Source organism: Microbacterium meiriae (assembly GCF_040686935.1).
In the GTDB taxonomy this organism is placed as follows: domain Bacteria; phylum Actinomycetota; class Actinomycetes; order Actinomycetales; family Microbacteriaceae; genus Microbacterium; species Microbacterium meiriae.
The window spans coordinates 562,275-673,164 of the sequence record NZ_JBFBMF010000002.1 but is presented as its reverse complement, the minus strand read 5'-3'; the positions used below and the strand labels follow the sequence as shown (position 1 = coordinate 673,164).

Here is a 110,890-nt window from a genome sequence, read left to right as displayed (position 1 = left end):
TCGTCGGCGAAGAGGTACTTGCCGGTCTCGTACTCCTCGCTGTGGAAGGTCTCGGGCTTCTCCGGCACGTCGACCTTGGTCCAGTGGCGTGCGGTCGTGAACGCGAACACCGTGACGATCGCGGCGATCAGCAGCAGCGCGCCTACGATGCCCAGCGTCACCCAGAGGCCGACCCGGCTCTTCCTCCCGGTGCTCTCCGAAGCGGGGAACGCGATCTCCGGCCCACCGGAGGAGACGGGTCCCTGCGCGGCCGCGGCCGGTGCCGGCGGCGGCGCCGCAGCGAACCCGGGCGCTGCGGCGATGGGGAGTTCGTGTCCGCCGAGCCCTGCCGCCGCGGGGGCGGGCGTCGCCGGCGCCGTGGTGGCGAGCCAGTAGTCGTACCAGGCCCGGCTCGCCTGCTCGTCCACGGCGACCTGCTGCGCCTCGGCATCGGTGAGCACGAGGCCCCAGGCCTCACGGGTCGGTGCGTGGAGCAGGGCGGAGCGGAAGTCATCGAACGACACGGGCATGTTCGCAGAATATCGGCTTTGCTCCCGGGAGCCCGGCGGTCATCCGATGTCCGCGGCTCCTGGAACAATGACGAGGTGATCGGTATGAGGTCTTTCTGGAACGCGTTGCCCACCGAGGGGCGCTGGCTGCTGTCGACCGTGGCGATCCAGACGCTCGGGCGGGGGATGACGCTGCCGTTCACGATCATCTACCTCCATGAGGTGCGCGGCTTCGACCTCGGGTTCTCTGGGGCGCTCATGAGCCTCATCGCGATCACGGGGCTCGTCGTCACGGGCCCCGGCGGTACGCTCATCGACCGCTTCGGCGCCCGCCGTGTGCTGATCGTGGGACTGCTCTCGATGATCGCGGGGTGCACGCTCCTCGCCTACGCCACGCATCCCGCCGTCGCGACCGTCGCGGTCGTGCTCATCGGGGTGAACTTCGGGGTCTCCTGGCCCGGCTTCAACGCGCTCATCGCCTCGGTGGTCGACGGCGAGGTCCGTCAGCAGTACTTCGGCGTGAACTTCGCCCTCGTCAACCTCGGCATCGGCGTGGGCGGCATCATCGGCGGCTTCTTCGTCGACGTGACGGAGCCGGCGACCTTCACCACGATCTTCCTCATCGACGCGGCCACGAGCCTCATCCCGCTGGCACTGCTCCTGGGTCCGCTCCGGCACGTGCGCACGCAGGCGGAGCCCGACCCGGCGGTCACCACCGAGGGCGGCTACCGGGAGATCCTCCGTCGGCCGGCGGTGCTGTGGATGACGCTGCTGACCTTCTTCTCCGTTTTCATCGGGTACGGACAGATCGAGGCGGGCTTCCCCGCCTACGCCCGTCAGATCGCGCAGGTGTCGACCGCCGTGGTCGGCATCTCGTTCGCGGTGAACACGGCTGTCATCGTGCTGCTGCAGTTCGCCGTCCTCCGCCTCATCAACGGTCGCCGCCGCACCAGGGTCATGCAGGTCATGGCGCTCATCTGGGCCGTCTCCTGGGTCATGCTCGGTGCCGCGGGTCTGCTCCCCGACTCGGTCACGGCCGCGATCGCGGTGATCGCGTTCATGGGCGTCTTCGCGTTCGGGGAGACCATGATGCAGCCGACGATCCCCGCCATCTACAACGATCTCGCGACCGACCGCACCCGCGGCCGCTACAACGCCCTCAACTCCGCCGCTTTCCAGGGCGGAGCGATCCTCGGCCCGCTCGTCGCAGGGGTGCTCCTCGGCGTCGGCGTCAGCGGGTGGTTCATCGCGGTCATGGTCGCGGGCAGTCTCGCCGTCGGTGTGCTGGCGATGGTGCTGGAGCGGGTGCTCCCGGAAGCGGCCAACGGCAGCGTCGAGGTCCATCGAACGGACGAGGTCGAGCGGACGCCGCCGGTCTAGGCTCCGAGCATGGCCCTCGAACCGCTCTTCCTCCGTCTCGACCGGATCGCGGGTGGGCGGCAGGCCGGCGTACTGATCAGCGACGCCGGCCGCACTCACCCCAGGACGCTCCGTGCCTTCACCTGGATCCTCTGGCTCCTCGTCGCCGAGCTGGTGCTCGGGGTGGGCGCTGTCGTGGTCGCCCTGGTGCGCGCCGCGGATGGCGTTGGGCCTACCTCCGACTGCGGCTGTTCGCGCAGATCTTCCCGGTCATCACGCTCGTCATGGCGGCGATCCCCGGTCTCTATCCCGTCTGGATGGTCACCGAGCAGATCGTCTTCAGCCTGATCATGATCGGCATCGCTGACTTCCTCACCAGCGACCACATGCGGGCGGTCTTCGCGAAGGACGCCGACGCGGATAGCACGCCGGCGGGGTGAGACGCCACTCCCTTCCCGCCGAGACCGGGGTCACTCCACACTCGGAGGAGCTGCACGGCGGGAGGAGAGACGCATGGCGCGACTGGTGCGAGTGGTACCCGGTCAGGACCCGGGCTTCACGCGGAAGCGGACGAGCTCGGGGTTCCGGTACGTCGATCCGATGGGGGAGCCTGCGCCCGAGGCGGATCGCGAACGCATCAGCGACCTGGTGATCCCGCCGGCGTGGCAGGACGTGTGGATCGCGGCCGACCCGCTCGCGCACATCCAGGCCGTGGGGATCGACACCGCCGGTCGTAAGCAGTACCTCTACCACCCGCTCTGGCGTGTCTCCCGCGACCGTCGCAAGTTCGTCCGCGCACTGGACCTCGCCGCGGCCCTGCCCAGCGCCCGCGCGCAGGTCACCAAGGCTCTCAAGGAGGACGGCCAGACGAAGGAGCGAGCCCTCGCGATCGCCTTCCGCCTGCTCGACGACGCCGCGCTGCGGATCGGTTCGGAACGCTACCTGGCGCGCCACGGCAGCCGCGGCCTGACCACGCTCCGCCGCCGCGACGTCCGCATCGACGGCGGCGATGTCGCCCTGTCCTTCCCGGCGAAGAGCGGACAGACCGCCGCGATCGAGATCACCGACGAATCCCTCGCCGAAGCCCTCACCGACTTCGCGAGCGGCGCCTCCACCGCCTTCCTCCTGGCCTACCGGAAAGGCCGGCGGCGGGTGAAGATCACGCCCGCCGAGGTCAACACGTACCTCAAGGACGTGCTGGGGGCCAGCTTCTCCGCCAAGGACTTCCGCACCCTCCACGGCACGATCATCGCCGCAGACGCCCTGGCCCGCATCGGCGTCCTCGACCGCCGCGGACAGCGGAACCAGGCCGAGCGCCTCGCGGTGCAGGCGGCGGCGACCGCCCTGGGCAACACGACTGCCGTCGCCCGCAACAGCTACATCGACCCTCGGGTGTTCCGGCAGTACGGCCGGGGGAGGACGCTCGACCTCGATGTGACCCCGGAGACGGCGATCCGGCGGCTGCTGGGCGGGCCCGAGACGTCGCGGAAGGTCAACCGGCGCGGTGCCGGGCGGCGCGGATGAGGCCGCGGGAGCTCCCCAGCTGACCTCGGGAAGATGCCAGGATGGAGGGATGCACACCGCGAACCTGACCCGTGAGGAGACCGCGGCGCGATCCGCCGCGATCACCCTGCACCGCATCCGCGTCGAGCTGGACCTGACCGGAGCCCCGGAGCGGGCGCGCACGGGCTTCCCGACGACGACGGTCCTGGAGTTCGATGCGACGGTCCAGAGCACGTGGCTGGACTTCATCGGCGAGGAGGTCCGGCGCGTCGAGGTGAACGGGGAGGAGCGGGACGTCGTCTACGACGGGGCGCGCCTCACGATCGACGACCTCGCGGCGTCGAACGTCGTGCGCATCGAAGCGGTCGGCGCCTACAGCCGGTCGGGGGAGGGCCTGCACCGGTTCCACGACCCGGCTGACGACCGCACCTACCTCTACACGCAGTACGAGCCCGCGGACTCCCGTCGCGTGATGGCCTGCTTCGAGCAGCCGGACATGAAGGCGGAGTACACCTTCGTCATCGACGCGCCGTCCGGGTGGGAGGTGCTCTCGAACCAGTCGCCGGCCCACGTCGACCTCGGCGTCGGCGTCCAGCGCGTGCAGTTCGCCCCCACGCTGCCGATCTCGAGCTACATCACGGCGGTCGCGGCCGGCCCGTACGCCCGTGTCGACGGGGAGTGGACCAGAGACGAGCAGCGAGTGGCCCTCGGCGTGCTCGTCCGCCGCTCGCTCGTCGAGCACCTCGAGGCCGACGAGATCCTCGAGGTCACCCGGCAGGGGCTCGACTTCTTCACCGACGCCTTCGCCTATCCCTACCCGTGGGGCAAGTACGACCAGATCTTCGTCCCCGAGTACAACCTCGGCGCGATGGAGAACCCCGGCCTGGTCACCTTCACGGAAGGCTACCTCTCGCGTGGTGCTGCCACCGAGGCGCAGCGGGCAGGCAGGGCCAACACGATCCTGCACGAGATGGCGCACATGTGGTTCGGCGACCTCGTCACGATGACGTGGTGGGACGACCTCTGGCTCAAGGAGTCCTTCGCCGACTACATGGGATCGCACGCCTCGGCGGTAGCCACCCGGTTCCACGACGCGTGGGTGACGTTCGCCATGCGGCGCAAGGCCTGGGCCTATCAGCAGGACCAGCTGCCGACGACGCACCCCATCGTCGCCGACATCCCCGACCTGGAGGCCGCGAAGCTGAACTTCGACGGCATCACCTACGCCAAGGGCGCCTCGGTGCTGAAGCAGCTCGTCGCGTTCGTGGGCGACGAGGCGTTCTTCGAAGGCGCCCGGCGGTACTTCGCGGCCAACGCGTTCGGCAACACCACCCTCGACGACTTCCTCGTCGAGCTCAGCGCGGTGTCCGGCAGGGACATGACCGATTGGGCGGGCGCCTGGCTGCAGACGACGGGCGTCTCGACCATCTGGGTGGAGACCGACGCCGACGGCGCACAGCACCTCGTCCAGGACGACGTCCGTCCGCACCGCCTGCGGATCGGACTGTACGACCGCGTGGACGGCCGGATCGTGCGTCGGGAGCAGCGGGAGCTGGATCTGATCGGGGAGCGGGTCGAGATCGAGCTCCCCGAGGCTGATCTCGTGTTGCTCAACGACGACGACCTCACCTACGCGAAGGCGCGCCTGGACGAGCGGTCGCTCCGCACCGTCGAGGAATCCCTCTCGGACATCGAGGACCCGCTCGCCCGGGCGCTCGTGTGGTCGTCGTTGTGGAACGCCACCCGAGACGGCGAGCTCGATGCCGCCCGTTTCGTCGCGATCGTGCGCGCGCACGCACCGCGGGAGTCGAACGGCGGTCTGCTGGCTGCGGCGCTGCTCGACGCCGCGTTCGCGCTGCGGCACTTCGTTTCCGACGACCGACGCGCCGCGGAGCAGCGCGCCTGGACCGAGACGACGTGGGCGGCACTGCAGCAGGCGGACGCCGCCAGCGACTCCCAGCTCTCCTGGGCGCGTGCGCTGGCCGCCGCCTCGGCGTTCGATGACGTCCACCACGCGGAGGTCCGGGCCCTGCTCGACGGCGACGTGCCGGACGGACTCGTCGTGGATCCCGATCTGCGCTGGCAGCTCCTCACGGCCCTCGTCACGACCGGTCACGCCGACGCCTCGGACATCGCGGCCGAGGAGGAGAGGGACGACACCGGCGACGGACGCACCGCCGCCCGCCGCGCCCGCGCCTCCGTCCCCGACGCGGCGGTACGCGCGGCCGCCTGGACCGCCGCGTGGGAAGACCAGTCGCTGACGAACGACCACCTCGATGCCGAGATCGGCGGCTTCCGCGCCGGTGGCCGCCGTGACCTCATCGAGTCCTACGACGAGGAGTACTTCGCGCGGATCGGGACCGCGTGGACGGACCGGAGCATCGAGATCGCTCGTCGGCTGGTGATCGGGCTGTTCCCCGCCCGTTCGTCGCTGGATCTCGTCGATGCGTGGCTCTCGGTCAACCCCGAGGCCCCGGCGGCGCTGCGACGACTCCTCATCGAGCAGCGCGACCACCTCGCGCGTGACCTGCGGGTGCGTGGCGCTCAGGGCTGACCGACAGCGATTCCGGCAGCGGTCAGCGCCTCAGGCTCTTCGCGGTGGCCTTGCCCTCAGGGGACTCTGCCAGCGTGTCCCAGAGATCTGCAGAACTCAGCGACACGTACACCCCGGGGGCGCCCTGCTCACCGCAGCCGTCCCCGTAGGACACGATGCCGATCTGGTACGCGGTGTCGCGAGCCGGTGGTCGGCGGAACAGCGGCCCGCCGCTGTCCCCCTGACAGGAGTCCTTGCCGACGACACCGGCGCACATGTTCACCCCCGGTCGAAAGGAGTCGTAGGCGAGTTCACACTCCTCCGTCGCGAGCATGGGCACCTGGACCTGACGGAGACGGTCCGGGAAGTTCCCGAGGGCGGTGTCGGTGTTGCCCCAGCCGATGACCGTCGCCGACTGTCCGGGACGAAGGAGGGCATCCGTCCCCTTGGTGGGCAGCTTCACGGGCACGATCCCCGAGATCGGGCGGTCGAGCGTCACGAAGGCGAGATCGTAGGCCTCGTCCCCTTGGAGGTAGCGAGGGTGGACGATGACCGGGCCACCGGCTTCCGCGCCGGCGAGACCGCGATCCTGACCCTGACTGCCGTCGGACAGCACGGTGCGGCCGACCGTGACGGTCACTCCGTCCACGTCCGGCACCGGGAGCCCGCTGAGGGGATCGGCGCCGGTGACGCAATGCGCGGCGCTCATCACGACGCGCGGCGCCACCAGCGAGCCGCCGCAGAAGGCCTCGCCGGCGAACTGGAGGGACGCCATGAACGGATAGGCGTCGTTCGGCACTGCCGTGCCTCCGATGATCCGTGAGCTGGCGCGTTCGTCGCGGTCGCCGGAATCGCCGTCCGCCCACGCCGTCGTCGCGGGGGTGCCGACGATGCCGGACGCGACGAGGGCGACGCCGGCGAGGGCGAGCCCGATCCTTTTCCTGCTCTGGTGAACTCCGGTCATCATCATGAGGATTGTTCCTTTCGTGACAGGTAACACGTTACAAGGGCCCAGTACAGCAGCCGGGCACGGCAGGAGCAAGAGTTCCCCGGTATCCTGGCCGGCTGTCAGGACGGGCTGTCGGGCACGCGTTCCACGGTCATGCCCATCACCGTGCGCACGATCCACGGATGGGCGCGATCGTCATCGATGTGGGTCATGCCGAGCTTCTCCGCCACACCGCGGGACGCCTCGTTCGCGGGGTGGATGATGGCGGTGAGGAGCGTGGGAGCGAAGGTCCGCGCGACGAGGTCGACACAGGCGCGTGCGGCCTCGGTGGCATAGCCTCGGCGCTGGCGATCGACGCGGACGTGGTAGCCGACTTCGAGCACGGGAGCGCCGTTCACCGACTGCCAGGTGAGGCCGCAGTCGCCGAGGAACTCGCCGTCGTGCGTCTCGATGATCCAGAGACCGTGGCCGTCCTCGCGGTAGCGCTGCTGCATCCGCCCGATCCACTCGGCGGCTTCCGCTCGCGACTTGGGCGCGGGGTAGTACGCCATGACCTCCGGATCACCCAGGAGCGCCGCCATGTCGCCGAGATCGTCCGCGATCATCTCCCGGAATGCGAGTCGCGGGGTCGGGGCGGGCAGGAGGCGGCGTGGTCCGCTCACAGATCGATGGTGTCGCCGGGCTCGAGCACGAGGAACTCGCCGCCGCCCTGCTCGGTCGCCCACTGCAGCCGCTGCCGGTGCATGTTCTTGCCGATCACGGACAGGGTCATGTCGTGCGTGCCGAACGCGCGTCGGGGCTTCACGGCCAGGACGTAGTCGATGGCGTCCCCGATCTTGAGCCACGGGGCTCCGAGCGGCGCGGCGAGGGTGCCGACCTCGACGCCTTCCGGCACCGCATACGAGTCGCCGGGGTAGTAGAACGTGTCGTTGACGAGCACGCCCACGTTGTCGATCGTCGGGATCGAGGAGTGGATCACCGCGTGCGTGCCACCGAAGAAGCGCAGAGTGAAGGCGCCGACCTCCACGGTGTCGCCGGGGGAGACGACCGTGACCTCGTAGCCCTCCGCCGCCTTCGCCACGCCCTCCGGCCCGAAGATCGGGGTCCCGGGGGCCGCGCGGAGGATCCGGTCGAGGTGCTCCGGCGTCCAGTGGTCGGGGTGCTCGTGCGTGAGCACGATGGCGACCAATCCGCTGAGGTCGTGCAGCGGGGCTGTGAAGGATCCCGGATCGATCAGGAGGGTGTCGTCGTTCTGGTCCAGGCGGAGGGTGGCATGTTCGAACTTGGTGACGCGCATGAGACGAGTCAACTCCTTCCCGGGGTCTGCGGCAAACGGAAATCGGCGCGCCACGCCCGGGATCTCGGGTGGACTGGCCTCGATTTGGCGCAGTGAGAATCGCCGTGGCATACTTGAACGGTTGTCGCGGAACGGAAAAGTTCCGCAAACGGCCCCATCGTATAGCGGCCTAGTACGCCGCCCTCTCACGGCGGTAACGCGGGTTCGAATCCCGCTGGGGTCACACAACACGACGAAAGCCCTCCGGTTCCCCGGGGGGCTTTCGCCGTTCCCGGGCGTGCGCGTCAGTCATCCGCGCGCAGCGACAGGGTCCGGAACGCGCGAGCCCGGAGCGGCACGAGCATGAGCGCCGTCATCGCACCACCGGCCACGACGAACGGCACCCAGACGGCGGTGACGGTCGCGAGCGCGCCGAAGCCCGCCATCGCGAGCGGCATCAGGCAGTCGTCGCCGAGCCGGGTGAGGGACCCCATCCGACCGAGGAAGGCGGTGTCCACCGTCGCGGCGAAGGTCGCGCTCAGCAGCACGGAGGCGTAGCCCGCGGTGGCGCCGACGACGGTGGCGGCGACGGCCACCGTCCAGACGGGGCCGAACCCGAGCGCGACGATTCCCGCTCCCTGGACGAGGAGCGCGCCGAACCCGCTCCGCGCCTCGTGGCGCGGCCGCCATCTCGCGACCGCGGCAGCTCCCACGGCGGCGCCGAGGCCGAGGAGGCCCTCGAAGAGGCCGACCGCGGGAGCCCCCCAACCCTCGTCGTGCGCCCGCAGAGCCAGGCCGATGCCGATGGCGGGGCCCACGGCGAGATTGAGTCCGGAGAGGGCGACGACGAGAGTGCGCGTCGTGTGGTTCGCTCCGAGGTGGGCGAACGCCGCGCCGATCGCGCGCAGGGACGAGGTGCGCGGGGCCCGGGCGAGCCGGAACCGCGGGCGCAGGACGATCGCCAGGAACCCGACGACCAGGGCGAAGGTCACCGCGTTCGCGGATGCGCTCCCCGCGAGACCGGCTTGGGCGACGAGCAGGCCGCCCAGCGCGGCGCCCCCCATCGTGCCGAGGCGCGACGCCGTCTGGATGACGGCCGCGTAGGAGGGGAGATCGTCGGTGCGTACCAGCTGTCGCCCGATGGTGCCGGCGGAGGGTTCGTAGAACGCGTCGCACACCCCGAACGCCACGGCGGCGGCGAGCAGGACGGGCACGGTGGGCGCATGCGAGACCGTCCACACGGCGGCGGCGACGAGCACCCCCACACGCACCGCATTGCAGACGATCATCACCCGGCGGGCGTCGGCGCGATCCGCGATGACCCCGCCGAAGAGCAGCACCATTGCGCGCGGAACCGTGCCGGCGGCGACGATGAGTCCGGCGACGGCGGGGGAGGCGATCTGCACGGCGGTCCACGCCAACGCGATCGTCCACACGGTGTCGCCGGCGTCGGACAGAGCCTTCACGCCGATCCACGCGTGCACCATCCGGTCACGCCGGAACGGAGGAGGACTGGTGAGCTCGAGGGGCGGGGTGAGCGCGGTCATCACGGCTCCGTGGGGAACGCGTGGGCGAAGAAGAAGACGGGCGTGCGCGCCTGGCCGTCGCCTTCGTCGATCGAGGCCTGCCAGTCCCGCACCACGTCCAGCACGCGCGCGGAGAGGTCGCGCAGTTCCTCCGGGGTCGCCCACGCGGTGGTCTCCGTGTTGGAAGCGTCGTAGGCCGCGACGGCGGGCTCCCCTCGGCGTCGGTGCCAGCGCTGGAGGCGGTCGATCTGCATGCGGATGCCCTGCCGCTGTGCTTCCCGGGCGAGAAGGGCATCGGCGGGGGAGTCGACGAAGTCCTCCACCGACCAGGTGAGGCCGCGCCGGGCGACGGTCCACCAGCTCGTGCGCCGGTCGCCGGTCGGATCGGCGGCACGCTCGACGATCCCGGCTCGCTCGAGCATCCGGAGGTGATGGCTGATGCTGCCGACCTGGCTGTCGAGCGCACGGGCGAGGGCGGTCACCTGCGAGGCGCCGTACAGCAGCAGATAGTCGTAGATGCGGCGCCGCAGCGGGTGATGCACGGCGGTGATCACGGAGATGTCTTCCACGCTCCGAAGGCTAAGCAGCGACCCGGATGCGCACAAGAGTTCTTGTATACCGCGGAAAAGCGCGGTTCCCGCTAATCCTCCCGGACGGGCGGAGCTGCGGGCGCCCGCCGCTTCCGCCGGCCACGGCGGAGGAGCCAGACGACCAGCACGACGACAGCGACCACCGCGAGCCAGGGGAGGAGGAAGCCGACCGCGATCACCAGGGCGTTGAGTGAGACCACGAGCCCGTTCCACCCGGCCAGCAGACCGTCGCCGAAGCCGGCGGGGTCTGCCGACGCCGTGGTGCCGCTGCGGGACAGCTCCACGGTGAGCGACGACAGGGCCACCTGGTCCTCCAGCGCGGCGAGCTGCTGTTCGTACGACTCGAGCTGCGCCTGGCGATCGGTGAGCGCGACTTCCGCCTCGATGAGATCGGCGACAGTGCCCGACTGCCCCATGAGCTCCGTGAGCCGCTGCACCGACGCACGGGTCGACTCCACGCGGGCGCGGAGGTCGATCGCCGTGGCGGTGACGTCCTGCTTCGTGACGGAGGACGACAGCACCTCACCGGTGTCGCCGAGGGCGGCGATCACCGTGGTCAGATCGTCGGCGGGGACGCGGATCGTGATCCAGCCGTACCCGGAATCCGCGGGAGCCGGCTCGGCGGGGGCATCCGACGAGACCGCTCGGCCGACCTCGGTGCTCTCGACGTAGCCGCCGTGCTCGACGGCGAGATCGCCGATGGCGGATGCGGCGTCGGCGATGTCCTGCACCTGCACCGACGCCTGGGCGGTGGCGACGATGTCACGGGCGTCCTCGGCAGACGCCGCGGCGTCCGATCCGACGGTGCCGGGAAGGGGCGCCCCTTCGACGGCGCGGTCCGGCACGGCCGAGCCCGCCTCGTCGGTCGACCAGCCCGCGGTGCCGTCCGCTGTGGATACGGACGAGCCGCCGCCTCCGACGGCGCCGAGGATCGGCGGGGTCACCAGGACCCCGACGACGAAGGCCGCCGCGATCCCTCCGGCGGTGAGCCATCGGCGTCGACGGTTCCGGGCGTGTTCGGTTCGCGGAGACAGCGGGCGCCGCTCGCTGCGGATCTCGGTGAAGACGGCCTCCTCGATCCGGGCGACGGTCGCGTCCGACAGTGGCGGGAGGCTCTCCTGCGGGGTCTGGTGGTTCATGCGTCCCTCACTTCCTTGACGGCGCCGCGCAGCTGGGTGCGCACGCGTGAGAGACGGTTCCGGACGACGGCGTGCGTCACGCCGAGCTCGTCGGCGGCGGCCTGGTACGCGTAGCCCTCGGACGCGCACAGCCGGAAGATCTCCCGGTCGAGCTCGCTCAGGGTGCCCACCTCCGCGGCGATCCTCGCGGCGAGCGCCGCCGTGATCACCTGCTCCTCGACGCTGACGACGTCCGGGAGCTGATCGTCCGCCGCGTCCGTCGTGTGCGCCTGGTCGCGACGGCGCTGGCGCAGCCGGTTCGCGGACTGGAAGCGGCAGATCGTCGCGAGCCAGGGGAGGATCGACTCTCCCTGCAGCTCCAGATCCGGAAGCTTCCGCCAGGCGACCACGAAGGTCTCCTGCGCCACGTCCTCCGCGTCGGCGGGGGAGCCCAGGATCCCGTGGGCGATCCAGTACACGGGGCGCACGTGGGCGCGGTACAGCGCGCGGAAGGCGCTCTGATCGCCGGCCGCCGCCTGGGCGGCCCATCGCTGGTCACTCGTCTGCGCGGGCATCCTGGTTCCGTTCGGTGTCTCTCCCTCGAGAGTGTCGGCGGATGACCCATCGTCTCAGCACGGCCTCGGATCCGCAGCGGGTGGGGACTTCCTCGTCCGCGCGGCTCCCACCTCCGGTAGCATGGCCCGGGCGAGAGGGAGTATCCCGAATCCGCGCGTAACGTCATCACGAGCATCGACACCGCTGCTCCGGGCGCGCGCCGCACATCTGCGGGGGAGAGACTTTCGACTCATTCCCGACCCCTCGCGAAAGGTGCACAGCGCCCGTGGACATCCCCGTCTGGTTCGAGATCACGTCGATGGTCGTCCTCACGATCATCCTGATCGGCGACCTGCTCCTCATCCGGCTGCGCCCGCACATCCCCTCCACCAAGGAGTCGACGCTGTGGGTCGTGTTCTACGTGGGCCTCGCGCTGCTCTTCGCGGTGCTGCTGGGCAATGTGGGCGGATGGCAGAACGCCGGGGACTTCATCACCGGGTGGGCGCTGGAGTACAGCCTCTCCGTCGACAACCTGTTCGTCTTCGTGCTGATCATGGCGCAGTTCGCGGTGCCGCGACGTCTGCAGCAGCAGGTCCTGATGGTCGGGATCATCATCGCGCTGGTGCTGCGCGGGCTCTTCATCCTCGTGGGCGTGACGATCATCGAGAACTTCTCGCCGATCTTCTACCTGTTCGGCGCCTTCCTCGTCTACACGGCCATCCGTCAGGCGATGCCGGAGGGTGAGCACGAGGACGACGTCAAGCGCGAGAACTTCATCGTCCGGCTGCTCCGCCGCCGGATCGACATCAGCGAGACCTACGACGGCTCGAAGATCCGCACGACCGTCGACGGGAAGCGGATGTGGACGCCGATGATCATCGTGTTCATCACGATCGGCGTCACGGACCTCATCTTCGCGATCGACTCGATCCCCGCGATCTTCGAGATCACGACCAACGGCTTCCTCGTCTTCGCCGCGAACATCTTCGCCCTCATGGGGCTGCGCCAGCTCTACTTCCTCCTCGGCGACCTCCTGGACCGCCTCCGCTACCTGCACTACGGCATCGCCGTCATCCTCGGGTTCATCGGCATCAAGCTGATCCTGCACGCGCTGCACGTCAACGAGCTCCCGTTCATCAACGGCGGCGAGCACGTGGAGTGGGTGCCCGACATCGACAACATGGTGTCGCTCGGCGTGATCCTCGTGTCGATGACGGTCGCGACGATCGCGAGCCTGATCGCGTCGTCCAGGGAGAAGCGCGCGGAGAAGCGCGTCGCTCACGTCGGAGACTGAGTCCGCGCGGAGCGGGTCAGAACGCCTGCAGGTTGGCCTGCAGGCCGCCGTCCGCGTACTCGCGCCGGAGCAGCCCGCGGCGGCGGAGGATCGGCACCAGCTCGTCGAGCGTGCGGTGCAGGGTCACGGGGTGGAAGTCGCCCCAGAGCAGCACGCCGTCGTTGCCCCACTCACCGAGCTCCTCGACGAGATCGGCGAACTCCTCTGCGGTGCCCACGAAACCGCTGCGGTCGTGCAGCCGGCCGGTGCGGGCGAGTGCGGTGAGGTGCGCGCGGAGCGGGGCATCCTCTCCGCGGTCGCCGATCAGCCGCTGGATGCTCCCGCGGGAGACATGGGCTCCGAAGACCGAAGGGTCGAGGGGACGGTCCAGATCGAGGGCCGTGAGATCGGTCTCCAGATCACTCGACTGCTTCCGGGCGATCTTCGCGAGTGCGGCGTCGTCCGGGTGTGCGGAGGCGGCCACGATCCGGTCGGCCTCCTCGGCGGACGCCGTGATCACGGGCTGGATCGCGAAGAGGATCTTGACGTCCTCGGCACGGCGTCCCCGGGCGATCGCGGCGTCGTGCACGCGCTGCCGATACTCCCGTACCGCCTTCTCGTGCAGCTGTGCGAGCGCGAGCTGGACGTCCGAGTTGGCACCCGCGAACGCCAGGCCGCGCCCCGAGCCGCCGGGGGAGACGATGGCCGGCTCTCCGTCCGTGAAGGGCACGGCGTTCAAGGGGCCGTCGAAGTCGTAGTGCGCCCCGCGGTGCTGCACCGGGCGCATGCGGGTGCCGTCCGCATAGACGCCGGAGGCGGGATCGGCGACCAGGGCGCCCTCGTCCCAGCTCCGCCAGAGCGCGCGGATGCCGGCGAGCCATTCCTCGGCACGGTCGTACGCCTCGTCGTGGCCGAGCTGCGGGGCCGCGGAGAAGTGACGGGCGCTGCCGGTGTCGGTGACCACGTTGAGGCCGAGCCGGTGCTTGCTCAGATGCTGCAGCGTCGCGAACTGGCGCGCCGACGTGTACGGCAGCGAGGCCGCCGGATTCACGGTCGGCACCACTCCGAGATGACGGGTCGCCTGGAAGAGGTACGGGGCGAGCAGGAGGGGATCGTGCTTCGGGCCGCCGAACGCGTGACGCACGCGCAGATCGATCGTCTCCGCCGAGCCGAGGGAGGGGCTGTCCTCGACGATCACGAGGTCGAATCCGGCCTGCTCGAGGGTGCGCGCGGCTTCCTGGTAGATCTCCGGTCGCGTCCAGTCGTAGTCCCAGTCCAGGGACGGATAGCCCCACCCCTGAGGGCCGAAGCCCCGGGCGAGGAACCACCCGAAGTGCTGCAGGCGGCTCATGCCACCGTCTCCCTGACGCTCTCGAGCACCCGCGCCAGATCCCCGATCAGGTCGTCGACGTCCTCGATGCCGATCGACAGTCGGAGCGTGCCGGGGCCCACACCGAGGATCCGGCGCTCCTCGTCGGTGCGCTGCGCATGGCTGGTGGTGCCCGGGTGCAGCACGAGCGACCGCACGTCGCCGATGTGGGTCATGTGCGTGAAGACCGACACCTCTTCCACGAAGCGACGGGCCGCGGGCAGGCCGCCGCGCAGGGTGAAGGTGAAGATCGAGCCGAAGCCGCCGTCGAGGTAGCGCACCGCGGTCTCGTGGTGCGGGTGCGTGGGCAGGCCGACGTAGTCCACGCTCTCCACGGCGTCATGCGCGGCGAGCCAGCGTGCGACGGCGAGGGCGTTCTGCGACTGGCGCTCCACGCGCAGGCCGAGCGTCTCGGTGCCCTGGCCGATCAGGAACGCGTTGAGGGGCGAGGGCGAGGCACCGAACCGCGGAGCCACCGACTCCCTGGCGTAGCCGATGCGCGCGCGGCCGCCGTGTCGGGCGAAGACGCTGGGGACACCACCGCGCCCCGGCAGCACGAGGTGCGGGGCGTTATGCCCGGCGCGGTCGGCATCGAACCGGCCGTCGTCGATCACCACGCCGCCGAGAACCGCGCCCTGACCCGCGAGGAACTTCGACGCCGAGTGCACCACGATGGCCGCGCCGTGCTCCAGCGGCCGGAGGAGAGCCGGGGTGGCCAGGGTGTTGTCGACGATCAGCGGAACGGCGATCTCGTCGGCCACCGCGCTCACCGCCGCGACGTCGAGGATGTCGTTCCGCGCGTTCGCGAGCGATTCCGCGAACAGCGCCCTGGTCGTCGGGCGCACGGCGTCGCGCCAGGCGTCCGGGTCCGCGATGTCGTCCACGAACGTCGTCTCGATGCCGAGTCTGGCGAGGTTGTCCAGGAACAGCCCGCGGGTGCCCTCGTAGATGTGGGTCGAGGAGACGATGTGATCGCCCGCCCCCACGACCGAGAGCAGGGCGGTCGTCACGGCGGCCTGTCCACTGGCCACGAGTACGGCGTCCGCACCGGATTCCAGGCTCGCCAGCTGCCGCTCCACCGCGTGCACCGTGGGGTTCCCGGTGCGCGTGTACCCGAATCCGGTACCGGTGCCGAAGTGGTCGGCGGCGTGATCGAAGTCGTCGAACTCGAAACCGGCCGTCAGGTAGATCGGCGTCACGCGGGAGGCGGCAGCGGCCCGGCCTCTCGCGGCGTGGACGGCGCGGGTGGCGAAGCGGGCGGTGTCGACGGTCATGCGGGGCCTCTCGGTCGATCGGGTGAGCAACAGAGTGTCACGGCGTGTCTCGGCGTGTCCGAGCGGTGGTAACCTGACGTCATGCGGACCGTGCTCCTTCTTAGCGGCCGCGGCGAGACCTCGATCTGAGCCCCTCCTCGTCGCGGAGTCCATCGTGGGCCGAACCGCCATCCACAGGAGACACGCCATGACCACCACCGCCGGTGCGGATTCCGCACGCCCCAGGACGCTCGCCGAGAAGGTCTGGGACGACCACCTCGTCGTCAAGGGCGAGGACGGCCAGCCCGACCTCATCTACATCGACCTGCATCTCGTGCACGAGGTCACCAGCCCGCAGGCCTTCGACGGCCTCCGCAGCGAGGGGCGGCCGCTCCGCCGGCTCGACCTGACGATCGCCACGGAGGACCACAACACGCCGACGTGGGAGATCGACAAGCCCATCGCCGATCTCACCAGCCGCACGCAGATCGAGACGCTGCGCCGCAACGCCGCCGAGTTCGGCGTGCGCCTGCACTCGCTGGGGGACGCGGAGCAGGGCATCGTGCACGTCGTCGGCCCGCAGCTCGGCCTCACCATGCCCGGGATCACCGTGGTCTGCGGCGACTCGCACACCTCGACGCACGGCGCGTTCGGCGCGATGGCGTTCGGCATCGGCACCAGCGAGGTCGAGCACGTCATGGCGACCCAGACCCTGCCGTTGAAGCCGTTCAAGACGATGGCGATCACCGTCGAGGGCACGCTGCGTCCCGGCGTCACCGCGAAGGACATCATCCTCGCCGTGATCGCCAAGATCGGCACCGGCGGCGGTCAGGGCTACGTGCTCGAGTACCGCGGCAGCGCGATCCGCGCGCTCTCCATGGAGGGCCGCATGACGATCTGCAACATGTCGATCGAAGCCGGTGCGCGCGCCGGCATGGTGGCTCCGGACGAGACGACCTTCGCCTACCTCGAGGGGCGTCCGCACGCGCCGAAGGGGCAGGACTGGGACGACGCGGTCGCCTACTGGCGCACCCTGCCGACCGATGAAGGTGCCACCTTCGACGCCGAGGTCTTCATCGACGCCGACGAGCTGGAGCCGTTCGTGACGTGGGGGACGAACCCCGGGCAGGGCAGCTCGCTCTCCGCCGCGGTGCCGAACCCCGCGGAGATCGCCGACCCCAACGAGCGGGCAGCCGCCGAGCGTGCGCTGGAATACATGGACCTGACGCCGGGTACCCCCCTCAAGGAGGTCCCGGTCGACGCGGTGTTCATGGGCTCGTGCACGAACAGCCGCATCGAGGACCTCCGCGCCTTCGCCTCCATCATCCAGGGCAAGAAGAAGGCCGACGGTGTGCGGGTGATGGTCGTTCCCGGCTCAGCCCGCGTGCGACTGGAGGCCGAGGCCGAGGGCCTGGACCGGGTCATCAAGGACTTCGGGGCGGAGTGGCGCTTCGCGGGGTGCTCGATGTGCCTGGGCATGAACCCCGATCAGCTCGCCCCGGGGGAGCGCTGCGCGTCCACCTCGAACCGCAACTTCGAAGGGCGCCAGGGCAAGGGGGGCCGCACGCACCTCGTGTCCCCGCTCGTCGCGGCGGCGACAGCCATCCGCGGCACCCTGTCCAGCCCGAGCGACCTGGAGGCCTGACCATGGAGAAGTTCATCACCCACACGGGCATCGCTGCGCCGCTGAAGCGGTCGAACGTCGACACCGACCAGATCATCCCTGCGGTGTTCCTCAAGCGCGTCACCAAGACCGGCTTCGAGGACGCGCTGTTCCACGGCTGGCGGCAGGACCCCGGGTTCGTGCTCAACCAGGCGCCGTACCAGGGGGCGTCCGTCCTCGTCGCCGGACCCGATTTCGGTACGGGTTCCAGCCGTGAGCACGCCGTGTGGGCGCTCCGCGACTTCGGCTTCAAGGTCGTGCTGAGCCCCCGCTTCGCCGACATCTTCCGCGGGAACGCGGGCAAGCAGGGACTCCTCGCCGCGACCATCTCGGAGGCGGATCTGGAGCGGTTCTGGGCCGTCATGGACGCCGATCCCGGCGCGCGGATGACGGTCGACCTCGAGGCGCGCACCGCCTCCATCGGCGACCCGACCGGGGGCGCGGAGGCCGGCTTCCAGGCCGACATCGGGATCGACGATTACACTAGATGGCGGCTCCTCGAAGGGCTCGATGACATCGGGCTCACGCTGCGCAACGAAGACAAGATCGCGCAGTTCGAGGCCCGTCGCGAGTCGTGGCGGCCGCGGACCCTTCCCGTCCAGTGAGACGGAGGGGGCGGGGGAGCCAGGGGTAACCCCGCCCCCGATGAATGAAGTGAGGCCCCGAATGACGACACCCGTGCGCGACGCTCTCTCCGACGACGTCCCCGCGCTGACCGGAGACGTCCTCGCCATCCGCGGAGGCCGTCCGCTGCGCGGACGCGTCGACGTCAAGGGCGCGAAGAACCTCGCCACCAAGGCGATGGTCGCGTCTCTGCTCGGGGAGACCACGAGCGTCCTGCGCGACGTGCCGGCCATCAGCGACGTCGCCGTGGTGCGCTCGCTGCTCGAGGTGCACGGCGTCCGCGTGTCGGAGGGTGACGAGCCCGGCTCCCTGGTGTTCGACCCCAGCGACGTCGAGTCGGCCCACTTCGAGGAGATCGACGCGCATGCGGGCGCCTCCCGGATCCCGATCCTGTTCTGCGGTCCGCTCCTGCACCGCCTCGGCCAGGCGTTCATCCCCGACCTCGGCGGCTGCCGCATCGGCGACCGGCCGATCGACTTCCACCTGGACGCGCTGCGGAAGTTCGGCGCGATCGTCGAGAAGCTCCCCAGCGGTATCCGCCTCTCGACCGGCGGGGCCCGTCTGCACGGTGCCAACATCCACCTCCCGTACCCGAGCGTCGGCGCCACGGAGCAGGTGCTCCTCACCGCTGTACGGGCGGAGGGCATCACCGAGCTGCGCAACGCGGCGATCGAGCCCGAGATCATGGACCTCATCGCCGTCCTGCAGAAGATGGGCGCGATCATCTCCTACGAGCCCAACCGCGTCATCCTCATCGAGGGCGTCGAGAAGCTCCGCGGCTACGACCACCGGTCGATCTTCGATCGCAACGAGGCGGCCTCGTGGGCCTCGGCCGCTCTGGCCACCGACGGCGAGATCTTCGTCGGCGGCGCGAAGCAGCAGGAGATGCTCACCTTCCTCAACGTCTTCCGGAAGGCGGGCGGCTGGTTCGACATCCAGGAGGACGGCATCCTCTTCCGTCGCGACGGCGACATCAAGCCGGTCGTGATCGAGACCGACGTGCACCCCGGCTTCATGACCGACTGGCAGCAGCCGCTCGTGGTCGCGCTCACCCAGGCGCACGGCCGCTCCGTCGTGCACGAGACCGTGTACGAGAACCGCATGGGCTTCACCGAGGCGCTCGTCAAGATGGGCGCCGACATCGTCGTGCACCCGCGCGGGCTGCAGGACGGCCCGCGGCGCGTGCCGCGTCGTGACCTGGAGCAGGCCGCCGTCATCACGGGCCCGACGCCGCTCCACGGCGCCGACATCGTCGTCCCCGATCTGCGCGGCGGCTACAGCCACGTGATCGCGGCGCTGACGGCCACGGGCGAGTCGAAGGTGTCGGGGGTCGACATCCTGAGCCGCGGATACGAGAAGTTCCTCGCCAAGCTCGACGCGCTCGGCGCCGACTTCGACGTCATCCGGTGAGCCCGATGGCGTCCCGGTCTCCGGAGAAGACGCGTCCGAGCGTCTTCTGGCCGCTCGCGGCGATCGTCGTCCCGGTGGTGTCGCTGATCGCGAAGATCCGGATCGTCGGTGCGGAGAAGCTGCCGCGCGAGGGCTCATTCGTCCTCGCGCCGAACCACTACTCGGAGTTCGATCCGCTGATCGTCGCCATGGCGGTCTGGCGGATCGGGCGCGCCCCGCGGTTCATGGCCAAGGAGAGCCTCTTCCGGGTGCCCGTCCTCGGATGGTTCCTGCGCAAGACGGGGATGATCCCGGTCGCGCGCACGTCCTCGGCGTCCTCCGCGAAGCAGACGATGGCCCAGTCGGCGGCTCTCGTGGAGCACGGTCGCGGTGTCATCGTGTACCCGGAGGGCACGCTCACCCGAGACCCCGACATGTGGCCGATGCGCGGCAAGTCGGGAGCGGTGCGGCTCGCCCTCGCCGACGGCATCCCGCTGATCCCGATGGCCCAGTGGGGCACGCAGGCGATCATGGGCCGCTACCAGAAGGGGCTCAGCCTCTGGCCGCTCCGGAAGCCCGTCACCGTGATCATCGGCGACCCCGTCGACGTGTCCGACCTCCGCGGTCGCGCCGGCGAGCCGGCGGCGCTGACGGAGGCCACCAACCGCCTCATGAACGCGATCACCGCGCTGCTGGAACAGGTGCGCGGCGAGAAGGCCCCCGCGGAGCGCTGGAATCCGGCGAGCCACGGCCAGAAGGAGACCGGACGCCTTGACCCCTAAGAGAACCGCGCCGGCCGGACCCCGCGTCGCCGTGATCGGCGCCGGCAGCTGGGGCACCACGTTCGGCAAGATCCTCGCCGACGGCGGCGCCCACGTGACGATGTGGGCGCGCCGTGCGGAGCTGGCGCACGAGATCCATGAGGCGAAGCGCAACTCGCGCTACCTGCCCGGCATCAACCTGCCCCGCACGATGGCGGCCACGCATGAACTGGCGACCGCCCTCGAGGGCGTCGACCAGGTGTACCTGTCCGTGCCGAGTCAGTCGCTGCGGGAGAACCTCAAGGCGCTGCGCCCGCTGATCGCTTCGGGCGACGCGAAGATCGTCAGCCTCATGAAGGGCGTCGAGCGTGGCACCGGACTGCGCATGAGCCAGGTGATCCAGCAGGAGCTGCAGTGCGATCCCGACCGGGTCGCCGTCGCCTCCGGTCCCAACCTCGCGCTGGAGATCGCGCGGGAGCAGCCGACCGCGGCCGTGATCTCGTCGCGCAGCCAGGAGACGGCGGACGTCGTGGCCCGCGCCGCGCGCAACTCCTACTTCCGCACGTTCGTGAACACCGACGTCATCGGCACGGAGTTCGGCGGGGTGCTCAAGAACCTCATCGCCGTCGCCATCGGGATCGTCGACGGCGTGGGCTACGGCGAGAACACGAAGGCCTCGATCATCACCCGCGGCCTCGTCGAGATGACCGACTTCGCGGTGGCGAACGGTGCCCAGCCGGAGACCCTGCAGGGACTGGCGGGGCTCGGCGACCTCATCGCGACGTGTCAGTCGCCGCTGAGCCGCAACAACACGGCCGGGCGGCTGCTCGGACAGGGATACAGCTTCCAGGATGTGGTGAAGCAGATGCAGCAGACCGCGGAGGGTCTGGCCTCGGTCGCCCCCGTGCTGCAGCTCGCCCGCGAAGCCGATGTGCACATGCCGATCGTGGAGCAGGTGAAGATGGTGCTCGACGGCAAGATGGATCCCCGGGACATCGCCCCGCATCTGACGACGGACGACGACACCCCGCAGGGGGAGAGGACCAACCATGGACAAGCAGACGGTGGTGGTGCTCTTCGGAGGGCGCTCCAGCGAGCATTCGATCAGTTCCGCAACGGCGGGGGGAGTGCTGGGCGCGATCGATCGTGACAGGTATGCCGTGATCCCGGTGGGGATCACCCGCGACGGCGCCTTCGTCCTGGAGGACGACGACCCGGCGAAGTTCCCGCTGGACGCCGCGCACCTGCCCGAGGTCGTGGACAACGGCACCCGGGTGCTCTGGCCGGAGCCCGGCGGCGACCGCACTCTGCGCGTGGTGCACCCTGGCGGCGCGACCGAGGGGCTGGGCGAGATCGACGTGGTCCTGCCGATCCTGCACGGACCCCACGGCGAGGACGGCACCATCCAGGGCTACTTCGACACGCTCGAGGTGCCGTACGCCGGCGGCGGCGTGCTCGACTCGGCGCTGTGCATGGACAAGCACTTCATGAAGATCGCGCTGCGGGCCGCCGGTATCTCGGTGGCACCGGGCGTGACCGTGCGCCGCCGCGAGTGGGACGTCGACCCTGCGGTCGTGCGCCGCCGTGCCGTCGAGCTCGGCCTGCCCGTCTTCGTCAAGCCGGCGCGCGCCGGATCGAGCGTCGGCGTCTCGAAGGTGACGGCTCCGGAGGAGCTCGACGCCGCCCTCGCCATCGCCTTCGCCGAGGACGACAAGGTCCTCATCGAGGCCGGGATCACCGGGCGGGAGATCGAGGTCGCGGTCCTGGAGACCGCCGACGGCGTCCGCGCCTCCCTTCCGGGGGAGATCGTGCTGACCGACCGCGGCTTCTATGACTTCGAGGGCAAGTACCTCGGTGGCGACGGCGTCGATGTGGTGTGCCCCGCGGAGCTGAGCGAGGCGGAGGTGGCGGCCGTCCAGGAGGCCGGCGTGCGTGCCTTCCAGGCGGTGGACGGTCGTGGCCTCGCCCGCGTCGACATGTTCCTCACCCCGGACGGCGAGCTCGTCGTCAACGAGCTCAACACCATGCCCGGATTCACGCCCATCTCGATGTTCCCGAAGTGCTGGGTCGCCTCAGGGCTGAGCTACGGCGATCTCATCACCGAGCTGGTCGAGGCGGGTCTGCGCCGCTGACATCGGCGTCCCCTGCGGGCGCTCAGCTCGCGGGGAACTCCACCCGGTCCGTGCACTGCGCGGTGGCCGGTGCGAGTCCGGACTGGATGTTCGACGAGAGGCTGTCGACGATCGACTGGAAGTCGACCTGCTCGCCACGGCGGATGATGACCTCGATGGCCGGCTCCCGACCGTAGGTGACGAGGCGCTGGCGCTCGTCCTCCTGCTCCAGCACCAACCAGTCGACGCCGCCGAGGGTGGTGCAGACGAGGTCGGACGGGGCGGGGGGCTCCACGCCGCAACGCAGGACGACCGTGGGATCGCCCCATGCGCCTGTCGCCTGCGCGTCGGTCCACACCCGCTCGTAGCCGCCGACGGCGTCCGGCAGGAGCACGGAGACGTTCGCGCAGGCCGGGTCGTTCGCGTCCTCCGCGGGCTCGAGGTGCACGGTGGTGGAGCATCCGGCGAGTCCGGCGGCGAGGGCGATCGACCCCGCGACGGCAGCGAGGCGGCGGGAACGAAGCATGCATCCAGGCTACCTTTGACGACATGCCCTCCCGACCCGACTCCGACGATCCGCGCCTGGGAGATCTCTCGGAGAGCCGCATCCTCCGCGCCATCCTCCAGCGCACCGCGCCCGGCGCGCACACGCTCCTCGGGCCGGGTGACGACGCCGCCGTCATCGCGGCTCCCTCCGCCTCCGTCGTCGCGACGACCGACACCCTCGTGCACGGGCCGGACTTCCGCCTCGCCTGGACGAGCGGCTACGACCTCGGGTGGAAGGCGGCGGCGGTCAACCTCGCCGACATCGCCGCCATGGGCGCGCGTCCCACCGCCCTTCTCGTGTCTCTCGCCGTGCCGCGTGAGCTCCGGTTGTCCTTCGTGGAGCGCCTGGCTGACGGCTTCCGCGAGGCCTGCGCGGCGCTGGCCCCCGGGTGCGCGGTCGTCGGCGGCGACCTCACGGTGTCCGAGGTGCTCACGGTCGCCGTGACGGCACTGGGCGACCTCGAAGGCCGCCCGCCGGTGACCAGGGCGGGGGCGCGGCCGGGCGACGTCGTCGCCGTGGCGGGGGAGCTGGGCCATGCCGCGCACGGACTGGCGGTGCTGTTCGGACGCTTCCGGGACAGCGAGACGCCGGTGCCGGTCGATCCTGCGGCCCTCGCGGCGGGGGAGAGCGCCGCGGTCGCCGCACAGCTGCGACCATCACCGCCCATCGGCCTCGGCGTCGCCGCGGCGGCCGCCGGCGCGACCGCGATGATGGACGTCTCGGACGGCCTCGCCCTCGATGCGCGTCGCCTTGCGGAGGCCTCCGGCGTCACCCTCGCGCTGGACGGCGCGGCGCTCGGTGCGAACCCGGAGCGGGCGCTCGCGGGCGGTGAGGACCATGCGCTGCTCGCGACGTTCCCGAACGGCGTGCTGCCGCCGGGGTTCCGCGCGATCGGTGTCGTGCGGTCGCGCGGCGACGAGGACCTGCTCTGCGACGACCGTCCTGTGGATGTCAGCGGCTGGGATCCCTACCGGGACTGGGACTCCGTCTCCGGCTGAACGGCCGCGGACGCCGGCTCGTCGCGGTCCGGCTCGGCCCACCAGAGGGTGGTGTCGCCGTAGGTCTTCTCGCGGAACACGCGGAGCCCGGCCGCCGTGAAGTCGGGGGTCGGGGAACGGCGGGCACGCTCGACGACCACGACGGCGTCGTCGCTGAGCAGTGGAGCGAGGGCGGCCAGGTCACCGTCCATCGCCTCGTCGTCGATGTCGTACGGCGGATCGGTGAAAACGAGGTCGTACGGTCCGGTCGCCCGACCGAGGAACGCCCGGACGGTCGCCTCCTGGACCTGCGCGGACGCGGCGCCGGACGCCTTCGTCACTGCCGCGACGTTGCGGCGTACGACGGCTGCCGCCTGCCGGTTGCGCTCCACGAGGTCGGCGCTTCGGGCTCCGCGGCTCAGGGCCTCGAGCCCGAGCGCGCCGGAGCCCGCGTAGAGGTCGAGCACCCTGGCACCCGCGATCGCGTCGAGCGACTCCAGGGCGCCGAACAGCGACTCGCGCACGCGATCGCTCGTCGGCCGTGTCCCGGCACCGGGGACGTCGAGCCGGGTGCCGCGTGCCGTTCCGGCGATGATCCTCGTCACCCGTTCACGATACGACAGGCCACGGGCGGTCGTGTCCGTGCGGTTCCCTAGACTCGGAGCATGTCGCTCACGCTCGAATCCTCGCTGGAGGAGGCCCTCGGTGCGGCGTCGGCCAAGACGCTCGACCGCGCCTTCGGCATGCAGACCGTCGGCGACCTGCTCGCGCACTATCCGCGTCGGTACGCCGACCCCGGCGAGCTCACCCCCATCCGCGACCTCCCCATCGGGGAGACCGTCACCATCGTGGCGGAGGTCCTCTCGTCGAGCTTCCGTCGGATGCGCAACCGGCCGGGAGCCATGGTCGACGTCGTCATCGGCGACGGCGTCGGGCGCATGTCGCTGACCTTCTTCGCGAAGAACGTCGGCGCAGCGGAATGGCGCTCCAAGGATCTGGCGGTCGGACGCCGTGGCGTGTTCTCCGGCAAGGTCGGCGAGTTCAACGGGATGACCCAGTTCGCCCACCCGGAGTACGAACTGTTCGACGACGAGGACGCGGCGCGGCGGCGTGCCGATGCCAGGGCAGCCGTGCCGATCCCGATCTACCCCGCCACCTCCGCGATCCAGACGTGGCAGATCGCCCGGCTCGTCGGTCGTGTCCTGGACGACCTCCCGACCGTGCCGGACCCGCTGACCCCGGAGATCCGCACCCGCGAGGAGCTGCTGACGGCGCGGGAGGCGCTGGAGGCGATCCACCGCCCGCGCTCCCGCAACGACATCGATCCCGCGGTGCGCACATTGCGCATGCACGAGGCGCTGACCCTGCAGACGGCCCTGCTCCAGCAGCGCGACGCGGTGCGCGCCCTGGCCGCCACCTCGCGGCCGGCGACCCCAGGCGGCCTCCTGGAACGCTTCGACGCCGCCCTGCCCTATACGCTCACGCCCGACCAGGAGACGGTCGGTGCGCAGATCGCAGATGACCTCGTCGGTTCCTGGCCGATGAACCGACTGGTGCAGGGCGAGGTCGGTTCCGGAAAGACGCTGGTGGCCCTGCGGGCGATGCTGCAGGTCGCCGAGAGCGGGGGACAGGCTGCCCTGATCGCGCCGACGGAGGTCCTCGCGGGGCAGCATCTGCGTTCGATCACGAAGATGCTCGGTCCGCAGCTCGCCCCCCTGCTGATGCCGACCCTGCTCACGGGGCAGATGCCGGCTGCCGACCGTCGCAAGGCCGCGCTGCGCGTCGCCTCCGGGCAAGCGCTCATCGTGGTCGGCACCCACGCGCTCCTCGGGGAGAAGACCACGTTCGCCGACCTCGGGCTGGTCGTGGTCGACGAGCAGCATCGGTTCGGGGTCGAGCAGCGGGAGGCGCTGCGTGCGAAGGGGTCCAGCCCGCACGCGCTCGTCCTCACGGCGACGCCCATCCCGCGCACGGTCGCGATGACGGTCTTCGGCGACCTCGACACCTCGGTCATCCGCACGATGCCGGCCGGCCGCGCCGGCATCGAGTCGTACGTCGCGCCGTTGGCCGAGCATCCCGGCTGGTTCAACCGGGTGTGGGAACGGGCAGCGGAGGAGATCGCGCAGGGTCGGCAGGTGTTCGCCGTCTGCGCGGCCATCGACACCGCGGCGAAGACGGCCGAGGCGGGGGAGCAGGCGCTGCTCGCCCCCGAGGGCGGCAAGGGCCCCCGCTGGGGCGTGGTCCAGCTCGACGAGGCCTTGGCCACCCATCCGACCCTCGGCGGGCTCCGGCGGGCGGTGCTCCACGGGAAGATGCCCTCCGAGGAGAAGGACGCCGTCATGCAGGCCTTCGCCCGCGGGGAGATCGACCTCCTCCTCGCGACGACCGTGATCGAGGTGGGCGTGGACGTCCCCAACGCCTCGACGATGATCGTGCTGGACGCGGACCGCTTCGGGGTCTCCCAGCTGCACCAGCTCCGCGGTCGGGTGGGCCGAGGAGGGGTTCCGGGACTCTGTCTTCTCGTCACCGAGGCCGAGGCGGGATCCGTGGCCCGCGAGCGGGTCGATGCGGTCGCCGCCACGCTCGACGGCTTCGCGCTGGCCGAGGTCGATCTCGAACTGCGCGGCGAAGGCGACGTGCTGGGCGCGGCACAGGCCGGCGTGCGGTCGTCCCTCAAGCTGCTGCGCGTCGTCAAGGACGCCGCCCTCATCACCCGGGCTCGCGAGCTCGCGGAGGACATCCTCGCCATCGACCCCGAGCTGGCGGCGCATCCCGGGCTCCGGGAGGCCATCGGACGGCGCGTCACCGACGAGGATCGCGCGGCGCTCGCGAAGAACTGATCGCCGTTCCGGGTGCCCTAGGCTGGATGCCATGAGCAGCCGGATCGCCGTCGTCCCGGGTTCCTTCGATCCGCCGACCTTGGGTCACCTCGACGTGATCCGGCGTGCGGCCGCCCTCTACGACGAGCTGCACGTGCTCGTCGTGCACAACCCGGGCAAAGAGGCGATGCTGCCGATCGCGCAGCGGCTGGCACTCCTGGAGCGCTCGATCGCCGAGGACGGCATGGCGGGCGACATCGTCATCGGGTCCTGGAGCATGGGTCTGCTCGTCGACTACGCACGCGATGTGAACGCCGGCGTGCTCGTGAAGGGGATCCGCTCGCAGGTCGACGTGGCGTACGAGTCGCCGATGGCGATCGTCAACCGGCACCTCGCCGACATCGAGACCGTCTTCCTGCTCCCCGACCCCGCGCATGCGATGGTCTCGAGCTCCCTGGTGCGGCAGGTCGCGAGCCTCGGTGGAGACGTGTCGCCGTTCGTGCCGCCGGCCGTCGCCTCGTTCCTCGACACCGGCGCGCGCGGGATCTGATCCGCGTCCCGCTCCCGGCGGTCTCCCGGCCCTCCTCTCCGGTGACCCGGGTAGCATGGCGGGGTGCGTTCCCGACTCAACAGCCCTTTCGTCCTCCCCGTCCGTGACATCGTCCGGCGCCCGGGGGAGATGCGCGAGCACTCCTTCTCGGTGCCCCTGACGGAGCAGTGGGGGGAGGGCATCGTCTCCTTCGAAGCGGGCTCGGAGCTCGATCTCGACGTGCGCCTGGAGTCCGTCCACGAGGGCATCCTCGTCACCGGAGAGGCGGAGGGCGAGTACGTCGGCGTGTGCGGTCGATGCCTCACCGACATCGCCCGGCCCGTCGAAGTCGAGTTCCAGGAGCTTTTCGCGTATCCTGGTGAGGAAGAAACTGACTTCGAGGTTCAAGACGACCACGTGGATCTTGAAACTCTCGTCAGGGATGCGGCCGTTTTGGTCCTTCCTTTTCAGCCGGTGTGTCAGCCGGATTGCCTCGGGCTCGACCCGGTCACAGGCGAGAGGCTGACCGAGAGCACCGGAACGGAGCAGGCCGCTCCCATCGATCCTCGGTGGAGCGCGCTCCAGCAGATCACAGACCAGGACGGCACGGCAGAACGCGGTGCCGCCGAGAAAGAAGAGAGCTAGTCATGGCTGGTAACCCCCCGAAGCGCAAGGTCTCCCGTTCGAACACCCGCTCGCGCCGCGCGCAGTGGAAGGCGGAGGCCCCCGCGCTCGTCAAGACCATCGAGAACGGCAAGGTCGTCTACAGCCGTCCGCACCAGGCGAAGGTCGTCACCGACTCGCAGGGCACCGAGCTCTTCCTCGAGTACAAGGGCCGCAAGGTCGCCGACGTCTGAGTCGCGAACCGTGACGGAGGTCCCCGGGGGGACGAGGCCTCTCCCAGACAAGCTCCGCGTCGATATCGACGCGGAGCTTCTGGAGTTGGCCCTCACCCACCGTTCCTACGCGTACGAGCACGGCGGCATCCCGCACAACGAGCGTCTCGAGTTCCTCGGCGACTCGGTGCTGGGGCAGGCCGTCACGGTCATGCTGTTCACGCGGCACCCCGAGCTCGACGAGGGGGAGCTGGCGAAGCGTCGTGCGAGCGTCGTGTCGACGGTCGCCCTGGCGGAGGTCGCTCGCGGCATCGATCTGGGCAGTCACCTGCTGCTCGGACGCGGTGAGGAGCAGACCGGTGGCCGCGACAAGGACTCGATCCTCGCGGACACCATGGAGGCCGTCATCGGCGCCACCTACCTGTCCGCCGGGCCCGAGGCCGCGACGGCGCTCGTCCTGCGTCTGACCGAGCCGTTGCTCGCCGACCCCGAGCGGTACGGCGCGGCGATGGACCCGAAGACCAGCCTGCAGGAGCTCGCGGCACGCCTCGGCGCCACGCCGCCGCAGTACTCGGTCGAGGCCAGCGGCCCCGACCACGACCGGCGCTTCACCGCGACCGTCGCCGTCGGCGACGTTCGCATGACGGGTGCCGGCAGCAGCAAGAAGACGGCGGAGATGGCGGCGGCACTCAGCGCCTGGCGCACCCTCAGCGAACGTGCCTGAGCTCCCCGAGGTCGAGGTCGTCCGCTCGGGCCTCGCCCCGGCCGCGGTGGACGCCGTCATCACGGGCGTCAGCGTCTTCGACGAACGCGCCCTCACCCGGCACACCGCCGGAGCCGCGGACTTCGTCCAGCGTCTGGAGGGTGGCCGCTTCACCGCGGCCGCGCGGCGGGGCAAGTTCCTCTGGCTCCCCGTGGACGATGGCGACTCCGCTCTGATCGCGCATCTGGGCATGAGCGGCCAGATACTGCTCCGCGCGCCGGACGCGCCGACCGAGCGCCACGAGCGCGTCCGCCTCGGGATCGAGCATCCCCGACACGGCGAGCTCGCGATCGTGTTCGCGGATCAGCGGACTTTCGGCTCCCTTGCCGTCGACGCTCTCATCGCCGACGGCCCCTCCCGCATACCGACACAGGTCGCGCACATCGCTCGCGACCCGCTCGACCCGTTCTTCGACGACCGGGTCTTCCGGGCCGCTCTCGCCCGGCGGCACAGCGCGATCAAGCGGGTGCTGCTGGACCAGGGCGTGGTGAGCGGGATCGGCAACATCTACGCCGACGAGTCGCTGTGGGCGGCCCGCATCCATCCGGAGACACCGGCCGACGCTCTGCCGACCCGAGCCGTGAATCGCCTGCTCGCGGAAGTGCGGTCGGTCCTGCAGAAGGCTCTCGCCGAGGGCGGCACGAGCTTCGACGCCCAGTACGTCAACGTCAACGGGCAGGCCGGGTACTTCGCGCACTCCCTGAACGCCTACGGTCGCGGGGGGAAGCCCTGTCCGCGCTGCGGCACGCCGATCACCCGTGCCGCGTTCATGAACCGCTCCTCGCACTTCTGCCCGCGCTGCCAGCGGAGACGCTGACCCGGTCAGGAACGGCCGGAGCGCCCCTGCGGAGCCTCTTCGCGCGCGGACGCTGCCCAGCTGCTGAGCAGCCGCATCCTCTCCTCATCGGCGCTGCCCGGCTCAGCCGTGTAGAAGGAGAGGTCGTTGCGCGTCCGCGTGCCGGCGGGGAGAAGGACGGACTGATACGTCAGCTCCATAAGACCGACGTGCGGATGTTGCAGGCGCTTCGTGCCTTCGTGGCGGATGCGGATGTCGTGGGCGGCCCAGAAGCCACTGAACTCCGGACTGGTCGTCGACAGCTCGCCGATGAGCTCCCGGAGTCCCTTGTCCTGCGGATCGCGGCCGGCCTCCGCGCGCAGCAGGGCGACGGTCGCGGCGGCTCCGGATTCCCAGTCCACGAAGAAGTCCCTCGAGGCCTCATCGAGGAAGTGGAAGCGGGCGAAGTTCACCACACCGTCCACGGCCGTCGCGCTTTCGAACATCGGCGCATGCAATGCGCGCCCCAACGCGTTCGACCCGATGACGTCGAGGCGGCCGTTGCGCACGAACGCCGCGGACAGGGTGACGGAGTCCAGCATCCACAGGACGTGCGGGGGGAGAGGAGCCTCCCGGCGTCGCGCGGGCCGCCGGTGCGCAGGCTTGGCGGCCTGAGCGAGGTCGAGGAGGTAGGTGCGCTCGTCGTCGTCCAGACGGAGGGCCTCGGCGACCGCGTCGAGCACGTCGGAGGAGACGCCGGCGATGTGCCCCTTCTCCAGACGGGTGTACCACTCCGTGCTGACGCCCGCGAGTACGGCGACCTCTTCGCGGCGGAGACCCGGGACGCGGCGTCGAGCGCTGGTGGGCAGGCCGACCTGCGCCGGGGTCAGCTTCGCCCGCCGGCTGGCGAGGAAATCCCGGATGTCGGCACGGTTGTCCATGGGTCCACCATACGAGCGGGATGGGACCGGAAGGGGGTGGAGTTTGTACCCGGATAGATGCGACCTTCGTGTGCCGGTGGAACGGCGGTGGAATGGAGAAGTACCGCACCTGACGACCCAGGAGAACCCGATGCCGACACGAGCACGCCCGACCGAGATCGGCCCGTCTGCCGAGAGCGACACAGGATCCGGGAGGCTGCCGCTCGTGGTGTACATCCTCGCTCTCGGCACCTTCCTGATGCTCACGACGGAGTTCATCGTCGCCGGGATCCTCCCGGATGTGGCTTCCGACCTCGGTGTGTCCCTTCCGGTGGCCTCGTCGCTCATCACGGTCTTCGCGATCGGCATGGTCGTGGGCGCGCCGACGATGACGCTGCTCACCCTGCGACTGTCGCGGAAGCATACGCTCCTCGCGGCACTGTCGGTGTTCTTCGTGGGTCACGTCATCGTCGCGGTGAGTTCGGAGATGGACATCCTGATGGTCGCGCGGTTCCTCACTGCACTGGCGACGGGGGCATTCTGGGCCGTGTCCGCGGTCGTGGCCGGTGATGCCGCAGGGAGCGCGCTGCGATCGCGCGCCATCGGGGTGGTCGGCGCCGGCGGTTCGCTCGCCACCGTCCTCGGCGTTCCGCTCGGCGCGTTCCTCGCGCATCAGGTCGGCTGGCGTGGAACCTTCTGGGCTCTCGCCGCGGCGTCAGCGGTCGCTGCCCTGCTGGTGGCACGGTTCGTGCCCGCGCCGCATGCCCAGGCCGGCCGGCTGAACGTGCGCGATGCTCTCTCCGCACTACGCTCCGGCCGACTCTGGGCTGTGCTGCTCGCCTGCTTGACGACCTGTGGTGGTGTGCTCGCCGTGTACTCGTTCCTGGTCCCGCTCCTCACCGACGTCGCCGGGATCCCCGGCATGTTCGTGCCCCTCGTGCTGACCGGTTTCGGCGTGGGGTCGTTCCTCGGTACCCTGGTCGCCGGGCGGTTGGGCGACCGCCGTCCGCATGCGGTCACCATCGCGGTGCCGACCGTGACCACCCTGGTGCTGCTCGCGATGACGATCACCGCCGGTGCACCGGTGATCACCGTGATACTCGTCGTGCTGCTCGGACTCTTCGGGCTCAGTGCGAACACCGTGCTCATCCACTTGGCCGTCGGGTACGCGGGCCGTGCAGCGACGCTCGGCTCCGGACTCACAGTCGCCGCGTTCAATGCGGGAACCGCGCTGGGCACGGCACTCGCGGGAGCTGCCATCGGGGGCGGACTCGGACTCACCGCGTCGACCGTGGTCGGAACCGGCATCGTCGTCCTCACCCTGATCCCTGCGATCGGCCTCGCCCTGACGTCCCGCGCCCGAACGGCCGCCCCGCGCCCGACCCCCTGAAACCCCTCACCGAATCAAGGAGAACCATCATGCGTGCCACTCTCATGTACCAGGCGGGCGATGTCCGCGTCGAGACCGTTCCCGACTCGACCCTCCGGCATCCGACGGACGCCCTCGTCCGGATCACGGCCTCGTGCATCTGCGGCTCCGACCTCCACCCGTATCACTCGATGTCCGCGGCCGACGGCCCAGCCCGCATGGGTCACGAGCTCATCGGCGTCGTCGAGGAGGTCGGGGCGGACGTCGCCACACTTCGGAAGGGCGACCTCGTCGTCTCGCCATTCGCCATCTCGGACAACGTCTGCGTCCTCTGCCGCGAGAACCTCCAGACATCGTGCCTCCACCACGAGGCAGCATTCTGGGACGGGATCCCCGACGAGGGCGGACAGGCCGAAGCCGTGCGCGTGCCGCTGGCCGATGGAACGCTCGTCAAGCTCCCCGTGCCCGAGGACTCGGCGCTGATGCCCTCGCTGCTGACGCTGGCAGACGTGTTCGGCACGGGCTACCACGCTGCGCGGATGGCCGATGTCCGGCCGGGACAGAGCGTCACCGTGATCGGTGACGGCGCTGTCGGCCTGATGGCGGTCCTGTCCGCGAAGCGATTGGGCGCTGAGCAGATCATCCTCATGGGCCGGCATCAGGATCGGACGGACCTCGGGCGAGACTTCGGTGCCACGGCCGTGGTCGCGGAGAGAGGCGAGGAGGGCATCGCCCGCGTGCGCGATCTCACCGGTGGACTCGGCACTCACGCGGTGCTCGAGGCGGTCGGCCATATGCCCGCCTATCACCAGGCGCTCGGCGTCGTCCGCCCCGGCGGGGTGGTCAGCCGCGTCGGGGTGCCCCAGTACGAGGAGGCCCCGATCGGATTCGGGAGCCTGTTCCGCCACAACATCCGACTCGCGGGAGGTCCGGCACCGGTCCGCGCCTACATCGAGGAGTTGCTGCCCGACATTCTCGATGGGACGATCGAGCCCGGTCGGGTGTTCGATGCGGTCACCGACCTGGACGGCGTGCCGGCCGGATACCGCGACATGGATGAGCGACGGAGTCTGAAGGTTCTCATCCGCCCCTGACCCCGCGCGCGTGGCGGGCCGGATGCACCCGGCCCGCCACCGTCTCACGCCGGGGCGAAAGCACGATCCAGCAGCGGACGGGTCGCCCAGGTGCTCGCCCACACGACTCCGATGCCGACGGCGACGACGGTCGCGATCGTCATCAGCGAGAGGGGCGCGACGATCAGCGCGATCCCCACCAGCGGGAACACGAGCACCGCAGCGCACAGCCCGGATCCCACCGCCGTGACGAGCAGCGGCGACATGATCGCGCGACGGCGCGCGCGGTCCACGGTCTCGACGGGCATACCCAGGTGGTGCAGGCTCCGGTGCAGGTCGCTCTTGTCGAGCACATCCGAGGCCTGATTCACACCGACGGAGGCGGCAACCATGAGGAACGACCCGATGAGGGTGATGATGAGCCCGGTGCGGATGTCCTCCGCGAGCGCAATGCTGGACGGATCGTCGCTCGCCCCGATCGTGTCGAGGAGCGCGACGCCGGTGCCCGCGAAGACGGCCATGAAGCTCGCCATCGCGATGCCGCCGACCTGACGCCAGGCTGCTTTCGGAGAGTCGAGAACGAGGCGAGCGGCGAGCAGCCGCTCCGGGCGCTCCGCCCGCCGGAGCTGGCGCCCCGCCGAGACCTTCAGCACCCACGGACCGAGCAGATTGAGGACGCTCAGCGCGAGGGCGAACATCGCCGCGAGCACGGCGATCGTCGCCACGACTCCGCCGATCATCGGGAAGACCTTGATGAGCACGAACGCGATGGCGATGCCCGCGACCGCGATGACGGCGCGGATCCAGTGCACGCTCGTCGGCGCCGTGCGCGTGCGGACGCCGAGCGGCGAGATCACGACCCGACGCAGCCCCACGACGGCGCTGCCCGCGGCGAGCAGCAGGACGCCGCCCACGACGGCGGCGATCATCACCGGGGAGAGAACGACCGCAGCCAGGCCGAGCGGCTCGCCGCGGAACGGTATCAGACCGATGAGCGGACTCAGGGCCAGGTGACCCGCGATACCGATGACGGCGCCGGCCGCAGCGACCAGGACGGATTCGACGACGGTTGCCGTCGTCACCCCGCCGGGCGTCACGCCGAGCAGACGAAGAGTCGAGAGGCGCTCGTCGCGGCGCCGTGCCGAGAGCCGGGCGGCGGCGCCGCCGAGCGAGGTCAGCGGCACGACAAGCAGGACGAGAGCGATGGCGGCGAGGCCCTGATAGAGAACAGCCTCGTCGTCGGTCCAGGTCCAGAAGGCCTGGGCCCCGCCGACGACGGTGAGGACCAGGGTCGTGACCACCGCGAAGGCGACGATCGGCAGCGCGAGGACGCTGCGCTGTCCGGGAGCCGGACGCAGGAGCAGGCCGAGGACGGAGAGATTCATGCGTTCACCGCCGAGCCGAGGATGCGGCCGTCCCGGACGGCGACGGTGCGCGTGCAGCGTGCGGCGACGTCGGCGTCGTGCGTGACGACGATGAGGGTGCGGCCCTGCCCGGTCGTGGACCAGAGGAGAGCGTCCATGACCTCGGCGGAGGTGTGCGAATCCAGAGCGCCGGTCGGCTCGTCGGCGAAGACGAGGTCCGCACCCGTCGCCTGGGCTCTGGCGATGGCCACGCGCTGGGCCTGTCCTCCCGACAGCTCGCCGATGCGCCGTTCCTCCATGCCGCCGAGACCCAGTGCCGCGAGCCACGACGCCGCGTGGGGGAGGGCGTCCTTCTTGGCGACACCGTTGATCATCGAGGCGAGCGCGACGTTCTCCACTGCCGTCAGCTCGGGGATCAGCAGTCCCTGCTGGAAGACGAACCCGAATCGCTCGCGACGCAGCCGGGAGCGCGCCGCCTCGCCGAGCGCGGTCACCTCGATGGGCGTTCCGGTGGACGGGTGGAAGACCACGCGCCCGCTGTCCGGGGCGGTGATGCCCGCCAGCACGTGCAGGAGTGTGGTCTTGCCCGACCCCGACGCTCCCATGATGGCGACGGATTCGCCGCGGTGCACGGTGAGGTCGACTCCGGCGAGGGCGTGTGTGACGCCGTAGGTCTTCACGAGGGCGTGGGCTTCGATCACGGGAGTGTTCATGTTCCCAGCCTCGCCGGAGACCTGTGCCGGTGTCGTCGGTCAGGCGGATGAAGCTGAGCGGCAGCCGTCATCCGGGAGGATGACGGCTGCCGCTCGTCCTCAGATCTTCTTCTGCCACGCGCCCGCGTACGACACGGGGACGAAGCCGATCGCCTCGTTGATGTCGAGCATCGGCCGGTTCTCCTCGGCGTTGAACGTGGAGACCACGTCCGAATCCGGGACGAGCTCCCGCCACCGCAGGAGGTTGGCGCACTTCACGATCGTTCCGAGGCGATGGCCGCGGTGGTCCTTGGCGACCAGCGTCCCGAACTGGTGGGTGGTCCCGGTCTTCTCCGCACCGATCAGCAGCTCGTTGTACGCGACGAGGGTGCCGGACGGGACATGCTTCACGGCGACCACGGACACCGTCTGGCCGGCGCCCGTGAGACGAGCATCGCGGCGGACGACCCGATCGGCGTCGTAGACCTCGGCGACGAAGTCCATGTCGCCACTGGGGGCGTCGGTCGACAGTCGGGCGAGCACCGCGGCGTATCCGTCGCGGAACTCCGGCGGGGTGGGCAGCTCCCACTCGACCACGCGGTAGTCCGGACCCGCCGCCGTGAGCGCCGCGCCCAACGCGCGGCGCAGGGGCTCCGGGTCGGCACGCAGGTCGAGCTCGCTGTTGCGCTCCACCTGCTCCAGCGTGAAGCCGCGGGCTTCGACGACGTCGCTCAGCGCTGTCGCCGGGATGCGCCCCCATCCCGTGCGCGGCTGGAGCATGCGGTCGGCCTCCTCGGGGCGGTGGAGGGTCCAGATCTGCAGGACGCTCCGGCCGCGCTCCCTGGCCTCGGTCTCGGCGCGGTCGAGCAGCGCGTCCTCGACACCGCGCCCGGTGTGGGCGGCCGGGACGAGGAGGTCGAGCTCGGCGGCGTGCGCGTCCTCCTCCTGTGCGAAGGACACCGTCACCATGCCGATGATGTCGTCCCCCTCGCGCGCCACGAATCCGAGGTCCAGCGCATCGGAGTCGTCCTGCCAGTTGGGCAGCATCTGCGCGGCGTCAGGGGCGAGGTCGGGGAGGCCGACCTGCTCGTCGCAGATCTGTCGATTGAGGTCGCCGTAGGCGCGGAAGTCCGCGGCGTTCGCATCGGCGAGGGTGGCCGGGACGATCAGCGGCGTGATCGTCAGTGCGGCGGTCGTCATGTCGGGTCCTTCGTGTCGGAGGGAGGAGGAGGTGCCGGGTGACCCGGCGCCCGTCCGCAGGTGTACGGACGGACGCCGGGTCGGCGTCGATGCGGTCGTCATCGCCCGGTCAGCGCATCCCGCGCTGCATGTCGTGCATGAGGAGGGCGTGCGCCTCCGCAGCCGAGCGGTGACGCTGCTCTCCGACGAGGAACAGGTCGCCGGGATCGACGGTCCACGACCGGCGCGGACGCCGAGGCCGCTGCGCCCGCTGGAACAGCCAGAGGCCGATCCGGAGCGAGAGGCGGTCCGCGATGCCGAGCTGACGCAGCTCGTCGTCGCGGGGGATCTGGAGGACCTCGCGGTCCTCGGTATCGGGCGGATGGGTGGTACTGCGTGACAGCGTGATGTTCACGGTGGTTCCTTCGAAAGGGATGGATGGGGTGCGGAAGCACCACGTCAGGACCGAGTCGTCGGCCGCGACGGGTGCGGACGAGAGCAGCGCCTGTGGAGCCGCGGAATGCGGAGGCCGGAGGCGGGGATCCATGATCCGAGGGGATCAGAGGGTGGGACGCGACAGGACAGGCGGGAGAAGACCCGGATCGGGTCTGCGTTCCCAGGCTGCGGTTCTAGCCGAGCGAGCCGTGACGGACGCCGGCGGTCACCGATGCCGCGTGGCGCGGCGCAGAGTGCGCAGGCGCGGCGAGGCCAAAGACCTCTGCGGTGTGCTGAGTGATCATCATCGGTAACCTCCTTTCGTGTGGCGATCCGGAGGCCACCGTAGCGAAACTCACAGGAGATCGTCAAGCATTTCGTGCTAGCACCGGCGTGTCGTGATCGAGCCGGGGTCCGTGACGACCGCGCGGGATACCGGCCGTTCCGCGGGATTCCGGTAGCGTAGCGGCGTGAATCTCCCCGGACGAGCGGTCGCCCCATGCACCTGAAGAGCCTGACGCTCAAGGGGTTCAAGTCGTTCGCACAGCCGACGACCTTCGTGTTCGAGCCCGGCGTCACGTGCATCGTCGGACCGAACGGCTCCGGCAAGTCCAACGTCGTCGACGCCCTCGCCTGGGTGATGGGGGAGCAGGGAGCGAAGACGCTCCGCGGCGGGAAGATGGAGGACGTCATCTTCGCCGGCACGTCGACCCGCGGCCCCCTCGGGCGTGCCGAGGTACAGCTCACCATCGACAATGCGGACGGCGCGCTGCCCATCGAATACGCCGAGGTGACCATCAGCCGCACGCTGTTCCGCAACGGCTCCAGCGAATACGCCATCAACGGGGAGGGCTGCCGTCTCCTCGATGTGCAAGAGCTGCTCAGCGACTCCGGCCTCGGCCGCGAGATGCACGTCATCGTGGGTCAGGGACGGCTCGACACGGTGCTCCAGGCCTCGCCGGAGGATCGACGCGGCTTCATCGAGGAGGCGGCGGGCATCCTCAAGCACCGTCGGCGCAAGGAGAAGACGCTGCGCAAGCTCGACGCGATGGAGGCCAACCTCACGCGTCTGAGCGATCTCGCGGGGGAGATCCGCCGCCAGCTCAAGCCGCTCGGCCGCCAGGCCGAGATCGCGCGCGAGGCGCAGACCATCGCCGCCGTCGTGCGCGATGCCAAGGCCCGACTGTTCGCCGACGACGTCGTGGCGCTGCGCACAGCCCTCGCCGATCACACCCGGACCGAGCAGGAGCGGCACACCGAGCGCCTGGTGCTGTCCGACCAGGCCGAGACCGTGCGCGCCGGGATCGCTCGACTGGAGAAGAACCAGAACTCGATCGCCGTCGACGAGGCGCGCAGCGTCGCCTTCGGGCTCGAGCAGGTGCAGGAGCGGGTGCGCGGGCTCTACACGCTCGCCAACCAGCGCCTCGCGCTCCTCGGGTCCGAGGAGGACGACGCGGCCGTGACCGCGGTGACCGTCACACAGGCGACGATCGACGAGGCGAAGGAGGACATCGAGACGATCTCATCCGGCCTCGGCGATGCGCAGGACGCCGCGGCTGCGGCGAGTCGCGAGGTCGTGAACGCCCGCGCCGAGCTCGACACGCTCGACGTGGACATCGCGGAGCAGAGCGCGCTCGTCTCCGAGTACGACATGCGGCTCTCCTCTCTCCGCGGGAACGCCGATGCGGCCGCCTCGGCGTTGGCCGCGGTCCGCGGCGCGGTGCTGCGCCAGGAGAACGCGCTGGAGGCCGCGCACGCCCGACGACGCGAGGCCGAAGAGGCCCTGGAGGCGATCGACGAGGCGGAAGCTCCCGAGGGCACGGCCGTCGAGTATGCCGCCGCCTACGAGAGCGCCCAGCGTGCGGCGACGGCGGCGGAGGCGGAACGCGAGAGCCTGCGCGAGCGGCTGCATGCGGCCGAGCGCGAGGTCGACGCCCTCACCGCGAAGGCCGCCGCCCTGAGCAGTGCCCTGTCGCTGTCGGGAGGCGCCGCCGAGATCGTCGCCGAGGGGGGTCCAGGGGTCCGCGGTCTCGTCGGTGATGCCGTGCAGGTGCGGGCGGGATACGAAGCCGCGATCGCGGCCGTCCTCGGTCCGCTGGCCGAGGGTGTGCTGGTCGGTTCCGCGGAGGATGCGTTCATCCTCGCGGCGGAGGCCGCAGAGCGCCGCCGGGGCGTGGTCGACTTCGTGGTCGCCGATGCCCCGAGGGAGCAGCCGACACCCCCGGCCGTCGACGGCGTGATCGCCGCGACGGAGACGGTGACCGCGCCGGACGGGATCCTCGGCATCCTGGCGCACGTTCTCATCGCCGACGACCTCGATGCGGCGCGTGCCGCGCGGCGCGTTCTCGACGCGAGAGGCGACACCTCGACCACGATCGTGACCACCGGCGGCGACGTCATCACCGCTCAGACCCTGCGCACGGGTTCCGGAGGGGAGCGTTCGCGCCTCGAACTCGCGGCGGAGCGGGACGCCGCGACCGAGCGGCTCACCGAGATCCAGATCGTCGTCGACTCCCTCCGCGAGGCGCGTATCGACGCCGACGAGGCCGTGGAGGAGACGCGGCGTCAGGCGAAGGACGCGCTGCGCGCGTTGCGCGAGCACGACGCCGCCCTCGCGACGCACGCGGAGCAGCTCAACAAGGTGACCGTGCGTCACGAGGCCGCTGTCGCCGAATGCGATCGCCTGGAGACCGGACTCGCCCAGGCGCAGGCCGCCGTGGCCGACGCGGAGGCGAAGGCGGAGGCGGCGAAGGCGGAGCTCGATGCCGCGGTCGCCGCGCCGCGTCCGGTGCTCGACGCCTCGGCGCGCGACGGTCTGTTGGAGGCACTGGAGAGCGCCCGCGAGGGCGAGGTCCGGGCTCGTCTGGAGGTCGAGACCCTGCGGGAGCGGGTCCGGGCGGCGCAGTCCCGGGTGACCGCGTTGGAGCGGCAGCGCGAGCAGGAGCGGGACGCCGCGGCAGAGGCCGCCCGACGCGCCGTCATCCGCCGGGCGCAGCGCGAGGCGGCATCCGGAGTCGTGGACGAGCTGCCGCGCATCCTCGACTCCCTCGACCGCTCCGTCACCGAAGCCCGCGTGGCGCTCGCGGAGGCGGAAGCCGCCCGGTCGGCGCAGAACGAGGAGCTCGTCGCGCTGCGTGCCCAGGAGTCGTCGCTGCGCGAGCGCCTGGCCGGGCTCACGGAGAGCGTGCACGGCCTGGAACTGCAGATCCACGAGAAGAAGCTCCACCTGAACAGCCTGTTGGAGCGCGTGTCCTCGGAACTCGCGCTCGACGAGGACGTGCTCGTCGCCGAGTACGGGCCGGACCAGCTCGTGCCGCGGGATCCCGGGGCGGAGCCGGCCGATGGCGAGCTGCTCGACGACACCGCGATCCCGTTCGACCGCCGCATCCAGCAGCGGCGTCTCGCGGACGCGGAGCGGAAGCTCGCGCAGCTCGGGCGGGTCAACCCGCTGGCGCTGGAGGAGTTCGCCGCCCTGGAGCAGCGTCACGCGTTCCTCACCACGCAGCTCACGGACCTGACACAGACCCGGCAGGATCTGCTGACCATCATCGCCGACCTCGACGAGCGCATGCAGACGATCTTCGCCAGCGCGTTCGAGGACACCAAGGAGGCCTTCGGCCAGGTCTTCCCGCTGCTGTTCCCCGGCGGCACCGGCAGCATCTCGCTGACCGATCCGGACAACATGCTGACGACGGGGATCGAGGTCTCGGTCCGTCCCGTCGGGAAGAAGATCGAGCGGCTGTCGCTGCTGTCCGGCGGAGAGCGGTCGCTGGCCGCGGTGGCGCTCCTGGTGGCGATCTTCAAGGCGCGTCCCAGCCCGTTCTACATCCTCGACGAGGTCGAGGCCGCCCTTGATGACGCGAACCTGGGCCGGCTCCTCACCGTCTTCGAGCAGCTGCGGGAGAGCTCCCAGCTCCTCGTCATCACGCACCAGAAGCGGACGATGGAGATCGCCGACGCGCTCTACGGCGTGTCGATGCGTCAGGACGGCGTCTCGGCCGTGGTGGGTCAGCGCGTCGGCGACCGCGCCGCCGCCGCCGTCTGAGTCCTGCCGCCCTCCCTCGGCGGGCACAACTGCGGAGATCGTGGCCCTCATCCGGCGTGTCGATGGTCGGATCCGGCGTGTCGCCCGCGGTCTCCGACGCTGGGACCGGACGGACGGGGCCGGGTCAGATCGCGAGGGAGCGTTCGAAGCCCGTGATCACAGTCGGGAAGTCGGGATGGTCGTGCGGGGCGGTGAGCGTAGCCGGGGAGCATCATGTGGTCGGCTCCGACGTCGACGAGCCTGCTGGCGATGATCTCGTACTCCTCGTTCCATCCGCCGGTGACCACGAGGGTCGGCACGCCGGCGAGACAACGCTCCCGGATGCCGTGACCCCAGGGGAGGTTCGTGGTCGCCCACCGCTGCGCGACCACGCGCTCGTCCTCCCAGCGCTCCCGGGCGGACGGGCCTCCGAACATGAGCGGGCGCAGGATGGACCAGAAGCCGAAGAGGTCGCCCTGCCTCACCCTCGCCCGTGCCTCCGTCACCACCGCGATATGCCGCTCGATCGGAGCTTCACCGCGGGCGATGTCGTACAGGGCGGGCTCGACGAGGACAAGGCCGGAGACCGCAGGCCGTCGGCGACGGCGCGGACGGCGGTCACCGCGCCGATCGAGTGCGCGAACACGAGCGGCGTCCGGTCACGCTCTCCCTCGACGAGAGAGCGCGCCTGCGCTTCGATGTTCGAGTCCTGAGGGAAGCTGAGGAAGGTCCCCGACTCCGGATCCTGCGAGGGCCACGCGGTGGTGCCGCGTCTCCCGGCACCGTGCAGGAACACCCGGTGCGGGAGCGGCGCGCGGTGCATCCCTGGATGCTACCCGTAGGCTGGACGCATGGCAGAGAAGTCCTGGTCTCTCGGTCGCGCGCTGCGCGGCATGTTCGTGAAGCCCACCATCGACGAGACGACGTGGGAAGACCTGGAGACGGCGCTCATCACGGCGGACTTCGGCCCCGACATCAGCGAGCGCATCGTCGAAGAACTGCGCGACAAGGTCGCGAAGTACCGCACCACCGACCCCAAGGACCTTCAGCGCATGCTGCGGGAGACCCTGGAGGAGCACTTCGCGAAGTTCGACACCACTCTGAAGCTCACCGAGCGGCCCGCCGTGGTCCTCGTCGTGGGTGTGAACGGCGTGGGCAAGACGACGACGATCGGGAAGTTCACGAAGTTCCTTCGCGGCTACCAGCGGAGCGTGGTGGTGGGGGCTGCCGACACCTTCCGTGCGGCCGCCGTCGACCAGCTCGCCACCTGGGCCCAGCGCGGGGGAGCGGCGATCGTCCGCCCGCAGCAGGAGGGGCAGGACCCGGCCTCCGTCGCCTTCCAGACCGTCGAATACGCCAAGCGCGAGGGCATGGAGATCGCGATCATCGACACGGCGGGGCGGCTGCACACCAAGGGCGGTCTCATGGACGAGCTGGGCAAGATCCGCCGCGTCGTCGAGAAGCAGGCCCCGATCAGCGAGGTGCTCCTCGTCCTCGACGCCACGACGGGGCAGAACGGGGTGATGCAGGCGGAGACCTTCCTGCAGCACGCGGGAGTGACGGGGCTCGTGCTCACCAAGCTCGACGGCTCGGCCAAGGGCGGCTTCGTGCTCGCCGTGCAGGAGCGGACGGGCATCCCGGTCAAACTCCTCGGACAGGGCGAGGGCATCGACGATCTGACCGGTTTCACGCCGCACGTGTTCGTGCAGGCGCTGGTCGGCTGACACAGGGCTTCCGCCCCGAGCACCAGGCTGGTTTCATAGCGTTATGGCGATCGAACACGACTACTTCGGACTGCTGTCGTCGGGCCCCGACGGCTCGATCTTCTGGTCGGAGACGGTCGAGCTCGGCGACCAGAGCGTGACCGTGGACCTGACGGCTCCGGACCAGGACGACGTCTCCGCCGACGCCCTCGACATCGCCGCCGGACTCATCGCCGGTCTGGAGAACGTGGACGCGACCGCGCGCCGCGGAATGCTCGCAGAGGTGGACGACCGCACGAGTGAGGTGACCGAGTACATCCTGCAGCAGCAGGAGGTGTTCGGCGACGACCTCCCCGACGTCCTCATCGACGTGTCCGGGGACGCGGCCGTGGACATCATCCGGTCGCTGCGCCTGATGAGCATGACGATCCTCGCGGACGAGCACGGCGGCTCCGAGCCGTTCGTCGTCCTGGAGTACGCGCTCGATGACAGCGCCACCGACGACGTGCTGCTCGTGAACCTCGGTTCCGACGGCAGCGTGCAGTCGGTGATGAGCGCCGACTGACCGCCGCCCGTCAGACGGCCTGCGCGAACCCGAGGTCGGCGCTGTCCGCGATGTGCGCGAGATGAGCGGGGATCTCCCGTCCCTTCGAGGTCATCGACTGCGCCCAGAGCCGCCCGGCGCGGTACGAGGAGCGCACGAGAGGACCGGCGAGCACCCCGAGGAAGCCGATCCGCTCCGCCTCCTCCTTGAACTCGACGAACTCGGCGGGCTTCACCCACCGGGAGACCGGAAGGTGCCGCGGCGTCGGGCGGAGGTACTGGGTGATGGTGATGATGTCGCAGCCGGCGTCGTGGAGGTCCTGCAGCGCCTGGACGACCTCCTCCGGCTCCTCGCCCATGCCGAGGATGAGGTTCGACTTCGTGATGAGTCCGGCATCGCGAGCCTGCGTGAGCACGTTCAGCGAGCGCTCGTAGCGGAACGCGGGGCGGATGCGCTTGAAGATGCGGGGCACGGTCTCCACGTTGTGCGCGAACACCTCGGGGCGTGCATCGAAGATCTGGCCGAGGAAGGCGGGGTCGGCGTTGTGCTCGTTCGCCAGCAGCTCCACTCCGGTGTTCGGGTTGAGCTCGTGGATCTTCCGCACCGTCTCGGCATTGAGCCAGGCTCCGGTGTCGGGGAGATCGTCGCGGGCCACGCTCGTCACGGTCGCGTAGCGGAGGTTCATCCGCTGCACGCTCTCGGCGACGCGTCGTGGCTCGTCGGTGTCGTAGTCGGCGGGCTTGCCGGTGTCGATCTGGCAGAAGTCGCAGCGGCGCGTGCACTGCGACCCGCCGATGAGGAAGGTCGCCTCGCGGTCTTCCCAGCACTCGTAGATGTTCGGGCAGCCGGCCTCCTGGCACACAGTGTGCAGGTCCTCGCTCTTCACCAGGGAATGCAGCGCCGAGTACTCCGGCCCCATCTTGGCCTTGGTCTTGATCCACTCGGGCTTGCGCTCGATCGGGGTCTCGGCGTTGCGGATCTCGAGGCGGAGGAGCTTGCGCCCCTCGGGTGCGGCGGTCATGCCGGGACTCCTGTCAGGTCGGGTGCGTGGGCGGTGCGGAAGGCGTCCTGCACGGCGTCGACGAGGTCGAGCGGGCCGACCACGCGGCCGGACACCTCGCTCACCGTGGTCACGCCGGCGTCGGTGATGCCGCAGGGGATGATGTCGCGGAAGGGTGCGAGGCTGTTGTCGCAGTTGATGGCGAAGCCGTGCATGGTCACGCCCTGCTGCACGCGCACACCGATCGCGGCCACCTTGTCCTCCGACAGCGGTCGACGCACCCACACCCCGCTCCGCCCCTCGACCTGGTGACCGTCGACCCCGAACGGGCGCAGCACCTCGATGAGGATCCGCTCCAGACGCCGCACGTGCGCGACCACGTCCATCGGCTCCGGCAGCCGGAAGATCGGGTAGCCGACGAGTTGCCCCGGCCCATGCCAGGTGATCTTCCCGCCCCGGTCGACGTCGATGACCGGGGTCCCGTCCTGGGGGCGCTCGTGATCCTCCGTGCGCTTCCCCGCGGTGTACACGGCCGCGTGCTCGAGCAGGATGAGGGTGTCCGGGCGGGCGCCGGAGACCACGTCCGCGTGCACGCGGCGCTGCAGGGCCCAGCCCTCTTCATAGGGGACGGGGGTCGGCATGAAGCCGGGAGTGAGGATGTCGAGCATGCGTCGTCGCTTCCCTCGAATACATGGATTGCGTCCAACAATACATCCTCGTCCGGGCCGCGGCGTCCCGCGCGGTACCGTGAAGTCATGAACCGGACTGGTCGCGCCGGCCGCCCGAAGGCTTCCTCGCGCGAGACCCTCGCCGAGGCCGCCTGCGAGCTCTTCCTGGAGCGCGGGTACGAGGCCACCTCCATCGCCGACATCACCCAGCGGGCGGGGGTCAGCCGGTCGAGCTTCTTCAATTACTTCACGTCGAAGAGCGACGTGCTGTGGTCCGGCATCGACGAGCGCATCGGCGTCGCGATCGCCGCGCTGGACGACCTCGGCCGCGAGGCCACGGGGGCGCGGGTGCGCGGGATCCTGCAGGGGATCGTGGACGATTTCGCCCCGGATCCGTTGGCGTTGGCGCTGCGGAATGCGGAGGCCATGGCGCTCGAGGTGGAGCTGGTGCGGGAGACGGGTGTCCGTCTGGCCCGCCTCGCCGCCGCGGTCTCCCGTGCGGCGTGCGCGGCGGGTATCGATGTGATGCGTGCGGACGTGCTGGGAGCGGCGCAGGCGGCCGCCGTCCTGTCCGCCCTGCGCGTCTGGGCCGAGGAGGGGGCAGGCCGCGGCACACCCGAGTCCGTCCTCCGCGAGGCGCTCGCCCGCGTGCACGATCTGCCCTGGGGGGAGTGACGCGCGGACGGATCGGTGTCGGCCGGACACGTCAGTGATGAAGGCATCCCTGACGAGGAGGACACCATGACCACGGATCCGCTGGACGACCTGCTGGACGGCTCGGCGCCGCCCACCCCCGCCCTCGCTGGACACGAGCTGCGGGCGATGATCGACGCGTCCCGTGGGCGCGCTCGGCCCCGCCTCCGGTCGCGCGGTGTGATCGCCGCGGTCACGGCGGTGGTCCTGGTGGGCGGCGCCGGGGTGGCCACCGCCTCCTCCGACTGGCTCTGGGGCGACGGCCTCGAGGATCCCGCGCGGAGCTACCGGTTCACCGCGCCGACCTGGGGAGAGTGCGAGATCCGCTTCAGCCGCCTGGACACGCACAGCCCGCTGATCCAGGCCGATGTCGATCGTGTGATCGATCAATGGTTCACCTCGGCGGATGTGGAGGCGGAGGCCGCGCCCTACGTGGACGGCCAACTGCGGATGCTCGAGCAGGGCGACGAGGCCGCGGGTGTTCCGACGACGGATCAGAATGCGGCGGACACCCGCGCCTGGATGGCTCATGAGGGCGCGTTGAACGAGGCGCTCCACGCCGAACTCGAGGAGCACGGGTTCGGTCCGATCCCCGGAGCCGACTCCCACTCCCAGGTGCATTGCGACGACGAAGCCTGGAGCGGCGAGTGAGCAGCCGTGCCGACGACGCGGCGCTGATCGGCGCGTTCGAGGCGTGCGCCCCGGATCTCCTGGCCTACCTCGCGCGTCGGGTCGGGGCGGATGACGCCGGCGACCTGCTCGGCGAGACGATGGTCGTCGCCTGGCGGCGCGTCCGGCATCTGCCCGACGACCCCGAACGGGCGCGGATGTGGCTGTTCGGAGTCGCTCGCAAGACCCTGCTCAACCACGCCCGCAGTGAGAGGCGTCGGCGCGCCCTGCACGAACGGGTGCGGGGAGAGGGAGAGGGATCCCGGCTGCAGGCACCGCCGGCGGACGGGGGCGCGGAGGTGCGCGACGCCATCGCCCGCCTGGATCCCGACCTCGCGGAGGTCATCCGCCTGGTGCACTGGGACGGATTCAGCCTGACCGATGCGGCCGCACTGCTCGGGGTCCCCGCGTCCACGGTCCGGGGGCGTCACCAGCGGGCCAAGACGCTGCTCCGTGCCGCGCTGAGCGTGGAGGCTCCGCTCGCGTAGAATCGTAGGCACCATGGCTACCTTTGGCACGCTCTCCGATCGGCTCACCGACACCTTCCGCAACCTGCGCACGAAGGGAAAGCTCACCGCCGCCGACGTCGACGGCACGGTGCGCGAGATCCGTCGTGCTCTGCTCGACGCCGACGTCGCGCTCGCGGTCGTCAAGGACTTCACCGCCAAGGTGCGCGAGCGCGCTCTCGGCGACGAGGTCAACAAGGCGCTGAACCCCGCGCAGCAGGTGGTGCAGATCGTCAACGAGGAGCTGGTCCAGATCCTCGGCGGGGAGCAGCGGCGCCTGCAGTTCGCCAAGACCGCACCGACCGTGATCATGCTCGCGGGCCTTCAGGGCTCGGGAAAGACGACGTTCGCCGGAAAGCTGGCCAAGCAGCTCGAAGGAGAAGGGCACACGCCTCTGCTCGTCGCCGCCGACCTCCAGCGCCCGAACGCGGTGAACCAGCTCCAGGTGGTCGCCGAGCAGGCCGGAGCCACGGTGTACGCGCCCGAGCCGGGCAACGGCGTCGGCGATCCCGTCAAGGTGTCGCGCGACGGCGTCGAGCACGCCCGCCGCCAGCAGCACGACGTGGTCATCATCGACACCGCCGGCCGCCTCGGCGTCGACGCCGAGCTCATGAAGCAGGCCGCCGACATCCGCAAGGCCGTCGACCCGGACGAGGTGCTCTTCGTCATCGACGCGATGATCGGTCAGGACGCGGTCAACACCGCTAAGGCCTTCCAGGAGGGAGTGGACTTCACCGGCGTCGTCCTCTCGAAGCTCGACGGCGACGCCCGAGGCGGAGCGGCGCTCTCGGTCGCCTCGGTCACGGGGCGTCCGATCATCTTCGCCTCGACGGGCGAGCGGCTGGAGGACCTCGAGCCGTTCCACCCCGATCGTATGGCCAGCCGCATCCTCGACCTCGGTGACATCCTCACCCTCATCGAGCAGGCGCAGCAGGCGTTCGACGAGGACGAGGCGCGCAAGGTCGCCGAGAAGCTCGCGAACGAGGCCTTCACCCTGGAGGACTTCCTCGAGCAGCTTCAGCAGATGAAGAAGATGGGCTCGATGAAGAAGATGCTCGGGATGCTCCCGGGCATGGGGCAGATGAAGCAGCAGCTCGAGGACTTCGACGAGCGCGAGATCGACCGCACCGAGGCCATCATCCGCTCCATGACGCCGGTCGAGCGTCGCAACCCCAAGATCCTCAACGGTTCCCGTCGTCTGCGCATCGCGCGCGGCTCCGGCATGACCGTCACCGACGTCAACCAGCTCGTGCAGCGCTTCGAGCAGGCCGCGAAGATGATGAAGACCGTCGCTCGTGGCGGCACGCCGAACATCCCGGGCATGGGTCCGGTGCCCGGAATGGGCAAGCCCGGGGCCTCGTCGAAGCGCGGCAAGAAGGGCAAGGGCGGCGGCGGAAACCGCTCCCGCTCCGGCAACCCGGCGAAGCGCGCTGCGGAGAACGCCGGCCTCGCGGCTTCCACGGCACCCACCGGCTCGGGCTTCGGCCTCGGCGGGGGAGCGGAGGCACCGTCGGAGGCCGACCTCGCCGAGATCCAGAAGCTGTTCGGCAAGGGCTGAGCGGCTCGGGAGTCAGCGCACCGCCACCGGCGCGACCGATTGCTCGACCGCGGTGGTCTGCGTCTCTCGCGGCCGCGCCGCGAACTGCCCGCCGACGAGGGCGGCGAGCGTGATCAGGATGCCCGCCACCTGGACCGGGGTGAAGCTCTCGCCGGCGATGAGCACGCCGAGCAGCGTCGCGACGATCGGCGAGAGCAGTGCGAGGAGGCCCGGCACGATCACGGGCAGGCGCTGGATACCGCGGAACCAGAGCGTGTAGGCGATGATCCCTCCCGCTGTCGCGAGCCAGAGGTAGCCGAGGAGCGCATCCGCGTCGAGAGCAGGAGGCGGGCCCTCGACAACGAAGGTGAGGGGGAGAAGCAACAGCCCTCCCGCCGTGAGCTGCCACCCCGCGTAGGCCACGGGACCGACGCCGGAGGGGCGGCCCCAGCGCTTGGTGAGGATCATCCCGAGGCCGGTGGCGGTCACGCCGCCGAGAGCCGCGACGAGGCCCCAGAAGTCCAGCGCGGCGGCAGGGCCGAGGACGACGAGGGCGACCCCCGCTGCCCCGGCGACGGCGGCGGCGGCGGATACCGGTCGGACACGTTCCCCGAGCACGAGCGCTCCGAGTCCTAGCACGATCAGCGGCTGCGCTCCGGCGACGGCGGCGGCAACCCCACCGGGGAGGCGTTCGGCCGCAAGGAACAGCAGCGGGAAGAACGCGCCGATGTTCAGGGCCCCGAGCACGAGCACCTTGCCCCACCAGGACCCGTGCGGCAGACGGCGGGCCAGCAGCACCGCGAGGAGACCCGCAGGAAGCGAGCGGAGGAGGCCGGCGAGGAGCGGATGTCCGGCGGGGAGCAGCTCCGTCGTCACCAGGTACGTCGTACCCCACGCCGCGGGGGCGAGAGCCGTGACGAGGGTGAGGGTGAGGCGGTTCATGTCTCCAGGGTGCGCGCATCCGGGGTATGAGTCCAACGCATTCTTGTCACACGATCTATGAAGCGAGATCATGAGTGGATGGAGCTCCAGCACCTGCGGTATGTCGTCGCTGTGGCGGACACCGGTTCGTTCACCCGCGCGGCGGAGCGCTGTCATGTCACGCAGTCGGCGCTCAGCCACCAGGTCGCCGCTCTCGAACGCGAGTTGGGCGTGCGGCTGTTCGCGCGCACCAGTCGCAGCGTCCGCGCGACCGAGGCCGGAGAGGCGTTCCTCCGCCCCGCGCGTCTGGCGGTCCGCGCCGCAGACCAGGCCCGGGAGGATGCGGCGGCGGCGAGCGGGAAGGTGGTGGGCACGTTGCGACTGGGCGTCATCCCCACGGTGTGCGCTGTCGACGTCCCGGCGCTCCTCGTGGCCTATCGCGCCGCGCATCCAGCCGCCCGCGTGGAGCTCCGTGAGGGGAACAGCGATGCGCTCGTGGCGGCGATTCGTCAGGGCGATCTTGACGCCGCATTCCTCGGGCTCCGGGAGGGCGTGGAGCCCGAGGGGGTCGCCTCCCGCGCGCTGTCCCGGGAACCGCTGGTGGCCGTGGTGCCCCGCGGGAATGAGCTGCGCCGGGCGAGGGAGGTGCAGCTGAGCGACCTCGCGGACTCCGCGTTCGCCGACTTCCCCGCCGGCACGTCGGGGCGAGCGCAGAGCGACGCGGCATTCCTGGCCGCGCGGGTGCGGCGTGATGTGGCTTTCGAATCCGACACGGCCGCGAGTCTGATCGGTCTGGTCGCTGCGGGCCTCGCCGTCACCCTGCTGGCGCCCGGGGTGGTGCGGGGGTACCGGGAGGTCGTCGACACGGTGGCGGTCCAGGATGGCCCGGTCCGTGTCGAGCACTTGGCCTGGGACGCCGCGGCGCCGCGCAGCGCCGCGCGCGCGTTCCTCGACATCGTCGCGGCAGCCTCCTGAGACCCTGTTCCGGCTGCACGACCCCAGAACGGATGCACGATGGAACCGCCGGAACGGGTGGGCAACCGTATTCGGATCGTGCAGGTGAACGGGCGGATGGCGGCCCGGAGACGACGAAGCGGGCCCGGGAAGAACCCGGACCCGCCTCGTCATGCGGTGATCAGCGCACGTCGTCGTCGACCCAGTCCATCGACTTGGTGACGGCCTTGCGCCACAGGCGCAGCTGACGGTCGCGCTCATCCGCGTCGAGCGAGGGCTCCCAGCGGCGGTCCTCCTGCCAGTTCGCGGACAGGTCGTCGAGACCGCTCCAGAAGCCGACCGCGAGACCGGCCGCGTAGGCCGCACCGAGCGCCGTGGTCTCCGCCACGACCGGACGCACGACCGGGACACCGAGGATGTCGGCCTGGAACTGCATGAGCGCGTCGTTGGCGACCATGCCGCCGTCGACCTTGAGCTCGCTGAGGTCCACTCCGGCGTCCGCGTTGACCGCGTCGAGCACGTCACGGGTCTGGAAGGCCACGGCCTCCAGGGCGGCGCGCGCGATGTGGTTCTTGTTCGCGTAGCGGGTGAGGCCGACGATCGCGCCACGGGCGTCCGGACGCCAATACGGGGCGAAGAGACCCGAGAACGCGGGGACGATGTACACGCCGCCGTTGTCCTCGACCTTCTCGGCCAGCTCCTCGACCTCAGGGGCGGAGGAGATGATGCCGAGCTGGTCGCGCAGCCACTGGATGAGCGAGCCGGTGACCGCGATCGACCCCTCCAGCGCGTAGTGCGTGGGCTGGTCGCCGAGCTTGTAGCCGACGGTGGTGAGCAGTCCGTTCTTCGAGCGGACGATCTCCTCGCCCGTGTTGAAGATGAGGAAGCAGCCCGTGCCGTAGGTGTTCTTGCTCTCGCCCTTCTGGAACGCGGCCTGGCCGAATGTCGCCGCCTGCTGGTCGCCGAGGATGCCGGCGATCGGTGTCTCGCGCAGCAGCGACGAGCTCTCGGCGGCGCCGTAGACCTCGGAGGAGGAGCGGATCTCCGGCATCATCGAGCGCGGCACGCCGAACGCCTCGAGGATGTCGTCGCGCCATTCCAGCGTCTCGAGGTCCATGAACATCGTGCGCGAGGCGTTGGTGACGTCGGTCGCGTGCACGCCGCCATCGATGCCGCCCGTGAGGTTCCACAGGACCCAGGAGTCGGTCGTGCCGAAGAGCAGGTCTCCGGCCTCGGCCTTCTCGCGAGCGCCTTCGACGTTCTCCAGGATCCAGGTGATCTTGGTGCCGGAGAAGTACGTCGCCAGGGGGAGCCCGACGATCGACTTGAACCGGTCGACGCCCTCGTCGCCCGCGAGGCGGTTGACGATCTCCTGCGTGCGGGTGTCCTGCCAGACGATGGCGTTGTAGACCGGCTTGCCCGTGGTCTTGTCCCACACGACCGCGGTCTCGCGCTGATTCGTGATGCCCACGGCGGCGATGTCGTGGCGGGTGAGATCGGCGCGACCGAGGGCCAGACCGATCACCTCCTGGACATTGCGCCAGATCTCGGCGGCGTCGTGCTCGACCCAGCCGGCCTTGGGAAGGATCTGCTCGTGCTCCTTCTGACCGGTGGCGACGATGCTGCCCTTCTTGTCGAAGATGATCGCGCGGCTCGACGTGGTGCCCTGGTCGATCGCGATGATGTAGTCAGCCATGTGTTCTCCTTTGAATTCCCGAGCGGTTGAGGGGGATCAGCCGGCGAGGCTGAGAAGGCCGGGGGCGGCGAGGGCGGCGATGACACCACCGATGAGCGGACCGACGACGGGCACCCACGAGTAGGACCAGTCGCTGGAACCCTTGCCCTGGATCGGGAGGATCGCGTGGGCGATGCGGGGACCGAGGTCACGCGCCGGGTTGATGGCGTATCCGGTCGGACCACCGAGCGATGCACCGATCGCGACCACCAGCAGGGCGACCGGAAGAGCGGTGAGCGGGCCGAGGCCACCGGGCGTGCCGACCTCGATGTCGCCGTAGTCCGCGAACGCGAAGATGACGAAGACGAGGACGAAGGTGCCGATGATCTCCGTGACGAGGTTCCAGCCGTACGAGCGGATGGCGGGGCCGGTGGAGAAGACGCCGAGCTTGTTGGCGGCCTCCGGCTCCTGGTCGAAGTGCTGCTTGTAGGCGAGCCAGACGACGATGGCACCGATGATCGCGCCGAGGAGTTCCGCCCCGGTCGCGGTGAGGAACATCGTGAAGTCGATGCCCTTGGCGGGATCCAGCAGGTTCTGCACCCAGAGGCCGATACCGACGGCCGGGTTCAGGATGGCACCGGAGTACGCCGAGACGAGCACACCCGCGAACACCGCGAGACCCCATCCCCAGTTGACCATCAGGAAGCCGCCGCCGAAGCCCTTGTTCTTCGCCAGAGCGACGTTCGCCACCACACCGCAGCCGAGCAGGACCAGCATCGCTGTGCCGACGAGCTCCGAGAGGAAGTAGAGACCGAGATTGACGTCAGTCATGTCTTCGTTGACCTTTCTTGCGGGTCGGGGCCCCTCTGCCCCGACCCCTTATGGGGTAGCACCGCGAGGAGGGCGCGGTGGTCGGGGCCCCGTCAGCCGCGGGTGCGGGACGGGATGTCGAGTCCGTGTCGCTCGTTCAGCAGCAGGCGCGTCTGCTCCACCTCGGCGTCGTGACGCTCTCGGTCCCATCCGAGGAGCGGTGCCAGGGCGTCGGCGATCTCGTCGAGGACTTCTGCCTGCGCTCCACCGGTGAAGGCGATGCTGGTGCGGCGGAGGATGACGTCCTCGAGACGGGCGACCATCTCCTCGTTGACCATCCACTCCAGCTCACGGGTCGACAGGTCGCCGCCGGCGAGGGGGGCGTCGTCCCCCTGCTCGACGAACGCCCAGACGGCCGCCGCTCCGGTGCCGTAACGGGCGAGGAGCTGATCGGCCCGAGCGCCGGCGCCGGCGAGGTTCTCCTGGATCCAGATCCGCTTCGCCTTCTCGGTGCGCGGGAACTCGCGTCCGCCGCCGATCGCGCGTCCGGCCGTGGAGACGGTGCGCGTGCGGCCGAGGAGGCCGAGCACGGTGTCGGAGAGCGACTCTCCCAGGGCGCGGAACGTGGTCCACTTGCCGCCCACGAGGCTCACCAGCGGGACGGCGCCCTTGCGGTCGACCTCGACGCGGTAGTCGCGCGAGACGAATCCGGGAGCGGTGTCCTCGTGGCGGGGGAGCGGCCGGATGCCGGAGAAGTTGTAGACGATCTGCTCGCGGGTCACCGAGATCGACGGGAACACGTGGTGGATGAGGTCGAAGAAGTAGTCGATCTCCTCCTCCGTGCACACCGGCACCTCGCGCGGGTCGGCGTCGATGTCGGTGGTGCCCACGAGGACGCGCCCCTTGAGCGGGTAGATCAGCACGATACGGCCGTCGGAGTGCTCGAAGAAGATCTCGCGACCTCGCGTCGCCTCGAGCAGCTCCGGGTGGTCGAGCACGATGTGCGAGCCCTTGGTGCCGCCCATGAAATGGGTGTCGGTGCCGAGCGCGTCGTTCGTGAGGTCGGTCCACGGGCCGGAGGCGTTCACGACGACATCCGCGGTCACGGTGAACTCGGTGCCGCTCTCGCGATCACGGAGGGTGATCTGCTCGCCGTCGCGGCCGATCGCCTCGACGTAGTTGAGAGCCACCGCACCCGGGTGGCTCGCGCGGCCGTCCTGCAGCACGTCGAGCGCCAGGCGCTCCGGATCGTGCATCGAGGCGTCGTAGTACGTGGCCGTGTACTTGATCTTCGGGTCCATCGACGGCAGCTCGGCAAGGGACTTCTTGCGTCCGAGGAAGCGGTGGCGGGGCACGGTGCCGCCGTCGCGGGAGAACGTGTCGTAGATGGTGAGGCCGACCTTGATGAGGAAGGCGCCGCGCTCCTTCGGCTTCCCGCTCTTGTGCGTGAGGAACCGGAGGGGAGCGGAGAGGATCCCCGAGAACGTGGAGTAGATCGGGATCGTCGTCTGCAGCGGCTTGACGTAGTGCGGGGCGATCTTGAGCAGGCCGTTGCGCTCTTCCACCGACTCCCGGACGAGGCGGAACTCGCCGTTCTCGAGGTAGCGGATGCCGCCGTGGATCATGTGGCTCGAGGCCGCGGAGGCACCGGAGGCGAAGTCGCCGCGTTCGACCAGGACGACGTCCACACCCTGCAGGGCCAGATCACGGAACGTCGAGATGCCGTTGATGCCGCCGCCGATGACGAGGACGCTGGTGCGCCCGGATTCCCGGAGCGCGCGGACCGCGTCCCGCTCCGGGGACGTGTGGGTGGAATCGATCATCATCGACCCTCTCTTCCTTGCTTGCCACCAGCATCGACCTCCGTGACGCCGCGCGCAAGCTGGCTGCACATATGTGCAAGGATCGAGGGAGAGGAGGTCATCATGGCGGGATCCGGAGCACCGTCGCGCGACGGGAAGCTGATCGCCGCGCTCACGGCCGCGCAGCTGTACTACATGCAGGACAAGACCATGGAGGTCATCGCGCAGGAGCTCGGCACCTCCCGGTCGTCCGTGTCGCGGTTGCTCAGCTTCGCGCGGGAGAGCGGCCTCGTCGACATCCGGATCAACTCCCCCCTGGAGCGTCTGGGAATGCTCGAGCAGCGCATCAGGGATCGGCACCGCGTGGTGGCGCACGTCGTGCCGATGGCGGAGATCGTGAGCGAGGTCGAGCGACTGGAGCGCGTGGCGCTGACCGCAGGACGCCTCCTGTCCCAGTTCGTCGACTCCAACATGATCGTCGGCGTGGCGTGGGGATCGACGATCAGCGCGGTCAGTCGCGGTCTCACCCAGAAGGAGACGCACAACACGACGTTCGTGCAGCTCAACGGCGCCGGGAACACCCAGACCAGCGGTGTGGAGTACTCCAGCGACATCCTGCAGCGCTTCGGCAGCGCGTTCGGTGCGCAGGTGCAGCAGTTCCCCGTGCCCGCATTCTTCGACGACCCCGCCACCCGGGAGGCTATGTGGCGCGAGCGCAGCACCCGCCGCGTGCTCGATCTGCAGGCGAAGATGGACATCGCCGTGTTCAGCCTCGGGTCTCCGGCGGCGGAGGTGCCCAGCCGCGTCTACGTCGGCGGTTACCTTGGGCGGGAGGACTACCGCAGTCTGCGGGAGGACCATGCGATCGGTGACGTGGCGACGGTCTTCTTCCGTGCCGACGGCTCCTGGCGCGACATCCGGCTCAACGCGCGGGCGACGGGGCCGGGACTCGACCGGCTCCGGAGGGTGCCGCGCCGCGTGTGCGTCGTCTCGGGTGTGCCCAAGCTCGCGAGTCTGCGGGCGGCGATCGCCGCCGAGCTGATCACGGATGTGGTGCTCGACGAGGGTCTCGCACGTCGACTCGTCGAGGACTGAGTCGCGTCCGCGTCACTCGCCTTCGATCGACGACTGCGGTCCGGTCCGGAACTCCCGGATGAGGTGCTGGACCACGGCGCGGAGATCGCCGTCCGTGGCGTCGGCGACCGCGAGCTGACGCGCATAGCTCGCCCCTCCGTCGAGGATCGACGCGATGCTGCCGAACTCCCGGACGCACCCGAGCTCGACGGCGACCGGGGCCAGTTCCTCGATCTTCTCGGTGAGGTGCTCGCGAACGGGGCGCTGCGTGCCGATCGTGTCGACGATGACGCGCGCGTCCAGACCGTATCGGGCCGCGCGCCACTTGTTCTCGCGGTGGAACCAGGCCGGAAGATCGGGCAGCGCCGCGCCTTCGTCGAGAAGTCGGGAGAAGTGCTCGACGAGGACCTGCACGAGCGCGGCGACCGCGGCCATCTCGGACAGCGTCGAGAGGCCGTCGCACGCGCGGACCTCGATCGTGCCCCAGCGCGGAGCGGGGCGGATGTCCCAGCGCACCTCGGTGGCGTCGGCCATCACACCGGTGCGGACCATGTCGTCGAGGTACCGCTCGAACTCCGACCAGTCCCGGAGCGGCCAGGGCAAGCCCGCCGTCGGCAGCTGCTGGAAGACGAGCGCGCGGTTGGAGGCGTACCCCGTGCGCTCCCCGGCCCAGAACGGACTGGACGCCGACAGGGCCTGGAGATGGGGAAGATACGCCGACAGCGCGTTGATGATGGGGAAGACCTTGCGCTGCTCGTCGACGCCCACGTGCACGTGGATGCCCCAGATCATCATGTTGCGCCCCCACCACTGGGTGCGCTCGATGAGGCTGTGATAGCGGGTCTTGTCTGTCACCGACTGGTCGTACCACTGGGCGAAGGGGTGGCTTCCGGCGGAGAGCAGCTCGATACCGGCCGGATCGGTGGCCGACCGCACCGCCGCGATCGCGTTCGCGATGTCATCGACGGCGTGCGCGACGGAATCGCCGATCCCGCTGGTCACCTCGATGGTGTTCGTGAGCAGCTCGCCGGTGACGGTGTGGCGCTCGTCCTCGCTCTCCGCCTCCAGCGCGGCGAGGAGCTCCGGTGCGCGACCGACGAGATCACCGGTCTCGGGATCGGCGAGCATGATCTCCCACTCGAGACCGACGGTGGAGCGGGCCGAAGCGGCGAAGTCGAGCTGCACGGGGACAGTCTGACACGGCCCAGGGCCGACTCCGCAACGCCGTGTCGCCGGGTTTCGCGCCCGGCGCGCGCATCTGGCAGAATAGAGGGTCGGACGACGTGCTCGACCCTCTATCCAGCACTCGTCCTCCTCATTTGAGCTTCCGCCGGGTGTGCACCCCACGCTCCAGGCGACCGGTTCGTTTCCTTCCACACCATTCAGGAGAATCGTGGCTGTCAAGATTCGTCTCAAGCGCATGGGCAAGATCCGCGCGCCGTACTACCGCATCGTCGTCGCCGACTCGCGCACCAAGCGCGACGGTCGTGTGATCGAGGAGATCGGCAAGTACCACCCCACGGAGGAGCCCTCCTTCATCGAGGTCGACTCCGAGCGTGCGCAGTACTGGCTCTCCGTCGGCGCGCAGCCGACCGAGCAGGTCACCGCCATCCTCAAGATCACGGGCGACTGGGGCACCTTCAAGGGTGACAAGGACGCCAAGTCCACCCTCAAGGTCGCCGAGCCGAAGGCCGCCTTCGAGGCCGACGCCTCCAAGAAGTCCGTCGTGAAGCCCAAGGCGGAGAAGAAGGAGGAGGCCCCCGCTGCGGAGGCCCCCGCCGCTGACGCCGACGCGGAGGCCGCTGAGGCTTCCGCCGCCGACGCCGAGTAATCCATCGTGCTCGCCGCCGCGCTCGAACACATCGTCAAGGGGATCGTCGATCACCCCGAAGATGTGCGCATCCACGAATCCTCGTCGCCCCGTGGCGACCTGCTCGAGGTGCGTGTGCACCCCGACGACCGTGGACGCGTGATCGGGCGCGGCGGCCGCACGGCCAAGGCCCTGCGCACCCTCGTGAGTGCACTCGCCGACGGGCGTCGTGTCCGCGTCGATGTCGCGGACGACTGACGTGGTGTCGCAGGACCGCACCCAAGGCCGTAACCAGCTGCGCGTCGGGCGCCTGGTCAAGGCTCATGGGCTCAAGGGCGCGCTGAAGCTCGAGCTCTACACCGACAATCCGGAGCGGCGCTTCGTCCCCGGGGCCGCGTTCACGTTGCAGGTGCCAGAGGCATCTCCGTGGCACGGCAAGGAGATCGTCGTCCGCGAATACCGCGTGATGAACGGCAACCCCGTCGTCTTCTTCGAGGACGTGGACGATCGCACCGCCGCCGAGAGCCTCGTCCGCGCCATCCTCTGGATGGACCAGGACGAGGACGAGACCGAGGACAACGCCTGGTTCGACCACCAGCTCGTCGGCCTGGACGTCGTGCGGGACGAGGTCGTCGTCGGCCGCGTGATCCGCGTCGAGCACCTGCCGGCGCATGACCTCCTGATCGTGAAGCCGTCGTCGGGCGGGAGCACGGACGAGGTGATGGTCCCGTTCGTCGAGGCCATCGTCCCCACCGTCGACGTCGCGGCCGGACGGGTCATCGTCACCCCTCCCGCCGGGCTCTTCGAGGAGCTTCCCGAGTCGGAGGACGAGACCACCGCCTCCGACGCTGCCGAGTGACCGCTGATACGGTTCCCCCGTGCGCATCGACGTCGTCTCCATCTTCCCCTCGTACTTCGACGGACTGACGCTCTCCCTGCTCGGCAAGGCCCGCGGCTCGGGTCTGCTCGACCTCCAGGTGCATGATCTTCGCGACTGGACGCACGACCGGCATCGCACCGTCGACGACACTCCGTACGGCGGAGGAGCGGGCATGGTCATGAAGCCCGAGCCGTGGGGGCTCGCCCTCGACGAGCTCACCGCGGATACCGCCGCGCCGCCGACCATCATCTTCCCGTCGCCGGCAGGCGAGGTCTTCACCCAGGCGACCGCGCGGGAGCTCGCGGGGCGCGACCACCTCGTGTTCGGCTGCGGGCGCTACGAGGGCATCGACGAGCGCGTCTTCGAGTACGCCGCCGAGCGTGGCGAGGTGCGGCTGCTGAGCCTCGGCGACTACGTGCTCAACGGCGGCGAGGTCGCGACGATGGCGATGATCGAGGCCATCGGCCGTCTCATCCCCGGGGTCGTCGGCAATCCGGCGAGCCTGGTCGAGGAGTCGCACGAGGACGGACTCCTCGAGTACCCGTCGTACACGAAGCCCTCCGTCTGGCGTGACCGTGCGGTACCGGATGTGCTCCTCAGCGGCAACCACGGGGCGATCGCGGCATGGCGGCGCGAGCAGCAGCTCGTCCGCACGCGGCTGCGCCGCCCCGATCTGCTTCCGGACGCGCCGACCGACGACTGACCGCACCGCGACCGTCTGCGGCAACGACTGCTGTTAGCGTCGAGACATGGTGGATGTGACACGCGCGCGATCGTTCGAAGGCATCGGCGAGGAGTACGACCGCTACCGACCGGGCTTCCCGGAGCGTGCGGCCGACATCATCGTTCCGGCGCCGGTGGCCACGGCGCTCGACCTCGGCGCCGGCACCGGCAAGTTCACCAGCCTGCTCGTCGAGCGTGCGGCGCGGGTGATCGCCGTCGAGCCTTCCGCGCCGATGCTCGCCGTCCTCGCCCGGACGCTGCCGACCGTCGAGGCGCGGCCGGGGACCGCGGAGAGCATCCCCGTGCCGGACGGTTCCGTCGATGTCGTCAGCGTCGCGCAGGCGTTCCACTGGTTCGACCGGGATACGGCGGCGGCCGAGATCGCCCGCGCACTCGTCGCCGACGGGACGCTCGGGCTGCTCTGGAATCGCGCCGACCCCGCCTGTGCGTGGGATCTCGCCTGCCATCGGGTGGCGCATCCCGCGGTCGGCGCGGACGACGACACCTCCGCATCGGCGACCGACATCCCCGGCTTCGCCCTGGAAGCCCACGAGGAGGTGCGCTGGACGGAGCGGATCAGCCGCGAGGTCTACCTCCGACGCTGGGGCACGGTGAGCAGTCTCCTCGTGGCGGACGACGCGGAGCGTGCAGGGATGGTGGCGGCCCTGGAGGCGGTGCTGGACGGCGCGGACGAGACGCGCGGGAAGGCGGAGTTCGACCTCCCCCATCTCACCGATGTGTTCCGCTACCGCCGCGTATGAGGATCTGGTCGCTGCACCCTGAGTACCTCGACCGTCAGGGTCTCGTCGCCTGCTGGCGGGAGACGCTGCTCGCGCAGGCGGTGCTCGCCGACGCCACGAAGGGGTATCAGCGACACCCGCAGCTCGAGCGCTTCCGGGAGGCAGCGGATCCGCTGGCCGCGGTGGGCGCGTACCTCATCGCTGTCGCCGACGAGGCGGACGCCCGCGGCTACCGTTTCGACCGCACGCGCATCCGGCGCCGGGAGCCTGCCGTTCCGACGATGCCGGTCACCGCGGGTCAGCTCGCGCGGGAATGGGAGCACCTGCGTGCGAAGCTCGCCGAGCGCAGTCCTGAGGTGCTTCAGCAGCACGGGGATGTGGCGCTCCCGAAGGCGCACCCGCTGTTCACCATCGTGCCGGGGCCGGCCGCATCCTGGGAACGAGCCGACCCGGCGGCCGAGGTCAGTCCACCCCGAGGAACGAACGATCCGTCAGGATTATCGGCCCGTCGTCGGTGATCGCGATGGTGTGCTCGGAGTGCGCCCCTCGGGACCCGTCCGCGCTGCGCAGCGTCCACCCGTCGGGGTCGGTGACCAGCTCGTCCGTGGTCGCGAGGAACCAGGGCTCCAGCGCGAGCACGAGGCCGGCGCGGAGCGGGAACCCGCGGCCCGCGCGGCCGTCGTTCGCGACGTGGGGGTCGCCGTGCATCGTGCGGCCCACGCCATGCCCGCCGAAGTCGGTGTTGATCGAGTACCCCTCGCCATGCGCGATCTCAGCGATGGCAGCGGAGATGTCACCGATGCGGTGCCCGACCACCGAGGTCTCGATCGCGGCGGTCAGCGCGCGCTCGGTGGTGTCGATGAGACGCAGGTCCTCATCCCGCGGCGTGCCAACGACGAAGGAGACCGCGGAATCCGCGACCCAGCCGTCGACCGAGACGGCGAAGTCGAGGGTGACGAGGTCGCCGTCCTTGAGTGCGTAGTCATGGGGGAGACCGTGCAGCACCGCGTCGTTCACCGAGGTGCAGATGACCTTGCCGAACGGGCTCGCGCCGAACGACGGGTGGTAGTCGATGTAGCAGGACTCGGCGCCCGCCTTGCGGATCATGTCGTGGGCCCGGCGGTCGATCGCCAGGAGGTTGGTGCCGACCTTCGTCTCGTCGCGCAGGGTCGCCAGCGTCTCGGCGACGAACCGGCCTGCCGCGCGCATCTCATCGATCTCGGCAGGGGTGCGCAGTTCGATCATCAGTGTCCTCTCGTCCCGTCCATTCTCCCTGATCGGACGGGGTGCGCGGCGCCTGCCGCTCTCAGCGAACACCCGTGACGGGGGCCCGACCTCGCCGTAGCATCGGAGCATGTGGATCCGACAGGCCTTCTTCCGCTGGCTGCTGCCGTCGGCGTTCCTCCTGCCGCTGTGGCTGCTCATCGGCTGGGCGGTCTTCCAGGGCGGGTGGTCGATCCTCTGGGTGCTGCTCATCGCGATGCCCTCGGTCTTCGTAGGACAGCTCCTGCTCACGCTGCTGACGCGTTCCCGGCCGTCTGTCCGCGCCGAGCGCGCCCTGTCGTGGTGGGACGTCGCCGGGTTCGGTCTCTGGCACGCGCTGACGATCGCGGTCGGCTTCTTCATCGATGGCGCTTTCGGTTGGCTCCTCGCCGCCGCCATCGTGGTGGGCATCGGACTGGTGTGGCTGCAGCTGTGGCAGCTCTGGAATGAAGCGCGGGGGAGTGGAGCGCGGATTCGTGAGACCATCTCCTGGTCGACGATGACCCCGCCCCGCGCGGAGACGACGCAGACCAGCGTGCACGAGGTGATCGTGGTGCGGGAGACCGACGACCGGCCCTGACCGCTCGTTTTGGTGGGACATGCCATCCGTGGCAGAATGGTTCTTTGTGCCGTGACCGGCTCTGCCCCAGGGGAGCCCGCGGACGCGTCAGCGCCGTTCGGCACACTCCCATTCTTGTTCCTTCCTAATCCGTGCATCCGACCTGAGGCGAGTGCAGAGAGAGACGATCATGCAGATCCTCGACGCCGTCGACGCGGCTTCGCTCCGTTCCGACATCCCCGAGTTCTTCCCCGGTGACACCGTCAAGGTGCACGTCAACATCACCGAGGGCAACCGTTCTCGTATCCAGGTCTTCCAGGGCGTCGTCATCGGCCGCCAGGGTGACAGCGTCCGCGAGACCTTCACCGTCCGGAAGATCAGCTTCCAGGTGGGTGTCGAGCGTACTTTCCCCGTGCACTCCCCGGTGATCGACCACATCGAGGTCGTCACCCGCGGCGACGTGCGTCGCGCCAAGCTCTACTACCTGCGCGAGCTCCGCGGCAAGAAGGCGAAGATCAAGGAGAAGCGCGTCAACAACTGACGCGAAGCTTCTTCACAGCACCCCGGGACACGATGTCCCGGGGTGCTTTCGTTCTGTCCCCGGTGTGCGAACCTTGTTATTGCCGTGCGCTCACGGTGCATTCTTCGAGAAGGAACCAGATGACTGACTCTCCGTCCGCACGCCCGACACGACGGCGGCGCGGGTTCCTGGTCTTCCTCCGTGACGTGCTGGTCATCGTCGTCATCGCCGCGCTGGTGTCCTTCGTCATCAAGACGTTCGTGGTCCGATCGTTCTACATCCCATCGGCCTCCATGGAGCGCACGCTGCTGATCGACGACCGCATCCTCGTCGACGAGCTCACCCCGCGCTGGACCGGCTATGAGCGCGGTGACATCGTCGTCTTCAAGGATCCGGGCGGCTGGCTCGACCCGATGCCGCAGACACCTGCACAGCCGCCGCTGGTCCAGGCCATCGACTGGGTGCTCACATTTGTCGGCATCTCGGCAACCGACACCCAGGACCATCTGGTCAAACGGGTGATCGGCGTCGAAGGTGACCATGTGGTGTGCTGCAACGCGCTGGGGCAGATCACGATCAACGGTGCCCCGATCGATGAGCTGAGCTACCTGAACCTCCCCGAGGGCGACACCGCGGCCTCCAACGAACCTTTCGACGTCGTCGTGCCCGAGGACTCCGTGTGGCTCCTCGGCGACAACCGGGACCGCTCCCGCGACGCCCGTGCACACCAGGAGCTGCCCAGCGGCGGTTTCGTCCCGGTGTCCAACATCGTGGGCAAGGCGTTCCTGACGACCTGGCCGCTCGACCGCTTCGGACCGATCGACGGCCACCACGAGATCTTCAACGGAGTGCCGGACCCCGAATGACTGTCATCACGCCTCGACTGACCCTGGAGCGGAAGCTCCTGGGGGAGTGTGACCTGATCATCGCCCTCGACGAGGTCGGTCGCGGGGCGCTGGCCGGGCCGGTGGCCGTCGGGGCGGCGGTGATGGACGCCAAGGGGGCTCGTCGCCGCGTGCCGGAGGGGCTGCGCGACTCGAAGCTCGTCCCCGAGCGCCGGCGCCCCGACGTCGCCGCCCGCGCGGCTGCGTGGGTGCAGGCCTCGGGCGTCGGCTGGGCGACCGCCGCGGAGGTCGACGAGGTCGGGATCATGCGGGCGCTGGGCCTTGCCGCCTCCCGCGCGGTGCTGGCGGTGGTGGCGCAGGGTGCCACGGTCGAGAACGCTCTGGTCCTCCTCGACGGCAACCACGACTACGTCTCGCGCGTGCATCCTGGGCCCTTGAACGTCCGGCCGGTCGTCAAAGCGGACCGCGACTGCGCCTCGGTGTCGGCGGCGTCGGTGATCGCGAAGGTCGCCAGGGACGGGTACATGGCCGAGCTCCACGAGGATCACCGCGATTACCAGTGGGACCGCAACAAGGGGTACGCGAGTCCGGAGCACCGGGAGGCCATCCGGTCGTTCGGCCTCTCACCGTTCCACCGTTCGTCGTGGGCGATCGCCGACGCACCGACGCTCTTCTGAGCGGTCGCGGCCGGGATGCCGCGACCGGCGCCCGCCGACCATAGGATGGACTCATCATGGATGAGGAAGCCTTCGACGACTACGACCGTGAGCTCGAGCTCGCGCTGTTCCGCGAGTACCGCGACGTCGTCTCTCAGTTCCAGTACGTCGTGGAGACCGAGCGTCGCTTCTACCTGGCCAACGAGGTCAACGTCGTGCGCCGGGACACCGAGCACGACTTCTACTTCGAGATCTCCATGAGCGATGTGTGGGTGTGGGACATCTACCGTGCGGACCGGTTCGTGAAGGCCGTCCGGGTGCTCACGTTCAAGGACGTGAACGTCGAGGAGCTGCAACGCCGCGAGTTCGAACTGCCGCAGGAGCTCTCGCTCGACGGGGAGTGACTCCAGCCGCCGTTCCTGCACAACGGTGACGTGCTCCACTGTTTCCACAGCGGCCGGGCTGTCTGCTCCGGACCGCGGAGGTCACGGGGTGGCCCCGGGAATCCTGTGGGGATGGCAGCGAAAGATGACCTCGGGCGAGCCGGGGAACAGCAGGCAGCGGACTACCTGACGAAGCGCGGGTATCGCATCGTCGATCGAAACTGGCGGTGTCCACAGGGGGAGCTGGACATCGTCGCCGTCATCGGTCGGCATCTCTCCGTGGTCGAGGTGAAGACGCGGCGGTCGGCGGCCTTCGGGCACCCGTTCGACGCCATCGACGACCGGAAGCGCCGGCGGCTGTGGCAGCTCGCCTATGCGTGGCGGGCTGCGCATCCGGATCTGGCACGGGGACGGGTGCTGCGGGTGGAGGCGGTCGGCATCGTGGGGGCGGTTCCGGAGACCGCGTCCATCGAGCACCTCGAGGACATCGCGTGAGCACCGCTCGGACGTGGTCGGTGGCCCTCACCGGGGCGGAGGGGCATGTCGTCGAGGTCGAGGCCGACCTCTCGCCGCAGACGCCGGAGTTCCGCATCATCGGTCTCCCCGACAAGTCTCTGGGCGAGGCGGTGCAGCGCGTGCACAACGCCTGCGTGAACTCCGGGCTGTCGCTGCCCCGGCGGCGTCTGACGGTGAACCTCTCGCCGGCGAGTCTGCCCAAGCACGGGTCCGCCTTCGACCTCGCGATCGCGGTCGCCTCCCTCGCTGCGAGCGACATGCTCGCTCGTCGTGCCGTGCGGCAGACGGTGCACCTGGGGGAGGTCGGGCTGGATGGCCGTCTGCGGCCCGTCCCCGGTGTGCTTCCCGCGGTCTTCGCCGCTGCACGCGCCGGCTTCGAGCGCGTGATCGTGCCCCACGGCAACGCGACGGAAGCCGGTCTCGTCGCCGGCGTCGAGGTGCGCGCCGCCGCGTCGCTCGCCGAGGTGGCAGTCTGGCACGGGGCCGAGGTGGAGGTGCCGGATGTCGAGCCGGTTCCCGGCCCGCAGCCGCCGGAGGGAGAACCGGACGACCGGGACCTCAGCGATGTCCTCGGACAGGAGGAAGCCGTCGAGGCCCTCATCGTCGCGGCCGCGGGCGGCCACAACATGCTCCTGAGCGGTCCGCCGGGAGCAGGCAAGACGATGCTCGCCGGGCGACTGCCCGGGATCATGCCGCCGCTGACCGAGCAGGAGGCCATCGAGGTCGCGTCCGTGCGCTCCCTCTGCGGCGAGGCCGTGACCGGGCTCGACCACCAGCCTCCGCTGGTCGCTCCGCACCACAGCGCCTCGGTGGCGGCGATGGTCGGAGGCGGGTCGCGGACGGCGCGCCCCGGCGCGGTCGCACGGGCTCATCGGGGCGTGCTCTTCCTCGACGAAGCGGCCGAGTTCCCCCGGGTGGCCTTGGACGCGCTCCGTCAGCCACTCGAGACCGGCTTCGTCGACGTGCATCGATCCGGCTTCGTCGTGCGGTTCCCGGCGCGGTTCCAGCTGCTCCTGGCGATGAACCCGTGTCCGTGCGGGAACCGGGGGGTGCGTGACGGCGACTGCATCTGCCCACCGCAGGCGCTGCGACGCTACGCGACCCGCCTCTCCGGGCCATTACGCGATCGTCTCGACATCGATCTGCCGGTCTCGCGCGTCGCCGCCTCACGCTCGCTCGCGGGGGAGCGCTCCGAGGTGACCACCGTCGAGGCCCGGCGCCGCGTCGGCGAGGCGCGCGCTCGAGCGGAGCGGCGATGGCGTGGCACGCCCTGGCGACGCAATGCGGAGGTTCCCGGGACCCTGCTCCGGCACGGCGGATTCCGCCTCCCGCCAGACGCGCGGGCCGGTCTCGATCGGGCACTGGAACGAGGGGCGTTGACGCTCCGCGGATACGACCGCGTCCTCCGGGTGGCATGGACCATGGCCGACCTCGCCGGACACGACCTCCCCGGAACGGACGAGATCGGCCGCGCGCTCCTTCTGCGGATGGGGGTGGCGCGGTGATCGACGAACTCGTCTCCCAGCAGGATGCGCTCGACGCCGCTCGGAGAGTGCGCGGCACCGATGACGTGGCGGAGGCGCTCGCACGTGTCGCCTGGTCCGTCGTCACCGATCCCGGGGACGCCGTCGCCGCGACCCTCGTGCGCGAGTTCGGACCGGCCGACGGCATGCGTTTCGCTCTCGACGCGCGGGGACGGTCGTGGCCGATGGTCCGCGCTGCGGGCGCACGACGGGCGCTCGACGAGGCGCGGGCGCGGTGGCGACAGCGTGCCGATCCGGCGGCTGTGATCGATGCCCTCCGGCGGGCGCAGACGGCGGGCGCCCATCTGCTCCTTCCGGGAGATCCCGACTGGCCGCTCGCCGTCGACGATCTCGATACGGAGGCTCCGGTGGTGCTGTGGGCGCGCGGGCGCCCGGAGCTCCTGACCAGCGCGGCACGCGTCGCCATCGTGGGCGCCAGGGCGGCCACCGCCTACGGGGAGCGCGTCGCCGCCGACCTCTCCGGCGACCTGGCCGCCGCGGGGACGGCTGTCGTGTCGGGCGGCGCGTACGGCATCGACGGGGCAGCCCACCGCGCCGCGTTGACTGTCGGTGGGGGGACGATCGCGGTTCTCGCCGGAGGCGTGGACCGCCCGTACCCCGCCGGGCACCGCAACCTTCTCACGCGGATCGCGGTCGACGGGGTCGTGGTCAGCGAGGTGCCCTGCGGGACGGCGCCGACCCGGTGGCGCTTCCTCGCCCGCAACCGACTGATCGCGGCACTGGGGCAGGCGACGGTGGTCGTCGAGGCCGGGTGGCGCAGTGGCTCCCTCAACACGGCGGGGCACGCGGCAACGCTCGGCAGGCCACTCGGCGCGGTGCCCGGTCCCGTCACCTCCGCCTCGTCGGCCGGCTGTCATCGGTTGCTCCGCGAGTACGACGCGGTGTGCGTCACCTCCGCGGCGGAGGTGGCCGAGATGCTCCCGATCGACGCGCGGTCGCCGCACGCACACGATGCCACGGAGGAGGGGCGGGTCCTGCTCCTCCGTGCCCTGAGCACCCGGACCGCTCGGACGGAGGCGCAGCTCGCGCAGCGCGCGGATCTCACCGTCGAGCGGACCAGGGCGCTGCTCGGCCTCCTCGATCTCGACGGCCTTGCGCGGCGGGACGGGGACGGCTGGCGCGGGATCGGCGCGGCACGGACGTCATAGGACGGCTCGCGGCGGGGCGCACGGCTCGGGGGGCGGGGGAGGGGCAGGGTGGAGGTATGGACTTCGCGGTCGCTGTCGAGGCGTTCGCCGACCACCTGGAGAAGGTGCGCCGGCTGTCGCCGGCGACCGTGAAGGCGTATCGCTCCGACCTGCGGGACCTCGGGGCGAGCGTGGCGGGCGGTCCGGTGGACCGGATCGACCTGGAGATGCTGCGCGAATGGCTGTGGCAGGCGACCCAGCGCGGCGACGCGCGAGCGACGCTGGCCCGACGTGCGGCCACCGCGCGAGCGTTCTTCGGCTGGGCGCGCGAGCAGGACATCATCTCCATCGACCCGAGTCTTCGGCTCGTGGCGCCGAAACGGGCGAAGACGCTGCCGACCGTGGCATCGAAGGACGCGATGTCCGAGCTGTTGGAACGCCATCGGCAGGCCGCATCCTCGGGCGAGCCCGTCGCCCTCCGTGACCACGCCGTCCTGGAGCTTCTCTACGGCGCCGCGGTCCGCGTCTCCGAGCTCTGCGGTCTCGACATCGACGACCTCGATCTCGACCGCGGGACGGCTCTTGTGCGGGGCAAGGGCGACAAGGAGCGCGTCGTGCCATTCGGTGCCCCGGCCAGGGATGCACTCGGTGCGTACCTGCGCCGCGCTCGCCCGGCGCTCCTCAGCAGGGCCGCGGATGCCTCGCCTGCCGTCTTCCTCGGGAGCCGCGGTGCCCGGCTGGGACCGCGGACGGTCTACGAGGTGGTCGCCCGTGCGCTCGCACCCGTCGTCGGCGCGGAGACCGTCGGGCCGCACGCCCTCCGCCACACGGCGGCGACGCATCTGCTCGACGGCGGCGCCGACCTGCGCGCCGTGCAGGAGATCCTAGGGCACGCGAGCCTCGGCACGACGCAGATCTATACGCATGTCTCGGCGGAGCGGCTGACGGCGACGTACCGGCTGGCGCACCCTCGCGCCTGAGCGGCTGCCCGCTCGGTCGGAGATCAGGTCCCGCAGCAGGGCAGGAGACGGGCCCGCAGGACGGCGCCGAACAGCAGCATCGGGTTGATGTACTCCCCATCGCGCCGCACACCGACATGCAGCGCGCCAGGAGCCGTGTGCCCACCTGCGGAGACCCGACCGATCTCCTGACCCCGGCTGACCGTGTCGCCCGCCCGGAGCGACGACTCCAGCGGCTCGAACGAGCTCACCAGGCCGTCTGCGTGTCGGATGGTCAGCACGGGACGATCGACGACCACGCCCTGGAACGCGACCACTCCGTCCGCCGGAGCGCCGACAGCGGTACCGGCGGCGGCGGTGACGTCCACGCCCCGGTGTCCGGGACCGTAGGCGTGCGCCGGTGCGCGATACGCGGCGCTCACATGGCGGCCACCGTCGACGGGCCATCGCCAGGCACCCTCGGAGGCGGAACTGTCGGCCGGGGACGGGCCGGAGCGGGGTGCCGTCGCCGCGTGTACGGATGCAGGGGCGGCGAGTGGGGCGCCGCCGCCGCCCAGAAGCACGAGACAGGCGAGCGCCGCCGTGATCGCGACGCGAGCGGCACGAGACGAGTGTGAACGGACAAGGTGAGGGGAACCCGAGGGAGAAGCCATGCGGTGAGTGTGCGCCGGGGGCGATCGCGCAGACCGGACGCCCGGGGGAAGAACCCTGTAGCGGGGGAGAAGGGCGAGGATCGCGCTCCTGTGCAGGACGAGCCGGCGGCGCATGATCCTGTATGCTGGACGAGCACCTCGATCTCGGGGTGACTACGCGTGCCCAGAGCGACTCCGTCGTGGCATCCACTCCCGCAGGTCCCGTTCTCCGAACGGGTGGGCGTGAGCCGGGCACCAGGATGTCCGACCGTCCGGTCGGCATGACAACCTCAACGGCGCTCCGCGCCAGAATCAGGAGACGACCATGGCTGTGGTCACCATCCGCCAGCTGCTCGACAGCGGCGTGCACTTCGGACACCAGACCCGTCGGTGGAACCCGAAGGTGAAGCGCTTCATCCTCACCGAGCGCAGCGGCATCCACATCATCGACCTCCAGCAGTCGCTCGGCTACATCGACAAGGCGTACGACTTCGTCAAGGAGACCGTGGCGCACGGCGGCACGATCCTCTTCGTCGGCACCAAGAAGCAGGCGCAGGAGATCCTCGCGGAGCAGGCCACGCGCGTCGGCCAGCCCTACGTGAACCAGCGCTGGCTCGGCGGCCTCCTCACCAACTTCTCCACCATCGCGAAGCGTCTCGCCCGCATGAAGGAGCTCGAGGAGCTCGACTACGAGAACCCCTCCGCCTCCGGCTTCACGAAGAAGGAGCTGCTGCTCAAGAAGCGCGAGCTGGACAAGCTCCACAAGTCGCTCGGCGGTATCCGCAACCTCACCAAGACGCCGTCCGCCCTCTGGGTGGTCGACGCCAAGCGTGAGCACCTTGCCATCGACGAGGCCAAGAAGCTCGGCATCCCGGTGATCGGCATCCTCGACACCAACGCCGACCCGGACGACTTCCAGTACCCGATCCCCGGCAACGACGACGCCATCCGTTCGGTGTCGCTGCTGACGCGCATCATCGCCGACGCCGCCGCCGAGGGCCTGCAGCAGAAGCACAACCCGGAGTCGGGCGACGCCGAGCCGCTGGCCGAGTGGGAGAAGGAGCTCCTCGAGGCTCCCGTCCAGGAGTCCGCTGACGCCGCCGAGGTCGTGACCGCCGACGACGAGGCCGCTGTCGTCGAGACCCCTGCCGCCGACGCCACCGCCGCCGACGAGGCCGGTGCCGAGGCGCACGACGAGGCGATCGCCGCCGCTTCCGGTGAGGAGACCGCCGAGGTCGCCGCCGCCGAGGCCGCAGACGCCAAGTAATCCCTCGTACACCCACACAACGAAGCAAGGAGCCACCACACATGGCCAACTTCACCATCGCCGACCTCAAGGCGCTGCGTGAGCAGCTCGGCACGGGAATGGTCGACACCAAGAAGGCACTCGAGGAGGCCGACGGCGACGTCGAGAAGGCCACCGAGATCCTGCGCCTGAAGGGTGCGAAGGGCAACGCCAAGCGCGCCGACCGTTCGACCAGCGAGGGCCTCGTCGTCGCTCGCGAGCAGGACGGCGCCGTGACGCTCGTCGAGCTCGCCTGCGAGACCGACTTCGTCGCGAAGAACGAGCGCTTCATCGCGCTGGCCGACAAGGTCGCCGACGCCGTCGCCGCCGTGAAGGCCGACTCGGTCGAGGCCGCTCTGGCCGCTCCGGCGGGCGACAAGACCGTCGAGCAGCTCATCTCGGAAGAGGCCGCCATCATCGGCGAGAAGGTCGAGCTCCGTCGCGTGCGCACCGTCACCGGTGACAGCGTCGAGGTCTACCTGCACCGCACGAGCAAGGACCTGCCGCCGCAGATCGGTGTCGTCGTCGCCTACACGGGTGACGACGCCGAGACTGCGCGCAGCATCGCCCAGCACATCTCGTTCGCCAACCCGTCGTACCTGTCCCGCGAGGACGTGCCGGCGGATGCGGTCGAGAAGGAGCGCGAGATCGTCACCGAGATCTCCCGCAACGAGGGCAAGCCCGAGGCCGCTCTGCCGAAGATCGTCGAGGGCCGTGTCTCCGCGTTCATCAAGCAGGTCGCCCTGCTCGAGCAGGACTACGCGAAGGACAACAAGCTCTCCGTCGCCCAGGTGGCGAAGGACGCCGGTATCACCGTGACGGACTTCGCGCGCTTCAAGGTCGGCGCGTAGCACTGTCGAAGGGGTTCGGATCGCTCGATCCGAACCCCTTCTTCATGCCCACCAGGCACTATCTTGAATCGGGACGAGAGGACATCCCCCATGACTGAACGCACCGGACGCCGTCGCGTCCTCCTCAAGCTCTCCGGAGAGGCGTTCGGCGCCGGGCAGCTCGGCGTCAACCCCGACGTGGTCAGCCAGATGGCGCGCGAGATCGCCGCTGCGGTCGACCGGGTCGAAGTGGCGGTCGTCGTCGGCGGCGGCAACTTCTTCCGCGGGGCGGAGCTCAGCCAGCGGGGCATGGACCGGGGGCGGGCCGACTACATGGGCATGCTCGGCACCGTGATGAACGCCCTCGCGCTGCAGGACTTCCTGGAGCAGGCGGGCGCGGCGACGCGCGTGCAGTCGGCGATCTCGATGACCCAGGTCGCCGAGCCCTACATCCCGCGTCGCGCGGAGCGGCACATGGAGAAGGGCCGCGTGGTCATCTTCGGTGCCGGTGCGGGCCTGCCGTACTTCTCCACCGATACGGTCGCCGCGCAGCGCGCACTGGAGATCGGTGCGCAGGAGGTCCTCGTCGCCAAGAACGGCGTCGACGCGATCTACACCGCCGACCCGAACAAGCACGCCGACGCCGAGCGCATCGAGCGCGTGACCTACCGCGATGCGCTCCAGCAGGGCCTCAAGGTCGTCGACTCGACGGCGTTCAGCCTGTGCATGGACAACAACATGGACATGCGCGTCTTCGGCATGGAGCCGGCGGGCAACGTCACCCGCGCTCTCCTGGGCGAGCCCATCGGCACGCTCGTCACCGCCTGAGCGCCTGCACGGGACGGGGGCCCGCTCCCGATAGAATTTCCAGAACACCCCGACGATAGGAGCCACCGTGATCGCGGACGTCCTCGCTGAAACCACCACCCGCATGTCCCGGGCCGTCGAGGCTGCCAAGGAGGACTTCTCCACGGTGCGCACGGGTCGTGCGAACCCGCAGCTCTTCCAGAAGGTGCTGGTCGACTACTACGGCACGCCGACGCCGCTCGCTCAGCTCGCGTCGCTCGCGAACCAGGAGGCGCGCACGCTCATCATCACGCCGTACGACAAGTCGGCGCTGAAGGCGATCGAGCAGGCCATCCGCGACATGCCGAACCTCGGGGCGAACCCGACGAACGACGGCAACCTCGTGCGCGTCACGATGCCGGAGCTCACGGCGGAGCGCCGTAAGGAGTACGTCAAGCTCGTGAAGTCGAAGGCGGAGGACGCCAAGGTCCACGTCCGCGGCATCCGCCGGAAGGCGAAGGACGAGCTCGACGGCCTGAAGAGCGAGCTCGGCGAGGACGAGATCTCCCGTGGTGAGAAGGAACTCGACGCGCTGACCCGTCAGCACGTCGACCTCATCGACGACGCGCTGAAGCGCAAAGAGGCAGAACTCCTCGAGGTGTAGTCCGCATGTCCGACGAATCGCGAGGCACCGACGAGGGCGCTCCGGTGGCGCGGCCGGAGGTCGGCCCCGACGGCGGCGTGCCGCTCGGCGACGCGGCCTTCCCGGCCTTCGACGCCGACCGCGTGCCCCCGCGACCGCCGCTTCCGGCGACGCCGGGTGCAGCGCCGGTGACCGCCGACCGGCTGGACACCGCGGATCACAATGCGATCCGCGAGCAGTGGCGCCAGGCGCGGGACGAGTTCGGCACGCACGTGTCGCATGCGCGGGATCAGCTCGACCAGGCGAACGAACGCATCAAGCAGCGCACCGGACGTGACCTCGTCCTCGCGATCCTGATCGGCCTCGCCTTCGGTGCGGCGCTCCTCGGCTCGCTGCTGTTCGTCAAGGCGCTGTTCGTCCCGTTCGCGCTGGCCGCGGCCCTCCTCGGCGTCTACGAGCTCTCGCGCGCGCTGCGCGCCGCCGGGCGGCGCGTCGACGTGATCCCGCAGTTGATAGCGGCGACCTTCCTCGTGCTCTCCGCGTACTTCGCGGAGCCCTGGCTGAGCTGGGTCATGCTGTTCGTCTCCGTGGCGTTCGTCATCGTCTGGCGCCTGCTCGCCCAGATGGTCGCGAAGGATGGGCGCACGTACGGCGATGTGCTCACCGACGCCGTGATCGGCGGGTTCGTGCAGGTGTACGTGCCGTTCCTCGCGGGCGTGGCCCTCATCCTGCTCGAGCAGGAGGGGGGCCAGTGGTGGGTGCTCAGCTTCATCGCGATCGCCGTGGCGGCCGACACCGGCGCTTACGCCGCGGGGCTCGCGTTCGGGCGACACCCGATGGCGCCGCGGATCAGCCCCAAGAAGACGTGGGAGGGCTTCGGCGGTGCGGTGGTGGCGTCGCTCGCGGCGGGCGTCCTCCTGGCGATGTTCCTGCTCGACCTGCCCTGGTGGGGCGGTGTGATCTTCGGGGCCGCGATCCTGCTGTCCGCCACGCTCGGAGACCTCGGCGAGTCGATGCTGAAGCGGGATCTCGGGATCAAGGACATGAGCTCCTGGCTCCCCGGGCACGGTGGGCTCCTCGATCGGCTGGACAGCATCCTGCCGTCGACCGTCCCGGCCCTCTGCCTGTACTTCCTCCTCTCTCCCTGGTTGGTGCTGTGATGAACGACAGTGGTGCTGTGATGAACGACGACCGTCGCGAGGTCGCCACGCAACGCGCGGCCACGCCGGCCTTCGCGCTCACGACCGGACGCACGAAGGGGTACCACCGTGCCGCGGTGGACGGATTCCTCGCCTCGGCACGGCGGGCGTTCGAGAGCGGCGCGGACGATCTCACGGCCGATGACGTCCGCACCGTCTCCTTCCCCCTCGTCAAGGAGGGGTACGTGGTGGCTGACGTCGACGCGGCCCTCGGACGGGTCGAGGACGCGTTCGCCGCGCGGGAGCGGGAACGCGCCGTTCGGTCTCTCGGAGCGGGCGCCTGGGTGGAGCAGGCCAGAGCCGACGCGCAGGTCATCCTGGACCACCTGGCGCGTCCGCGTCGCCACCGGTTCGCCCGTACCGGCTTCCTCACGTTCGGGTACCGGGTCGACGAGGTCGACCACGTCACCTCCCGGATCGTCCGCTACCTGCGGGACGGCGACGCGCTGTCCGCTGAGCAGCTGCGGTCCGCAGCGTTCCGCATGCAGCGTGGCGGCTACCGCGAGGAGCAGGTCGACGCGCTCCTGGACGCCACCATCGACGTGATCCTGGCGGTCCGCTGAGCCGTCTGATGGCCTCTTCAGGCAGGTATGCGTAAACTGTCCTCCATCGTGAACTCCCGAAACGACATGATTCCCGAACGAAGCGACGCCGTGCTGGTACCCGCAGCCGCGGCTGCATCAGCCTCCCGCGGCACGCGCCGCTGGTCGCGCCGCCGCGGTGTCGTGGGCGTCTTCAGCTCTCTCGCGGTCGTCGCATTCGCGGCCGCGATGGTCGCGCCCACCGGCGTCGCGCTCGCTCAGCCCATCGCCACGGAGGCCCCGGACTCCGTGTATGCGGTGGCCCTGGCGGACACCCAGAACCTCACGGTCACGGTGGAGGGCGCGGCGATCACTCCCGTCGAGCGCGGCTCCTTCGACGTCTACGTCAAACCCAAGCCGAAGCCCAAGCCGAAGCCGGCCCCGGCGACCACCTCCTCGTCGTCGTCCGAGGGCTCGCAGGGCGGGTCGTCCGGGGGCGGCGGACTCCCGCCGTACAGCGGCGGAGGCGCACCCGCGGAGTGGATGGCAGCCGCCGGGATCGCGCAGGGCGACTGGCAGTACGTCGACTACATCGTCTCGCGGGAGAGCGGCTGGAACCCCAACGCGACGAACTCCTCCTCCGGTGCCTGCGGCCTCGTCCAGGCCCTGCCCTGCAGCAAGGTGCCAGGGAACGGCTACAACCCGGTCGACAACCTCCGCTGGGCGACCGGATACGCCACGGGTCGCTACGGCAGCTGGGCCGGCGCGTACAACTTCTGGGTCACCAACCACTGGTGGTGAGCCGGCACCATGCCCCGCTCACGCCGACGTCCTTCCGCGCGCCCTGAGGGCGAGGACTCGTTCGACCGTCTCCTCGCCGGCTGGAAGCGCACCGAGGTCCGCCGAGGCGTGGAGTGGACGGTGCAGCCCGTCTCCGCGCTCCAGGCGCAGAAGGCGTACATCTGCCCGGGCTGCGGACGATCCGTCGAACCGGGTACCGCCCATCTCGTGGCCTGGCGCGCCGACGGCGTGCTCGGCGATGCCGCAGCCCTGGCTGACCGCAGACACTGGCACAACCACTGTTGGAGGATCGCATGACCATGGAGATCCGGGGACCGCTGGAGCTCCCGGCGCGCCGCGAGGACATCGAGCTGCACACCGCGGACGGCCTGACGCTCGTCGGCGAGCTCGCGACGCCGGAAGCCGCAGCCCCGGTGGCGACGCTGGTCACGCTGCACCCGTTGCCGACCGCCGGTGGCTTCATGGATTCGCACATCATCCGCAAGGCGTCCGCGCGTCTTCCCGCCCTGGCCGATCTCGCGGTGCTGCGGTTCAACACCCGTGGCACCACCTCGCCGCGCGGCACCAGTGAGGGGACGTTCGACGGCGGCGCTGCAGAGCAGTTCGACGTCGCGGCCGCCATGGACGTCGTCCGCGACCGCGCGCTGCCGCGCCCCTGGCTCGTCGGGTGGTCGTTCGGGACGGAACTCGCCCTCAAGTACGGTGCCGACCACGACATCGAGGGCATCATCCTCCTCTCGCCGCCGCTGCACCGCGCGACGGCGGAGGAGGTCGCCGCCTGGGGGGAGACCGGCCACCGCGTGGTCATCCTCGTGCCCGAGTTCGACGACTACCTGCGCCCGGCGGAAGCGCGGGAGCGCTTCGCGACGATCCCGCAGGCGCAGCTGATCGCCGTCGAAGGGGGCAAGCACCTGTGGGTGGGGGAGACGCAGACGCGCCGGGTGCTCACCGAGATCGTCGCCGCCGTCAATCCGTCGGGGCTGCCGCTGCCGACCCACTGGCCGGCAGCGGACTGACGGCGAGGCCCGCCCCGGTCACCGCTCGTTCATGCGCGGGATGAGCACCTGCCGGTAGAGGATCAGGATGCTGGCCGCCACGGGGATCGCGATGAGCGCCCCGAGCAGGCCCAGCAGGCTTCCTCCCGCGAGGGCTGCCACCACGACGACGGCGCCGGGCACGGAGACGGCGCGGCTCATGATGCGCGGCGAGATCACGTACGCCTCGATCTGCATGTAGATCAGATAGTAGATCGCCGCCGCGAGAGCCGTGCCGGGGGAGCCGAGGCCCGGGATGAGACAGACGAGGACGATGATCGTCGAGCCGGTCAGGGTGCCCACCAGCGGGATGAGCGAGAAGAAGAACGCGACGACCGCGAGAACGGCGGGGAACGGCGCGTCGATGATCGTCAGGTAGATCGCGCTGAGGACGCCGTTGATGACGCCCTGGCTGACCTGGCCCATGACGTAGTAGCCGACCGAGTCGGTGATCTGCTCGGAGAGATCGATGAAGCGATCCCGCTTGGACGCCGGGACGAGCTGGTACACCGCGCGCTTGAGCGACGGTGTCGAGGCCGTGAGATAGATGGTCAGGATGAGGACGATGAAGGCGCCGAACACGCCGCTGAGCACCGCGCCGCTGGCGATCAGCACGCCCTGACCGATAGACCCGCCGATCTCCGCGAGATTGGTCGTCAGCCAGTCCTCCACATACGCGAAGACGTCGTCGACGAGGAGGTTCGGGAATGTCTCCTGGATCCAGCTCCTCAGATCCTCGATCGCGGTTCCCCGTTGCACGATCGCCGTGATCTGGGCGATGAGCTGCGAGATCTGGTCGACCAGCACGGGCAGCACGATGAGGATGATCCCGACGAAGACGGCCAGCACGGCGACGATCGTCACGAGGACCGCGAGCCAGCGGGGCAGGCGTCGACGCTCGAGGAACGTGACGAGAGGGTCGAGGCCGAGGCTGAGGAAGAGGGCGGTGCCGATGTAGAGCAGCACGGTCGACAGCGTCTGGACGCTGCTGATCAGGACGATCCCGAGCCCCACGCCGAGTGTCGCCACGAGGGCGGTGCGGAACGGGTTGTGGATCTTCATGCAGACTCCTCGGTACGGCTGCAGCAAGGCTACCCATGCCGCGGCTCGACGCGCCGCCGACGTGCCGGACGACGGACGAGGGAGGGCCCTCGTGGTCAACACACAGGTGGGTTCGCTAGTCTGAAATGTCGAGTGTGGCGTCGTGGGCGGGAAGCCGCGATGCGTGAGGAGACTATTCGTGCGTTTCGTATGGGCCGTGGTGGCCTTCGTGCTGGCTGCCGTGCTGATCGGTGCGGGGATCGCCCAACGCACCATCTTCGTCGGCCCTTCGTCCGAGGAGGCCCGTGTCGACATCGAGGAGCCCGCGCCCTTCGTTCTCCTGGACGGCGACGTCCTGCGGATCAACGCCGGCGCGCAGAAGCTGCTCGTCCGCGGCGAAGGGGAGATCTTCACCAGCTACGGACGCACGGCCGACATGGAGGCCTGGCTCTCCGACTCCGAGTACAACCACGTGACCGTCGGGGACGAGGACGAGCTCGTCGTCGAGCATGTCGCCGCAGCGGACGACGAGGGGTCCACCGAGACGCCGGCGCCCGAGACGACCGCGACCCCGGCGCCGGAGGAGGACGCCGACGCGCCCGCGGGCCGGAACCCTGCCGGCTCCGATCTGTGGCTCGACTCCTTCAGCGAGGAGAACTTCCTCGCCACTGACAAGATGCAGCTCCCGGAAGGGACCAGCGTGCTGATCGCCTACGACGGCACCAAGGACGCGCCGGACGACATCGTGGTCTCCTGGCCGCTGGACACGCGGACGCCGCTGGCGGGCCCGCTCATGGCGGCAGGCGGGTTGGTGCTCCTCGTGGGCCTGGTCCTGTACGTGCTCGCGATCCGTCACCAGCGCCGTGGCCGCGGCCCGCGCCGGAAGGGGCCCGGGCCGCTTCCCACGACGCAGCCGATCGACGTGGCGGCCCTTCCGCCGTCCGAGCGCGAGGCCCTGGAGGCCGCGGACGGCGAGCAGGCGCCGACACCGGCGAGGAAGGACGACGTGGAGGACGCGGAGATCGTCGACGAGAAGGAGCAGGACGGGAAGAGCACGATGCGCGCTGAGCGCCCGAGGCGTCGTCGGCGCCTGCTCGCCCTCCCCGCCCTCGGTCTGACCGCCCTCCTGGCCTCCGGCTGCACGGCGGAGTCCTGGCCGGAGTTCGGGGCCCACTCCGCATCGCCGTCTCCGACCCCGACCGTGATCGCCCCCGAGAACCAGAAGCCGCCGGCGGTCACCGAGACGCAGGCCGAGCGGATCCTCCGGAAGGTCTCCGAGACCCTGGTGCAGGCCGATGAGGCGAAGGATCTGGACCTCGCGGCCACCCGTCTCGACGGCGCACCTCTCACGACGAGGACCACCGACTACGCCCTGCGCGCGAAGCTGCCGGATCGGGCCGCGCCCGCCGCGATCCCGACGGACGACGTCGAGGTGGTCCTCCCCGAGGCGACGGACCGCTGGCCACGCACCGTCCTCATGCTCTCGAAGAGCACCGGCGACGACACCGTGCCGCCGGTGGTGCTGACCATGACGCAGGCGGACCCCTGGTCCAACTACAAGGTCACGAACATGGCGGAGATGTCGGCGGACGCGGCGTTCCCCGAAGTGGCGGCCAGCTGGCTGGGGACCTCGCTGGTCCCGGCGGATTCGGCCTTCCTGTCGGTGCCGCCGAACGAGGTCGCCGCGGCTTTCGCCGACGTCGTCGACAACGGTGAGAAGAGCGCCTCCTACGGGCAGTTCGACGATCTGGCGCTGAACCTGGCCACATCGATCAGGGACAGCCGACAGAGCCTGGTGAAGGGACTCGCCGACGCCGGGGCTGCGAAGACCTCCAAGGCCGCGTTCGACATGAAGCCGACGACGGCGGAGCCCGTCTCGATGACGACGCTGGACAGCGGCGCCATCGTCGCCGTCTCCGTCCTCGATGTCGAGACCATCACGCCCACGTCCTCCGATGTCGTCATCCGCTTCGGTGACAACAAGGAGGCCAAGGCGCTCACCGGGGCCAACGAGTCCGCGAAGGGCGCCCAGACGACCTATGAGTTCCAGCTGTTCTTCGCCGTCCCGTCCCAGGGGTCGAGCGAACCGATCCGTCTCCTGGCGTCCCGTCAGGATCTCGTGTCCGTGAAGGTGATCAAGTGAGTGAGATGTCTCCCGCGGCCCTGCGTGGCGCCGTCGATCTGTCCAGCCTGCGCAACCGTCCGTCCCCGCCGGCGGGTGGTGCAGCGGCGCCCGCGACCGCACCGGTGGCTGACGTCGTCGTCGACGCGACCGACGAGAACTTCGGTCAGGTCCTGGAGCTGTCGCGCACCGTCCCGGTGGTCGTCGACCTGTGGGCCGAGTGGTGCGGGCCGTGCAAGCAGCTGAGCCCGATCATCGAGAAGGTCACTCGGGAGCTCGGCGGCCGCGTGCTCCTGGCGAAGGTCGACGTGGATGCGAACCCGCAGCTCGCGCAGAGCTTCCGCGCGCAGTCCATCCCGATGGTCGTCGCCCTCATCGCCGGCCAGCCGGTGCCGATGTTCACGGGCGCCGTACCGGAGCAGCAGGTGCGTGAGGTCTTCGCGCAGCTGCTCCAGGTGGCGGCGCAGAACGGCGTCTCGGGAACGCTCCCCGTCGGCGACGCCGAGACCGGGGAAGCCGAAGCCGCTGCCGAGCCCGAGCTGCCGCCGCTGCACGCGGAGGCGTTCGCCGCCATCGAGCGCGGCGACTACCGTGCGGCCATCACCGCCTATGAGAAGGCACTCGCGGAGAACCCGCGCGACGAGGACGCCATCGCCGGCCTGGGCCAGGTCCGCCTGCTCGACCGTGTGCAGGGACTCGACCTCCAGACCGCCCGAGCCGCGGCCGCAGCGGCTCCGCTGGACGTGCAGGCCCAGTTCGACGTCGCGGACCTCGACCTCGCCGGTGGACATGTCGACGACGCCTTCGGCCGGCTCCTCGACCTGTTCGCTCAGCTGCCGTCCGACCAGCGCACTCCCGTCCGGGAGCGTCTCATCGAGCTCTTCGGCCTCATCGGCGCCAGCGACCCGCGCGTGATCGCGGCTCGGAACCGACTCTCCTCGCTGCTCTTCTGATCGGCCTGCGCGGGGATCGTTCCTCCGCGCAGACCGATCGTCGCCGGCCGTCCGTCAGCCGTTGTTCACCGTCGGCACGTGCGGCTCGGGCTGGTGGCGGAGCCAGAGCGTCGACAGCGCGGGCAGCGTGATCGACGCCGTGGGGGCGCCGGCGTCCGCGGGCTCGGCGATCACCATCCCGAGGTTGCCCGACCCCCGTCCGCCGTAGGCGACGGCATCGGAGTTCAGGATCTCCTGCCACACGCCCTCTCTGGGCAGCCCGAGACGGTAGCCGGTGCGTTCCACTCCGGCGAAGTTGCTGACGACGATGAGGCGCCCGCCGTGCGCGTCCCGTCGTTCGAAGGCGATGACCGACGGGTCCCAACTCGGGGCGCCGAGGCGGGTGAACCCGGAGCCGTCGTTGTCGCGCTCCCAGAGGGGGGCTTGCGACCGGTACACCCCGTTCATCGCGGCGACGAAGTCCTGCAGCTGGGCGTGGGAGGGCTGGTCACGGAGCCACCAGTCCAGCTCCCGACCCTCCGACCACTCCGCGAGCTGACCGAACTCCTGTCCCATGAACAGCAGCTTCTTCCCGGGATGCCCCCACATGTAGGCGAGGTAGGCACGGACGTTCGCCAGCTTGTGCCAGTGGTCGCCCGGCATCTTGGACAACAGGCTGCCCTTGCCGTGCACCACCTCGTCGTGGCTGATGGGCAGGACGTAGTTCTCGCCGAACGCGTACACGAACGAGAACGTCATCTCACCCTCGTGGTGCGCGCGGTACATCGGATCGCGTCCGATGTACTGGAGCGAGTCGTTCATCCAGCCCATGTTCCACTTGAAACCGAACCCGAGGCCGGCGTGATCCGTCGGCGCCGTGACGCCGGGGAAGCTCGTGGACTCCTCGGCGATCATCAGGATGCCGGGGTGGAGCCGGTAGGCGGTGGCGTTGACCTCCTGGAGGAAGCGGATCGCCTCGAGGTTCTCGCGTCCGCCGTGGATGTTCGGCTCCCACTCGCCCTCCCGGCGCGAATAGTCGAGGTAGAGCATCGACGCCACGGCGTCGACCCGCAGGCCGTCGACGTGGAACTCGTCCAGCCAGTAGAGGGCGTTGGCGACGAGGAAGCCGCGTACCTCGGGCCGGCCGTAGTCGAAGATGAGTGTGCCCCAGTCCTGATGCTCGCCGCGGCGGGGGTCGGGGTGCTCGTACAGGGGCTGGCCGTCGAAGCGGGCCAGCGCGAAGGCGTCCTTGGGGAAGTGCCCGGGGACCCAGTCCATGATGACGCCGATGCCGGCCTGGTGCAGGCGGTCGATGAGGTAGCGCAGGTCGTCGGGGGAGCCGTACCGGCTCGTCGGTGCGTAGTATCCACTGACCTGGTAGCCCCAAGAGCCGCCGAACGGATGCTCGGCCAGCGGCATGAACTCGACGTGGGTGAACCCTGTCTCCTGCACGTGCGCGATCAGCGGATCGGCCATCTCGCGGTAGCCCAGCCCCTCGCGCCAGGAGCCGACGTGCACCTCGTAGACCGACAGCGGCTGCGCGACGGCATGGGTGGCGGCGCGACGGGTCATCCACGCGCCGTCCTTCCAGGCGTAGGACGAGGTGGTGACGACCGACGCGGTCTCCGGCGGCACCTGCGCCGCCAGCGCCATCGGGTCGGCCTTGAGGATCCAGGCGCCGCTCCGGGTGCGGATCTGGTACTTGTAGCGGGTGCCGACGGGCAGGTCGGGGATGAAGATCTCCCAGACGCCGCTGGCGCCGAGCGAGCGCATGGCGTGGCTCTCGCCGTTCCAGCCGTTGTGATCGCCCACGACCCGGACGGCCGAGGCATCCGGAGCCCAGACCGCGAAGGACACGCCCTGTTCGTCGCCCTGCGTACGGGGATGCGCCCCCAGCGCCTCCCACAGACGCTCGTGCCGCCCCTCGGCGATGAGGTGAAGGTCGAGTTCGCCCAGTGTCGGCGCATGCCGGTACGGGTCGCCGGAGACGATCTCCTCCTCGCCGCGGTAGCGCGTCGCGATGCGGTAGGGGAGCGGCGGCCCGGGGTGGGTGCCCTCCCAGAGGCCGTGCGCGATGTGGGACAGGGCGAGTCGGCTTCCATCGCTGAAGACGGCCTCGACGCTCTCGGCGAGCGGTCGGCGGACGCGGATGGCGGTGACGGTACGGTCGGCGGCATCCTTGGCGGGGTGCGCGCCGAGCAGGGAATGCGGGTCGTGATGCTGACCGGCCGCGACGGCCTCCCACTCGGCGTTCGGGGTGTCCTCGATGCGGCTCATGCGCGCTCCCTCACCTTCAGGATGTGGACGGGCTCGGCGAAGGCGTCGAGCCGGACGTAGTTGTGATCGCTCCAGGTCCAGACAGCGCCGGTCAGGAGATCCTCCACCTCGAAGGTCTCGCCCAGGGGGACTCCCCAGCGCGTGGTGTCGAGGTGGACGGTGGTCTCGCGCACCGAGTGCGGGTCGACGTTCGCGACGACGATGAGGGTGTCCGGTCTCCCGGTACCGGTGAAGGCGGCGTCGAGATGCTTGCTGAACACGAGGATGGCGTCGTCGTCGCTCCAGTGCAGCTCGAGGTTGCGGAGCTGGCGCAGCGCGGGATGCGCCGCACGGATCTCGTTGAGCCGCCGGAGCAGCGGGGCCAGCGACTCCCCGCGTTCCTCGGCTCCCGCCCAGTCGCGGAACTTGTACTCGTACTTCTCGTTGTCGATGTTCTCCTCGGAACCCGGGCGAGCCACGTTCTCGACGAGCTCGTACCCCGCGTAGACCCCGTACACGGGCCCTGCCGTCGCGGCGATGCAGGCGCGGATGCGATACGCCGCGCGTCCGCCGAACTGGAGGTACTCGGTGAGGATGTCGTGGGTGTTCACGAAGAGGTTCGGACGCATGTAGTCGGCCGTCTCGTGGGAGATGGAGGTGAGGAACTCCTCCAGCTCGGATTTGGTGTTGCGCCAGGTGAAGTAGCTGTAGCTCTGCTGGAAGCCCACGGCGGCGAGCGCGCGCATCACGGCGGGCCGGGTGAAGGCCTCGGCGAGGAAGATGACGTCGGGATCCGTCGCGTTGACCGTCGCGATCAGCCACTCCCAGAACTGGAGCGGCTTGGTGTGCGGGTTGTCCACGCGGAAGATCCGCACCCCCTCGGCCACCCAGTGCCGGACGATCCGGAGCATCTCGGCCGCGATGCCCTCCGGGTCGTTGTCGAAGTTCAGCGGATAGATGTCCTGGTACTTCTTGGGCGGGTTCTCCGCGTACGCGATGCTGCCGTCCGGGAGGGTGGTGAACCACTCGGGGTGTTCGCGGACCCACGGGTGGTCGGGGGATGCCTGCAGCGCGAGATCCAGGGCGACCTCCAGCCCCTCCTTCCGCGCGGCGCGCACGAACGCGCGGAAGTCCTGCGGAGTGCCGAGGTCGGGATGGATGGCGTCGTGCCCTCCGTCAGCGGCGCCGATCGCGTACGGCGAGCCCGGGTCTCCCGCCTCGGCGACGAGCGTGTTGTTGCGCCCCTTGCGATTGGTGCTGCCGATGGGGTGGATCGGGACGAGGTAGATCACATCGAAGCCCATCCCGGCGACCTCGGGCAGGCGCTTCGCCGCCGTGCGGAACGTGCCGCTGCGCACTGTGCCGTCCTTGAGCCGTCTGGCACCTTCGGAGCGTGGGAAGAACTCGTACCAGGCGCCCACGCCCGCACGGGTGCGCTCGACGCGGAGGACCTGCTCCGCAGAGAGGGAGCGGAGGGTCGCGATCGGGCGGTCGCGGAAGATCGCTGCGAGTTCGGGGTCGACGGCCATCGCCGCAGTGGTGGTGGCGTCGCCGGCCTGGAGCTCATCGGCTCGGACGCGCAGGCGCGTGCGCTGAGCCGCAGGGCGATCCTTCTCCGCCGCGGCCCGCCGCAGCAGCTCCGCCCCGAGCGCGGCCATCACGTCCACATCGACGCCTGCGGCGACCTTGACGTGCGCGGCGTGCGCCCAGGTGGCGAAGTCGTCCGAGAACGCCTCGAAGTGGAAGTGCCAGACGCCCTCCGCGTCGAGGGCGATCTCCGCCTCCCAGCGGTCGGTGCCGTCCGCGAGGGCGGTGAGCCGGTGCAGGCTCTCCTCGCCGGTCGGGGACGTCAGCCGCACGTGCACGCCAATGAGGTCGTGACCTTCCCGGAAGGCGACCACGCGGAACGGCACGACCTCGCCGGCGAAGGCCTTGGCCGGGAAGCCACCGGGGACCGCTGGGGTCCCGTCGAGCAGCGGGATCCGCGTCGTGCGCAGCGCTCCGGGGCGGTCCGCGTCGGCGGCGCGCGTCGGGATCTGAACGGGGCTCCGCAGAGCCGTGGGCCGGGTTCCAGCACGAGCAGTCACATGCCGAATCTACCGGTCGGGCGTGCGGGAACCTACCGCTCGACCAGGGCGGCGAACCGTGCTATCACTCGACGCGGAACAGGCGCATCGAGGTGCCGGGGATAGGCAGCACCTCGCCCGGTACGAAGGTCTCCTCGGCGTCCGACGGCCGCTCATCCGCGCTCGACCAGAGCGAGACGAACCGGGTGGCGCCGTCGATGTCCTCTGGGAGCCGGACGTCGATCGGAGCCTCCGTGCCGTGCACGATCAGCAGGATCCGGTTCGCGGCTTCCTTGTCCGGCGTGGACGCGGCGACGTACTGCAGGGTGCGGTTGCCGGGGTCCGTCCACTGGGCCGGCTCCATGGTCGCGCCGTCCTGGTCGTACCAGTCCATGACCGACGCGTTCGGGATGTGCTCGCCGAGGCGCGCGTACCGGCTCGGGCGCAGCGCGGGGTTCTCCTCACGGAGCCGGAGGAGGCGCGCGACGTGGGCGCGGAGGTCCTCCTGCCACGGCTCGAACTCCCAGGAGAGCCAGGACAACGGAGAGTCCTGCGCGTAGGCGTTGTTGTTGCCTCGCTGCGTCCGTCCCACTTCATCCCCGGCGGTGAGCATCGGGATGCCGGCCGAGAGCAGCAGGGTGCCGAGCAGGTTGCGCATCGCCTTCCGCCTGGCGGCGAGGATCATCGGATCGTCGGTGGGTCCCTCCACGCCGTGGTTGAAGGACCGGTTCAGATCCGCGCCGTCGCGGCTCTGCTCGCCGTTGGCCTCGTTGTGCTTCACGTCGTACGACACGAGGTCGTGGAGAGTGAAGCCGTCGTGCGCGGTGACGAAATTGATGCTCGCGAGCGGTCCCCGATCCTCGCTGAAGGTGTTGGACGAGCCGGCCAGACGTGTCGCGAAACCGCCGATCCCCACCGGCGCCGAGGCCCGCCGGGCGTAGTCGATGTCGCTGAGCCAGAAGTTGCGCACCCGGTCGCGGTAACGGTCGTTCCACTCATGCCAGCCCGAGGGGAAGTTCCCGGTCTGCCAGGCGCCCAGACCGACGTCCCAGGGTTCCGCGATGAGCTTGGTCTCCGCGAGCACGGGGTCGGCGGCGATCGCCTGCAGAAGGGGATGGTCGGGGGTGTAGGTGTGCGCGCCGTCGCGGGCGATCGCCGTGGCCAGATCGAAACGGAATCCGTCGATCTGCATCTCCTCGGCCCAGTACCGGAGGGAGTCCACGACGAGGCGCGCCCCGGCCTCGGTGGCGGTGTTGAGCGTGTTGCCGCATCCGGTGGTGTCGATGTAGACGCCCGCGTCGTCCTGCCGGTAGTACCGGGCGTTGTCGAGGCCGCGGAGGCTGGACCGCGGGCCGCCGATGCCCTCCTCGGATGTGTGGTTGTACACGACGTCGAGGATCACCTCGAGACCCGCTTCGTGCAGCAGCCGCACCATGCCCTTGAACTCGGCGATGATCGCCTCGGGCCCGGCCTTGCGCGCGCCCTCGGTGGCGTACGCGGCGTGCGGCGTGAAGAAGTTCAGGGTGTTGTAGCCCCAGTAGTTCGTCAGACCACGCTCGAGGAGTCGGGGTTCCGGGACGAACGCGTGGACGGGGAGCAGCTCCACCGAGGTCACCCCGAGCGTGCGGAGGTGCGCGATCATGGCGGGATGCGCGAGGCCTGCATACGTCCCGTGCAGCGCCGGCGGGATGTCGGGGTGACGCTTGGTCAGCCCTTTCAGGTGGCCCTCGTAGATCACGGTCCGGTCGGCCGGGACCCGCGGCTTGGTGGAGTCGCCCCAGTCGAAGCCGTCCTCGATGACCACGCCGCGCCACTCCTGGTAGCCGTGGCCCTGGGCGAGACCACGCGCGTACGGGTCGAGGAGCAGCGTCTCCGGGTTGAACGTGTTGCCGGGGCCGTGCGGTCCCTCGACCCGGAGGGCATACCGCACGCCCGGCTGGAGCAACGGCGTCGTGACCTCCCAGACCCCTCCGGGCCGCCTTTCCAGCGCTGCCTGGTCGACCACCCAGTCGAGGTCCGTGGCGTCGAACACGACGAGCTCGACGGCCGAGGCGTTCTGCGACCAGACCCGGATCGTGCCGACGCCGTCGTGCAGGCGGACGCCGAGATCGTCGAGGGTCGCCCCACCGGGCACGACGGAGGCGGGGGACGAAGGCATGGATACACCCTAAACGTGTTGCATTTCAGTCTCATGACAGGACGCACCCGGTCTCACGCCCAGACGGAGCGTCCGCCGCGCGGATCGGGGAGAATCGACGTATGCGGCACTATCTCGACCACGCGGCGACGACCCCGCTGCGCCCGGAGGCCAGGGACGCGTGGCTGGAGGCGTCCGTCATCGTCGGCAACGCCTCGTCGACGCACGGGGCAGGGCAGGATGCGCGCCGGGTGCTGGAGGAGTCCAGGGAACGCGTGGCCGCGGTTCTCGGGGCCGACCCGATCGAGGTGGTGCTGACATCCGGCGGGACCGAGTCCATCAACCTCGCTCTCCAGGGCCTGTGGCGCTCGCGTCGTCCGGGCTCTTCGGCGGTCGTCGTGCCGGACGGTGAGCATCACGCGACGATGGACACGGTCGCCGCCCTCGTCTCCGACGGAGCCGAGGTGCGCGCTGTTCCTCTCTCTGCCCAGGCGCGCATCGACGGAAGCCGCTTCGCGTCGGCCCTGCCCGGTGCGGCGTTCGCGACCGCGCTCGTCGCGAACAACGAGACCGGGACGGTCAACGACGCGGCGGCTCTGACCGCGGCCGCCGCCGATGCCGGAGTGCCGCTGCACCTCGACGCGGTCGCCGCGCTCGGGCACCTCCCGCTGTCGTTCCGGGAGCTGAGGGGCGGTGCGGACGAGGGGACGGGCCTGGTGGCGCTCAGCGTCGCCGGTCACAAGGTCGGCGCGCCCGTGGGCGTCGGTGCGCTGGTGGTCGCTCGGTCCGCCCGACTGACCCCGCTTCTGCGGGGCGGGGGCCAGCAGCGGGGCCTGCGTGCGGGTACGCAGGATGTGCCGGGAGCCGCGGCACTGGCGACCGCGCTCGAGCTCGCCGAACGGGAGCGGGCCGCCGAGACCGTCCGGGTGGGCCGCTTGCGCGACCGTCTCGTCGAGGGGGTCCGTGCGCGGGTGCCGGCGGCGGAGCTCCTGGGCGACCCCGATCACCGTCTTCCCGGGACCGCGCATCTGCTCTTCCCCGGTGCCGTGGGGGAGAGCCTGCTGTTCCTGCTGGACGTGGCCGGGGTCTCGGCCTCCACGGGATCCGCCTGTCAGGCGGGGGTCGCCGAGCCCTCGCACGTCGTGATGGCGATGGGACGCAGCGAGTCGGACGCCAGGAGCGTGCTGCGATTCTCTCTCGGCCGGACCTCGACGGACGCCGACGTCGACGCGGTGCTCGGGGCGATCGGCGATGCCTATGCCCGGGCATCCGGGGCCCGTGCAGCCGAGCGCTCGTAGACTGGACCCATGCGAATCCTTGCGGCCATGAGCGGTGGTGTGGACTCCGCCGTCGCGGCCGCCAGGGCCGTCGAGGCGGGGCACGATGTGGTGGGCGTGCACCTGGCGCTCTCCCGCGCCGGGGGAACCCTGCGCACCGGCAGTCGAGGCTGCTGCACGATCGAGGACGCGCTGGACGCCCGCCGGGCCGCCGACCTCCTGGGCATCCCCTTCTACGTGTGGGACTTCTCCGAGCGCTTCCGGGATGACGTGATCGACGACTTCGTCGCGGAGTACCGCGCCGGTCGCACTCCGAACCCGTGCATGCGGTGCAACGAGAAGATCAAGTTCGCGGCCCTGCTGGAGCGCGCCCTGGAGCTCGGCTTCGACGCCGTCTGCACCGGACACTACGCGACCCTGGTGGATGGTCCTGAGGGTCTCGAGCTGCACCGGGCCTCGGACAACGCGAAGGACCAGTCCTACGTGCTCGGTGTCCTGACGGCCGACCAGCTCGCGCACACCTATTTCCCGCTCGGGACCACGCCGTCGAAGGCCCTCGTGCGGGCGGAGGCGGAGCAGCGCGGTCTCAGCGTGGCCCAGAAGCCGGACAGTCACGACATCTGCTTCATCCCCGACGGCGACACCCGGGGGTGGCTGGCCGAGAAGGTCGGCACCGCCACCGGCGAGATCGTCGATCGCACGGGCGCGGTCGTCGGCGCGCACGAGGGCGCGCACGCGTTCACCGTCGGCCAGCGGCGCGGGCTCAAGCTCGGTGTCCCGGCGGCGGACGGCAAGCCCCGCTTCGTCCTCGAGGTGCGCCCCGTGTCGAACACGGTGGTCGTCGGACCCAAGGAGGCCCTGGCGATCGCCGAGATCGCGGGGGAGCGTTTCAGCTGGGCCGGCGCCGCACCTGCCGCGCCGACGTTCGCGTGCGACGTGCAGATCCGGGCGCACGCCGAGCCGGTGCCCGCCATGGCCATCGTGACCGCGGAGGGCGTCCGCGTCGTGCCGGAGACTCCGCTCGACGGCGTCGCCCCGGGGCAGACCGCCGTGCTCTACGTCGGCACACGTGTGCTCGGGCAGTTCACGATCGATACGACCGTCTCCGCCGTTCCGGTCGGCGTCTGATCCGGGTGGATGTCGGTCCCCGCTCCTAGACTGGCGGGGTGCCGGAGAACATCTCACTGGAAGACGCCCGCAGCGAGGCGGAGGAGCTGACCACCCGCATCCTCGAGGCGAAGGACGCGTACTACGGGCGCGACACGTCGCTCGTCGATGACGCGACGTACGACGGCTGGATGCGGCGTCTCGAAGAGCTCGAGCGTCTGCACCCCGAGCTCCAGGGTCAGGACTCGCCGACGCAGATGGTCGGCGCGGCAGAGGCGACCGGGCTCGCGACCATCGAGCATGCCGAGCGCATGCTCAGCCTCGACAACGTCTTCTCGATCGAGGAGCTGCGGGAGTGGGCGCAGAAGACGCGAGCGGCCGCCGGGCGCGACGTCGATTGGCTGACCGAACTCAAGATCGACGGGCTCGCGATCAATCTGCGATACGAGCACGGCGTCCTGACGTCGGCCGCGACCCGCGGTGACGGTCGGGTCGGCGAGATCGTCACCGAGAACGCGCTCCGGCTCCCCCAGATCCCGGAGCGGCTCGCCGGGGAGGGACACCCGCCGATCGTCGAGGTCCGCGGAGAGGTCTTCATCCCCGTCGCCGCGTTCGAGCGTCTGAACGCGGCGCAGGCGGCTTTCCGCGACCGCGCGTATGCCGACGCCCTCGGGCGGTGGGAGGCCAGGGGCGGCGCGAAGAGGCCGTTCGACGAGGAGAAGGCGCGCACCGCGGCGGCGCGGCGCTTCCCGGCCTTCGCCAATCCCCGCAACGCCGCCAGCGGCGGCCTGCGTCAGCAGATCGACAAGAAGGACGGCCTGGAGCTCGAAGCGGGCCTGCTGCGCATCGAGTCGCTCGCGCTCTACGTGCACGGCATCGGCGCCTGGACGAACCCGCCGGTCGCGGCGCAGAGCCAGGTCTACGAGCTGCTGGCCGCCTGGGGGCTGCCGACGAGCCCGCACACCAAGGTGTGCCGCAGTATCGACGACGTCGTCGCCTTCGTCGAGCACTACGGGGAGCATCGGCACGACATCGAGCACGAACTGGACGGCATCGTGGTCAAGGTCGACGAGCTCGACCTGCACGACGAGCTCGGGGCCACGAGCCGGGCCCCCCGCTGGGCGATCGCCTACAAGTACCCGCCGGAGGAGGTGCAGACGAAGCTCCTCGACATCGTCGTCTCCGTCGGGCGCACCGGTCGCGCCACTCCCTTCGCGGTCATGGCGCCGGCTCACGTCGCCGGATCCGTGGTCCGTCAGGCCACGCTCCACAACAAGGACGTGGTCAAGGCCAAGGGCGTGCTCATCGGCGACACCGTGGTGCTCCGCAAGGCGGGCGACGTGATCCCCGAGGTGCTCGGCCCCGTGGTCGAGAAGCGGGACGGGACGGAGCGGGAGTTCGTCATGCCGGCCGACTGCCCCGAGTGCGGCACGCCGTTGCGCGCCATGAAGGAGGGCGACATCGACCTCCGCTGCCCGAACGCGCGGTCGTGCCCTGCGCAGGTGCGCGGACGCGTCGAGCACATCGGTTCCCGCGGCGCCCTCGATGTCGAGGCCCTGGGCGAGGTCACCGCGGCGGCCCTGACCCAGCCCACGACTCCGGCCGAGCCCCCTCTGAGCACGGAGGCGGGGCTGTTCGCCCTCACGCTGGAGCAGCTCGTGCCGATCGAGGTCGTCGTGCGCGACGCGGAGACGGGTCTGCCGCGCGAGGACGAGGACGGCCTCGTGAAGACGCGCGCGCCGTTCCGACGGAATCCGACCGTGGCCGAGAAGAAGTCGGGTCTGGAAGGTCCGCAGCCGTCCTCGCAGGCGCTGACACTGCTCGCGGAGCTGGAGAAGGCGAAGACCAAAGACCTCTGGCGGCTGCTCGTCGCCCTCAACATCCGCCACGTCGGACCGGTCGCGGCGCGGGCGCTCGCGCAGTGGTTCGGGTCGCTCGACGCGATCCGGGAGGCATCGCGGGAAGAGCTCGCCGCGGTCGAGGGCGTGGGCGGCATCATCGCCGACTCCTTGCTCGCGTGGTTCGACGTCGACTGGCACCAGGACATCGTCCGGCAGTGGGCGGACGCGGGCGTGCAGTGGACGACACCCGGTCATCCGGGGCCGGGAGCAGCGGTCGCCGCCGGGGGAGTGCTGGAAGGCCTCACGGTGGTCGCGACGGGCTCTCTCGACGGATACACCCGTGAGGGCGCTCAGGAGGCGATCATCAAGGCCGGCGGCAAGGCGGCCTCGAGCGTCTCCAAGAAGACGGACTTCGTGGCCGCCGGTCCCGGTGCCGGCTCCAAGCTCGCGAAGGCGGAGGAGCTCGGCGTCCGAATCCTCGACGCCGCGCAGTTCCACGTGCTGGTCACGGAGGGCCCTGCGGCGCTGGAGTGAGGCTCAGGCGCTCTCCGGGGCCGCCGTGGTGGGCGCGAGGAACTGTCGCAGCCGCGGGGAGTCCGCGAATCCCAGCGTCTGGTAGAGACCCACGGCGGCCTCGCTCGAATGCACGGTGATCCGCTCGGCACCGACGGACACGGCGTGCGCGCAGGCGGCGGCGACGAGGCCGCGGCCCGCTCCGCGCCCTCGATGCTCCGGGAGGACGAAGACGCTCTGGATGTCCGCGGAGATGCGATCGACCGCCCCGGGCCGCGGCACACGCGGCACGAGGGCGACCCAGGCGGCACCGACGATACGGTCATCCTCCTCGGCGCGCGCGACGAAGGCGACGTGGGTGCGGGCGTGCGCCTGCCACCAGTCGCCGAGTTCCGCGGTGAACGTGTCGAGCGATCGACCGGCCGTCAGGTCCCTCGGCACGTCCTGCCACTTGAGCTGGGCGAGCGCGGGGAGATCCTCCCTGCCGGCGCGGTCGATGCGCATCGTCGGTCCGCTCAGGCCTTGTGACGGGGCTTCCGGAAGGGCTTCTCCTCGCGGTCGCCGTGCGCCGGGCGCTCGTCGCGGTCGCGCCGGTCGTAGCGGGTCGGGCGACCACGGCCGTCGCCGTCGCGCAAGGACGACCCGCGCCGCGCCCCGGGGCCACGGTCGGGAGCGATCTCGATCAGTCGTCCCGAGATACGGGTGTCGCGGAGCTTGTCGAGGACGGCGGGGTCGAGGTTCGCCGGAAGCTCGACGATCGAGAAGTCGGGACGGATGTTGATCGCCCCGAAGTCGTCGCGGCCCAGACCGCCCTCGTTCGCGAGCGCGCCGACGATCTGCCGCGGCTCGACGCGGTGCCGGCGACCCACCTCGATGCGGTACGGCGTGTAGTCGCCGCGGCCGCGACGCTCCCGGGGTTCGCGCGGCTCCCGCGTCTGCCGCTCGCGCGGCGGGCGGTTGTCGGCGGCCACGGCCTGCGACAGGGCGTCCTGGGCGGGGTCGAGGAGCAGCGGCGTGGCGCCCTGGGCGACCACGGCGAGAGCGGCCGCGACGTCGCCTTCCGGCACATCGTGATGCCGCACGTAGTGGGCGATGATGTCGCGGAACGCGTCGATGCGCGTCGTCTCCGAGAGCGCGGTCGTGATGGCGTCGTCGAAGCGGGCGAGCCGCGTCGTGTTCACGTCCTCGGTGCTCGGGAGCTGCATCTGCGTGGGCTGCTGACGCGTGGCCTTCTCGATGTGCTTGAGCAGGTAGCGCTCGCGCGGGGTGATGAAGCTGATCGCGTCACCCGTCCGGCCGGCCCGCCCGGTCCGTCCGATGCGGTGGACGTACGACTCGGTGTCGGTGGGGATGTCGAAGTTGACCACGTGGCTGATGCGCTCGACGTCGAGGCCGCGGGCGGCGACGTCCGTGGCGACGAGGATGTCGAGCTTGCCGTCCTTGAGCTGGTTGACGCTGCGCTCGCGCTGCACCTGCGGCACGTCGCCGTTGATCGCGGCGGCGGAGTATCCGCGGGCGCGGAGCTTCTCGGCAAGGGTCTCGGTCTCGTTCTTCGTGCGGACGAAGACGATCATCCCGTCGAAGTTCTCCACCTCGAGGATGCGGGTCAGAGCGTCCACCTTCTGCGCGTAGGAGACGACGAGGTAGCGCTGGGTGATGTTCGTGTTGGTCGCGGTCTTGGACTTGACCGTGATCTCCTCCGGGTCACGGAGGTACTGCTGCGCGAGGCGGCGGATCTGCGCGGGCATCGTCGCCGAGAACAGGGCGACCTGCTTCTCCTCCGGCGTCTGCGCGAGGATCTGCTCGACGTCTTCGGCGAAGCCCATCTTCAGCATCTCGTCGGCTTCGTCCAGCACGAGGTACTGCAGCTCGGAGAGGTCGAGCGTGCCCTTCGCGAGGTGGTCCATGATGCGGCCGGGGGTTCCCACGACGACGTGCACGCCACGGCGGAGCGCGGACAACTGCACCCCGTAGCCCTGACCGCCGTAGACGGGGAGCACGTGCACGCCCTTCATGCGCGACGCGTAGGACTCGAAGGCCTCGCAGACCTGCAGCGCGAGCTCGCGGGTCGGGGCGAGGACGAGGGCCTGCGGCGTCTTCTGCGTGACGTCGAGCCGCTCCAGCACGGGGAGGGCGAAGGCGGCGGTCTTGCCGGTGCCGGTCTGCGCCATGCCGACCACATCGCGGCCGGCGAGCAGCGTCGGGATGGTCGCGGCCTGGATGGGCGAGGGGGTCTCGTAACCGAGATCCTTGATGGCCTTGAGGACCGGCCCGGTGATGCCGAGGTCCTCGAATCCGGGGGTTGCGGGGGACTCGTCAGGGGCGTCGGTGGGGGTCACTTCTTCAGGGGTCACTTCCCAAGGGTAGCGCGCCCGGCGACCCGCTTCCTGTGCGACCGGGTCAGACGCCCGAGGTGAGGGCGAGCAGCTTCTCCTTCACCTGCCGGCGGAGCACCTTGCCGATCAGCGACGTCGGCAGCTCGTCGACGACGAAGACGCGGCGCGGCACCTTGTAGGGCGTGAGGATGCTGCGGGCGTACTCGCGGATCGCCTCGACATCGACATCGGCCCCGGGGTCGACGACGATCGCCGCCACGACCTCCTCGCCCGAGTGGTCGCTGGGCAGTCCGACGACCGCAGCGTCGACGACCGACGGATGCTGGCGCAGCGCGTTCTCGACCTCGGTGGGGGCGACGTTGAAGCCGCCCGTGATGATGAGCTCCTTGATCCGGTCGACGATCCGCACGAATCCGGCGTCGTCGATCGTGACGATGTCGCCGGTCCGGTACCAGCCGTCGACGAACACGGCCTCCGTCTCCTCGGGCTTTCCGTAATACCCGGAGAAGACCTGAGGGCCGCGCACGACGAGCTCGCCGGCGGAACCGGCCGGGACGTCCTCGGTGGGGTTCTCCGGATCGACGACGCGGCACTCCGTCCCGGGGAGCGGGAGGCCCACCGTGCCGGGGACACGGTTGTCGGCCACCGGGTTCGCCATGAGGACGGGGGAGCACTCGCTCAGGCCGTAGCCCTCGACGAGATAGCCGTGCGTCGCGGCTTCGAACGGGACGACGAGCTCGTGCGGCAGCGCCATGGCGCCGGAGATCGCCACTTCGATGCCGTCGAGGGAGACGCCCTTGGCGTTGGCGGCCGCGAGCAGCCGGTCGGCGATGGGCGGCACGAGCGGCAGGAACGTCGCCGGGTGCTTCTTGACCACGTCCAGCACGAGATCGGGATCGAACTTCGGGAACAGCACGAGGCGCGCCCCCATCGACATCGCGAAGGTGAGGCAGAGGGTCAGGCCGTAGGCGTGGAACATGGGCAGCACGGCGTACACGACGCAGCCCTTGCCGCGCTGGATGGACGGGACCCAGGCCTGGGACTGTGCCGCATTGGCGAGGAGGTTGCGGTGGGTGAGGGCGGCGCCCTTCGGCGTGCCCGTGGTCCCCGACGTGTACTGGATGATCGCCAGGTCGTCCGTGCCGGGCTGCGGATGCGAGGCGGGGATCGGGGCACCAGCGACCACCGACTCCCAGAGGACGGTGCCGCGGACGCGCTCGGTCAGCGCCGCCCGCGATTTCCTCGCCTTCGCCACCGGCAGCCGGAGCGCGAAGCGGGTGAGTGCGGGCATGGCGCGAGTGACGTCAACGGACACGAGCGTCGAGACGGCCAGGTCGCTCGGGAACTCCTGAACCGTCGCCACGACCTTGTTCCAGACGATCGCGTGCTTGGCGCCGTGGTCCTCGAACTGCTTGCGCAGCTCGCGGGGGGTGTAGAGCGGGTTGTGCTCGACCACGACCGCTCCGAGTCGCAGGACGGCGTAGAACGCCACGATGTGCTGGGGGCAGTTCGGCAGGACGATGGCGACCGGGTCGCCGGCGCGCACGCCGAGATCCCGGAGCCCCGCGGCGGCGCGATCGATCGCCTCCTGCAGCTGTGCGTAGGTGGTCTCCCTGCCGAAGAACTGCAGGGCCGGGGCATCGGGATAGTCCCGCGCCGACGCGGCGACGATGTCCACGAGGGAGCCGCTGACGGGGGCGAGGTCCTCCGGAACGCCGTCGGCGTAGCTGGCGATCCACGGGCGAGGGGGCTGGAACGTGCTCACGCGCCCAGCTTAGGCGGGCTGCGCCGCACCGAGCGGCGGGCGGCTCGCCAACTAGACTGGGGAGCGTGTCTGAAATCACCCCTGATCTTGTGCGCCATCTCGGCGTGCTCGCGCGCATCCAGCTGAACGACGACGAGGTGACGCGGCTCACGGGCCAGCTCGACGCCATCGTCGACAACATCGCCAAGGTGTCCGAGGTCGCGACCGCCGATGTCGCCGCGACCAGCCACCCGATCCCGCTGAGCAACGTGTTCCGTCCCGACGTGGTCGGCGAGACGCTGACGCACGAGCAGGTGCTGCAGAACGCCCCGGACCAGGCCGACGGCCGGTTCCGCGTCACCGCGATCCTGGGAGAAGAGCAGTGAGCGACATCATCCGACTGACGGCGGCGGAGCTCGCCGACAAGCTCGCGACGCGCGAGGTCTCCAGCGTCGAGGCCACGCAGGCGCACCTCGACCGCATCGCCCAGGTCGACGGCGCCGTGCACGCGTTCCTGCACGTCAACGAGCACGCGCTCGAGGCCGCGGCCGACATCGACTCCCGCCGTGCCGCGGGGGAGGACCTCGGGCCGATCGCCGGCGTCCCGCTCGCGATCAAGGACGTCCTCGTCACGACCGACCAGCCGACCACGAGCGGCTCGCGGATCCTCGAGGGCTACCGCTCGCCGTATGACGCGACGGTCGTGGCCCGCTCCCGTGCCGCCGGACTCATCCCGCTCGGCAAGACGAACATGGACGAGTTCGCGATGGGCTCGTCGACGGAGCACTCCGCCTACGGCCCGACCCGCAACCCCTGGGATCTCGACCGGATCCCCGGGGGCTCGGGTGGGGGCTCTGCCGCCGCCGTCGCCGCCTTCGAGGCCCCGCTCGCCCTCGGCTCCGACACCGGCGGATCGATCCGTCAGCCTGCGCACGTGACCGGCACGGTCGGCGTGAAGCCGACGTACGGCGGTGTCAGCCGATACGGCGCCATCGCGTTGGCGTCGAGCCTCGACCAGGTCGGCCCGGTCACCCGCACGGTGCTCGATGCCGGTCTGCTGCACGACGCGATCGGCGGCCATGACCCGAAGGACTCCACGTCGCTCGACGAGCAATGGCCGTCCTTCGCGGCGGCCGCACGCGAGGGTGCGCGCGGGGACGGCCTCAAGGGTCTGCGCGTCGGCGTCATCCGCGAGCTCCCCGACAGCGGTTTCCAGCCGGGCGTCGCGGCGTCGTTCCGCAGCGCGCTGGCGCTGCTCGAGGCGCAGGGCGCGGAGATCGTGGAGATCGGTGCACCGCACTTCGAGTACGGCGTGGCCGCCTACTACCTGATCCTGCCGGCGGAGGCCTCGAGCAACCTGGCCAAGTTCGACTCGGTGCGCTTCGGTCTCCGCGTCACCCCGGCCGGGAACCCCACCGTCGAGGACGTGATGTCCGCCACGCGCGACGCCGGCTTCGGCGACGAGGTCAAGCGCCGCATCATCCTCGGCACCTACGCGCTGTCGGCGGGCTACTACGACGCGTACTACGGCAGCGCGCAGAAGGTCCGCACGCTGATCCAGCAGGACTTCGCCGCGGCCTTCGCCGATGTCGACGTCATCGCGACCCCGTCGGCCCCGACCACCGCGTTCAAGCTCGGTGAGAAGATCGACGACCCGCTGCAGATGTACCTCAACGACATCACGACGATCCCCGCGAACCTCGCCGGTGTCCCCGGCATCTCGATCCCGAGTGGTCTTGCGGACGACGACGGCCTGCCCGTCGGCATCCAGTTCCTCGCCCCGGCGCGGGAGGACGCCCGCCTCTACCGCGTGGGCGCCGCCCTCGAGACGCTGCTCGTGGACTCCTGGGGCGCGCCGCTGCTGTCCCGTGCCCCCCAGCTGGAAGGAGGCGCGCGCTGATGGCCGCCGCCAAGCTCATGGACTTCGACAAGGCGCTCGAGATGTTCGAGCCGGTCCTCGGATTCGAGGTGCACGTCGAGCTCAACACGAACACGAAGATGTTCTCCGACGCGCCCAACCCCGCGAACGAGGCGTACCACGCGGCGGAGCCGAACACCCTGATCGCGCCGGTCGACCTGGGTCTGCCCGGTTCGCTGCCGGTCGTCAACGAGACGGCCATCCGATCCTCGATCAGCCTCGGCCTCGCGCTCGGCTGCTCGATCGCCGAGTCCAGCCGTTTCGCCCGGAAGAACTACTTCTACCCGGACCTCGGCAAGAACTATCAGATCTCCCAGTACGACGAGCCGATCGCCTTCGAGGGCTCGGTGGAGGTGGAGCTCGAGGACGGCACCATGGTGACGATCCCGATCGAGCGCGCGCACATGGAGGAGGACGCCGGCAAGCTCACCCACATGGGCGGCTCGACCGGTCGCATCCAGGGGGCGGAGTACTCGCTCGTCGACTACAACCGCGCCGGCGTCCCGCTCGTCGAGATCGTGACGAAGACGATCTTCGGCACCGAGCACCGTGCCCCCGAGGTCGCGAAGGCCTATGTCGCCGCGATCCGCGACATCGTCCGCGGACTCGGGATCTCCGAGGCTCGCCTCGAGCGCGGCAACCTGCGCTGCGACGCCAACGTGTCTCTCCGTCCTCGCGGTGCCGAGAAGCTCGGCACGCGCACCGAGACGAAGAACGTCAACTCGATGCGGTCGGTGGAGCGTGCGGTGCGCTACGAGATCCAGCGGCAGGCGCAGATCCTCGCCGACGGCGGCACCATCATCCAGGAGACGCGGCACTGGCACGAGGACACCGGGACCACCTCTCCCGGACGTCCGAAGTCGGACGCCGACGACTACCGGTACTTCCCCGAGCCCGACCTGCTTCCGGTGCAGCCTCCCCGCGAGCTGATCGAGGAGCTGCGTGCGGCGCTGCCCGAGCAGCCCGTCGCCCGCCGTCGCCGGCTCATGGACGAGTGGGGCTTCACCCCGCTGGAGTTCCAGGACGTGCGCAACGGCGGTCTGCTCGACGTCGTCGAGGCCACGATCGCCGCCGGGGCCACGCCCGCCGCGGCACGGAAGTGGTGGACGGGGGAGATCACCCGCCTCGCCAACGCGCAGGAGAAGGACGCGGTCGACCTGGTCAGCCCGGAGAGCGTCGCCGCACTGCAGCAGCTCGTCGATGCCGGCACGCTGACCGACAAGCTCGCGCGCCAGGTGCTGGAGGGCGTGATCGCCGGGGAAGGCACGCCGCAAGAGGTCGTCGACGCCCGTGGTCTCGCCGTGGTCTCGGACGACGGCGCCCTCATCGCGGCGATCGACGAGGCTCTCGCCGCGCAGCCCGACGTGATGGCCAAGATCCAGGACGGCAAGGTCCAGGCGGCCGGTGCCATCATCGGCGCGGTCATGAAGGCCATGAAGGGCCAGGCCGACGCCGCACGCGTCCGCGAACTCATCCTCGAGCGCGCCGCGCAGTGATTCTCGCCCCCGGGCCTCCGTGTCGGAGGCCCGGGGGACAATGGACTCATGGGACACGGTGATGGCAGAGGCCGCATGGTGTCCTCCGCCGACGCCGACGATTCCGGGACGCGGATCCTCCACGTCGACATGGATGCGTTCTACGCCGCCGTCGAGGTGCTGGATGATCCGGGTCTTCGCGGGCTGCCGCTGATCATCGGATCCCCGGACGGACGATCGGTGGTCTCCAGCGCTTCCTACGAAGCACGGCGCTACGGCGTGCGCTCCGCCATGCCCGTGTCGCAGGCTCTGCGGTTGTGTCCCACCGCACGTATCGTCCCTCCGCACTTCTCTCGGTATCAAGAGGTCTCGCGGCAGGTGATGGCGATCTTCGAGTCGTTCACGCCGCTCGTGGAACCGCTGTCGGTGGACGAGGCCTTCCTCGACGTGCAGGGTGTGCGCCGGCTCTGGGGGAGTCCGGCACGGATCGCCGCCCAGATCCGTGAGCGCGTCCTCGCTGAGGTCGGCATCACCTGCAGCGTCGGCGTGGCCGCGACCAAGCACGTCGCGAAGATGGCATCGACCATGGCAAAGCCCGACGGAATGCTCGTGGTCGCCGAGCACGACACTCTCGCGTTCCTCGCGCCGCGCCCGGTACGGGCGCTGTGGGGAGTGGGGCCGAAGGCGGCGGTAGCTCTGGAAGCCCGCGGCCTCCGCACGATCGACGACCTGCGCACGGCGCCGCCGGAGATGCTGGACCGGGCTGTCGGGCCGGCGCTCAGCACGCGGCTCGCGCAGCTCGCCCGGGGAGAGGACCCCCGCGCCGTCGACACCGAGCGCGTGGAGAAGAGCATCGGCCACGAGGAGACGTTCGACCAGGACATCACGGATCGAGCGTTCCTCCGCGCCGAACTGCTCCGGCTCGCCGATCGCGTGGGCGCCCGCCTGCGTCGGGCCGGGTGGGAGACCTCCACGGTCGCGATCAAGATCCGCTTCGACGACTTCCGGACCGTCAACCGATCGCAGACGCTGAGTGAACCCACCGCGGTCGGGCAGCGCATCGGCGAGGCGGCGCAGGGTCTGTTCGCGCTCATCGAGCGTCGCGATCCGATCCGCCTCGTGGGCGTCCGCGCCGAGAACCTCCGGCCTGCGGGAGGCAGCGCGCTGGCGCTCTGGGATGACGACGAGGGCTGGCGCAAGGTCGAGGGGGCGGTCGACGAGGCCATGGCACGGTTCGGTTCGGCGACGATCAGCAGAGCGCGCCACATCGGACGAGGTGAAGGACGAGGTGCCGCTCGCCATCCGAAGGATCACGGCGTCGATTGACCGCGCGCCGGAGGCCGCCGTCGGCTACCGTGGGAACATGCCGAACATTGCACTGGAACTCGGGAATCAGGTCGCGTCCTTCGGCGTGAAGAGCGCATACGGGGAGCCGCAGGAGATCGACGGTGTCACCGTCACTCCGGTGGCGTTCACCTACGCCGGCTTCGGCGGCGCCAGCGGCGACGGAGGAGAAGGCGGCGGGGGCGGCGGCGTGTCGGTCCCGGTCGGTGTCTACGTCCGTCGCGAAGAGGGACTGCGCTTCGAGCCGAACATCGTGACGCTCCTGGTCGTGGCCGTGCCCTTCGTCTGGGTCACAGGTCGGGCACTCACGCGCATCATCCGTGCCCTCAAGAAGTGACGACGCGGTCGCAGCTGCTCTCTCGCACGCCGCGACACTGATCGTCGAGGACGTCCGCGCACTCGCGGCGTCCAATCCTGTCGTGATCATCGACGGGGGAAGCGGTGCCGGCAAGACCTCTCTGGCTGCGCGTGTGGCACATGCCTGGCCGGTTGCCGGCCGCGTGCAGGTCATCGCGCTGGATTCGCTGTACCCGGGCTGGGACGGACTCGACGGGGGCGCGGAGAAGGCGCTGGAGGGCATCCTCCGCCCGCACGGACGCGGCCTGCTCGGCGCCTGGCGTCGCTGGGATTGGGAGCGCGGCGAGGAGGCGGAGACCCACGCCGTGGATCCCGCACTCGGGGTCATCGTCGAGGGCAGCGGGATCCTGCGTCCGGCCACGGCACGGCTGGCGGATGTCCGCGTCTGGGTGGAGTCCGGGGAACAGTCACGCAAGTCACGGGCGCTCGCCCGGGACGGAGACACCTACCGCCCGCACTGGGACCGCTGGGCGGCGCAGGAGCGCCGTCACGTCGAGCGGGACCACCCCCGCGACCTCGCCACCCGAGTCGTCGAGGTTCCCTGAGCTCACTCAGCGGAGGGCGTCGGCGTCGCTCTCGTCCACGGCTTCGATGAGGAGTTCGAGGCGGTATCCCAGCCAGTCGTACACCGCTTGGCCATCGCCCCCGACGTCGGGCGCGTCGTCGGTGATGCCGAGGCGCGTCGCGATCACGAGGCGGATGGCGGTGAGGGTGCGCAGCCAGGCGTCCACGTGGTCACGGCGCACCACGACATCGCGAGGGATCCGGGCGTCGGCATCGGTCACCTCGGCGTCGGGATCGAACATCTGCAGCGATGCGCGAACCGTGCGGGCGTCGTGGAACCGCCGGTCGAGGAGGTCCGCGCGCGTGGCGGAGGCGAATGCAGCCGACGCATCGTCGTCGTCCGGGTAGGCGTTCGGGGTCAGCCGGGCTACCCCCGGGTCGTCCTGTTCGGAGTTCCGCAGCACCTCCATGAAGTCATCGACGAGTCGGGCCAGGTGCATCCCCTCGATCGTGGCGACGGAGACGGTGATCGGCGTGGTGTTCATGCGGCCTTCCTGACGGTCGCCCAGAGTCCGTAGTCGTGCATCGCCTGAGCGTGCACCTCCATGGTCTCTCGCGGGCCGGTGGCGACGATCGCGTGGCCGTCGTGATGAACGGCGAGCATGAGGCGGGTGGCGTGTTCGGTCGTGTAGCCGAAGTAGGTGCGGAAGACGCGCACGACGTAGCTCATCAGATTCACGGGGTCGTTCCATACGACGACCTCCCAGGGCTCCAGCGGAGCAGCGAACAGGTCGGTGGTCTCCTCGACCTCGGGAAGAGCGGTCGACATGATCATGCCCACCCGAGCTCATGCAGCTGCGCGTCGTCGATGCCGTGGAAGTGCGCGATCTCATGGACGAGCGTGGTGTGGATCTCGTCACGGAGTTGGTCGATGTCGTCGCACTGTGCGAGGTGCGGCTCCCGGTAGACGATGATGCGGTCGGGCAGCTCGCCCATCCCGTATTGCGTGCGCTCCGTCAGCGCCAGGCCGTCGTAGTGGCCGAGCAGGTCGAGACCGCCGTCCTCCGGACGGTCCTCCACGACGAAGACGACGTTCTCGAGCTGCTCGACCATCTCGTCAGGCAGCTGGTCGAGCTCGTCGATCACGAGGGCCTCGAAGGCCGCGGCGTCCATGTCCATCGCCTCCAGCCTACGGCGACGGCCGGGTGCTCAGTGCAGAAGGATGAGGAGGGCTGCCACGCCGATGAAGAGGGTTCCGAACACCGTGTTGAGGATCCGCTGTCCCTGCGGGGAGCGCGTGAGACGCCGGAAGGGACGCGCCGCCGTGGCGAAGAACCCCCACATCACCAGGACATCGACGACCACGACCGTCGCGACGAGTGCCAGGTACTGGGGGAGCGGTGGCTGGTCCAGTCGGATGAACTGCGGGATGAACGCGAGGAAGAACACGATCGCCTTCGGGTTCAGCAGGTTCACCCAGAACCCGCGGCGCATCATCGACCAGTGGCTCTCCCGGGCGTCCACAGGATCCGGCGCGTCGTCGAGTGCCGGCGCCGGCCGGGTCAGGATCAACCGGATCCCGAGGTAGACGAGGTAGGCGGCGCCGGCGTACCGGATGACGTTGAACAGGAGATCCGAGCGCGAGACGAGGAGCCCGACTCCGGCGGCGACGATCACCACATGGACGATGAGCGCGATCTGTTGGCCGATGATGCCCCAGATCGAGCGCTTCCAGCCCTGCGTGAGGGAGTTGGACATCGTGTTGATCGCGCCGGCTCCCGGCGTGAAGCTGATCACCACGGATGAGGTGAGAAGGGAGAACCAGACCGCCAGTGACACCAGGACAGTCTAGGGCCGCGCGATCGCGGGGCTGGACCGGCCGGACGGCGAAGAGGCTCGGACCGAACGGTCCGAGCCTCTTCGAGCTGGGGTGAGTAACGGGGCTTGAACCCGCGACCTCCTGGACCACAACCAGGCGCTCTACCAGCTGAGCTATACCCACCATGCGCCCGCCGAAACAGGCAACCCCACGAGTCTATTACATGTTCGAGGTGAACTCCGACACCGTGCGGGCGGCGATCTCCTTCGCATCATCGCTGGAAGGTCCCGGTTCGTCGACGAAGACGGCTTCGCGGTAGTAACGCAGCTCGCGGATCGACTCGAGGATGTCCGCCAGCGCGCGGTGCCCGCCGTCCTTGGCAGGTGCCTGGAAGAACACCCGCGGGTACCAGCGGCGGGAAAGCTCCTTGATGCTGGAGACGTCGACGTTCCGGTAGTGCAGCCACTGGTCGACCTGTGGCATGTACTTCGCGAGGAACATCCGGTCGGTGCCGATCGTGTTGCCGGCGAGAGGCGCGCGGCGCTCCAGCGGGACGAAGCGGCGGATGTAGGCCAGCGTCTGTTCCTCCGCCTCCTCGAGGCTGATCCCGTGCGGGATCTCCTCGATGAGCCCGGAGGTCTCGTGCATTGCGGTGACGAAGTCGTTCATGTGCGCGAGGGCGTCCGCGCTCGGACGGATGACGACCTGGAAGCCGGGGTCGAGCGGACGCAGCTCGAAGTCGGTGACCACCACCGCGATCTCGACCAGTTCATCGATGGCGAGATCGAGTCCCGTCATCTCGCAGTCGATCCAGACGAGGCGGTCGTTCTCGGAAGCAGTCACCATGTCGCCATCCTATCGACGGCCCCGACATCCGCCGGGGGAGCGCGGTACGGTAGAGATGTCCGCCTCCGTAGCTCAGGGGATAGAGCAGGAGCCTTCTAATCTCTTGGTCGCAGGTTCGAATCCTGCCGGGGGCGCCAGTGAGCGCCGGTCACGTCGACCGGAGGTCAGCAGTGTCGCAGCGCGTCGACGGCGTCGTCCGCGCGCCAGAACTCGCCGATCAGCCGGAAGTCACCCGTCGCCAGATGGAGCCGCTCCGCCCGGTACCGGAGGCCGAGAGGATCGGCCACCACGCGCAGGTGGCCGAGGACGTGCTCGCGGCTGTCCTGTACGCGCCACAGGTGATCGGCGGCACGGACGAGGTGCTCTCGCCGGGACGCGAGCGGCGGGGCCACGAGGGGGATTCCGGGAGCAGGGATCGAAGCGGTGGTGGTGGCGGTCATGGTCTCTCCTTCCATGGTTCGAACATACGACCGACCACCGACATTGGCCCGCGCCTCGGTATCCGGCGGTGACCTGGCTTCTTCTGCACGGATGACGGTTGCCTCAGCCCGTCCACAGATCGCGCGATCGTGCCCCTGCAACGTGCTCCGCGAGGTGCACGCTGGAGGGCATCCGGCCGCTGAGCCGGCAGCGAGAGGACGAACGCATGATCGACACCGTGACCATCGTGGGGAGAGTCGCGACGGAGCCCACCCCGGGGCGGACGAGTGCGGGGGTGCCCGTCACGAACTTCCGGCTGGCGAGCACGCACCGGCGCTTCGACGCAGCGAGCGGCTCGTGGGTGGACGCGGGGACCAACTGGTTCTCGATCGCCGCCTTCCGCCAGCTCGCGGAGCATGCGCGCGCATCGCTCAGGGTCGGCGACAGCGTCATCGTCTCGGGACGACTGCGCGTACGACCGTGGGAGAGCAATGGCAAGCAGGGGACGAGCGTCGACATCGACGCCGACACGATCGGACACGATCTGCGGTGGGGGACCACCGCGTACCGACCGAGCACCCGTCCGTCTCCCACGGATGCGGAGGAGAGCGGGGACGTCCCGACGACCGATGAGGAAGGGCGCGACGCGTGGGAACAGCCGGCGGAGAGCGAGGCGGCCTAGACTCTGCTCGTGCTCCGATCGGTCCTGAACTCCCGCGCTGCGGCGCTCGTGCTCGTCGCCGGTCTCTCGGCAGCCGTCCTCGCCGGATGCGCCCCGGAGCCGGAGGCGACGCCGACCCCGACCGGGACGGCCAGTGCCACGCCGACACCGCCGGCCGCGCCTGCTCTGGTGTCGGGCGGGAGCGCCGCAGACAACCTTCCCGTGTTCACCGCAGTGGCCGAACAGGTGTGGGGCACGGAGCAGCGTGCGGAGGGGCGGGCATACGTCGACGGTCTCGTCGCGGCGGGATTCGATCGGGACGCCATGCAGCTCACGCCGGACCAGTCCACGGTCGGGAACCCGGCGGAGAGCATCCAGTTCTCGGTCCGCTGGGGCGAGGAGGAGTGCCTGATCGGACAGGTCGGGCCCTCCACCGGCGCCGTCGTGACCACCGTCATGCCACAGCTCGCCGGCGGGCGCTGTCTCGTGGGCGTGACGCGGCCGATCGACTGGTGACCCGCGTACACAGATAAGCCCGCTCACGGCCGGTAGGCTGGAGTGTCGATCTTCGACGCCAACAGAAGGAGCGGTTTTCGGTGGCTGAGTACATCTACTCCATGGTTCGTGCCCGCAAGGCGGTGGGTGAGAAGCTCATCCTGGACGACGTCACGATGGCGTTCCTGCCGGGCGCGAAGATCGGCATGGTCGGCCCCAACGGCGCCGGAAAGTCGACGATCCTCAAGATCATGGCGGGGCTCGACACGCCCTCCAACGGTGAGGCCAAGCTCTCGCCGGGCTACTCCGTGGGCATCCTCATGCAGGAGCCCGAGCTCGACGAGTCGAAGACGGTCCTGGAGAACATCCAGGACGGCATCGCCATCAAGGCCAAGGTCGACCGGTTCAACGAGATCTCCGCGCTGATGGCCGACCCGGACGCCGACTTCGACGCGCTGCTCGCGGAGATGGGCACGCTGCAGGAGGAGATCGACGCGGCGGACGGCTGGGACCTCGATTCCCAGCTCGAGCAGGCGATGGACGCCCTGCGCACCCCGCCCGGCGATGCGGCCATCGCTCCGCTCTCCGGTGGCGAGAAGCGCCGTGTGGCGCTGGCCAAGCTGCTGCTGCAGAAGCCCGACCTGCTGCTCCTCGACGAGCCCACCAACCACCTCGACGCCGAGAGCGTGCTCTGGCTCGAGCAGCACCTCCAGTCGTACAAGGGCGCCGTGATCGCGATCACCCACGACCGGTACTTCCTCGACCACGTGGCCGAGTGGATCGCCGAGGTCGACCGCGGCCGCCTCATCGGCTACGAGGGCAACTACTCGACGTACCTGGAGAAGAAGGCCGAGCGCCTCGACATCCAGGGCAAGAAGGACGCCAAGCTCGCCAAGCGCCTGAAGGACGAGCTGGACTGGGTCCGCTCCAGCGCGAAGGGCCGCCAGACCAAGTCGAAGGCCCGTCTCGCGCGGTACGAGGAGATGGCGGCCGAGGCGGAGCGGACGAGGAAGCTGGACTTCGAGGAGATCCAGATCCCTGCCGGTCCTCGACTCGGCAACGTCGTCATCGAGGCGAAGAACCTCAAGAAGGGCTTCGACGGGCGCTCGCTCATCGACGGCCTGAGCTTCAGCCTCCCGCCGAACGGCATCGTCGGCGTCATCGGTCCGAACGGCGTCGGAAAGACGACCCTGTTCAAGACCATCGTCGGTCTCGAGCCCCTGGACGGCGGAGACCTGAAGATCGGCGAGACCGTCAAGATCAGCTACGTCGACCAGTCGCGTTCGTCGATCGACCCGAACAAGACCCTGTGGGAGGTCGTGTCCGACGGACTCGACTTCATCACGGTCGGCAAGACCGAGATCCCGTCCCGTGCCTACGTGTCCAAGTTCGGGTTCAAGGGTCCGGACCAGCAGAAGAAGGCCGGCGTGCTCTCCGGTGGAGAGCGCAACCGTCTGAACCTCGCGCTCACCCTCAAGGAGGGCGGCAACCTGCTCCTCCTCGACGAGCCGACCAACGACCTCGACGTCGAGACCCTGAGCTCCCTGGAGAACGCGCTGCTCGAGTTCCCCGGCTGCGCCGTGGTCATCACCCACGACCGGTGGTTCCTCGACCGGATCGCGACGCACATCCTCGCGTACGAGGGCACGGACGAGAAGCCCGACCAGTGGTACTGGTTCGAGGGCAACTTCGAGGCCTACGAGCAGAACAAGATCGAGCGCCTCGGGCCGGACGCGGCCAAGCCCCACCGCTCGACCCACCGCAAGCTCACGCGCGACTGAGCCGGTCATGAGCACCGACTCGCCGGGTTCCCGCCTGCACATCCCGATCCAGCTCCGCTGGGGCGATCTGGATGCGTTCAACCACGTCAACAACACCTCGATGCTGAAGCTGCTCGAGGAGGCGCGCGTCCGCGCGTTCTGGCGGGCGGGACCCGGCGAGCAGGCGCCGTCCACGGCCGTCCTCGACTCCGGGATCGAGGAAGGCATCCTGACGCTCATCGCGCGGCAGGAGATCGAGTACCTCGCTCCGGTGCCGTATCAGCGCCGCCCGTTGGAGGTGCAGATGTGGTTCGGGAAGCTCGGTGGCTCGAGCGTCGAGGTCTGCTACGAGGTGCACAACGACCCGGCCGCCGAGCCGCGTGAACTCTACGCGCGGTCCACGGCCGTCATCGTGCTCGTCGACGCGGGGACCGGGCGGCCGACGCGGCTGACCGCGGAGATGCGCGAGGCATGGGAGCCGTACGTCGGCCCCTCCATCGAGTACGCCCACCGCTGAGCGCAGGTCAGCGATCCTCCGGGACGCGGATCATGATCTCCTGCGCGACGCTCGCGACCAGCGCGCCCTCACGGGTGTACACCCGCCCCGTGGCCAGACCGCGACCGCCCCGGGCGCTCGGCGACTCTTGCACGTAGAGGAGCCATTCGTCCACGCGGGCCGGACGATGCCACCACATCGCGTGGTCCAGGCTCGCGACCTTCAACCCGGGCAGCGACCATGACACTCCGTGGGCGCGAAGGATCGACTCCTGGATCGTCATGTCGCTGAGGTAGGCGAGCGCGGCCCGATGCAGCCGCTGGTCGTCGGGGAGCGGGGCACGCAGCCGCATCCACACCGCCTGCCGCGGAACCCTCTCATCATCGTTCGGCAGATAGAGCGGGGAGTCGACGTGGCGGATGTCCGCGGCGCGCTCGCTCAGCATGCGCCGTGCACCGCCGGCGAGGCCCGGCACCCGGTCCTCATCGGGGACGAGGTCCTCGGGGACAGGGATACCGGCGGGCATGGGCTCGGCATGCTCCACTCCGGGGTCGGCGTCCTGGAACGAGGCGATCATCGAGAAGATCGGGACGCCGTTCTGGTATGCCTGAGTCCGACGGGTGGAGAACGAGCGGCCGTCATGGATGCGATCGACGGCGATGGTGATGCCCTGACTCGCGTCGCCTGGGCGGAGAAAGTACCCGTGCATCGAGTGGACGGCCCGGTCCTCCGGCAGCGTGCGCTCCGCGGCCACGAGGGTCTGCGCGAGCACCTGACCGCCGTAGATGCGGCCGCTCGGCATCGGGTGCGACGAACCGGTGAAGATGTCCTCGGTGGTCCGCGCCTGGGTGGCGTCGAGGTCGAGGACGTCGAGAAGACGCTCCACGGTCTGGATGGCGTGCTCGTCGGCGCTCATGTGTTCCCCTCCGCGGCCCCGGGTCGCCGCTCGTTGGTAGTTTAGAACGCGTGACCCCTCAGCTCCTGCTCGCCGATCCGGACACGGCGAAGGATGTCCTCACGTTCACGGGCCGCGCGGCCCGGGTGTCCGACGAAGGGGTTCGCCTGCAGGCCCATCACGGCGTCCTGGCGCTCACGACGGCGGTCCTCGCACCTCAGGGGCTCTTCGACCAGACGCCGACGATCCTCGCCATGCGCATCGTCCGTGCCGATCCGGAGCTCGAGTGCGACCTCGTGATCGACGCCCTGAGCCCGACGGACGACCCGCAGCGCCTCGGGCTGCCCGAGACCGCCCTCTCGCCCGCATGGGCCGGCGTCGCGCCCCCGCGGCAGGGCTGGCTCGCGGAGTCCGTCCTGCCCGCCTCCATCATCGCGCAGCGTGCACAGTGGGGCATCTCCGCGGTCGCCCACGGTGCGGGACCGGGGTCGGGTGAGGAGGCCGTGCGCGCGCTTCGTGCGGCCATCTGGGGCGAGCCGGACGACGACCTCGGCGGATTGCCGCGGGGCGTGGCGTTCGCCGCGGACGCGCTGGGCTTCATCTCCGGTGAAGAGGACGTGACCGTCACGCGGTCCGGCCGCTGGACGCGGCTCGCGTTCCGCCGCGGCCACGTCCTCGCACGGGGCCCCGTCGCCACCGGACTGACGGGGGTGCGGGCCACCGGCTCCACAGCCTGACGTGACCGCAGGCAGGACCAGGGGAACAGTGCCGGTTCAGCCGAGGGCAGCCGCCGCGCGTCCCGCCTGACGGCCGGAGAACAGGCACCCGCCGAGGAATGTCCCCTCCAGGGCGCGGTAGCCGTGCGCGCCCCCGCCGCCGAAGCCGCTGGCCTCACCGGCGGCGAAGAGGCCAGGAATCGGTCCGCCGCCTCCGTCCAGGGCACGACCGTCGAGATCCGTGTTGATCCCGCCGAGGGACTTCCTGGTCAGCACGTGCAGCTTGACCGCGATCAGCGGTCCTGCGGAGGGATCCTGCAGCCGGTGCGGCGCCGCGGTGCGGATGAGCTTGTCCCCGCGATAGGCCCGCATCGAGCGCAGCATGCCGATCTGCGCATCCTTGCTGAAGTCGTTCGCCATCTCGCGATCGCGAGCGACCACTTCCCGGCGCACGGCATCGACGTCCAGGAGCTCGCCGCCGGGATGAGCCGCCATCTGCTCCAGCAGCGACTCCAGGTCGTTCTCGACGATGAAGTCCTCGCCCTCGTCGAGGAATGACTGCACCGGTCCCGTCGGCCCCTTCGCGAGGCGGGACTTGAGCAGCAGCGCCACATCCTTGCCGGTGAGGTCGGGGTTCTGCTCACTGCCGGACAGCGCGAACTCCTTCTCCACGATCTGCCGCGAGGTCACGAACCAGGAGTGGTCGTGGCCCGTCCGCCGCAGGTGCTCGAGCGTGCCGAGGGTGTCGAAGCCGGGGAAGAGCGGAACGGGGAGCCGGTGTCCGGTCGCGTCGAGCCACAGCGACGACGGCCCTGGCAGGATGCGGATGCCGTGCTGCGGCCACACCGGGTTCCAGTTCGTGATGCCCTCCACGTAGTGCCACATCCGGTCGCCGTTGATGAGGCGGGCGCCGGCGGTGGCGCTCACGACCTGCATCGAGCCGTCGACATAGGCGGGCACGCCGGAGAGCATGTGCGCCGGGGGAGTGCCGAGGCGCGGGGGCCAGGCCGCGCGGACGAGGTCATGGTTTCCGCCGATGCCGCCCGAGGCCACGATCGTCGCCGTCGCGTCGATCTCGAACGCGCCGATCACATCGCGGGACGACGGGATGCCGCGCGCGGCACCGTCCGACGCCAGCACGCTCCCGCGCGCGCCGGTCACGCGTCCGTCGGTGAGGATGAGCTCCTCGACGCGGTGTCTGGCGAGGACGGTGAGTCGTCCCTCGCGCTCACCCTGCGCGACGGCGGCCGCGAACGGGGCGACGATCCCCGGCCCGGTGCCCCACGTGATGTGGAAGCGAGGGACCGAGTTGCCGGGGCCGAGGGCGCCGTAGCCGCCCCGCTCGGCCCACCCGACCACCGGGAAGAAGCCGACGCCGCGGGAGCGGAGCCACGAGCGCTTCTCACCGGCCGCGAACTGCAGGTAGGCCTCGGCCCAGCGCCGTGGCCACTCGTCCTCGGGTCGGTCGAATCCGGCGGTACCGAACCAGTCCTGGGTCGCGAGCTCGAGCGAGTCGCTGATGCCGAGGCGGCGCTGCTCCGGGGAGTCCACGAGGAACAGCCCGCCGAAGGACCACCACGCCTGCCCGCCGAGGTTCGTGCGGGGCTCCTGGTCGACGATGACGACGCGGCGCCCGGCCTCGAGGGCTTCTGCGGCCGCGACGAGACCCGCCAACCCCCAACCGATCACCAGGACGTCTGCGGTCGGGGGTGTGGTCGTCATGGGTTCTCCGTTGATTCCTGAGGGGAGCGGGTCTCCAGGGTCGTGCGCCCCTGGGGCGCCGTGCCGATGCCGGACGGCTCGAATGTGTTCACCATGGCATAGGCGGCGCGCTCCAGGTAGTCCCAGAGGGTGGTTTCGTGCAACGGGGACAACTGCGCCTCGTCCACGGCGGTGCGCATATGACGAAGCCAACGATCCCGGGCGTCGGGATCGACCCGGAACGGCATATGGCGCATCCGCAGGCGGGGGTGACCGCGAGTCTCGCCGTAGGTCGTCGGCCCGCCCCAGTACTGCTCGAGGAACAGCAGCAGCCGCTCCTCCGCGGGACCGAGGTCTTCCTCCGGGTACATGGGCTTGAGCACGGGATCGAGGGCGACCTCGCGATAGAACACCGAGACGATCTTCGCGAACGTCTCGCGGCCGCCGACCTCGTCGTAGAACGTCACTTGTCTGCACTCCCGTCGCCGCCGGTGTTCTTCTTACGTCGCCAGATGCCGCGGTCCGGGATGACGGGCACCCCGGTGACGGCGTTGGGGCGGGTCTTCGGCGGGTTGGCGCCCCGGACGCGGCGCGCACCCTCCAGTCCGGTGGGCACGACGTCCGCGAGACGCGGCACGTCGATCTCCTTCTCCAGCA

114 protein-coding genes and 3 tRNA genes (2 of these 117 only partly in view) are annotated in these 110,890 nt (G+C 70.2%); 71 read left to right on the top strand and 46 right to left on the bottom strand.

The features are described from left to right. A protein-coding gene (locus AB0P08_RS08710) for a hypothetical protein (RefSeq protein WP_363589382.1) crosses the window boundary here: on the bottom strand, positions 1–509 show its 5' portion. The gene continues 313 nt to the left of window position 1, outside the view; 509 of the gene's 822 nt are visible here — the first part of the coding sequence; the start codon lies at positions 507–509; the stop codon falls past the left edge of the window. A gap of 84 nt (positions 510–593) precedes the next feature. Between AB0P08_RS08710 and AB0P08_RS08705 the strand changes: the two genes are divergently transcribed. From AB0P08_RS08705 to pepN, 4 genes are all read left to right on the top strand, one after another. Then, positions 594–1,868, top strand: a complete 1,275-nt coding sequence (locus tag AB0P08_RS08705; RefSeq protein ID WP_363589380.1) for an MFS transporter — start codon at positions 594–596, stop codon at positions 1,866–1,868. 263 nt (positions 1,869–2,131) lie between these two features. Next, positions 2,132–2,287 carry a hypothetical protein gene (locus AB0P08_RS08700; RefSeq protein ID WP_363589378.1) on the top strand — a complete coding sequence of 52 codons (156 nt, stop codon included), beginning with the start codon at positions 2,132–2,134 and terminating at the stop codon, positions 2,285–2,287. A 73-nt stretch (positions 2,288–2,360) separates the two neighbouring features. Then, a complete protein-coding gene (locus AB0P08_RS08695) occupies positions 2,361–3,371 on the top strand; it encodes a DNA topoisomerase IB (RefSeq protein ID WP_363589376.1) in 1,011 nt (336 codons plus the stop codon). Between the two features lie 49 nt (positions 3,372–3,420). Further along, positions 3,421–5,904, top strand: coding sequence for an aminopeptidase N (gene pepN, locus AB0P08_RS08690; protein ID WP_363589374.1), 2,484 nt, complete (start codon positions 3,421–3,423; stop codon positions 5,902–5,904). Positions 5,905–5,926: 22 nt separating this feature from the next. Here the strand turns inward: pepN and AB0P08_RS08685 are convergent, their stop codons facing one another. From AB0P08_RS08685 to AB0P08_RS08675, 3 genes are all read right to left on the bottom strand, one after another. Beyond that, the gene (locus AB0P08_RS08685) at positions 5,927–6,853 is read right to left on the bottom strand and encodes a S1 family peptidase (protein WP_363589372.1); all 927 of its coding nucleotides are present in this window, start codon (positions 6,851–6,853) and stop codon (positions 5,927–5,929) included. Between the two features lie 98 nt (positions 6,854–6,951). Next, positions 6,952–7,494 (bottom strand): GNAT family N-acetyltransferase, encoded by a 543-nt coding sequence (locus tag AB0P08_RS08680; protein WP_363589370.1) that lies wholly within the window; start codon positions 7,492–7,494, stop codon positions 6,952–6,954. Further along, positions 7,491–8,129, bottom strand: coding sequence for an MBL fold metallo-hydrolase (locus AB0P08_RS08675; RefSeq protein WP_187663947.1), 639 nt, complete (start codon positions 8,127–8,129; stop codon positions 7,491–7,493). Before AB0P08_RS08675 ends, AB0P08_RS08680 begins: the two co-directional genes overlap by 4 nt. Before the next feature lie 150 nt (positions 8,130–8,279). Between AB0P08_RS08675 and AB0P08_RS08670 the strand changes: the two genes are divergently transcribed. Further along, positions 8,280–8,352: transfer RNA gene (locus AB0P08_RS08670), tRNA-Glu, on the top strand. Between the two features lie 61 nt (positions 8,353–8,413). Here AB0P08_RS08670 and AB0P08_RS08665 read toward each other — a convergent pair. The 4 genes from AB0P08_RS08665 to AB0P08_RS08650 form a co-directional block, all read right to left on the bottom strand. Continuing rightward, positions 8,414–9,655 carry an MFS transporter gene (locus AB0P08_RS08665; RefSeq protein ID WP_363589368.1) on the bottom strand — a complete coding sequence of 414 codons (1,242 nt, stop codon included), beginning with the start codon at positions 9,653–9,655 and terminating at the stop codon, positions 8,414–8,416. Beyond that, positions 9,655–10,203 (bottom strand): helix-turn-helix domain-containing protein, encoded by a 549-nt coding sequence (locus tag AB0P08_RS08660; RefSeq protein ID WP_363589366.1) that lies wholly within the window; start codon positions 10,201–10,203, stop codon positions 9,655–9,657. The genes AB0P08_RS08665 and AB0P08_RS08660 overlap by 1 nt, the downstream gene beginning before the upstream one ends. 71 nt (positions 10,204–10,274) lie before the next feature. Then, entirely contained in the window at positions 10,275–11,363 is a 1,089-nt protein-coding gene (locus AB0P08_RS08655) for a DUF4349 domain-containing protein (protein WP_363589364.1), read from the bottom strand. Beyond that, positions 11,360–11,917, bottom strand: coding sequence for an RNA polymerase sigma factor (locus AB0P08_RS08650; protein WP_187663951.1), 558 nt, complete (start codon positions 11,915–11,917; stop codon positions 11,360–11,362). Before AB0P08_RS08650 ends, AB0P08_RS08655 begins: the two co-directional genes overlap by 4 nt. A 266-nt stretch (positions 11,918–12,183) precedes the next feature. Between AB0P08_RS08650 and AB0P08_RS08645 the strand changes: the two genes are divergently transcribed. Then, a complete protein-coding gene (locus AB0P08_RS08645) occupies positions 12,184–13,191 on the top strand; it encodes a TerC/Alx family metal homeostasis membrane protein (protein ID WP_363589362.1) in 1,008 nt (335 codons plus the stop codon). A gap of 16 nt (positions 13,192–13,207) precedes the next feature. Here the strand turns inward: AB0P08_RS08645 and AB0P08_RS08640 are convergent, their stop codons facing one another. Beyond that, positions 13,208–14,521, bottom strand: a complete 1,314-nt coding sequence (locus AB0P08_RS08640) for an LLM class flavin-dependent oxidoreductase (protein ID WP_363589360.1) — start codon at positions 14,519–14,521, stop codon at positions 13,208–13,210. Then, entirely contained in the window at positions 14,518–15,813 is a 1,296-nt protein-coding gene (locus AB0P08_RS08635; protein ID WP_363589358.1) for an O-acetylhomoserine aminocarboxypropyltransferase/cysteine synthase family protein, read from the bottom strand. The genes AB0P08_RS08640 and AB0P08_RS08635 overlap by 4 nt, the downstream gene beginning before the upstream one ends. A gap of 187 nt (positions 15,814–16,000) precedes the next feature. Between AB0P08_RS08635 and leuC the strand changes: the two genes are divergently transcribed. The 6 genes from leuC to AB0P08_RS08605 all read left to right on the top strand — a co-directional run bounded on the left by leuC (position 16,001) and on the right by AB0P08_RS08605 (position 22,361). Further along, entirely contained in the window at positions 16,001–17,437 is a 1,437-nt protein-coding gene (gene leuC / locus AB0P08_RS08630; protein ID WP_363444228.1) for a 3-isopropylmalate dehydratase large subunit, read from the top strand. A 2-nt stretch (positions 17,438–17,439) separates the two neighbouring features. Further along, complete coding sequence (gene leuD / locus AB0P08_RS08625) at positions 17,440–18,060, top strand: 3-isopropylmalate dehydratase small subunit (protein ID WP_259951682.1); 621 nt, start codon at positions 17,440–17,442, stop codon at positions 18,058–18,060. Between the two features lie 61 nt (positions 18,061–18,121). After that, complete coding sequence (murA, locus tag AB0P08_RS08620; RefSeq protein WP_280569504.1) at positions 18,122–19,489, top strand: UDP-N-acetylglucosamine 1-carboxyvinyltransferase; 1,368 nt, start codon at positions 18,122–18,124, stop codon at positions 19,487–19,489. A gap of 5 nt (positions 19,490–19,494) precedes the next feature. Continuing rightward, on the top strand, positions 19,495–20,250 hold the full coding sequence (locus AB0P08_RS08615; protein WP_187663958.1) for a lysophospholipid acyltransferase family protein: 756 nt from the start codon (positions 19,495–19,497) through the stop codon (positions 20,248–20,250). Next, positions 20,240–21,379, top strand: coding sequence for an NAD(P)H-dependent glycerol-3-phosphate dehydrogenase (locus AB0P08_RS08610; RefSeq protein ID WP_187663959.1), 1,140 nt, complete (start codon positions 20,240–20,242; stop codon positions 21,377–21,379). Before AB0P08_RS08615 ends, AB0P08_RS08610 begins: the two co-directional genes overlap by 11 nt. Further along, the gene (locus tag AB0P08_RS08605) at positions 21,279–22,361 is read left to right on the top strand and encodes a D-alanine--D-alanine ligase family protein (RefSeq protein WP_363589356.1); all 1,083 of its coding nucleotides are present in this window, start codon (positions 21,279–21,281) and stop codon (positions 22,359–22,361) included. The genes AB0P08_RS08610 and AB0P08_RS08605 overlap by 101 nt, the downstream gene beginning before the upstream one ends. A 22-nt stretch (positions 22,362–22,383) precedes the next feature. Here the strand turns inward: AB0P08_RS08605 and AB0P08_RS08600 are convergent, their stop codons facing one another. Further along, positions 22,384–22,866, bottom strand: a complete 483-nt coding sequence (locus tag AB0P08_RS08600; RefSeq protein WP_363589354.1) for a DUF3515 family protein — start codon at positions 22,864–22,866, stop codon at positions 22,384–22,386. A gap of 23 nt (positions 22,867–22,889) precedes the next feature. Between AB0P08_RS08600 and thiL the strand changes: the two genes are divergently transcribed. Then, complete coding sequence (gene thiL, locus AB0P08_RS08595; RefSeq protein WP_363589352.1) at positions 22,890–23,885, top strand: thiamine-phosphate kinase; 996 nt, start codon at positions 22,890–22,892, stop codon at positions 23,883–23,885. Here thiL and rsmD read toward each other — a convergent pair. Next, positions 23,855–24,469, bottom strand: a complete 615-nt coding sequence (rsmD, locus tag AB0P08_RS08590) for a 16S rRNA (guanine(966)-N(2))-methyltransferase RsmD (protein WP_363589350.1) — start codon at positions 24,467–24,469, stop codon at positions 23,855–23,857. The genes thiL and rsmD overlap by 31 nt on opposite strands. A 60-nt stretch (positions 24,470–24,529) precedes the next feature. Between rsmD and AB0P08_RS08585 the strand changes: the two genes are divergently transcribed. The 6 genes from AB0P08_RS08585 to mutM all read left to right on the top strand — a co-directional run bounded on the left by AB0P08_RS08585 (position 24,530) and on the right by mutM (position 29,628). Further along, positions 24,530–26,704 carry an ATP-dependent DNA helicase RecG gene (locus AB0P08_RS08585; RefSeq protein ID WP_363589348.1) on the top strand — a complete coding sequence of 725 codons (2,175 nt, stop codon included), beginning with the start codon at positions 24,530–24,532 and terminating at the stop codon, positions 26,702–26,704. Positions 26,705–26,735: 31 nt separating this feature from the next. Next, the gene (gene coaD / locus AB0P08_RS08580) at positions 26,736–27,233 is read left to right on the top strand and encodes a pantetheine-phosphate adenylyltransferase (protein ID WP_187663965.1); all 498 of its coding nucleotides are present in this window, start codon (positions 26,736–26,738) and stop codon (positions 27,231–27,233) included. Between the two features lie 129 nt (positions 27,234–27,362). After that, on the top strand, positions 27,363–27,857 hold the full coding sequence (locus tag AB0P08_RS08575; protein WP_363589346.1) for a YceD family protein: 495 nt from the start codon (positions 27,363–27,365) through the stop codon (positions 27,855–27,857). Between the two features lie 2 nt (positions 27,858–27,859). Beyond that, a complete protein-coding gene (gene rpmF / locus AB0P08_RS08570; RefSeq protein WP_013586329.1) occupies positions 27,860–28,069 on the top strand; it encodes a 50S ribosomal protein L32 in 210 nt (69 codons plus the stop codon). Between the two features lie 10 nt (positions 28,070–28,079). Continuing rightward, positions 28,080–28,772 (top strand): ribonuclease III, encoded by a 693-nt coding sequence (gene rnc, locus AB0P08_RS08565; RefSeq protein WP_060923098.1) that lies wholly within the window; start codon positions 28,080–28,082, stop codon positions 28,770–28,772. Then, entirely contained in the window at positions 28,765–29,628 is an 864-nt protein-coding gene (gene mutM, locus AB0P08_RS08560; protein WP_363589344.1) for a bifunctional DNA-formamidopyrimidine glycosylase/DNA-(apurinic or apyrimidinic site) lyase, read from the top strand. The genes rnc and mutM overlap by 8 nt, the downstream gene beginning before the upstream one ends. A 5-nt stretch (positions 29,629–29,633) precedes the next feature. Here mutM and AB0P08_RS08555 read toward each other — a convergent pair whose 3' ends face one another. After that, entirely contained in the window at positions 29,634–30,527 is an 894-nt protein-coding gene (locus AB0P08_RS08555; RefSeq protein WP_363589342.1) for a helix-turn-helix domain-containing protein, read from the bottom strand. Between the two features lie 130 nt (positions 30,528–30,657). Between AB0P08_RS08555 and AB0P08_RS08550 the strand changes: the two genes are divergently transcribed. Further along, positions 30,658–31,896, top strand: a complete 1,239-nt coding sequence (locus AB0P08_RS08550; protein WP_363589340.1) for an MFS transporter — start codon at positions 30,658–30,660, stop codon at positions 31,894–31,896. A 29-nt stretch (positions 31,897–31,925) separates the two neighbouring features. Next, positions 31,926–32,969: a zinc-binding dehydrogenase gene (locus tag AB0P08_RS08545; RefSeq protein WP_363589338.1), complete on the top strand. Its 1,044-nt coding sequence runs from the start codon at positions 31,926–31,928 to the stop codon at positions 32,967–32,969. 44 nt (positions 32,970–33,013) lie between these two features. Here the strand turns inward: AB0P08_RS08545 and AB0P08_RS08540 are convergent, their stop codons facing one another. The 4 genes from AB0P08_RS08540 to AB0P08_RS08525 form a co-directional block, all read right to left on the bottom strand. Further along, the gene (locus AB0P08_RS08540; RefSeq protein ID WP_363589336.1) at positions 33,014–34,333 is read right to left on the bottom strand and encodes an FtsX-like permease family protein; all 1,320 of its coding nucleotides are present in this window, start codon (positions 34,331–34,333) and stop codon (positions 33,014–33,016) included. Continuing rightward, positions 34,330–35,025, bottom strand: a complete 696-nt coding sequence (locus AB0P08_RS08535) for an ABC transporter ATP-binding protein (RefSeq protein ID WP_187663968.1) — start codon at positions 35,023–35,025, stop codon at positions 34,330–34,332. The genes AB0P08_RS08540 and AB0P08_RS08535 overlap by 4 nt, the downstream gene beginning before the upstream one ends. Positions 35,026–35,124: 99 nt before the next feature. Continuing rightward, positions 35,125–36,204 (bottom strand): GNAT family N-acetyltransferase, encoded by a 1,080-nt coding sequence (locus tag AB0P08_RS08530; RefSeq protein ID WP_363589334.1) that lies wholly within the window; start codon positions 36,202–36,204, stop codon positions 35,125–35,127. Between the two features lie 109 nt (positions 36,205–36,313). Further along, a complete protein-coding gene (locus tag AB0P08_RS08525; protein WP_187663970.1) occupies positions 36,314–36,598 on the bottom strand; it encodes a hypothetical protein in 285 nt (94 codons plus the stop codon). A 519-nt stretch (positions 36,599–37,117) separates the two neighbouring features. Between AB0P08_RS08525 and smc the strand changes: the two genes are divergently transcribed. Then, positions 37,118–40,663: a chromosome segregation protein SMC gene (gene smc, locus AB0P08_RS08520; protein ID WP_363589332.1), complete on the top strand. Its 3,546-nt coding sequence runs from the start codon at positions 37,118–37,120 to the stop codon at positions 40,661–40,663. A 47-nt stretch (positions 40,664–40,710) separates the two neighbouring features. On the opposite strand, the gene AB0P08_RS08515 is transcribed toward smc, so the two are convergent. Beyond that, the gene (locus tag AB0P08_RS08515; protein ID WP_363589330.1) at positions 40,711–41,127 is read right to left on the bottom strand and encodes a hypothetical protein; all 417 of its coding nucleotides are present in this window, start codon (positions 41,125–41,127) and stop codon (positions 40,711–40,713) included. A gap of 17 nt (positions 41,128–41,144) precedes the next feature. Next, positions 41,145–41,465, bottom strand: coding sequence for a hypothetical protein (locus tag AB0P08_RS08510; RefSeq protein ID WP_363589328.1), 321 nt, complete (start codon positions 41,463–41,465; stop codon positions 41,145–41,147). 28 nt (positions 41,466–41,493) lie between these two features. Between AB0P08_RS08510 and ftsY the strand changes: the two genes are divergently transcribed. Together ftsY and AB0P08_RS08500 are read left to right on the top strand one after the other, a co-directional pair. Then, positions 41,494–42,366, top strand: a complete 873-nt coding sequence (ftsY, locus tag AB0P08_RS08505; protein ID WP_025103328.1) for a signal recognition particle-docking protein FtsY — start codon at positions 41,494–41,496, stop codon at positions 42,364–42,366. A gap of 43 nt (positions 42,367–42,409) precedes the next feature. Continuing rightward, entirely contained in the window at positions 42,410–42,910 is a 501-nt protein-coding gene (locus tag AB0P08_RS08500; protein WP_363589326.1) for a DUF2004 domain-containing protein, read from the top strand. Between the two features lie 10 nt (positions 42,911–42,920). Here AB0P08_RS08500 and lipA read toward each other — a convergent pair whose 3' ends face one another. Both lipA and lipB read right to left on the bottom strand, forming a co-directional pair. Continuing rightward, positions 42,921–43,910, bottom strand: a complete 990-nt coding sequence (gene lipA, locus AB0P08_RS08495) for a lipoyl synthase (RefSeq protein ID WP_187663973.1) — start codon at positions 43,908–43,910, stop codon at positions 42,921–42,923. Further along, positions 43,907–44,557, bottom strand: coding sequence for a lipoyl(octanoyl) transferase LipB (gene lipB, locus AB0P08_RS08490; RefSeq protein WP_187663974.1), 651 nt, complete (start codon positions 44,555–44,557; stop codon positions 43,907–43,909). The genes lipA and lipB overlap by 4 nt, the downstream gene beginning before the upstream one ends. 87 nt (positions 44,558–44,644) lie before the next feature. Here lipB and AB0P08_RS08485 point away from each other — a divergent pair, with 87 nt between their 5' ends. The 4 genes from AB0P08_RS08485 to ffh all read left to right on the top strand — a co-directional run bounded on the left by AB0P08_RS08485 (position 44,645) and on the right by ffh (position 47,983). Beyond that, on the top strand, positions 44,645–45,232 hold the full coding sequence (locus AB0P08_RS08485) for a TetR/AcrR family transcriptional regulator (protein WP_292797627.1): 588 nt from the start codon (positions 44,645–44,647) through the stop codon (positions 45,230–45,232). Between the two features lie 66 nt (positions 45,233–45,298). Next, positions 45,299–45,901, top strand: coding sequence for a hypothetical protein (locus AB0P08_RS08480; protein ID WP_363589323.1), 603 nt, complete (start codon positions 45,299–45,301; stop codon positions 45,899–45,901). Further along, positions 45,898–46,407, top strand: a complete 510-nt coding sequence (locus AB0P08_RS08475; protein WP_363589321.1) for an RNA polymerase sigma factor — start codon at positions 45,898–45,900, stop codon at positions 46,405–46,407. Before AB0P08_RS08480 ends, AB0P08_RS08475 begins: the two co-directional genes overlap by 4 nt. Positions 46,408–46,420: 13 nt before the next feature. Next, positions 46,421–47,983: a signal recognition particle protein gene (ffh, locus tag AB0P08_RS08470; RefSeq protein WP_187663977.1), complete on the top strand. Its 1,563-nt coding sequence runs from the start codon at positions 46,421–46,423 to the stop codon at positions 47,981–47,983. 12 nt (positions 47,984–47,995) lie between these two features. On the opposite strand, the gene AB0P08_RS08465 is transcribed toward ffh, so the two are convergent. Further along, entirely contained in the window at positions 47,996–48,904 is a 909-nt protein-coding gene (locus tag AB0P08_RS08465; protein ID WP_363589320.1) for an EamA family transporter, read from the bottom strand. A 78-nt stretch (positions 48,905–48,982) separates the two neighbouring features. On the opposite strand from AB0P08_RS08465, the gene AB0P08_RS08460 reads away from it, so the two are divergent. Then, positions 48,983–49,858, top strand: coding sequence for a LysR family transcriptional regulator (locus tag AB0P08_RS08460; RefSeq protein WP_363589318.1), 876 nt, complete (start codon positions 48,983–48,985; stop codon positions 49,856–49,858). 160 nt (positions 49,859–50,018) lie between these two features. Here AB0P08_RS08460 and glpK read toward each other — a convergent pair whose 3' ends face one another. The 3 genes from glpK to AB0P08_RS08445 form a co-directional block, all read right to left on the bottom strand. After that, positions 50,019–51,533, bottom strand: a complete 1,515-nt coding sequence (gene glpK / locus AB0P08_RS08455) for a glycerol kinase GlpK (protein WP_187663980.1) — start codon at positions 51,531–51,533, stop codon at positions 50,019–50,021. A 36-nt stretch (positions 51,534–51,569) separates the two neighbouring features. Further along, complete coding sequence (locus tag AB0P08_RS08450) at positions 51,570–52,343, bottom strand: MIP/aquaporin family protein (RefSeq protein ID WP_187663981.1); 774 nt, start codon at positions 52,341–52,343, stop codon at positions 51,570–51,572. A 92-nt stretch (positions 52,344–52,435) separates the two neighbouring features. Continuing rightward, positions 52,436–54,145: a glycerol-3-phosphate dehydrogenase/oxidase gene (locus tag AB0P08_RS08445; RefSeq protein ID WP_187663982.1), complete on the bottom strand. Its 1,710-nt coding sequence runs from the start codon at positions 54,143–54,145 to the stop codon at positions 52,436–52,438. A 102-nt stretch (positions 54,146–54,247) separates the two neighbouring features. On the opposite strand from AB0P08_RS08445, the gene AB0P08_RS08440 reads away from it, so the two are divergent. Beyond that, positions 54,248–55,219, top strand: coding sequence for a sugar-binding transcriptional regulator (locus tag AB0P08_RS08440; protein ID WP_187663983.1), 972 nt, complete (start codon positions 54,248–54,250; stop codon positions 55,217–55,219). A gap of 12 nt (positions 55,220–55,231) precedes the next feature. Here AB0P08_RS08440 and AB0P08_RS08435 read toward each other — a convergent pair whose 3' ends face one another. After that, a complete protein-coding gene (locus AB0P08_RS08435) occupies positions 55,232–56,383 on the bottom strand; it encodes a glutamate--cysteine ligase (RefSeq protein ID WP_187663984.1) in 1,152 nt (383 codons plus the stop codon). A 208-nt stretch (positions 56,384–56,591) separates the two neighbouring features. Here AB0P08_RS08435 and rpsP point away from each other — a divergent pair, with 208 nt between their 5' ends. The 6 genes from rpsP to AB0P08_RS08405 are packed head-to-tail and all read left to right on the top strand — an operon-like array spanning position 56,592 to position 59,869. Continuing rightward, positions 56,592–57,029 carry a 30S ribosomal protein S16 gene (gene rpsP / locus AB0P08_RS08430; protein ID WP_363589316.1) on the top strand — a complete coding sequence of 146 codons (438 nt, stop codon included), beginning with the start codon at positions 56,592–56,594 and terminating at the stop codon, positions 57,027–57,029. Positions 57,030–57,035: 6 nt separating this feature from the next. Further along, complete coding sequence (locus tag AB0P08_RS08425) at positions 57,036–57,266, top strand: RNA-binding protein (protein ID WP_025103341.1); 231 nt, start codon at positions 57,036–57,038, stop codon at positions 57,264–57,266. Then, positions 57,250–57,867, top strand: a complete 618-nt coding sequence (gene rimM / locus AB0P08_RS08420; RefSeq protein WP_363589314.1) for a ribosome maturation factor RimM — start codon at positions 57,250–57,252, stop codon at positions 57,865–57,867. The genes AB0P08_RS08425 and rimM overlap by 17 nt, the downstream gene beginning before the upstream one ends. A gap of 19 nt (positions 57,868–57,886) precedes the next feature. Next, the gene (trmD, locus tag AB0P08_RS08415; protein WP_259951647.1) at positions 57,887–58,591 is read left to right on the top strand and encodes a tRNA (guanosine(37)-N1)-methyltransferase TrmD; all 705 of its coding nucleotides are present in this window, start codon (positions 57,887–57,889) and stop codon (positions 58,589–58,591) included. Positions 58,592–58,637: 46 nt separating this feature from the next. After that, the gene (locus AB0P08_RS08410; protein ID WP_363589312.1) at positions 58,638–59,372 is read left to right on the top strand and encodes a class I SAM-dependent methyltransferase; all 735 of its coding nucleotides are present in this window, start codon (positions 58,638–58,640) and stop codon (positions 59,370–59,372) included. Continuing rightward, positions 59,369–59,869 (top strand): pyrimidine dimer DNA glycosylase/endonuclease V, encoded by a 501-nt coding sequence (locus AB0P08_RS08405; protein ID WP_363589310.1) that lies wholly within the window; start codon positions 59,369–59,371, stop codon positions 59,867–59,869. The genes AB0P08_RS08410 and AB0P08_RS08405 overlap by 4 nt, the downstream gene beginning before the upstream one ends. On the opposite strand, the gene map is transcribed toward AB0P08_RS08405, so the two are convergent. Beyond that, entirely contained in the window at positions 59,814–60,596 is a 783-nt protein-coding gene (gene map / locus AB0P08_RS08400; protein WP_280567943.1) for a type I methionyl aminopeptidase, read from the bottom strand. The two genes, AB0P08_RS08405 and map, sit on opposite strands and share 56 nt — an antisense overlap. Positions 60,597–60,705: 109 nt before the next feature. Here map and AB0P08_RS08395 point away from each other — a divergent pair, with 109 nt between their 5' ends. From AB0P08_RS08395 to AB0P08_RS08355, 9 genes are all read left to right on the top strand, one after another. Further along, entirely contained in the window at positions 60,706–61,194 is a 489-nt protein-coding gene (locus tag AB0P08_RS08395) for an MFS transporter permease (RefSeq protein ID WP_187663991.1), read from the top strand. Positions 61,195–61,363: 169 nt separating this feature from the next. Next, positions 61,364–61,714 carry a 50S ribosomal protein L19 gene (gene rplS / locus AB0P08_RS08390; RefSeq protein WP_025103348.1) on the top strand — a complete coding sequence of 117 codons (351 nt, stop codon included), beginning with the start codon at positions 61,364–61,366 and terminating at the stop codon, positions 61,712–61,714. 119 nt (positions 61,715–61,833) lie between these two features. After that, entirely contained in the window at positions 61,834–62,559 is a 726-nt protein-coding gene (gene lepB, locus AB0P08_RS08385) for a signal peptidase I (RefSeq protein WP_187663992.1), read from the top strand. Then, positions 62,556–63,215, top strand: a complete 660-nt coding sequence (gene rnhB / locus AB0P08_RS08380) for a ribonuclease HII (protein WP_187663993.1) — start codon at positions 62,556–62,558, stop codon at positions 63,213–63,215. The genes lepB and rnhB overlap by 4 nt, the downstream gene beginning before the upstream one ends. Positions 63,216–63,271: 56 nt before the next feature. Beyond that, positions 63,272–63,598, top strand: coding sequence for a DUF2469 family protein (locus AB0P08_RS08375; protein WP_017204525.1), 327 nt, complete (start codon positions 63,272–63,274; stop codon positions 63,596–63,598). 111 nt (positions 63,599–63,709) lie between these two features. Continuing rightward, complete coding sequence (locus AB0P08_RS08370) at positions 63,710–64,072, top strand: YraN family protein (RefSeq protein ID WP_315636919.1); 363 nt, start codon at positions 63,710–63,712, stop codon at positions 64,070–64,072. Beyond that, positions 64,069–65,598 carry a YifB family Mg chelatase-like AAA ATPase gene (locus AB0P08_RS08365; protein WP_363589307.1) on the top strand — a complete coding sequence of 510 codons (1,530 nt, stop codon included), beginning with the start codon at positions 64,069–64,071 and terminating at the stop codon, positions 65,596–65,598. Before AB0P08_RS08370 ends, AB0P08_RS08365 begins: the two co-directional genes overlap by 4 nt. Continuing rightward, complete coding sequence (gene dprA, locus AB0P08_RS08360) at positions 65,595–66,785, top strand: DNA-processing protein DprA (RefSeq protein ID WP_363589305.1); 1,191 nt, start codon at positions 65,595–65,597, stop codon at positions 66,783–66,785. The genes AB0P08_RS08365 and dprA overlap by 4 nt, the downstream gene beginning before the upstream one ends. Positions 66,786–66,841: 56 nt before the next feature. After that, positions 66,842–67,744 (top strand): tyrosine-type recombinase/integrase, encoded by a 903-nt coding sequence (locus AB0P08_RS08355; protein WP_363589303.1) that lies wholly within the window; start codon positions 66,842–66,844, stop codon positions 67,742–67,744. Positions 67,745–67,767: 23 nt separating this feature from the next. Here AB0P08_RS08355 and AB0P08_RS08350 read toward each other — a convergent pair whose 3' ends face one another. Next, on the bottom strand, positions 67,768–68,376 hold the full coding sequence (locus tag AB0P08_RS08350) for a murein hydrolase activator EnvC family protein (RefSeq protein ID WP_363589301.1): 609 nt from the start codon (positions 68,374–68,376) through the stop codon (positions 67,768–67,770). A gap of 304 nt (positions 68,377–68,680) precedes the next feature. Between AB0P08_RS08350 and rpsB the strand changes: the two genes are divergently transcribed. From rpsB to AB0P08_RS08305, 9 genes are all read left to right on the top strand, one after another. Next, positions 68,681–69,622, top strand: a complete 942-nt coding sequence (gene rpsB / locus AB0P08_RS08345) for a 30S ribosomal protein S2 (RefSeq protein ID WP_259951634.1) — start codon at positions 68,681–68,683, stop codon at positions 69,620–69,622. A gap of 41 nt (positions 69,623–69,663) precedes the next feature. Next, positions 69,664–70,491, top strand: a complete 828-nt coding sequence (gene tsf, locus AB0P08_RS08340; protein ID WP_187664000.1) for a translation elongation factor Ts — start codon at positions 69,664–69,666, stop codon at positions 70,489–70,491. Positions 70,492–70,581: 90 nt separating this feature from the next. After that, positions 70,582–71,298, top strand: a complete 717-nt coding sequence (gene pyrH / locus AB0P08_RS08335) for a UMP kinase (protein ID WP_025103358.1) — start codon at positions 70,582–70,584, stop codon at positions 71,296–71,298. A 67-nt stretch (positions 71,299–71,365) separates the two neighbouring features. After that, complete coding sequence (frr, locus tag AB0P08_RS08330) at positions 71,366–71,920, top strand: ribosome recycling factor (RefSeq protein ID WP_187664001.1); 555 nt, start codon at positions 71,366–71,368, stop codon at positions 71,918–71,920. Between the two features lie 5 nt (positions 71,921–71,925). After that, on the top strand, positions 71,926–73,059 hold the full coding sequence (locus AB0P08_RS08325; RefSeq protein ID WP_363589299.1) for a phosphatidate cytidylyltransferase: 1,134 nt from the start codon (positions 71,926–71,928) through the stop codon (positions 73,057–73,059). Positions 73,060–73,079: 20 nt separating this feature from the next. Continuing rightward, positions 73,080–73,661: a DivIVA domain-containing protein gene (locus tag AB0P08_RS08320; RefSeq protein ID WP_187664144.1), complete on the top strand. Its 582-nt coding sequence runs from the start codon at positions 73,080–73,082 to the stop codon at positions 73,659–73,661. A 66-nt stretch (positions 73,662–73,727) separates the two neighbouring features. Next, positions 73,728–74,420 carry an aggregation-promoting factor C-terminal-like domain-containing protein gene (locus AB0P08_RS08315; RefSeq protein WP_363589297.1) on the top strand — a complete coding sequence of 231 codons (693 nt, stop codon included), beginning with the start codon at positions 73,728–73,730 and terminating at the stop codon, positions 74,418–74,420. Between the two features lie 9 nt (positions 74,421–74,429). Further along, complete coding sequence (locus tag AB0P08_RS08310; protein ID WP_232089226.1) at positions 74,430–74,717, top strand: Rv1322 family protein; 288 nt, start codon at positions 74,430–74,432, stop codon at positions 74,715–74,717. Positions 74,718–74,719: 2 nt separating this feature from the next. Next, the gene (locus tag AB0P08_RS08305) at positions 74,720–75,436 is read left to right on the top strand and encodes an alpha/beta hydrolase (RefSeq protein ID WP_363589680.1); all 717 of its coding nucleotides are present in this window, start codon (positions 74,720–74,722) and stop codon (positions 75,434–75,436) included. Between the two features lie 18 nt (positions 75,437–75,454). On the opposite strand, the gene AB0P08_RS08300 is transcribed toward AB0P08_RS08305, so the two are convergent. Continuing rightward, positions 75,455–76,516, bottom strand: coding sequence for an AI-2E family transporter (locus AB0P08_RS08300; RefSeq protein WP_060922797.1), 1,062 nt, complete (start codon positions 76,514–76,516; stop codon positions 75,455–75,457). Positions 76,517–76,694: 178 nt separating this feature from the next. On the opposite strand from AB0P08_RS08300, the gene AB0P08_RS08295 reads away from it, so the two are divergent. Both AB0P08_RS08295 and AB0P08_RS08290 read left to right on the top strand, forming a co-directional pair. Beyond that, complete coding sequence (locus AB0P08_RS08295; protein WP_363589295.1) at positions 76,695–78,638, top strand: DUF8094 domain-containing protein; 1,944 nt, start codon at positions 76,695–76,697, stop codon at positions 78,636–78,638. 5 nt (positions 78,639–78,643) lie between these two features. Beyond that, complete coding sequence (locus AB0P08_RS08290) at positions 78,644–79,570, top strand: tetratricopeptide repeat protein (RefSeq protein ID WP_370428569.1); 927 nt, start codon at positions 78,644–78,646, stop codon at positions 79,568–79,570. A gap of 54 nt (positions 79,571–79,624) precedes the next feature. Here AB0P08_RS08290 and glgB read toward each other — a convergent pair whose 3' ends face one another. The 3 genes from glgB to glgX form a co-directional block, all read right to left on the bottom strand. Beyond that, positions 79,625–81,826, bottom strand: coding sequence for a 1,4-alpha-glucan branching protein GlgB (glgB, locus tag AB0P08_RS08285; RefSeq protein WP_363589293.1), 2,202 nt, complete (start codon positions 81,824–81,826; stop codon positions 79,625–79,627). Then, positions 81,823–83,892, bottom strand: a complete 2,070-nt coding sequence (locus tag AB0P08_RS08280; RefSeq protein WP_363589291.1) for an alpha-1,4-glucan--maltose-1-phosphate maltosyltransferase — start codon at positions 83,890–83,892, stop codon at positions 81,823–81,825. The genes glgB and AB0P08_RS08280 overlap by 4 nt, the downstream gene beginning before the upstream one ends. Positions 83,893–83,956: 64 nt before the next feature. After that, on the bottom strand, positions 83,957–86,029 hold the full coding sequence (gene glgX, locus AB0P08_RS08275; protein WP_363589289.1) for a glycogen debranching protein GlgX: 2,073 nt from the start codon (positions 86,027–86,029) through the stop codon (positions 83,957–83,959). Between the two features lie 101 nt (positions 86,030–86,130). Here glgX and AB0P08_RS08270 point away from each other — a divergent pair, with 101 nt between their 5' ends. Genes AB0P08_RS08270 through ligA form a run of 3 tightly spaced genes read left to right on the top strand, consistent with a single transcriptional unit; the run spans position 86,131 to position 90,767 of the window. Beyond that, entirely contained in the window at positions 86,131–87,306 is a 1,176-nt protein-coding gene (locus tag AB0P08_RS08270; RefSeq protein WP_363444091.1) for a cysteine desulfurase family protein, read from the top strand. 9 nt (positions 87,307–87,315) lie between these two features. Beyond that, entirely contained in the window at positions 87,316–88,413 is a 1,098-nt protein-coding gene (gene mnmA / locus AB0P08_RS08265) for a tRNA 2-thiouridine(34) synthase MnmA (RefSeq protein ID WP_363589287.1), read from the top strand. A 38-nt stretch (positions 88,414–88,451) separates the two neighbouring features. Beyond that, complete coding sequence (gene ligA / locus AB0P08_RS08260; RefSeq protein WP_363589285.1) at positions 88,452–90,767, top strand: NAD-dependent DNA ligase LigA; 2,316 nt, start codon at positions 88,452–88,454, stop codon at positions 90,765–90,767. 3 nt (positions 90,768–90,770) lie between these two features. Here ligA and AB0P08_RS08255 read toward each other — a convergent pair whose 3' ends face one another. From AB0P08_RS08255 to AB0P08_RS08245, 3 genes are read right to left on the bottom strand one after another with little or no spacing between them, the layout of a single operon-like run. After that, positions 90,771–91,250 (bottom strand): GNAT family N-acetyltransferase, encoded by a 480-nt coding sequence (locus AB0P08_RS08255; RefSeq protein WP_363589283.1) that lies wholly within the window; start codon positions 91,248–91,250, stop codon positions 90,771–90,773. An 11-nt stretch (positions 91,251–91,261) separates the two neighbouring features. Beyond that, positions 91,262–93,100: a DEAD/DEAH box helicase gene (locus AB0P08_RS08250; protein ID WP_522727304.1), complete on the bottom strand. Its 1,839-nt coding sequence runs from the start codon at positions 93,098–93,100 to the stop codon at positions 91,262–91,264. Positions 93,101–93,146: 46 nt separating this feature from the next. Then, positions 93,147–94,847: a long-chain-fatty-acid--CoA ligase gene (locus tag AB0P08_RS08245; protein ID WP_363589281.1), complete on the bottom strand. Its 1,701-nt coding sequence runs from the start codon at positions 94,845–94,847 to the stop codon at positions 93,147–93,149. A gap of 65 nt (positions 94,848–94,912) precedes the next feature. On the opposite strand from AB0P08_RS08245, the gene gatC reads away from it, so the two are divergent. Genes gatC through AB0P08_RS08215 form a run of 6 tightly spaced genes read left to right on the top strand, consistent with a single transcriptional unit; the run spans position 94,913 to position 100,465 of the window. Beyond that, a complete protein-coding gene (gene gatC, locus AB0P08_RS08240; RefSeq protein ID WP_025103377.1) occupies positions 94,913–95,212 on the top strand; it encodes an Asp-tRNA(Asn)/Glu-tRNA(Gln) amidotransferase subunit GatC in 300 nt (99 codons plus the stop codon). Beyond that, complete coding sequence (gatA, locus tag AB0P08_RS08235; protein ID WP_363589279.1) at positions 95,209–96,726, top strand: Asp-tRNA(Asn)/Glu-tRNA(Gln) amidotransferase subunit GatA; 1,518 nt, start codon at positions 95,209–95,211, stop codon at positions 96,724–96,726. The genes gatC and gatA overlap by 4 nt, the downstream gene beginning before the upstream one ends. Beyond that, positions 96,726–98,240: an Asp-tRNA(Asn)/Glu-tRNA(Gln) amidotransferase subunit GatB gene (gene gatB, locus AB0P08_RS08230; protein ID WP_363589277.1), complete on the top strand. Its 1,515-nt coding sequence runs from the start codon at positions 96,726–96,728 to the stop codon at positions 98,238–98,240. The genes gatA and gatB overlap by 1 nt, the downstream gene beginning before the upstream one ends. Before the next feature lie 48 nt (positions 98,241–98,288). Further along, positions 98,289–99,545 carry a DNA polymerase IV gene (dinB, locus tag AB0P08_RS08225; RefSeq protein ID WP_363589275.1) on the top strand — a complete coding sequence of 419 codons (1,257 nt, stop codon included), beginning with the start codon at positions 98,289–98,291 and terminating at the stop codon, positions 99,543–99,545. Between the two features lie 37 nt (positions 99,546–99,582). Then, a complete protein-coding gene (locus tag AB0P08_RS08220) occupies positions 99,583–99,900 on the top strand; it encodes a hypothetical protein (RefSeq protein ID WP_071328758.1) in 318 nt (105 codons plus the stop codon). Further along, on the top strand, positions 99,884–100,465 hold the full coding sequence (locus AB0P08_RS08215) for a nucleoside/nucleotide kinase family protein (RefSeq protein ID WP_363589273.1): 582 nt from the start codon (positions 99,884–99,886) through the stop codon (positions 100,463–100,465). Before AB0P08_RS08220 ends, AB0P08_RS08215 begins: the two co-directional genes overlap by 17 nt. Before the next feature lie 6 nt (positions 100,466–100,471). Here AB0P08_RS08215 and AB0P08_RS08210 read toward each other — a convergent pair whose 3' ends face one another. The 6 genes from AB0P08_RS08210 to orn all read right to left on the bottom strand — a co-directional run bounded on the left by AB0P08_RS08210 (position 100,472) and on the right by orn (position 103,089). After that, the gene (locus tag AB0P08_RS08210; protein WP_363589271.1) at positions 100,472–100,969 is read right to left on the bottom strand and encodes a DUF2017 family protein; all 498 of its coding nucleotides are present in this window, start codon (positions 100,967–100,969) and stop codon (positions 100,472–100,474) included. Further along, positions 100,966–101,253 carry an ATP-dependent Clp protease adapter ClpS gene (gene clpS, locus AB0P08_RS08205; RefSeq protein WP_232089236.1) on the bottom strand — a complete coding sequence of 96 codons (288 nt, stop codon included), beginning with the start codon at positions 101,251–101,253 and terminating at the stop codon, positions 100,966–100,968. Before clpS ends, AB0P08_RS08210 begins: the two co-directional genes overlap by 4 nt. A gap of 2 nt (positions 101,254–101,255) precedes the next feature. Continuing rightward, a complete protein-coding gene (locus AB0P08_RS08200; protein ID WP_363589269.1) occupies positions 101,256–101,603 on the bottom strand; it encodes a metallopeptidase family protein in 348 nt (115 codons plus the stop codon). 30 nt (positions 101,604–101,633) lie between these two features. Further along, complete coding sequence (locus tag AB0P08_RS08195; protein WP_363589267.1) at positions 101,634–102,263, bottom strand: LysE family transporter; 630 nt, start codon at positions 102,261–102,263, stop codon at positions 101,634–101,636. An 87-nt stretch (positions 102,264–102,350) separates the two neighbouring features. Further along, positions 102,351–102,426: transfer RNA gene (locus tag AB0P08_RS08190), tRNA-His, on the bottom strand. A 36-nt stretch (positions 102,427–102,462) separates the two neighbouring features. Then, on the bottom strand, positions 102,463–103,089 hold the full coding sequence (gene orn / locus AB0P08_RS08185) for an oligoribonuclease (RefSeq protein ID WP_280566295.1): 627 nt from the start codon (positions 103,087–103,089) through the stop codon (positions 102,463–102,465). Between the two features lie 61 nt (positions 103,090–103,150). Here orn and AB0P08_RS08180 point away from each other — a divergent pair. Further along, positions 103,151–103,226, top strand: a tRNA-Arg gene (locus tag AB0P08_RS08180). A 27-nt stretch (positions 103,227–103,253) separates the two neighbouring features. Here AB0P08_RS08180 and AB0P08_RS08175 read toward each other — a convergent pair. Next, complete coding sequence (locus tag AB0P08_RS08175) at positions 103,254–103,529, bottom strand: hypothetical protein (RefSeq protein ID WP_292795213.1); 276 nt, start codon at positions 103,527–103,529, stop codon at positions 103,254–103,256. A gap of 206 nt (positions 103,530–103,735) precedes the next feature. Between AB0P08_RS08175 and AB0P08_RS08170 the strand changes: the two genes are divergently transcribed. From AB0P08_RS08170 to AB0P08_RS08155, 4 genes are all read left to right on the top strand, one after another. Further along, positions 103,736–104,191, top strand: coding sequence for a single-stranded DNA-binding protein (locus tag AB0P08_RS08170; RefSeq protein WP_315636903.1), 456 nt, complete (start codon positions 103,736–103,738; stop codon positions 104,189–104,191). A gap of 9 nt (positions 104,192–104,200) precedes the next feature. Next, positions 104,201–104,686, top strand: a complete 486-nt coding sequence (locus AB0P08_RS08165) for a DUF6993 domain-containing protein (RefSeq protein WP_363589264.1) — start codon at positions 104,201–104,203, stop codon at positions 104,684–104,686. Positions 104,687–104,766: 80 nt separating this feature from the next. After that, positions 104,767–106,446 (top strand): energy-dependent translational throttle protein EttA, encoded by a 1,680-nt coding sequence (gene ettA, locus AB0P08_RS08160; protein WP_025103391.1) that lies wholly within the window; start codon positions 104,767–104,769, stop codon positions 106,444–106,446. Positions 106,447–106,453: 7 nt separating this feature from the next. After that, the gene (locus tag AB0P08_RS08155) at positions 106,454–106,942 is read left to right on the top strand and encodes an acyl-CoA thioesterase (RefSeq protein WP_187664025.1); all 489 of its coding nucleotides are present in this window, start codon (positions 106,454–106,456) and stop codon (positions 106,940–106,942) included. 7 nt (positions 106,943–106,949) lie between these two features. Here AB0P08_RS08155 and AB0P08_RS08150 read toward each other — a convergent pair whose 3' ends face one another. Then, on the bottom strand, positions 106,950–107,837 hold the full coding sequence (locus AB0P08_RS08150; RefSeq protein WP_259951561.1) for an acyl-CoA thioesterase: 888 nt from the start codon (positions 107,835–107,837) through the stop codon (positions 106,950–106,952). 50 nt (positions 107,838–107,887) lie between these two features. Here AB0P08_RS08150 and AB0P08_RS08145 point away from each other — a divergent pair, with 50 nt between their 5' ends. Beyond that, the gene (locus AB0P08_RS08145; protein WP_259951560.1) at positions 107,888–108,553 is read left to right on the top strand and encodes a DUF8185 domain-containing protein; all 666 of its coding nucleotides are present in this window, start codon (positions 107,888–107,890) and stop codon (positions 108,551–108,553) included. Positions 108,554–108,589: 36 nt separating this feature from the next. On the opposite strand, the gene AB0P08_RS08140 is transcribed toward AB0P08_RS08145, so the two are convergent. The 3 genes in view from AB0P08_RS08140 to AB0P08_RS08130 are tightly spaced (each overlapping or abutting the next) and all read right to left on the bottom strand, a layout consistent with a single transcriptional unit that may run on beyond the window. Further along, positions 108,590–110,254, bottom strand: a complete 1,665-nt coding sequence (locus AB0P08_RS08140) for an FAD-binding dehydrogenase (RefSeq protein WP_363589262.1) — start codon at positions 110,252–110,254, stop codon at positions 108,590–108,592. Further along, the gene (locus AB0P08_RS08135; RefSeq protein WP_363589260.1) at positions 110,251–110,700 is read right to left on the bottom strand and encodes a globin; all 450 of its coding nucleotides are present in this window, start codon (positions 110,698–110,700) and stop codon (positions 110,251–110,253) included. Before AB0P08_RS08135 ends, AB0P08_RS08140 begins: the two co-directional genes overlap by 4 nt. Continuing rightward, positions 110,697–110,890, bottom strand: the 3' portion of a protein-coding gene (locus AB0P08_RS08130; protein WP_363589258.1) for a mechanosensitive ion channel family protein. The gene runs 883 nt beyond the window's last position; the window shows 194 of its 1,077 coding nt (coding positions 884–1,077); its start codon lies beyond the right edge, outside the window; it ends in the stop codon at positions 110,697–110,699. The genes AB0P08_RS08135 and AB0P08_RS08130 overlap by 4 nt, the downstream gene beginning before the upstream one ends.

Coding starts and splice junctions, on each gene's coding strand:
- AB0P08_RS08460 (WP_363589318.1), top strand. CDS start 48,983: ATGGAGCTCCAGCACCTGCGGTATGTCGTCGCTGTGGCGGACACCGGT.
- mnmA (WP_363589287.1), top strand. CDS start 87,316: ATGCGAATCCTTGCGGCCATGAGCGGTGGTGTGGACTCCGCCGTCGCG.
- leuD (WP_259951682.1), top strand. CDS start 17,440: ATGGAGAAGTTCATCACCCACACGGGCATCGCTGCGCCGCTGAAGCGG.
- AB0P08_RS08555 (WP_363589342.1), bottom strand. CDS start 30,527: ATGGACAACCGTGCCGACATCCGGGATTTCCTCGCCAGCCGGCGGGCG.
- glgX (WP_363589289.1), bottom strand. CDS start 86,029: ATGCCTTCGTCCCCCGCCTCCGTCGTGCCCGGTGGGGCGACCCTCGAC.
- AB0P08_RS08305 (WP_363589680.1), top strand. CDS start 74,720: ATGGAGATCCGGGGACCGCTGGAGCTCCCGGCGCGCCGCGAGGACATC.
- ffh (WP_187663977.1), top strand. CDS start 46,421: ATGGCTACCTTTGGCACGCTCTCCGATCGGCTCACCGACACCTTCCGC.
- murA (WP_280569504.1), top strand. CDS start 18,122: ATGACGACACCCGTGCGCGACGCTCTCTCCGACGACGTCCCCGCGCTG.
- tsf (WP_187664000.1), top strand. CDS start 69,664: ATGGCCAACTTCACCATCGCCGACCTCAAGGCGCTGCGTGAGCAGCTC.
- AB0P08_RS08465 (WP_363589320.1), bottom strand. CDS start 48,904: ATGAACCGCCTCACCCTCACCCTCGTCACGGCTCTCGCCCCCGCGGCG.
- AB0P08_RS08350 (WP_363589301.1), bottom strand. CDS start 68,376: ATGGCTTCTCCCTCGGGTTCCCCTCACCTTGTCCGTTCACACTCGTCT.
- AB0P08_RS08700 (WP_363589378.1), top strand. CDS start 2,132: ATGGCGGCGATCCCCGGTCTCTATCCCGTCTGGATGGTCACCGAGCAG.
- rimM (WP_363589314.1), top strand. CDS start 57,250: ATGTCGCGGACGACTGACGTGGTGTCGCAGGACCGCACCCAAGGCCGT.
- AB0P08_RS08705 (WP_363589380.1), top strand. CDS start 594: ATGAGGTCTTTCTGGAACGCGTTGCCCACCGAGGGGCGCTGGCTGCTG.
- AB0P08_RS08255 (WP_363589283.1), bottom strand. CDS start 91,250: ATGCGCATCGACCGCGCCGGCAGGGAGGATCTCCCCGCGCTCGCCCAG.
- lepB (WP_187663992.1), top strand. CDS start 61,834: ATGACTGACTCTCCGTCCGCACGCCCGACACGACGGCGGCGCGGGTTC.
- AB0P08_RS08665 (WP_363589368.1), bottom strand. CDS start 9,655: ATGACCGCGCTCACCCCGCCCCTCGAGCTCACCAGTCCTCCTCCGTTC.
- AB0P08_RS08450 (WP_187663981.1), bottom strand. CDS start 52,343: ATGACTGACGTCAATCTCGGTCTCTACTTCCTCTCGGAGCTCGTCGGC.
- pepN (WP_363589374.1), top strand. CDS start 3,421: ATGCACACCGCGAACCTGACCCGTGAGGAGACCGCGGCGCGATCCGCC.
- AB0P08_RS08440 (WP_187663983.1), top strand. CDS start 54,248: ATGGCGGGATCCGGAGCACCGTCGCGCGACGGGAAGCTGATCGCCGCG.
- pyrH (WP_025103358.1), top strand. CDS start 70,582: ATGACTGAACGCACCGGACGCCGTCGCGTCCTCCTCAAGCTCTCCGGA.
- AB0P08_RS08540 (WP_363589336.1), bottom strand. CDS start 34,333: ATGAATCTCTCCGTCCTCGGCCTGCTCCTGCGTCCGGCTCCCGGACAG.
- AB0P08_RS08535 (WP_187663968.1), bottom strand. CDS start 35,025: ATGAACACTCCCGTGATCGAAGCCCACGCCCTCGTGAAGACCTACGGC.
- leuC (WP_363444228.1), top strand. CDS start 16,001: ATGACCACCACCGCCGGTGCGGATTCCGCACGCCCCAGGACGCTCGCC.
- AB0P08_RS08300 (WP_060922797.1), bottom strand. CDS start 76,516: ATGAAGATCCACAACCCGTTCCGCACCGCCCTCGTGGCGACACTCGGC.
- map (WP_280567943.1), bottom strand. CDS start 60,596: ATGATCGAACTGCGCACCCCTGCCGAGATCGATGAGATGCGCGCGGCA.
- AB0P08_RS08600 (WP_363589354.1), bottom strand. CDS start 22,866: ATGCTTCGTTCCCGCCGCCTCGCTGCCGTCGCGGGGTCGATCGCCCTC.
- AB0P08_RS08290 (WP_370428569.1), top strand. CDS start 78,644: ATGTCTCCCGCGGCCCTGCGTGGCGCCGTCGATCTGTCCAGCCTGCGC.
- coaD (WP_187663965.1), top strand. CDS start 26,736: ATGAGCAGCCGGATCGCCGTCGTCCCGGGTTCCTTCGATCCGCCGACC.
- AB0P08_RS08355 (WP_363589303.1), top strand. CDS start 66,842: ATGGACTTCGCGGTCGCTGTCGAGGCGTTCGCCGACCACCTGGAGAAG.
- rpmF (WP_013586329.1), top strand. CDS start 27,860: ATGGCTGGTAACCCCCCGAAGCGCAAGGTCTCCCGTTCGAACACCCGC.
- AB0P08_RS08500 (WP_363589326.1), top strand. CDS start 42,410: ATGGCGATCGAACACGACTACTTCGGACTGCTGTCGTCGGGCCCCGAC.
- AB0P08_RS08210 (WP_363589271.1), bottom strand. CDS start 100,969: ATGAACACCACGCCGATCACCGTCTCCGTCGCCACGATCGAGGGGATG.
- AB0P08_RS08155 (WP_187664025.1), top strand. CDS start 106,454: ATGAGCACCGACTCGCCGGGTTCCCGCCTGCACATCCCGATCCAGCTC.
- AB0P08_RS08550 (WP_363589340.1), top strand. CDS start 30,658: ATGCCGACACGAGCACGCCCGACCGAGATCGGCCCGTCTGCCGAGAGC.
- AB0P08_RS08140 (WP_363589262.1), bottom strand. CDS start 110,254: ATGACGACCACACCCCCGACCGCAGACGTCCTGGTGATCGGTTGGGGG.
- AB0P08_RS08375 (WP_017204525.1), top strand. CDS start 63,272: ATGGATGAGGAAGCCTTCGACGACTACGACCGTGAGCTCGAGCTCGCG.
- AB0P08_RS08675 (WP_187663947.1), bottom strand. CDS start 8,129: ATGCGCGTCACCAAGTTCGAACATGCCACCCTCCGCCTGGACCAGAAC.
- AB0P08_RS08695 (WP_363589376.1), top strand. CDS start 2,361: ATGGCGCGACTGGTGCGAGTGGTACCCGGTCAGGACCCGGGCTTCACG.
- AB0P08_RS08270 (WP_363444091.1), top strand. CDS start 86,131: ATGCGGCACTATCTCGACCACGCGGCGACGACCCCGCTGCGCCCGGAG.
- gatB (WP_363589277.1), top strand. CDS start 96,726: ATGGCCGCCGCCAAGCTCATGGACTTCGACAAGGCGCTCGAGATGTTC.
- AB0P08_RS08150 (WP_259951561.1), bottom strand. CDS start 107,837: ATGAGCGCCGACGAGCACGCCATCCAGACCGTGGAGCGTCTTCTCGAC.
- AB0P08_RS08200 (WP_363589269.1), bottom strand. CDS start 101,603: ATGGACATGGACGCCGCGGCCTTCGAGGCCCTCGTGATCGACGAGCTC.
- AB0P08_RS08615 (WP_187663958.1), top strand. CDS start 19,495: ATGGCGTCCCGGTCTCCGGAGAAGACGCGTCCGAGCGTCTTCTGGCCG.
- AB0P08_RS08635 (WP_363589358.1), bottom strand. CDS start 15,813: ATGACCGTCGACACCGCCCGCTTCGCCACCCGCGCCGTCCACGCCGCG.
- AB0P08_RS08480 (WP_363589323.1), top strand. CDS start 45,299: ATGACCACGGATCCGCTGGACGACCTGCTGGACGGCTCGGCGCCGCCC.
- AB0P08_RS08315 (WP_363589297.1), top strand. CDS start 73,728: ATGATTCCCGAACGAAGCGACGCCGTGCTGGTACCCGCAGCCGCGGCT.
- smc (WP_363589332.1), top strand. CDS start 37,118: ATGCACCTGAAGAGCCTGACGCTCAAGGGGTTCAAGTCGTTCGCACAG.
- AB0P08_RS08325 (WP_363589299.1), top strand. CDS start 71,926: ATGTCCGACGAATCGCGAGGCACCGACGAGGGCGCTCCGGTGGCGCGG.
- AB0P08_RS08585 (WP_363589348.1), top strand. CDS start 24,530: ATGTCGCTCACGCTCGAATCCTCGCTGGAGGAGGCCCTCGGTGCGGCG.
- glpK (WP_187663980.1), bottom strand. CDS start 51,533: ATGGCTGACTACATCATCGCGATCGACCAGGGCACCACGTCGAGCCGC.
- orn (WP_280566295.1), bottom strand. CDS start 103,089: ATGGTGACTGCTTCCGAGAACGACCGCCTCGTCTGGATCGACTGCGAG.
- rplS (WP_025103348.1), top strand. CDS start 61,364: ATGCAGATCCTCGACGCCGTCGACGCGGCTTCGCTCCGTTCCGACATC.
- AB0P08_RS08170 (WP_315636903.1), top strand. CDS start 103,736: ATGATCGACACCGTGACCATCGTGGGGAGAGTCGCGACGGAGCCCACC.
- AB0P08_RS08370 (WP_315636919.1), top strand. CDS start 63,710: ATGGCAGCGAAAGATGACCTCGGGCGAGCCGGGGAACAGCAGGCAGCG.
- AB0P08_RS08485 (WP_292797627.1), top strand. CDS start 44,645: ATGAACCGGACTGGTCGCGCCGGCCGCCCGAAGGCTTCCTCGCGCGAG.
- AB0P08_RS08395 (WP_187663991.1), top strand. CDS start 60,706: ATGTGGATCCGACAGGCCTTCTTCCGCTGGCTGCTGCCGTCGGCGTTC.
- AB0P08_RS08175 (WP_292795213.1), bottom strand. CDS start 103,529: ATGACCGCCACCACCACCGCTTCGATCCCTGCTCCCGGAATCCCCCTC.
- AB0P08_RS08685 (WP_363589372.1), bottom strand. CDS start 6,853: ATGATGATGACCGGAGTTCACCAGAGCAGGAAAAGGATCGGGCTCGCC.
- rnhB (WP_187663993.1), top strand. CDS start 62,556: ATGACTGTCATCACGCCTCGACTGACCCTGGAGCGGAAGCTCCTGGGG.
- lipB (WP_187663974.1), bottom strand. CDS start 44,557: ATGCTCGACATCCTCACTCCCGGCTTCATGCCGACCCCCGTCCCCTAT.
- dinB (WP_363589275.1), top strand. CDS start 98,289: ATGGGACACGGTGATGGCAGAGGCCGCATGGTGTCCTCCGCCGACGCC.
- clpS (WP_232089236.1), bottom strand. CDS start 101,253: ATGTCGACCGCTCTTCCCGAGGTCGAGGAGACCACCGACCTGTTCGCT.
- AB0P08_RS08320 (WP_187664144.1), top strand. CDS start 73,080: ATGAACGACGACCGTCGCGAGGTCGCCACGCAACGCGCGGCCACGCCG.
- AB0P08_RS08405 (WP_363589310.1), top strand. CDS start 59,369: ATGAGGATCTGGTCGCTGCACCCTGAGTACCTCGACCGTCAGGGTCTC.
- AB0P08_RS08575 (WP_363589346.1), top strand. CDS start 27,363: ATGCGCGAGCACTCCTTCTCGGTGCCCCTGACGGAGCAGTGGGGGGAG.
- AB0P08_RS08410 (WP_363589312.1), top strand. CDS start 58,638: ATGGTGGATGTGACACGCGCGCGATCGTTCGAAGGCATCGGCGAGGAG.
- AB0P08_RS08310 (WP_232089226.1), top strand. CDS start 74,430: ATGCCCCGCTCACGCCGACGTCCTTCCGCGCGCCCTGAGGGCGAGGAC.
- AB0P08_RS08650 (WP_187663951.1), bottom strand. CDS start 11,917: ATGCCCGCGCAGACGAGTGACCAGCGATGGGCCGCCCAGGCGGCGGCC.
- glgB (WP_363589293.1), bottom strand. CDS start 81,826: ATGAGCCGCATCGAGGACACCCCGAACGCCGAGTGGGAGGCCGTCGCG.
- AB0P08_RS08640 (WP_363589360.1), bottom strand. CDS start 14,521: ATGAGCCGCCTGCAGCACTTCGGGTGGTTCCTCGCCCGGGGCTTCGGC.
- AB0P08_RS08530 (WP_363589334.1), bottom strand. CDS start 36,204: ATGACGACCGCCGCACTGACGATCACGCCGCTGATCGTCCCGGCCACC.
- AB0P08_RS08220 (WP_071328758.1), top strand. CDS start 99,583: ATGCCGAACATTGCACTGGAACTCGGGAATCAGGTCGCGTCCTTCGGC.
- AB0P08_RS08605 (WP_363589356.1), top strand. CDS start 21,279: ATGGACAAGCAGACGGTGGTGGTGCTCTTCGGAGGGCGCTCCAGCGAG.
- AB0P08_RS08510 (WP_363589328.1), bottom strand. CDS start 41,465: ATGCACCGCGCGCCGCTCCCGCACCGGGTGTTCCTGCACGGTGCCGGG.
- AB0P08_RS08655 (WP_363589364.1), bottom strand. CDS start 11,363: ATGAACCACCAGACCCCGCAGGAGAGCCTCCCGCCACTGTCGGACGCG.
- rpsB (WP_259951634.1), top strand. CDS start 68,681: ATGGCTGTGGTCACCATCCGCCAGCTGCTCGACAGCGGCGTGCACTTC.
- ftsY (WP_025103328.1), top strand. CDS start 41,494: ATGGCAGAGAAGTCCTGGTCTCTCGGTCGCGCGCTGCGCGGCATGTTC.
- AB0P08_RS08545 (WP_363589338.1), top strand. CDS start 31,926: ATGCGTGCCACTCTCATGTACCAGGCGGGCGATGTCCGCGTCGAGACC.
- AB0P08_RS08445 (WP_187663982.1), bottom strand. CDS start 54,145: ATGATCGATTCCACCCACACGTCCCCGGAGCGGGACGCGGTCCGCGCG.
- lipA (WP_187663973.1), bottom strand. CDS start 43,910: ATGACCGCCGCACCCGAGGGGCGCAAGCTCCTCCGCCTCGAGATCCGC.
- thiL (WP_363589352.1), top strand. CDS start 22,890: ATGCCCTCCCGACCCGACTCCGACGATCCGCGCCTGGGAGATCTCTCG.